Origin of the sequence: Nostoc sp. EspVER01, assembly GCF_034530635.1 — a bacterium.
In the GTDB taxonomy this organism is placed as follows: domain Bacteria; phylum Cyanobacteriota; class Cyanobacteriia; order Cyanobacteriales; family Nostocaceae; genus Nostoc.
In genome coordinates this window covers 1-115,343 of the sequence record NZ_JAVRCS010000002.1, presented here as the reverse complement: position 1 = coordinate 115,343, position 115,343 = coordinate 1, and the positions used below count along the sequence as shown (strand labels likewise).

Below are 115,343 nucleotides of genomic sequence, written 5' to 3'. Positions count from 1 at the left end.
TTTCAAGTTCAATAGGAGTGCCTTGAGGGATTTGTACAAAAAAAGATAGTTGAACATCAGCTTCACTATCAGTGTATGTTTTATCAGCTTTCATTGTCGGGATAATTTCGCGATATTTTGTACAATACCAATCAGAAAGTCTAGTGTTCCACGCCACTGTTTCTCTCCAGCAACTACCCCTTCATTATGTATTTTTAGGATTAAATCTCTATCACCTTCAGGTAATTGAAATAGCTTTTTATGGTAACGGCTGATAATATCTCCATCTAGCTGCATAACAGTTTGAGCATAAATAATATCAATATCTACGCTGGTAATATTGCCACTATTAAGTGCAGCTTTAAGCTCAGACATTTTCCGCAGTGTACGAATAAATTTATCATTATTCAAAAGTTCTTCAATCTCTTGCCACCTTTGCTGCAATTTTTTGTGATTATCTTCTTCACCCGCAAAAGGTGTTGGAGCAGGCAATATTGGTCGAGCTAACTTTATGTATACCTCGTCAGTTGGAACAATATTTGCTTTATGTTCCACCTGATATTTAAGACGATCCTGATATTGTATTATCCTGGAGTCTGGCTCACTAGTCTCAGTACTTTGTTCAAGAAGAATGTAAAAATATTCTCTTTCAAGTTGCGAAAATAGACTTGTATAACGCTTGCGTAGCTCTTGAGCTTGAGTTTTTTCTGGTTCTGGTAAATCGTCTGGATTTGGAATTCCTTTGCTATCAAAGTAGTCTTTGTCATTTATTGAATAAATCTCTTCATACGCTTGCCAAGCATTAAACTTTGCGCCAGTAATTTGATCCACAACCATTGTATTGACTTCTAAAGCTGTAATATCATCAACTAATCCATGTACAGATGAGACTACTTTTTCTAGCAAATCTTTGGCTTGTTCTTGAATTTTATTAGGCATAGCCATAATTTCCTTGATTTATTTAAAGCAAATTAACCTACAGGTTAGGATAACCTCATATCCTGTAGGTATTTTTTGGTTAATATCAATTAATAAATATCAACTACTGGGGACGGGATAGCGATTGTTGTGAAGTTTTACGAGATTTCATAATTTCTATAAAAAATCCATACAACTTCTGCAAACTTTCTATATTTTTTTGCATAATCTCCCGACTTTCTTTGATTTGAGTTAGATGAAATTCACGAAGTTCTGTATATGGCCCGCTACCAACAAATTGACTACCAACTTCATTAGTTATATCACCATCAATTAAATTTATTATGGTGTGCATTCGATTACCTGCTTGAGGAATTTGCTGCCCTTGTGGTTGTTCTAACTGAGTAGATGAGTCTGGAACCCAAGTAGTAATTTCTAGCTCTACAACTTCCACTATTGCTGTTTGAATAGCATCAATAATTTCATCAATGTTGAATCTTTCTCCCTGACTATTCAGCTTCTTAACTTTTCTTTTAAATTCACTACTTGGTTTGCTAAATTGACTATTGTTTTCCATGTTTTCGATGTCTTGACTATGAATTTTTGTGTTTTCGTTAAGAGTATCATTAACCATGAAATTTAGAGGTTACAGATAGATTCAAATATAAACAAAATACAATCTTATGTTATGTCAAATTTTGGAAGGCTTTTACTACAAAAAAGTAACTAAAGTCAAAACAACTTAATATTTTAATAAATTTTTACTAAAAAAAAGTTATGATTTCCAAGAGCCAAATTTATCTTAGAAAAAGAATAATACCATTTTAGATTTTCGAGGTACTGCATTGCAGTGAATCCAGCACTGCGGCAGGGGTTTTCCCGTTGTTCTAAGTGGCGTGATTCTGAAATAATTATTTAATTAGCTTTTAGGTGTTTCGTTCCAGTAGCTATAAATTAGATATTGGTATATATAAAAAATTACTGTAATTTATCTCAAAACAAAGATAATATCAAAGTATAAATAAACACTAAATACTTCAATCAGTTTATTTGAGTAAACTTTTTTATCTTACTTAGCAAAGCATAGTCTCATAAATATGGCTGACTTTTTTTATACCACTTGTATACAATGATCTGACTATGATGATAAAGAAAGACAAGAAAAATATGTTGTTATCTCGTCAAGCTTTTGCTACACCTTTTGTAATTTGCCTGTGTATTTTAGGAGTTGGCTTGATTCAATTCCCCCAATTGCAAAAACTAATAAATAGAAAACAATCTGCCTCTTTAGAAACTCTAAAAAAAGAAATAAAAGCTGAAAATATTCGTCTGAATTTCCTCGAAAAAACGCCTAGTTTTGGTTATGATAATTTGATCGCAGATTTGGTATATCTCAATTTTCTCCAATATTTTGGAGATGATGAAATTCGGGATAAAACAGGCTACAGTTTAAGTCCAGAATATTTTGAAGTTATTCTAGAACGCGATCCACGATTTTTAGCAGCGTATCGCAGTCTTTCGATCAGTACTTCATTATATGCTGGTATGCCGGAACGTGCGATCGCACTATCAGAGAAAGGCTTAAAATCACTATCTCCCTCAGTTCCCGAAAGGTCTTATTATATATGGCGTTTTAAAGGAGTTGATGAGTTATTATTTTTAGGGAACGCTCAAGCTGCCCAACAATCTTTTGCAACGGCGGCCAACTGGGCAAGTAAATTTTCAGATGGAGAAAGTCAACTTATAGCTAATACTTCCCAAAAAACTGCTGAATTTCTAAGTCGAAATCCTAACAGTAAATATGCTCAAATTTCTACATGGTCAATGGTTTTAAATAATCATGCTGATGAAAGAACTCAGAAACGCGCAATTAAGGAAATCGAAGCCTTGGGAGGAAAAATAGTTACAACTCCTGAAGGTACTCATAAAATTATATTTCCTTCTAAAGATTAAATTATTATTTATTTTTATTTCATGCAGCGTATGAGTATTACAAGTCATCACTTTTCAATGGAGTTGTAGCAACAAGCAATGTGGTTGTGACAAATAATATTTTTTGGTATGACGGCAAGTTAATTCACTCTCAAACCCTAGAATTAAACATTAACGATCCAGGTTTACTTTATGGGGCAACTGTTTTTACAACATTGCGGGTTTATGAGAACTCCCTAGATAGTAATTTAACTAATTGGGAAGCACACTGCGATCGCTTACTCTTCTCACTACAAACTTTTGGTTGGCAGCAACCCGATTGGAAGCGTCTGCGTCAAGGCGCTCAAATTCTTCTCTCACGCTTCCCCGTTCTCAGAATTACCCTTTTTCCTGATGGACGAGAGTGGATAACTGGCAGATTCTTACCGCAAGATTTGACAGAAAAACAAAAGAATGGTATTTTATGCGCTGTTGCCAGTTCAGAATTTTCTCGCTCTCTCCCCTCTCATAAAACTGGAAACTATTTGAGTGCTTGGTTGGCAAAAACTACCTCAGATGCTCAAGAAGCAATATTAGTCGATACTCAAGGAAATTGGCTAGAAACCAGTACAGGCAACCTTTGGGGATGGTGCGATCGCAGTTGGTACACGCCACCAATAAAGGCCGGAATTTTGCCGGGAATTGGGCGATCGCAACTTGTAAACTGGTTGCAAAACCACCATCAGCCAGTGCGAGAAGAAACTTGGAGCGTCGAGTTAGTCCAGAGATTTGAAGCGATCGCCTACACTAATAGTGTGGTAGAGATTATTCCCATTCATACCGTTAATCAGCCTTCAGGGTCGCTACAATGTAATCCCCACCATCATAGTTTTCAGCTAATAAGGGAGCTTTTTTTAGCATGACAACCACGCCAAATTTGTTATATCTTAAGATAAGTTAACATAATTCTTAATAATCACCTTTCCGAGCAGAGAAGCTAGGCGATTGCGCGAAAAATACCGGAGGATAGACCTTAGTGAATAAAAGATGGAGAAATGCAGGGCTGTACGCGCTGCTGTTTATTGTCGTAATTGCGCTGGGAACAGCATTTTTTGACAAACAACCCCAAAGCAGAGAGACATGGCGATACAGTCGCTTCATTCAAGAAGTTCAGCAAGGCAGAGTAGAAAAAGTCAGTTTGAGTGCAGACCGCTCTACAGCACTGGTTACACCCAAATATGACCCAGCTAAACGGATTGTTACCTTAGTCAATGATCCAGATTTGATTAATACTCTGACTTCTAAAGGCGTTGATATTTCTGTATTGCCCCAAACCGACGAAGGATTTTGGTTTAAGGCACTGAGCAGCTTATTTTTCCCTGTATTGCTTTTGGTTGGCTTATTCTTCTTACTACGTCGCGCTCAAAGTGGGCCAGGCAGCCAAGCGATGAACTTTGGCAAATCTAAAGCCAGAGTGCAAATGGAACCACAAACTCAGGTAACATTTGGCGATGTTGCTGGTATTGACCAAGCCAAGTTGGAATTAAACGAAGTCGTAGACTTCCTAAAAAACGCCGATCGCTTTACCGCCGTTGGTGCAAAAATTCCTAAAGGTGTGTTGTTAGTTGGCCCTCCTGGTACAGGTAAAACCCTCCTAGCTCGTGCTGTAGCAGGTGAAGCAGGTGTACCCTTCTTCTCAATCTCCGGTTCAGAATTTGTGGAAATGTTCGTTGGTGTGGGTGCATCCCGCGTCCGCGATTTGTTTGAACAAGCTAAGACCAATGCTCCTTGTATCGTCTTCATCGATGAAATTGACGCTGTAGGTCGTCAACGGGGTGCAGGTTTAGGTGGTGGTAACGATGAGCGGGAACAAACCCTCAACCAGTTGCTCACCGAAATGGATGGTTTTGAAGGTAACACTGGCATTATCATTATTGCCGCTACCAACCGTCCTGATGTTTTAGATGCAGCCTTGTTGCGTCCTGGTCGCTTTGACCGTCAAGTTGTGGTAGACCGTCCTGACTACGCCGGACGCAGCGAAATCCTCAAGGTACACGCCCGTGGCAAGACCTTGGCGAAAGATGTGGACTTGGATAAAATTGCCCGTCGTACCCCTGGATTTACTGGCGCAGATTTATCCAACCTGTTGAATGAAGCCGCAATTTTGGCAGCCCGCCGGAATTTGACTGAAATTTCAATGGATGAAATCAACGACGCAATCGACCGCGTATTAGCTGGGCCAGAGAAGAAAGACCGAGTAATGAGCGAAAAGCGCAAAACCTTGGTAGCTTATCACGAAGCTGGTCACGCTTTAGTTGGTGCTTTGATGCCCGACTATGACCCAGTACAAAAAATTAGCATCATCCCTCGCGGTCGCGCAGGTGGTTTAACTTGGTTTACCCCCAGTGAAGACCGCATGGACACTGGTTTGTACAGCCGCGCTTATTTAGAAAATCAGATGGCTGTAGCTTTGGGTGGTCGGATTGCTGAAGAATTAATCTTTGGTGAAGAAGAAGTTACCACGGGTGCTTCTAATGACCTCCAACAAGTAGCGCGTGTTGCTCGTCAAATGATTACCCGATTTGGGATGAGCGATCGCTTAGGCCCTGTTGCTCTTGGTCGTCAACAAGGTAACATGTTCCTCGGACGCGATATCATGTCAGAGCGCGATTTTTCTGAAGAAACCGCCGCCGCCATTGATGAAGAAGTCCGCAAACTTGTAGATGTAGCCTATACACGCGCCAAAGAAGTGTTAGTGAGCAATCGCCACATTCTAGATCAGCTAGCGCAAATGCTGGTTGATAAAGAAACAGTAGACGCTGAAGAGTTGCAAGAAATTCTATCGAATAACGATGTGACAACTGCTGCGTTTGCCTAATTTAATGAATAGTTAGAAGTAGAGACGCGATGAATCGCGTCTTTACAAGAGTTAGGAGTTAATGGCAAAAGCCCGATCGTGAAGACCGGGCTTTTAATCCGTAATGGGGTTATATTCCCCGGAAGTTCGTTATAGAGTTTCAGTATAAATCGCTAATCTGATGATAATGACTACCACATGAGCATAACCAGTTCCGGAAAATTAGAAAATTTTTTTTAGAGACACCAAAATCAAATTACTAACGTCGGCAGAACTTGCCCAAATCCCGGCATAGTGGTTACGCGAACTTGGTATCGATCCTGATTCTCTCCCGTAATCACTCGAAATCAGGGTAACTCGGAGATTTTACGAATTACCTTGATTGCGATCGCTGCAAAATAGTTTATGCATTCTGTCGCGCACCCCTCATGACATCAAATAGATGACTTTCTAAATCTCGATCGGACTAGCGCCAAAAGTGACTGGATACTAATCAGTTGGTTAACTTACACTCTGGATGTCGGTTTCAAAAATAGCCACGCCACAAAGAATGTAGCCGCCGTAAATAGTTGTGTCAAATCTAAAGCAGATAGATAGCCATCTGCAAATGAAGCAATACTGCGATCGGTAATGCCAAATACCCAGGATGACAGGCCAAATAGCCAAATCCCATTCTTGAGATTTCCGACGAATTCTTTAGAGTCCGATCGTTTTTGATCTTTCATAATCTTCTGTTCCGTTGGTGAAGAATCTGGTGATTGATGCTAAATACCTGCCATTAGGAATTTTTTTGGATTCCTGACGCTGAATTTACATTTACTATCTATTAACAATATTAATAAATATTTCACCTACTTGACATCCCTACCCAAAGGTACATCTCCTAATGATGACATTCCTCTTTTGGTTCTGTTACCTCCGATAGACGGCAATAGGTTGAGTTCTCAGCTTTACAGCGTCAGGTTTGAATACTGAAATCACATGATTTTTAAATAACCATATAAATATTTATTTATGCTTTGCATAAAATGCTTCATAGGATAGATGCGTTACCAAAATATCTTTATACTTCAATGTGTAAAGACTTTGTAGGGGCGCATAGTTAGCTGTGCGCCCCTACAAGGAAATAAAATACTTATTTTGGAGTAAATTAATCCCTTTAGCCTACTCAGCACTGGCTCAACGTACCGCTATTTATATACCAATACGCTTGGGTTAAGAAGAATAGTAGGTTGGGTTGAGCAACAGCGAAACCGAACAAAGCCTTAATAATGTTGGGTTTCGTTCCTCAACCCAACCTACGCCAGTTTTAGTTTTTAGCCTTAACCCAAGCGTATTGATTTATATACAGCACTCTTCATCTCACCAACTGCGCGGCGGAATTAAAAAATTGACGATACAACCCCTTTGTGACTAAAACTGTTGTCAACAAGTTAGCAAAAGCAACCATAAACATAATCAAAATTTCGTAGGATACAGCATCTAGAGGTTTGACACCAGCTAATAACTGTCCGGTAGTAATTCCTGGTATTGCGACCATACCTATGAGTATCATTTGATTGAGAGTAGGAATCAATCCGGCTTTGATGGCGTCTTTGCGATACTGGCTAACAGCTTGCTCTGGAGTTGCACCTAAGCTTAAATGGGTTTCTATTTCGAGATGGCTGGAATTAATGGTGCTGACAAGACGATCGCCTGCGATCGCAGCTGCATTGGTAGCATTACCTAAGACTATCCCTGCTAGGGGAATTATATACTGTGGTTCGTACCATCTCTCTGGTTGAACGATTAAAAAGTTGATGTAAAACACTGTCACGGCGGTACTAATTAAAATTGCACCCCACACCAAAGGCAACACATGAGGAATTTTTTGGCTGATGCGGTTTCGTGCGACAATCGCCGTAATTGTCAGCATTATTGCTAATAGCGCCAAAACTGCCCAAGGATTGTCTAAAGCCAAGATGAAATCTAAAATGTATCCCAATACAAGAAGTTGTAAGATGGTTCTCCCAGTAGCAAGGGCTAGGTTCAACTCTAATCCTAATTTTTCCCAGGCAGATAAACCAATGGCGATCGCCATCAATCCCACGCCAATAGCTAAATCCACGAAATCCAGCTCGATCAGATCCTGCATGGGTTTTCTATCTCCTAGTATTTTCTTCTCAAAGCAGCACACACTCCTGGAACTTTGACCAGATGTGTTGGATCTTGGTTGATATATATCACTTTCATCAATTCAAAATGGTACGACCTTAACATGGCAAACACCTAGTATGCCTACTATCTGTAAATTAAATGTGCGGTGATTTGCCGCACCACAATTTAAGTAAAAACCCTAATAGATGCGTATCTTGGGCGATAGTCTTTTAGTAGCTCCTCTTTGATTAATAATTCAATCAGCAAAAATTGACTGTCGAAGTGCATCCTTTGTATCTCCCGATAAAATGAGAACTCATGATCCAAAGTGTAAATCCCATCCCTGCCTTTGATATCAAGCAGCAATACACCACCATCGAAGCAGAAGTAAGTGCAGCCGTCTTAGAGGTTTTGGCTTCCGGCCGCTATATTGGCGGCCCCTTAGTCGAAGGCTTTGAACAACAGTTTGCCGCTTATAATACTGTCACTGAATGTGTGGCTTGTAATTCTGGTACTGATGCGCTCTACTTAGCGTTACGAGTTTTGGACATTGGTGCAGGCGATGAAGTGATTACAACGCCTTTTACCTTTATTGCGACATCTGAAGTAATTAGCGCCGTCGGTGCAAAGCCTGTTTTCGTTGATATTGACGCGACTACGTTTAATTTAGATGTGGAGCAAGTCGCAGCGGCGATTACACCTAAAACTAAAGCGATTATCCCGGTTCACCTATTTGGGCAACCTGTGGATATGACATCATTAATGGCGATCGCTCAGTCTCACAATTTGTCAATTATTGAAGATTGCGCTCAGTCTACAGGAGCGATTTGGGCTGGTGAAAAAGTCGGAAGTATTGGACATATTGGTTGCTTTAGTTTCTACCCTACCAAAAATCTTGGTGGTTGCGGCGATGGTGGAGCAATAACAACTAACGATCCAGCGATCGCCACGAAACTGCGAATACTAAGAGATCATGGTAGTAAGATTCGATATTTACACGAGGAAATCGGTGTAAATAGCCGCTTAGATGCTCTCCAAGCAGCCATTTTGCAGATTAAGCTACGTTATTTAGATATTTGGAACGATCGCCGCCGAGATATCGCCAACTATTACTATCAGTTCCTCAGTCAAGTTCCGGGGATTGTTCCGCCCCAAGAATTACCTGGGGGTATTGGGGTATGGAATCAATACACTATTCGCATATCTGGCGAAGGGCGCAATGGTTCTAGTGCCAAATACCGAGATTGGGTGCGTAGTCAATTGCAAGAACAGGGCGTGAGTTCAATGATTTACTACCCCCACCCTTTACATTTGCAGCCAGTTTATCAAAGTCTGGGCTATGAAATTGGGGACTTACCAATAGCAGAGCAAGCTTGCCATGAGGTTATATCCTTGCCTATGTTCCCAGAACTGACACAACAGCAGCAAGATCAGGTGATTTATGCGTTGAAAGAAGTTATGAGTTAGAAGTTAGGAGTTAGAAGTTAGGAGTTAGGAGTTAGAAGTTTGGAGTTAGGAGTTTGGAATAAATAAGTTTCTTCAACTCATAACTCATAACTCATAACTCATTACTCATCACTCCTAACTCATAACTCTTAACTCCTTACTACATTTGCAGTCGCTAAGGCTTCTACTAGTCCACGCACGGCGGCAATCATTGCGACTTCACTATTGAGTTGGTTGATGGCAGAACCAACACCAACGCCAGCAGCGCCAGCCGCGATCGCTAATGGTGCGGTAACGTTAGAAATGCCGGAAGCACATAATACTGGTACTGACACCACACGGGAAATCTCAAAAGCTGCTGCCAAGGTGGGAGCAGCTTTTTCAATTAATCCTAGAGTTCCGGGGTGAACTGGGTTACTGCTAGTACCGCCTTCGGTTTGGATAATGTCCGCTCCAGCTTTCACCAGTTCTTCTGCTAGCTGTACCTGTTGATCTAGTTCCAGGATGTGAGGAACGGTTACAGATAAGGTAATTTCTGGAAGGAGAGCGCGGGTTTGCTGAGTCAGCGCTAGCACTTCTGGAGCCTCAAAGCGCCGTCCTTGAGCATAGAAGGAATCGAAATTACCGATTTCAATTAAATCAGCACCAGCTGCGACAGCTTGCACGAATTTCTCTGGCTCTACTGCTGATACACAAATAGGTAAACTTGTCAAACTTTTAGCTAGCTGGACTAAAGCTGGATCGGCGGCAATATCGACAAAAGTAGCACCGCCAAATTCAGCAGCTTTGACAGTAGCAGCGACACTAGCGGCGTCGAAGTTATTTAAACCGCTAATCACTTTGAGAACGCGGCGGTTAGTAAATGCACGTTGGAGTGTGGAATGCATCGTCATAATTTGGCTTTTGAAGCTACGAAAATTAGGTATATTCTACCGTTCCTCAGTTGATTGGGGACTAAATCACTATGGTAGTTGCCAAATATTGATAATTTTATCCTTACCACCGATCAAAGTTTTGCCATCTGTACTGAAAGCGATCGCATCAACTTCTAATTCCATCCATATTAATTATGGAGACAACAGACCTCTCTAGGTGCGATCGCCCCATGAATTCCCGTGACTTTTTACGGAATGTGGAAAGGGGAGATTGGTTTTACTAAATGAATTTTCCTAATTATTTTGCGCGTTTTCGGCCAAACTTTATTTTCTACGACTATGACTTCAGATACCAAACCCATTTTTGATACCCTGGCTGAAGAAGGGTCTGCCATCGACTGGAGACGACTGCTGACCGAAATCCTGAACGCTTTCGACTGCTCTACAGGTAGCATCCATACCCTAGATAAAGACAGCCAGTTATTGCACGTAAAGGCTTACCAAGGCATTCCAGAATTGCTTTTGCCTAAAATGACAATAATTCCTATTGGTAAAGGAATGGCCGGTGTCGCCGCTGAACGCAAGCAACCTGTACAGATTTGCAACCTGCAAACCGACGAATCAGGAGTGGCCAGACCCTCAGCAAAAGAAACGAAGGTAGAAGGTTCCATCGCAGTACCGCTGATGCTGAATGGCCAATTGCATGGTACTTTAGGCATTGCCAAGCCGATTCCCTACGAATTTACTGCCGAAGAACAAGAAACACTGACGCAGATTGGAGAGGCTATTAGCCGAAAAATCGTCAGTTAAAATCAAATACTATTACTATTTTTCAAAATACTCCATTGCTGTTTGTAATTTCTCAACTTGCCTGGGTGCTTGCATTTCGTTAAAGAGTGCGACCGCTTGTACAAAACTTTCTCTACTTTGCTCAATTTCACCCATTTTTTTATGAGTCAATGCCAACTGATAATAAGCCTCAGCTAAGTCTGATTTTGCACCGATTTTATCCAGAATTTATATTGCTTCTGAATGATGAAAAGTTGCTCTGGTAAATTCTCCCTGTTCTCGAAAAAGTCCAGCTAGAGAACTTATAGCTTTAGCTTTGATTTGGGTAAAGTTGTTTTCTTCAGCATGAAATATTTCGCTTTGCCTCAAAATCCTTAAAATATTTTTTGTTGGTGCTATTCGGCATTGCGATCGCTTACGTTTTATCAAGTGGTTTGGGCATCTTACAAATCATACCCATACTGCTGTACCTTTTACAACAGTTTTTGCTTCCACTGGGAATTATCCTGTTGTGTTTAATTACAATAGCCGTCATTTTTGAATCCCTGCGTTAAAAATTGGGGGAGTGGTAAGTTAGGAGTTAGGAGTTAAGAGTTAAGAATAGAATTGCTTCTCTTGTCTCCCTCATTCCCCTTTTCTCCCCCATCTCCTTAATCTCCATCACTTTCCCCTAGCACCTAAAAACTTCAACTGGTGGTATAAACAGCTAATCTGCACTAAATCCACACCTACTGCTTGGGCTTTTCGTAATGGGTTGCCGAAAATTGCTTCTACTTCCAAGGGACGATGTTCGTCGTAGTCAATTTTCATGCTGGGGCGGTAGGGCGTCATTTTGACAGTATAATCGAGCATTGTTTGAATGAAGCGATCGCTAATAATCCGCCCATAACTTTTCGCCCCCGCCGCTACTTCATACATCAACTGTTCAACTAACTTGCGGGTGTACTCATACGCCATTAATTCATCTGTTCTAGCGTTGAGAATCACAGAAAGCCCATTGTACGGGATATTCCAAACCAACTTTTTCCAACGTGCTAGTAGTAAATCTTCAGCTAATTCAATTGAGATACCAGCGCTTTCAAAGTCATCAGCAATTTGCTGCATCCTCTCAGTTATCCCACTAGGCTGATAGTTAGGGGTATATTCACTGAAAGTTATATGCCCATAGTCTAAGTGGTGTATATGCCCTGGGCCCACTTTGTTAGAACATAAAAAGCACAATCCACCGATAACCGTTACATTACCAACAATTTCAGCGACTTCTTCTTCTACACCAAGTCCATTCTGTAATACCAACACCACCCCATTATCTTTAACTACAGGTGGCAACATCTTTGGTAGTAAATGGTTTTGCGTCGTCTTCAGTGCCACCACTACCACATCGCATTGTGGCATTTTTTCTACGTCGTTGTAGGCGTGGACTTCAGGAAGGGTAAAGTCAGCGTCTTTGGAATCTACCACTAAACCATATTTCTTTACCTGTTCGTAATCACTCTTGAGCAAAAAGTGGACATCCAACCCAGCTTTTTGCAGTCTGGCGCCATAGAACCCACCTAATGCTCCAGTTCCCAGAATGGCATACGTGCGATCGGACATTTCTTTTATAACGGAATTTTCCTAGAAACAATCATAAGGTGATGTCTGACAGGAGTACGCATCTAGATGTAGTTTATTCAACGCCTGATTTTAAATTTATTTTGTTTAATAAAACTTAAAAGAGGTTTATTATCCTTTAAAATCTTTTGCAGAGATTTAGGTAAGATATATGGCTGATATTGTTGATATTGCAGTTACGGCTGAGTCGTTTAAAACACTGGTGGCAGCTGTACAAGCTGCTGGTTTAGTAGAAACATTAAAAAGTCCTGGCCCGTTCACTGTCTTTGCACCAAATGACGATGCTTTTGCCAAGTTACCAGCGGGAACTATCCAAACTTTGTTACAAAACATTCCCCAGTTAACGCGGATTTTAAAGTATCATGTCGTTTCGGGAAAGCTGCTAAAGGCTGATTTGGCACAACTCGGTACGGTTAATTCTGTGGAAGGTTCACCCATTAAAATTCATTCTTCTGATGGTTTTGAAGTTAAAAATGCCACAGTTTTAGCAGCAGATATCGAAGCTGATAATGGTGTGGTACACGTTATCGATACGGTAATTTTACCGGGTTAATTTAGCTAGGGTGGGTGTTTTCCACCCTACTTATCCAAAATCTTTATAATTAACTAACTATTGGTAGTATCAAAAGGCAACTCAATAGTTTAAATTATGTTATATTTGCAATGTGATTACTCACTTACACCTTAATATATATTTCGTTATTTTAAATACAATAAACTAAATTCTTAAACAGTTAACATCTATCCCAACAAAATTAATGCTCGATTTTAACACCTTAGCTGAATTTTCTCGTGGCAACTGCATAGGTATCTGTGCATTTCTCGTACCAGCGAACTTACTTGTCACAATTTTAACGATGAGCCTGGTAGCGTTACGTCGCCCATCATATCAAGTGTGGCAATCTGCTGGAATCGCTAGCTTTTTCGCTTCTGTAATGATATTGCACGTATATACTTGGTTCATGATTGGTGTGGTGATGGCTCCTACTTATATCTTGCTGTGGCTAGCAATCACCTGTTTAGTGACTAATTTTGCAGCAATTCTTTTTCAAAGACGCTACAGTAACAGCCCTAGTCTTTCTAACTGAAGTCTATCCAGGCGTCTATGGGTGATATTTTCAGAAGATCATCATTTGACCAAATAATTACTAATTCGTAATTCGTAATACAACTCTTGGAGAGGCTGCGCCCGAAGCGTAGCTATGCCGCAGGCTTTACGGCTACGCGGTAGTTGAGCGCAGTCGAAACTCAGTACAAGTTCGTAATTCCTAATTAAAAAGGGTTCAAGCCCTAAAGTAATTGCAACTACGAATTACGTTAGCGTAGCGGTAGCGAGTCTGCGAGCGTCATTATCAATTACGAATTATGTTGACGCTTCTCCATTCATGCTCAAGGATGGCATATAGCCAAGAGTCTCGCCATTCTCCCTTAATCCAATGGTGTTCTCGCAAATATCCTTCTTGTTGCATTCCGATTTTTTGCATAACTCTTGCTGAGGCAATGTTTTCTGGGTGACAAGTTGCAAAGATGCGATGTAAGTCTAACTCCTGAAAACCAAATGATATAACTGCTTTTACAGCTTCAGTTGCGTATCCTTGCCCCCAAAATTGCTTAGAAAAAGAGTATCCAATAGAGCCTGTTTTATTGTCAGTATCTTTAACGGATATGCGACAGATACCAATTAAGTGCTTTTGGGCTTTCAAAGTCACTGCTAAGGCAAAATGCTGACGGGGTTCTTCGCCTTGCAATGAAATCTCTCTTCGCAAAAAATTTTTAGTATCTTCTTCACTATTTGGGCCAAAAGTCAAATAACGCACAACTTCGCGATCGCTAGCGTATTTATGAACTGCTGGCCAATCTGATTCTACAAAGTCTTGCAGTATGAGACGTTGGCTTTCTAGCGGTAGATTCATTGTTTTGGATTAACAAGCTACATACTATATAGTCACAAGCCAAAAAAATATTGTAATCAAAGTTAGCCAACACGTATAGCCTTTTATCTATGAAAGCAATTTAATATTGATTTAATATTATGGCTTGTAAATTAATAACATTGTCATATAAAGCTGTAAGCTATTATTGATCGCATTGAACTTGACAATCAATAAAACTTGCAACTCTTGTAAGTTTTTCCAGTCAAATTTTTGAACCGTCTTTGGTCTAAGCCTTCCCTATTGGAGATTCGTGTTTAGCGACTCGCCATCTAGAAAGGCACTATAGCCTGCTGATTTGCAAAGAATTAAAGTTTTCTTTGTCTAATTTTTCATGGCAATAAAACATGAAACTTACGCAAAGTAGCTGGCAATTTTTACAACCCAAAATTTATTTTGCTGTTTTTGTAACCAAAACCCCAGTATGTCATTGACTAATACGATCAACTTTAGAAACTTACAAGGCGATTTATTCGGTGGTTTAACTGCTGCGATCGTTTCGTTACCTCTAGCGCTAGCATTCGGTGTTGCCTCCGGTGCTGGGCCTGTAGCTGGCCTTTATGGTGCAGTTTGTGTCGGCTTTTTCGCAGCCTTATTTGGTGGGACACCAACCTTAATTTCTGAGCCAACCGGGCCAATGACTGTGGTTATGACTGCAATTGTCGGTTCCATGACCGCAGCTAACCCCGAAAACGGCTTGGCAATGGCATTTACCGTAGTCATGCTAGCGGGAATATTTCAAATCTTTTTTGGGATATTTAAGTTGGGTAAATACATTACCCTCATGCCTTACAGCGTGATTTCTGGGTTTATGTCTGGGATTGGCGTGATTCTGATTATTTTGCAGATTGCTCCTTTTGTCGGACAGCCAAACCCTAAAGGTGGCGTACTGGGGATGGTGCAAAATCTGCCTCAGTTATTAACTCAGATTAATCCTGCTGAAACAGCTTTGGGCTTGCTGACGCTGGCAATTATTTTCTTCATGCCACGCAAGCTTAAGCGCTTTGCTCCTCCCCAGTTAGTAGCATTAATTATCGGAACTATAGTTTCTTTGACCATTTTCGGCGGTACGGATATCAGACGAATTGGGGAAATTCCCGTAGGATTGCCGACATTACAATTGCCTGTCTTTACAGCATCCCAAATGACAATCATGTTTGTTGATGGGGCAATGTTGGGGATGTTGGGTTGTATTGATACTCTACTAACGGCAGTAATTGCAGACAGTTTGACCCGTACCGAACACAAATCTGACAAAGAATTGATTGGTCAAGGTATCGGTAACTTAGTATCTGGCTTGTGTGGTGGGCTACCTGGTGCTGGTGCCACGATGGGAACGGTAGTTAATATCCAAACTGGTGCTAGAACAGCTGTCTCTGGTTTAACTCGCGCATTAATTTTGTTAGTTGTAGTTTTGTGGGCTGCGCGTATCACTCAACCTATCCCAATGGCGGTGTTGGCTGGTATTGCTCTCAAGGTCGGGGTTGACATTCTTGATTGGAGCTTCTTGAAACGCGCTCACAGGGTGTCGCTGAGAGGCACAATCATCATGTACGGTGTGTTGTTTTTAACCGTATTTGTTGACTTGATTGTTGCCGTCGGCGTGGGAGTGTTCATTGCTAATATCTTAACTATCGATCGCCTCTCGGAATTACAATCTCAGGAAGTGAAGGTAATTAGCGATGCTGATGACGCAGTTATCTTGGATGATGAAGAGAAAAAATGGCTTGATCTAGCTAATGGACGTGTACTGCTATTTTACCTGAGCGGGCCGATGATTTTTGGGGTATCCAAAGCGATCGCTCGTGAACATTCAGCAATGGCAGACTCTGATGTGCTGATTATGGATTTGACAGATGTACCAATGTTGGGTGTGACTGCTTCTTTGGCAATTGAAAACGCTATCAAAGATGCTAGTGAACAAGGTCGTAATGTGTTAGTTGTTGGTGCAACTAGCAAAGTCAAAAAGCGCTTAGACAAGTTTGGCATTTCGAGGTTTGTACCAGAGCATCACATGTTTGCAGATCGTATAGATGCACTTAAACAAGCCGTTGCTTTAGTTAATCCTCATGCAGCTGAGGCTAATAATCCTGGCGTTGGTACTTACACTGACACCTATTCGTAATTCGTAATACTTCGACTCCCTTCTCTACGAGAGGCTGCACTTCGACTACGCTCAGTTACCACGCCAACGGCTTCTCTACGAGACGCTACGCGTTAGCGGAGCTTTCGCTTTAGCGATACGCTCAGGGCAAGACGCTCAGTACAAGTTCGTAATTCGTAATTACATCATTAATTACGAATTACGAGATATAAATTGCATTTCTTAAATTGGCTTCAAAATAAATCAGAAACACAAGCAAAAACATGATTTTTTCAGAACCAATAGTTAATTCGTTTGCCGATTTAAGTTTTCTCACCGTAGGTTTACAGTCTCCTTTACTAGCAACAACTAACGAGGCGGAATATGCTCCTATTGTGCTGACTGGAGTATTGCTAAGTTTAGTAGTCATTTATCTGGCTAGTAAAATTGGTGGCGAATTATTTAGAATGATGGACTTGCCACCTGTCTTAGGAGAATTAGTTGGTGGGGTGCTTGTGGGTGCTTCTGCTCTGCATTTGGTAGTGTTTCCCGACAGTGGAGCAGCTGGTAGCGACTCCATTATCATGACTATCCTGCAATTCATTAATAACCTCAGTCCTGATGCCGTCACATCAATCTTTCAAAGCCAGAGTGAGGTTGTTTCTGTGCTTGCCGAACTAGGTGTGATCATTCTGTTATTTGAAATTGGTCTAGAATCAGACTTAAAAGAATTACAGAAGGTCGGTTATCAAGCGACAATTGTTGCTTGTGTTGGGGTAGCTGTTCCTTTTGCGGCTGGTACGGCGGGGTTGATTTTATTGTTTCATGCCCCAGTAATTCCAGCGATTTTTGCAGGTGCAGCGCTCACAGCTACTAGTATTGGGATTACCTCCAAAGTTTTGTCAGAAATTGGGCAGTTAAAATCTCGTGAAGGACAGATTATTGTCGGTGCAGCGGTAATTGATGACATTTTAGGCATCATTGTATTGGCAGTGGTTGCGAGTCTTGCTAAAACTGGTGAGGTTGATATTTTCAACGTCATTTATCTAATTGTCAGTGCTACAGTCTTTCTCATTGGCTCGATTTTATTAGGGAAATATTTCAATCAAAGTTTTGTTGCCATTGCTGATAAATTACAAACGCGAGGCAACTTAATTATCCCAGCATTTATCTTTGCCTTTTTCATGGCTTTTCTGGGTAGTGCCATTCATTTAGAAGCTATCTTAGGCGCATTTGCAGCTGGCTTAGTTTTGGATGAAACGGATAAACGCAAAGAGCTAGATGAGCAGGTTAAACCGATTGCTGATATCTTAGTACCAGTTTTCTTTGTGACAGTTGGTGCGAAAGTTGATTTAGGCGTTCTTAATCCTTTAGTTCCAGAAAATCGAGAAGGATTAATTATTGCTACCTTCTTAATTGCGATCGCAATTATCGGTAAAGTTGTCACAGGTTGGTCGGTTTTTGGACAACCCGGAATTAATCGGTTAGCGGTTGGTGTGGGGATGATTCCCCGTGGCGAAGTTGGGTTAGTGTTTGCCGCCATTGGTGCAGCTAGTGGTACTCTTGATAAACCATTGCAAGCTGCGATCGTGATTATGGTGATTTTGACAACCTTCTTAGCACCGCCTTTATTGCGGTTTGCATTCAAACAATCACCAGAAGAAAAAGAAGCTTTAGAGAAAGCCAATTTAATAGGCTAGTTACTTTTACCTTTAGAGGTTGTTTGAAAAGTTTTAGGCTGTAATTTTAGGTACTTATTGATCCCCCCTAACCCCCCTTCAAAAGGGGGGAACCGGAATCAAAGTCCTCCTTTTTAAGGAGGATTTAGGAGGATCTAAAGTTTTTGATACATCAGCCAGCACATTTTAAAACATCCTCTTAAACAGAAAATAGCTAAAAGAGACGAATTTTCTTTTCTCTTTTACCTTCAATCCTTATCCAACAGGCAATTTCCGTGTTAGAAGCGTGCATATTCGCAACAATATTTTGCGGATTTTTCGGCATCATCCTTAAAAAGAACCTCGTTATGAAGATCATCTCTATGGATGTCATGAGTACCGGGGTTATCGCCTATTACGTGCTAATTGCATCACGAAATGGCTTATTCACACCAATTATTTCCAACGTCAAAAATATCAGATACGCCGACCCGGTTCCCCAGGCGGTTATATTGACGGCGATTGTGATCGGATTTTCGATTCAGGCGTTAATGCTCGTCGGCGTTATGAAGTTGGCACGAGATAATCCGACTTTGGAAAGCAACGAAATCGAGAAGAATAATACGCCATGAATAGCATTACCATCGCATGGATTGCACTACCGTTTTTTTTGGGCTTTGTCATTTATCTGCTCCCAAAATTTGACAAATATCTTGCTCTGTGCGTTGCTTTTGCTTCCGCAGGATATGCATTGCAGCTATTTGTCACTCAGTCGCCACTAACACTACAGTTAATAGATAATTTTGGCGTTATTTTAACAGTCGATCAATTAAGCGGCTACTTTATATTAACTAATGCGTTGGTGACGGCAGCAGTCATCCTCTACTGTTGGCACAGCGATAAGACAGCTTTTTTTTACGCACAACTGATCATTTTGCACGGCAGTGTCAATGCCGCGTTTGTCTGTTCGGATTTGATCAGTTTATACGTGGCGTTAGAGGTGAGTGGTATTGCTGCGTTTCTGTTGATTGCCTATCCCCGGACTGACCGCTCGATTTGGGTTGGCTTACGTTATCTGTTTATCAGCAACGTGGCAATGCTTTTTTATCTGGTTGGCGCGGTGTTGGCATATCAGGCGCATCATTCCTTTAGTTTTGAAGGCTTGCGCGTAGCACCTCCAGAAGCCCTTGCCCTGATTTTTTTGGGACTCTTGACAAAAGGAGGAATTTTTGTATCAGGATTATGGTTGCCGTTGACTCACTCGGAATCGGAAACGCCAGTGTCGGCGATGCTATCGGGAGTTGTGGTAAAAGCTGGTGTCTATCCATTGGTGCGGTGTGCGCTAATGGTGGCAGAGGTTGATCCGATAGTAAGAACCTTTGGAGTTGGGACGGCGCTTTTGGGAGTTTTCTATGCAGTATTTGAAAAAGATACCAAACGGATGCTAGCGTTTCACACGGTTTCGCAGTTGGGCTTTATCCTCGCTGCGCCGTCCGTGGGTGGTTTTTATGCGCTGACGCACGGACTGGTTAAATCGGCGCTTTTTCTAATTGCCGGGGCTTTACCGAGTCGCAATTTCAAGGAACTGCAACATCAAGCGATCGCTACCCCAATCTGGATCGCCTTAGTTATAGCCAGCTTCTCGATCTCTGGTTTTCCTTTGTTATCCGGTTTTGGGGCGAAGGTGTTGACAACGAAGAATTTGCTGCCTTGGCAAGCGATCGCTATGAATATTGCCGCCCTCGGAACAGCAATATCCTTTGCCAAATTCATATTTCTGCCGCGTGGGGGAAAAGCGGAGGTAAAGCCTGGTTTTTGGGCAGCCATGATTCTATTGCTCGGTGGGCTGTTCCTAGCTAATATTGCGTATTACGAGGCGTACACCGTTGAGAATATCATTAAACCCCTCGCAACCATCGGCATTGGATGGTTGGCGTATTTACTAATTTTTAAACACTCAGCACTCAAGCTACCGCGTGTCCTTGAACAATTTGACCATTTGATCGGTGTCATGAGTCTGATTTTAATCCTATTGTTCTGGAAGGGATTTGCATGGTTGGGTATTTAAATCTAATATTGCGACTGACTATCTGGTTTTTGCTCACTGCCGATTTCAGCGTGGCAAATATCATCATTGGCATCAGCATCGCACTTCTATTGCCGGGTGGTCGCACAGCTAAACAATCATTAAAAGATTGGCTGCGTGTGCTAGGTGAAATTATGGTGGCGATTCCGCAGGCGTATATTGAGGCATTTCAACTCATCCTCCGCCCGCATAAATACGAAGATATAACGATGGAACAAGTTAAACCAGGACGCACACCAGGGCTTGTATTCCTAGATATCTTCTTAATTACCTTTACGCCAAAGACCATTGTTTTGAAATACCACGAAGCAGGCTGGTACGAAGTACATTGGGTGCGACGGAGGAGAAAAGTATGATCCTGAATCTAGTATTGATTGCCATGATTTTGGCACTGCTCATCCCCATGTATGAGGCATGGCAAGATGATGATATTTGGCAAAAAATGCTCGCATTTGCCAGTGCTGCCACCAAAACTTCAATCATGATTCTGGTGGTATCCGTCTTCCGTGATGATTGGATGATTGGTGTTGTCGGGGTCATCATCCTAAGTGTGGGAAATGCTGGCTTAATGTTGCTGGCTCATGTAATCAAACGAATGAATGAAGTATGATTGACTTTTTGGGTTATATATGCATAGGGTTAGGACTTTTCTTCTGGTTTTGGGGAACCTTTCCTCTGTTGGGCAAGCGATCGCTATTATTCAAACTCCATAGTCTTTCGGTTGCAGACACCCTTGGCTCAATGAGTATCATTATCGGGCTGCTCTTAAAGATACCCAGCGAATGGCCGCTACTCATCCTCGCTCTCATCTCCTTGGCCATCTGGAATACAGTGCTGGGGTATGTATTGGCTTACTGTTCTAGTAGCGAGGGTAACTATGAATGATAGCTATCTCTATATCATCATCGCCCTACTGCCGTTGGCTGCGTGTATGGTGGTATTTCAGGTCAATCCCTATCATGCGCTGGTAATTCGCGGCATATTGGGAGCGGTGGCGGCAATGGTATATGCGGTTTTAGGAGCGCCAGATGTTGCTTTGACTGAAGCATTGGTGGGTACTATGCTGGCAATTACCCTTTACGCGGTGGCAGTACGTTCATCCCTGGTGATGCGTCTTGGCTTGGTGAAAGACGAGGCAGATGACGAACAGCATTTTGGGCAACTGATGGACGACTTACGCACAATTTTTCGCAAACGCCAGATGCGTCTAGAACTGGTTCCCTACCCAAATACCCAAGCTTTAGAACGGGCGTTGATGGATAAAGAAGTCCATGCAACTTGTGTCAGACGAGAACAAAACCAGCCAACCAGTGAGGACGAAAAACAGTTTTATCACACCACCATTAGGGTAAAACGCATCTATGAGATCATGCAAACCGAACTTGCATCAACAGCGACAATCCTGAGTTATGTAAGTACACCAGCTGAAGGGGAGAAGCATAAATGAAATGGATCTACATTGCAGCAGGGATAGCGCTGTTTGTAAAAATGCTCGTCTTGCCGAATTCAGCGCCAGTCATACCGGATTTCTCCATCGTTGAATCGGTTGTTAAAGATGGTGGCATACCCAATGCGGTAACAGTGATCATTCTTAGGAATCGGTTGTATGACACTATCTTCGAGGTGGTGGTATTTACGATCGCCATTATGGGAGTTAATTTTCTGCTAGCGAATGAACAGCCGTCCTGTGCGATCTATCGTTTTACCGATCAACCATCCATTGTGCTGGCGCGTCTGGGAGCGACTATTGCTGCGATGGTAAGTATTGAACTAGCTATTCGGGGGCATCTCAGCCCTGGCGGTGGTTTTGCGGCTGGAGTCGCAGGTGGAACTGCGATCGGTTTGATTGCCATCACCTCATCACCGGAGTGGATGCAAGAAATCTACCAGCGCTACCACGCCGCTACATGGGAGAAAGTTTCGGTTCTTGTTTTCATTGTACTGGCGGCTATAACTCTGACTGGAGTTGAGTTACCCCACGGAGAAATGGGCGCACTTTTGAGTGGGGGAATTGTCCCCTTGCTGAATATTCTAGTTGCAGTCAAAGTCGCGTTAGGGTCGTGGGCGGTGGTTTTGCTTTTTATTCGTTATCGGGGATTGTTGTGAGAGTTTCTATTGGTATCATTTGGGAAATTCTGCACGTAACTGATTAACTACCCGATCTAGTCCTACAGAATGGGCAGCTTTGAATAATAAGCGATCGCCTGTTTGCACAAATGTTTTCAACCTAGCCACCAAATCGGCATGAGTTGCAAAGCACTCTGATGGGATACCTTCGGCACTTTGAGCGATCGCTTCGGCATCTTCTCCATCTACCAAAATCAACAAACCGTCTAAATTCAACTTTCGCACTGTTTCTCCCACTCGCTGGTGCAACTGCTGCGATCGCTCTCCTAATTCTTTCATTGCACCCAATACGGCAATCTTCCGCTTTCCGGGTGTGTCTGCCAATAATTGCAACGCTGCGATCATAGCTTCTGGTGCAGCATTATAAGTTTCATCTAAAATTACCACATCATTAGGTAAAGTAAATCGCTGCGATCGCCCTGTGGGCATATCTACCATCACACCTGCTTTAAGGGTTGCCCAATCGATTCCCAACACCTTTGCTACCGCTAAAGCTGCTAAGAAATTAGTCGCATTGTGACGACCGGGTAAAGGCAGTGGTAGTTGGATTCCTGCAACTTCCACTGTCTCGTTATCAATTAACTTTCCTTGAATATCGCCGCCAGAAAAGCCGTAAGTCAAAACTTCTCCGTGCCAAACTTTCGCCGCCGTGGCCATTAATAAAGGATTATCGTGGTTGAGAATTGCCACACTATCAGCAGACATTTCAGCTAATAACTCACATTTTGCCTCAGCGATCGCTTCTTCTGAACCCAGTAACTCAATATGCGCCGTCCCAACATTGGTAATCACACCAATTGTTGGACGCGCTATTTGTGTCAGTTCGGCAATTTGTCCTCTACCGCGCATCGCCATTTCAATCACGGCGTAGTCATTTTCTGCGCCAAGTTCTAAGAGAGTTTTCGGGACACCGATTTCGTTGTTGTAATTTCCATAAGTTTTGTGAACTCGTCCCTTCGTTCCTAAAACTGCGGCGATTAATTCTTTGGTTGTAGTTTTACCCACCGAACCCGTTACGCCAATTACAGGAATATTAAAGCGATCGCGCCACCATCTGCCAATTTGTTGATATGCCTTGAGGGTGTCTTTTACTTTTAGTACAGGAAATCCCGGATTTTCGTATTCAAAATCTACGATTGCAGCTATTGCACCCTTGGCGATCGCAGTTGGTACAAATTCATGTCCATCAAACTTATCACCTCGGAAAGCGACAAATACTTCACCTGGTTTTAAGGTACGACTATCTGTTTGGATACCGCTAGTGACTTGTGTTAAAGCAGTTTCAGATAAGTTTACAGAATGGGCCAAAATAACTTCAGCCAGTTGGTTTAGGGTGGCAGAACAACGCATAAGCAATTTACAATTTAAAGTTCAAAATCATAAAATCGAATTATGACATAATATTGTTGAGATGAGATAATTTATACGATCAATCTAGAGACGTTGTAATGCAATATCTCTAATCGATATTGAACGATCGCAAATAAATAATCAAAGAACAGCAAAAAATAGTGGCAAAGAAGCTCAACTTCCTTGCCACACTTTGTTTATAAGCTACTTATACAGTTTAATCAAGTAAGGACAATGGGCATAACAAGTTATGTTCGATTGCCCTATGCGCGATTTTTAATTAAGATTACTTCCACAATTTGTATTGCTATCTCACTAGAAACCCCTAAAGCTTGATATAAATCATTTAAGAAGTTTTTTTCTTCTTCAGGTATAATACCTTCAGCTAAGACTAAATCAGTGGCCACTGCAAAGGCTGCTTCCCGCAACTCTTGAGATAGAGAATCTTTGGCTGCATTAAACAAAGCATTAAAGCCATCACCCTGGAGAATGCCCAAGATTTTGTCAAACAGCCTGTTCATCATTTCATTGGGATAACTTTTAAAAAGTTTCATCCGAGACAGCACAGAAATGGTAGAATTTGCTTGCTCAACAGAAAGATAACCGTCTGAAGCCGTTGCCGTCAATATAATGACAGCAAAAGCTTCCGCTGGATTGAGTGCTGCTTGGGTTTGGCTTTCTGTACCCAACACAGCGTCGAATAGACCCATTGTAGTAGCTCCTTGGTTAGAGTCCCAATAGCGTTACTTTTAACTGTATGTTTGGTAGATTTACAGGTAAGACTATAACGCTATAAGACTTTCATCCTTTAGTGTTCCCAGGATTTATTCACAGCGAACACTTGTATCCAAAGGTTTTTGGCAGGAACTACATTGCCATCCGTAAACTTAGCGTTCTCCTGTCTTTTCTATTGTCTCAATCACCGCCAAACCTATACCAGAAGCTGCCATTAACAGTACTACTGATATCAAATAGGCGTTGGTCAGCATTCGTAGGGCTTCATCGAAAAAAATATAGGTGGTCATTGCTTCACCTTTTTAAATTTGTGCTGCTTGTGCTTTTTATTTCTCCACACCCCGATAGGTGAATTTCGCTGAGAAACTGCTAGCAATTGCATCTTAACAAAACTTTAGCTCTTTCAGAACCCCGCTGAAAATTTTTCTTTCTGAAGATTCTATGAAGTTTATCAGAAAGGGAGTGAGGCATGGGGCCCATACCAGTATCTTTGCCGATGGGTTTCGTGGTGAAAAAAGGATCAAAAATGCGCGAGCGCACTGTTTCAGGCATCGCACAACCATCGTTGGCGATCGCAACCGCACCAACTACAATCCTTAATAAGGAAACACCAACAAAGCTTGCAACCAGTTTGTGAGAAATTTTCATAACTGTATGTCAGCTATAACCGTGTCAGTATTCAGTGTTCCCAAATCTTCGTAGAGAATTTAGGCTATTACCCTTGTTAATTGCGATCGTCGGTATATATAGCAGGAGGCAGAAGGCAGAAGGCAGGAGGCAGAAGGTAAAACTATTACTATTCCTAGCATTCACGTTTTCAAAATGTCCTAACCTATGTGACTACGGCTATATATCAAACAAGACAAGCTTAAAGTAAACAACGTTCAATCGTCGCTACAACTGATTGAGAAAGAGTATCGAAGTCGTAACCACCTTCTAAGCCAAACAGAATTTTACGAGTTAGCCCCAAACAATAATCAGTAAATAAAGCGTAGTCTTCTGGCTGTAAATTAATACTTGCCAAAGGATCTTCCGCATTGGCATCGTAACCAGCACTCACAATTAGTAAATCTGGCTGGAAGTTGGCTAAAAACGGTACTACCTGTTTTTCAAATAGTGGCTGATATACAGCAATATCACTACCAGGGGGTACTGGTAAATTTAATACATTATTGTGAAAACCTCGTTCTGTCGATCTTCCCGTACCGGGATAGCATGGGTACTGATGTAGAGAACAATAGGCGATGCGTGCTTCAGTTTCCACGATCGCCTGAGTACCATTACCATGATGTACATCCCAATCAAGGATGGCGACGCGGTTAATTCCAGGTTGTTCTAAAGCAAATAAAGCAGCGATCGCGGCATTAGAAAATAGGCAAAAGCCCATCCCTGCATCACTTTCAGCATGATGTCCTGGGGGACGCGCTAGTACAAAAGCTGGATTAGCCGACCCTAACACAACCTCAACTCCATCCAACCATGCACTGACTGCCAACAATGCCACATCATAACTACGCGGGGAAACTGGCGTATCTCCATCCAAAGGGCCGCCGCCACTAGAAGCGATTTGCCACAGTTTTTTGATGTAGGCTGGGCTATGTGCTTTAACCAACGAAGACATCAGTGATGCTTGTTCTGATGCTGGTGTAGGCAAGTGCCAAGTGATTTGATCTGCGAATGTAGCTGCTTTTAGGGCATTTGCGATCGCACTTAAACGTTCTGGTTTTTCGGGATGGTATTTTCCAGTCTTGTGATCTAAAAATTCGTCGGAATATATGACTGGTAGCATAGGACGAAAAAGGTCGGCAGCAGGACGATGAATTTTATTGTATCCTCACTGGTCTAGATCGTTAGTCGTTTGCTTTCGAGAACTTCTGTTGCTTTCTGTTCAGAAAGTGGGCGGTAGAATAAAAAACCCTGCACCTCCTCGCAGTTGATAGATTTCAAGAATTCCAATTCCTCTTCCTTTTCTACCCCTTCGGCTGTTAACTTTAATCCCAAGCTGTGTCCCAAGGTAACTATGGCCTGGATAATATGAGCTACTTTGGCATCCTGCGTCAAATATTGAATGAAAGATTTATCTATTTTCAGATTGTGGAGTGGCAAAAGCTGTAGGCGCGAGAGCGAGGAATGACCTGTACCAAAGTCATCGATGGAGATGTAAATACCCATCTGCTGTAGCTCCTCTAACACCCTTCTGGTAAAACCCAAGTCTTCAATCGCTGTGGTTTCCATAATTTCTAATTCTAAAAAGCGCGGCTCCAGACCAGTTTGTTCTAAAACCTTAGCTATAGTCTCTACTAATTTTGGTTGGCGGAACTGCTTCAGAGAAAGATTGACAGCGATTTTAATCGGTGGCAATCCAGCATCTTGCCATGCTTTATTTTGGCTACAGGCCGTCTGTAGAGTCCATTCGCCGATGGGGACAATTAATCCACTTTCTTCGACCAGAGGAATGAATACACTAGGGGCAACCAATCCCATCTCTGGGTGCTGCCAACGCAACAGAGCCTCCATACTAGTAATTTCTCCTGTGGCAATGTTCACACGAGGCTGATAATAAAGCTTAAATTCATTCCGTTCTAGGGCATAGCGCAAGCTCTTTTCTAAAGTCAGGAGTTCAGGATTTTTAGCACTCAGGGAAACACTGTAAAATTGATAGTTATTCCGCCCTTTGTCCTTGGCGTAATACAAAGCAGCATCTGCGTGCTGGATTAGTGTTTCGGTGTCAGGGCTGTTGCTATCAAGTAAGGCAATACCGAGGCTAGCAGTTACATAAAGTTCATGCTCTTGGAGATGAAAAGCATCCTCTAAGGCTTGTAAAATTCTCTGCGCCACCAGAGTTACCTCTTCAATATCATTGACTCGTGGGAGTAAAATAGTAAATTCATCGCCTCCCCAACGGGCTACAGTGTCTCCGCCTCTGAGTGAGTCTTTTAATCTTTGAGAGACGCTTTGTAACAATTGGTCTCCCAGAGTATGCCCCAGAGTATCATTAATCACCTTGAAGCGATCCAAATCGAGGAAAATCACAGCTAAACTTTCGCCATTTCGAGTGGCGTTAGGCAGAGTTTTACTGAGCAGCTCATTAAATAACAGACGATTGGGCAACCCTGTCAGCAAGTCATGGAGGGCTTGATAGCGAATCTTTTCTTCTACTTGCTGACGCTGCCGCGCACCAATAATACTGGCGGCCATGGTCAAAAGAGTAGATTCTTCATGCTTTGACCAATGACGCTCAAAGGTGCAGTCTGCCAAGCCAAGATACCCCCAGAAATCATTATCCAAGCGAAGAGGTACCAAGAGAAGGGATTTAATGCCATCTCTAATCAGGAATTTTTGTTCGGCGACAGGAAATTTTTGAGTGATACCGCTAATCGACTGGCCGCTAGAGAGAATTGTGTACCAACGGGCTAATTCAGGAGCTTGATAAGGCTGATTCTGCCAATGGTGATGGGTAGATTCAATAAAAGATTGTGTCCATTCAAACCTTAGGCTGACTGCCATTTCCTCTGTAATCGGGTGAAGATGGTTCTGAAAGAGATAGGCACGATCTGCCTTGGCAGCTTCACCCAGTACAGCTAGAGCTAGATCGATACCAGTTTCGTAATTCATTTCTCCTAGCAAATAATTGGCAGCTTCTGCAACTGCTTGTAGCAAGCGATCGCGCTGGCGCAATTCAGCTGTAGCTTGCTTTTGCTCTGTAATATCTCTAATAATAAAAGTTCTAATTAAATCGCTTTCAGGAAGATAGAGTACGGATTGTTCAAAAACTTCTGTACCTACTTCCACCTCCCGCACAAAAGAATTTTTTTCTAAATTGTTAGCTCCAATCAAAAGTCCCGTTAAAATTGGGTGTTCTGTCCCAACTTCCCTAAGATTGGGAAACTTGATAGCTGCGGCTGGATTGAGATACGTAATTCTTCCCTCAAAATCCATCTCAATAATTGGATTGGGAATAAGTTCAGGAAAGGATGCTAGGCGAGCTAGAGCAGACTCACTAGCTGCTTCAAAACTGGGATCAATGGCTAGGGTTTGAAAAGGATTGGCAGGACTGGCTTGCTCTGAAAAAAAACCAGATAAGTCTTCAACATCAAAAGATTCAGAAAATGCTTGTTCGGAAATGTTGGAAATAGCATAATATTTAGCCTGAGCTTTATTACTGCCAAAAGCAATGACATCTCCATGCCTAAGATTATGAGAAAAGCATTTAGTGCCATTTACAAATAAGCCATTAGTACTTCCTTTTCCCTTATAGTTACCATCAATAATCTGGAAGCCGTATTGGTCAGTTTCTGGAACAGTTACTCGCAATAAAATTGCATGTTGCATTGATACTGATCGGGAAGCCAAGACAATAGTGTTTGCAGGATGCCGCCCCAGAGAATAAGTAGTCTCTCGCAAGGGGACAGTTCGCCGCCCTTCCAGGTCTTGGATGACCAACAGATGGCGTATTTTTTCCCGCTCATTTCCTCGCATGGCTGTTCCTCAATTTCTTATATAATTAGTATTTATGTCTTAATCTGAAAAAGACTGCTCCTATAAGTCCAGAATTTCAGGCTGCACTTATAAGAAAACTTGCTCAATCAAAGTTCTCACCATCTGCGTAGGCTAGCATTTACCGCAGGCATCGCAAAATTGGTATGAGGGTGTAGACGAGCCTTTACCTTCATGATTGACCGCACTCAGCGCTAACGGAACTCAGCACTCTTCTTTTTATAGAATGAGTTGGCTAATTGTTCAATCAGTTTTTGTAGTAGAAATTATAGTTGTTTTCTCTACTCATACATAAGTTATAAACTTTGTTCCTGCGTCTATATCATCTAACCTTGTCTTTCTTAGGATACCCAGATTAACAACTCAAAATTAAAATTTCAAAATTGTACCCTTACAGGGAAGCAACCTACGTGTAACGTCATGTTGGGGCAGCCTCTTGTAGAGAAGAGAGTTACATAAGAGGATTTCAAACCAGACTAAAACTGAACAAAGCCGGAGCCAATCCGCCTCCGATCTAAGTGTAGATTTTGGCGTTAGTCTCTCTTTGAAGCTATACATTAGTCACATATTTCTTAAGATTTATAAAACACCTAATCTCTGACCTCATAAAGTTAGAGACTTTTTATGTCCTATATATAGAGTATTAGTCCAAGAACTTAGGGATATAAGATAGAGAGGTGTGTTTAACTTTTCCTTCCCCTGATCATGGGGTTGAAAAAGTGAGCATTAGTTAAGCATGGTTAATGAGTACAAATTCATACCTATTATTCACAATCGAATGCTGAAAGTAAGTTTTTTGAGCATTGGATGAGCATTTTAGAGAGAGTGAAGGCTAAAAGTGTTGATATTATGTCGGTTTATCGTAATGTGCAAGAAACTCACTTAAATCGTGCCCGCGCCAGTCTCAGACAAGCGCTTTCTTGGTATGGATATCTTCGTAAGTCAGGACAGTTGTCATCTAACCCAGAATTGGTAGGTTTGATGAAACCAGAATTGGAAGCTTTGAATGCCACACTCAACAAGCTAGATTCTAACGTCATTAGAATTGCCGTCTTTGGTTTGGTGAGTCGGGGAAAGTCAGCAGTTTTAAATGCCTTGCTGGGAGACAAGATTTTGCAAACTGGGCCCCTGAATGGTGTCACCCAATGGCCCCGTTCCGTGCGCTGGCAGCCCAGTGATAAGGTGCTAGTAGAGTTAATTGATACCCCTGGATTAGATGAAATTGAGGGGGAGTCACGGGCGGATATGGCACGAGAGGTGGTACATCAGGCGGATTTGATTTTGTTTGTCGTGTCTGGTGATATCACGCGCACTGAGTATCAAGCGCTGCTGCAATTAAGGCGATCGCAAAAACCCCTGATTTTAGTGTTTAACAAAATAGACCTTTACCCAGATACAGACCAAGGAGCAATTTACCAAAATTTACAACAACTGGGTGCAGGGCATCCTGAAGCAAAGCCTCTACTACCTGATGAAATTGTGATGGTGGCAGCGGAACCAGCAGCAATGGAAGTCCGGGTGGAATGGCCTGATGGGCGTGTCAGTTATGAATGGGAAACACCACCACCGCAAGTAGACGAACTCAAAGAGATAATTCTGAATATTCTCAATCGGGAAGGGCGATCGCTTCTGGCTTTAAATGCACTCATCCAAGCACGGGATGCAGAAGCCGCGATCGCTCAAAAAACCATCGATTTACGCGAAAAGGAAGCCGAAGAAATTATTTGGCAATTTACCAAATACAAAGCTTTGGCAGTAATGCTCAATCCCATCGCCTTTTTAGATATCCTTGGCGGAACTGTTGCTGATTTAGCTTTAATTCGCGCTCTCGCTAGATTATATGGTTTGCCGATGACTAGCTATGAAGCCGGGAAAATTTTAAAAACGATTTTATTTAGTTCTGGTGGTTTACTACTGGGAGAACTAGGTAGTAGTTTGCTTTTGGGTTTAGGTAAGAGTACTGCCGCAATAACTAGTGGTGATAATCCCAGCAATATTACTGCTTTTGCTGGCAGTGCGATCGCTCAAGCTGGTATCGCAGGTTATGGCGCATATTCCGTTGGTAAAGCTGCCCAAGTCTATCTCGAAAAAGGCTGCACTTGGGGACAATTGGGCGCTAGCAGTGTCATTCAAGAAATTTTATCTCAAGTTGACCAGAATACAATTCTGTATCGTCTGCGACAAGAGTTAGGCATAAAATATTGAGAATAAATAAGATTTATTAAGCATTTGTTACCGTTTATAAGTGTTTATCAACTTCTATCAAACTCCTCTGACAATTGACTGACATTCTGAATTTGGGATGCAAGATTGAGGGAACAGGTTATAGGAAATAAAACGATTCCCTATTTCCTAATATCTATCTGCGTAAATTAAAGGTGAAATGATCATGACAACTACCCTAAAATTTGAAACTGCTAAGGCAGCAAATCTTGAAGAAGCCATTACTGAAGCCATTACTGAAGCTCGGACAACTTGCGATTTAGATGGCAGTAATTCTGCTGGTTGTGCTGTAGCCTGGGACATTGTAGAAGAATTGCAAGCCGAGAAATCTCATCAACAGCAAGCAAAATCAAAGAAAACCTCTTTGGAAAATTATTGCGATCGCCATCCAGCTTCCGTAGAATGTTTGATCTACGACGTTTAACAAGAAAGAATTCAGGAGTCAGGAGTCAGAATGGGCTAAACCTTAGCTATCCGCTAACAGTATGAATTAGAGTCCAAGTGCAAATGAATATGTGGGTTTAAGCACCCTACTAATTGATTCTGAATTCTGCATTCTTGTTTAACTTTTCCGTAAATCAGTTGTTGCTAATTGCGTTATTAGCTTAATTGCCTCTAAATCAAGTGATGGTATTTCACTTTCCATTCCCAACCACAGCAGATATTCGATATTCCCAGCCGGGCCAGTGATCGGCGACCAAGTTAAGCCTTTGTATTTCCACCCTAATTCGTGGGCTGTTTGCAACACCTGGAAAATGGCATCAGCTTGGTCGTTTGGATCGCGCACAACACCTTTTTTACCCACACGGGATCTGCCGACTTCAAATTGTGGCTTGACTAACAATACAGCTTCTCGGTTAGCTTGAGTTAGTTGCCACAAAGCAGGTAGAATTTTCGTTAAAGAAATAAACGAGACATCAACCACCGCCAAATCAGGAATCGGGTCATTTTCACCATATAACTCATCCGGTCGTAGTTGCCGTAAATTGGTGCGTTCCCGCAAAATCACCCGCGGATCGTTTCGCAACCGCCAGTCAACTTGTCCGTAACCGACATCAATACCGTAAACTTGTTTTGCTCCAGCTTGCAAGAGACAATCAGTAAAACCACCAGTAGAAATCCCACCATCTAAACAAATGCGCTCTACTACAGGAATGGCAAATACTGATAAAGCTTTAGAGAGTTTTTCACCGCCTCTAGAAACAAAAGGCGATCGCTCTTTAATATTTATTTGAGCTGCAATATCAACTTCAGTACCAGGTTTATCAACTAACTGCTGATTAACAGTAACTTCCCCCGCCTGAATTAACCGCTGTGCTAAGGCGCGAGAAGAACATAAATTTAGCTCTACTAATAGTGTATCGAGTCGCTGTTTAGCCAATTAACTAGACTCTCCTGGTAAGATTAAAGCCAAAGCACGATTGATAATTTGTTCTCGGTTAACCAGCTTTTCTAATTCTTGGGCTTCATAACGACCTTCTTCTACTTCTAAGGAAGCCTCATCAATGGCATTTAAATAGGCTTCTGCTAAGGTTTCTAGTAATTCTTCTGGCGCAAGATAATAGCCTCCAGCTTTGCGCCGCTTGTTTTCCCGCTGAATTTCCCGAACCGAATTCCGAATTGATACTTCCCAAGAGCGAGTAGTGCGATTTTCAGCTTGTTGTTTAATCAAATGCAACAGCAAAATCACTGCATAGCTACGAATCGTCTTTATTATGTCATTTCGGCTCATTTCCTCTAATTCTTCAACTATAATTAATGCTCCTTGAACATCGCCCTTAACAAGCAAGTCTTTCAGAGTTAATAATTCTTCCATAATCAGCGCCTCAAACATCGGCAACTTCTATTGTGGCTTATAGCGGTTCTAGTCTAGATAAGATAGGCTAATGCATTTCATCTAGGAGCGATCGCTAATTCAAAATATCACCTATTCATCCTCATTATAATTAAACATTAAAACAAATTTTTGTTTAGGTAAAACTAACATAGGTAGATATAGTAGATATATAGGATGACATCCCATTTCTTGCTTTTTTCACCTTTTTGATAGCAAATAATTAATGTTGGGACATCAGGATATTTTTCTTTAGCTTCTAATGACCATCTACCTGATCCGAAGCCAAACATCCACTCAAAAGGATCTTTTCTCGTCATGTCTAATCCCTGATTATTATTTCTTTCACCTCTACGAACATTTAAACGACCCTTTGTCATACCCTTTGATTTTATATCTGTTAATCCTTTGATAATACGTTTATCTTCCCATTTTTCCGATAGGACATAATGACTTTTTGTATAATTGAGTATTTTAATGATAAATTCTATATCAACTTCATAATATTGATTATTGCCTTGGTAATTTATTAAAAGGTTATTAATTTCTTGGAAATTATTCTCGATTTCATCTTTTTTATAGGCTGGGCTTTGAGGAAAAACTAATGAACCTGGCACTAATACATCAATTACTGAAGGATCTAAAACATTAGAACGAGTTGGTTTAAGATTTCCTCCTATCCAAACAGGTTGTAGTTTGATATTTTAAATAGAATAGCTGATTCTTGATTTGAGCTTTTTATAGTATAAAAAGATGAATAAATATAAGATAAATAACTGATAGAGATATAAGATGTTCCTTTGAGGAGTCGAAGAAAAGCCGCACCGTGCAGAAATTCTAGATCATTAATACTCATAGAACTATTGGCAAAAATTATTTATATGAGTAATAAACATCAGAAGAGCAGGTATAAAATTTTTCCAGTACTTATTCTCGTTGTAGTACTAATTAATTTGTCACACAAGAAATAGTTTTTTGCATTAATAAAAGTAAACGCACCTTGCCAATCAAGTCAAAGTGCGATACATGATTAAGTCCACTTACACGAACTTTGTTTGTATAGTTCTGCGATTCCTAGTCCCAGAACTAGATGCTAAATATCTATCTCGCTCAACTCGCGTGTGATGTGATCAAATGGTTCATCTACAAAAGCAGTATTAACCACACCTGCTGCTGCTACTTGCTCCTTAATTAGATCCTTGAGAATCTGGATACCACGAACAGTAGGCCCAATAGGCACTCCTAGAGAATTGTAAGTTTCCCGCAGCCCTTGCAGCACTCGTTCATCCAACACATTTGTGTTCCCAGCAACCAACGCATAGGTGGCGTAACGCAAGTAGTAGTCTAAATCCCGCAAACAAGCCGCATAACGACGAGTCGTATAAGAATTTCCACCAGGACGAATCAATTCTGGTAGTTCTTCATATAACTTTAAACCAGCTTGCTTGACAAGTGCAGCCGCATTAGAATTGATTGCCGCCGCTGCTTGTACTCTTGCTGTACCACTATCAAAGTAAGACTTTAGGCTATCGATCGCATTCCGGTCAAAATACCGACCAGCTAAGTCATAATTCTTAATTAAACTTGTTACCGCATCGCGCATTCCTTCTTCTCCCAATCATTGCTATTTATGGTTTGATATTTATTTGGCTGCACTTATGCACCAGTAAATTTTTGTGCTATTAAAAATAGATTCGGCACAAAAACAATCTATCCACTACATAAGGATTTTATGTCAAAGTTGACCCCTATATGATGAACTTTCCAGTTTTGTACAGATGAACGCTGAAAGGTTAATATAACCTGATAATCCAGATATCTGTAGTACAAGCTACAAAATCAGCTAATGTCTAGTATTTAAGATATTTCTGGTGTGTCACGGCCTGATTGAGATCAGCAGGGTTAGGATGCAATGTAAGATTCTGGTTGACTTTAGGAAATTGGTAGAGAAGGAGTAACAATGACAACACCACAAGAACTCTTGAAGAAAATTCAAGATGAAAAAATTCAGCTGATTGATCTCAAATTCATCGATACAGTAGGCACTTGGCAGCACCTCACACTGTACCAAAACCAAATCGATGAAACTGCGTTCACTGATGGCGTACCTTTTGACGGTTCCAGCATTCGGGGTTGGAAAGCGATCAACGAATCGGACATGACGATGGTACTCGACCCCAACACTGCTTGGATCGACCCATTTATGGAAGTCCCAACACTAAGTATAATTTGTAGTATTAAAGACCCCCGCACGGGTGAACCTTACAACCGTTGCCCACGCGTTATTGCCCAAAAAGCAATAGATTACCTGGTTTCCAGTGGTCTTGGTGATACAGCCTTCTTTGGCCCTGAAGCTGAGTTCTTTATCTTTGATAGTGCTAGGTTTGCTCAAACTGCTAACGAAGGTTATTACTTCTTAGACTCCGAAGAAGGTGCTTGGAATTCCGGTAAAGCTGGTACAGATGCAAAACCCAACTTGGGTTACAAACCACGCTTCAAAGAAGGTTACTTCCCAGTCTCACCAACGGATTCTTTCCAAGATATCCGTACAGAAATGCTGTTGACAATGGCAGAATTAGGTGTGCCCATTGAAAAGCATCACCACGAAGTAGCCACTGGTGGTCAGTGCGAACTAGGTTTCCGCTTTGGGAAGTTGATCGAAGCGGCTGACTGGTTGATGATTTACAAATATGTCATCAAGAACGTTGCCAAGAAATACGGCAAAACCGTCACCTTCATGCCAAAACCAATTTTTGGCGACAACGGTTCGGGAATGCACTGTCACCAGTCCATCTGGAAAGACGGCCAACCTCTGTTTGCAGGTGATAAGTATGCTGGTTTGAGCGATATGGCGTTGTACTACATTGGTGGTCTTCTCAAACACGCACCAGCGCTGTTGGCAATTACCAACCCTAGTACCAACTCATACAAGCGCTTAGTACCTGGTTATGAAGCTCCTGTTAACTTGGCTTACTCCGAAGGAAACCGTTCTGCTTCTATCCGTATTCCTCTATCTGGTAAGAACCCCAAAGCCAAGCGTTTAGAATTCCGTTGTCCAGATGCTACATCTAACCCCTACTTAGCATTTGCTGCAATGCTTTGTGCTGGTATCGATGGCATCAAGAACAAAATCCATCCTGGTGAACCCTTAGATAAGAATATCTATGAACTTTCTCCAGAGGAGCTTGCAAAGGTTCCCTCAACTCCAAGTTCTTTAGAACTAGCATTGCAAGCACTAGAAAACGATCACGGTTTCTTGACAGAATCAGGCGTATTCACGGAAGACTTTATCGAAAATTGGATTGACTACAAGCTTAACGAAGCCAAGCAGTTACAGCTACGTCCTCATCCCTACGAGTTTTACCTCTACTACGATGCTTAATGAAGAGTCGTATCTTAACTAAAAAGTAATAAGTTTTGCCACCCTAAAGTAAAGGGTGGCTTTTTTTTCAGATTTATCAGTTCAGACATTCACTCAAAAAATCCAGCTTAGAATTCCTGAAGCTTAGCTCATGGAAGCGTGGCTGGGACCATAAATCATCCGACTGCTAGCATCTACTTTCCCTTGAATCGGGTTCCAGTAGTGAGATACTTCTTCAGGAAGACCAAGTTCTTGTGCCGCACGCATCAGCATTGATTGTTGGCGATTCTTGACTTGTTGATGTTCGCGTACCATTAATGCACGAGATTTATCTGCAATAGACATAACCATAGTCCTCTCTATTTCGTGAATATATAATTTTCCTTTCCTTACAAGACTAATATAACAAAAATTCTGTAACATAAGCTACTTTTTACAAAAATTTATATTTTGTTTTGCCTACAGTTTTCCGGCTTTGGGGGAAAATCTCTCCAAACCACTTTTGATAACTAAAATCATCTAACTTCAGATTGGTCTGACCTTAAAAACACACTTTACCCAAGACTGAACATTTATTCGTTACTTTTATTTACACTTGAATTGAACTTAAGTGATTAATTCTTGTAACTTTTACTCTTTCTTTCGGTGAAGCGGCACAAATACAGCACTCGCAAAAACTAAGTTACTATCAAATAAAGATTTACAAAAATTTACATAATTTATGACAGTTACCTACCCGCGTAAATTTCAGAATGTTTTGAGTGCCAGAGATGTATTAAAACGGGTGGTATGCGATCGCGAAATCCATCTGATTACTCTCAACCGCTACCGTTACAGTGAACAACGCAGTTGCAAAGACCTGACTGATTTAATTGAGCAACTAAATGGACAGCCACGGGAACTAGTGCGGGATTTGTCTCACCACATCTCAGATGAAGCTCGTCATGCAATGTGGTTAACTGACTTGTTGGCAGAACTGGGAGCAGATATTGGTAAGCCACCCGGTTCCTCCTATATCAATGAATTTGAACGCCTGCTCGATCACGAACAACAAAATCCAGTCCAAAACCTCGAAGATTTTGTGATTTCTTCCCTTGCCGCAATTAACGTCACCGAAAAACGGGGATGTGAATATTTTTCTGCCCACATTTATGCACTCAAGCAAGCAGCGCAAACGGCAGAAAACATCAAAATTCGGGAAACGATTGAAAAAATTCTCCCAGAAGAAGCAGGACATGTCCGTTGGGGTAATCGTTGGCTAGGAGAGATTGCGCGTAAGAGTCCAGAACATCAGCAAAAAGTAGAGCAAGCCAAGCGAAAATATACCGCAATCGAACAAGCCGCATTTGAATCAGGAATGGACATCACCTTGGGTGCAGAACTACGGCGAGTTGCCAACTTGGTGGAAGTGGCAAATACCATGCCGCTTTGGCAACGTCCCCAATACCTCATGGAACGCTTACCCCAGACTTTGCTAGCACCTGAATTGCAATTTACTAGGATTCAGGCTGCACAAAAGGCTTGGCAGCGAGATCCACAGACATTTATTGAGAAGTTTGTGCCAATGTTCCTCAACGGCATCCAGGGAAGAGACAATAACCGCAAGAAAACAACGGTGTAAAAGGGCATTGGATACAAGAGGCAGAGGTGCAGCACTTCGGCTCCCTTCTCTACGAGAGGCTGCGCCCGAAGCGTAGCTATGCCGCAGGCTTTACGACTACGCTCAGGGCAAGTTGCTCAGTGACCGAGGGGCAGAGGGAAAAAACTTACTGAAACTTCTACTTAGTCACCGAGCGTAGCCGTACCCTTCCGGGGAAGCAAGCTACGCGCAGCGTCTTGTAGAGAAGTGCTGCTCCCTACTACCTTTTCTTTAAATAAAATTCATCTAAAAAGGCCAAATGCAAAACTTTGCATCTGGCCTTGGGTGTAAAATAATTAAAAAGACTAAGATGATCTGGCAGATCCTTCTTAACACCTATTTTGTTGGGAGCCATCTACGAAGAGAACGAACCAAGGGTCAAAAGTAGTTCAAAAATAGTAGATTTTTAGCAAGTGCAATAAACCTATACTACTTATGTGAATCCATACGCTAGATAAGCAAGAAATGAAACGAAAGGGATTTTATGCTTCGGCAAAGGACGCTAAACAGATGTCAGAGCGAAGATCAGTTACTTGCTTATGTAGATAATCAGCTACTGAATGTATGAGAAGAAAATTTATTGGGGAATAAAGTGAAGTTGCCTTAAGACTATTTTCTCAACAAACAAAATGTCTGAATTAGATGTACTTTAGATTAACTGATAGCCTAAGTAATATCTATTTCTAGAGCCATTAAGGATTGAAATACAAAGCTTTCTAGCGAATATGAGCAACAGTTGTAGAGCTTTTGAGGAGTTGGTAATGCTATCGACCAAAGCCCTTAATTTGATTTGCTTTTTGATCGGCAGGATTGAGACCAACTATTATATATACAAAGTTTGCAGTTGAAATACTAAGCGATCGCTGAAGATTTTCGTGTGTCAACTGTATATATCTCTGCCAGAAAAGCTGTGTAAGAGACGTTAGCACAACATCCTGTTTTCTGGTAATTCTGTTCCTTTGGGAAAAGAGGTATTACCCTACAGTAGTTAAACCACAGCATAGATATTTCGGACTTTTTGTGTCACTTCTCTGCGCCCACTACCGCGATGACGTGGCGCATCATCTGAAGCTTGTTCAGATGCCGCCAAGAGCCGCTGTTCCAAAGTAGGCGTGGAAGGCAGCCCTGTTGATAAGTGATTGACCATTGCTTGGCAGTTAAAAGCTAAGGGGCCGAACACCAGACTCGATACTAAAAGTGAAATGGCAGCACGCATAGCAAATGTCTATTTGGGAACTCTCCACTTCACTGATACTTAGCTTTTTGATTAATATCCGGACAATTCATCAAAAAGTATTCTGTTTTACTGAAAATAAACTCTTCTTATCCTCCGTTTAGATGTTCGACTAATAACCAATTGCCAGAGTGATTGTAACGACCCCACAATGTAACTAATTGTTCGTGGGGATAAGCGCGTAATTGCTCGTCGATATGCGATCGCAAAGTCACAAGCTGCCAGCTTTGCCCTTGATATGTGGCTGGCGCTGTGACAGTGAATCTGTATTCCTGCTGTTCCAAGCGATAAAAAATCCCTGTAAAACAGTTACTTTCCTGAATTAATGCTTTGTCAAAAGCAGAGTCAGGGCAATCGCCATTAACTGGATAAGCTTGTGGGTTATCTAAGTAATACAGTTGCCAGTGCCGCCAATCCGAACGATTGGAGGGAAGATTAAACAAAGGAATAATTAGCGCTTTTGAGCGATTATCTTCTAATAAAGCCGTTTGCAGCTTTCTAATAGGTAAATCCCTTGGCTGGCAGTTTAATTCAACACATATCGCCGCCGCCATCCCTGCTGCTTGACCAATACCCATAACCACAGGTTGTAATCTGGTAGCGCCATTGGCAATGTGGGAGACAGAAATATTCTTTTCACATACCAAAAAACCATCTGTGGTGGCCGGAATAAGACAACTGTAGGGAATTGTAAAGGGCGTCCCAGTCCAGCGTCCCCCCCAACGGATAGATTTTGGTTGCAGTGGGAATTGAACGCCAGGATAATGATGGTCATTGGCGTAGTTACCAACTGCGATTGCATCATTAAATATAGATGCAACTCTCCCTCCAGCGATCGGCAAAATATCCTGTTCTCGTATAGTAGTTAGCCCCACTAAGCGGCGGCTTTCTCGGTAATAGGGATGTAATGCAAAAGCTGTAGAGGTGTGAGGAAATACTTTTTCTGCTAAACCATAGCGACGACCAAGCTGATTTTGGATAAAATGGGCAAAATTTTGGCTGTGCCAGCGAGATTCTTGGATGAATTCACCTCTGGATACATCTGACTCTATCAATCGCCCTACCCCTTCGCCGTAGTCATTGCCACAGATTGGCCAATTCATCATAAACAGGCCACCAGGCAAACGTCCATAATTTAAAAATGCCTCTGCTCCATAGCCATCCCAAGCACCTGTAAACTGCGATGGATTATAGTTAGGCGCAGCCGGAATCTCTGGGGCAACGGCTTCACCAAAGTCCTGCATAATCACTACGTAAGTGGGCGCTTGCACAGGATATTTCTGGGTTAAAGAGTTAAAAGTCTCTGGGGCGCTAGGTTCTCCCCACTCAGATCGCAATTCCCAGCCCCAACTGTAAGGTATGTCAGCTAAAGCCAATAAATCTCCTAATTCTGTGCCATCGAGAATAATTTTGGCTGTGACAGCAAAATCAGCAAAGCGCACACCAGTAATCGAATCACCTTGGCGGAAGACATCTATTGGCACTTGTCCAGAAATCCAGTGCAGATTGGGCAATTCCTGCACCCAATCTGCAAAAATCTCTGCCCCAATCTGGGGATCGTAACTAAAAAAACTTACCCAACTGTTATCTAATCCTCCGGGCTGTCTTTGTCGCAATTCCTGCAAAAACGCACCCCATAACCCCGTTTGAAAGGCTTCTAATTCGTTGCCATCTGGTACAGACACTCCAGCCGAAGTGAGCATTCCCCCCAACCAAGGAAATTCACTCACCAAAATGGTTTTGGCTCCCCGTCGCGCCGCTTGGATAGCAGCCGCAGTCCCTCCAGTTCCCCCACCGACAACTAAAACATCAGCTGTGTATGTCTGATTAACCATCACTTAACCTCACTGGAGTTTTGACATATTCTCCCCAGATAGCTTGGCATCAGACAAGATAATTTATTTTACGAATTAGAACAAGCTAGACAGAGAAATCACAAATCGATAGCTTAACGTTGACTGCTAATGTTACATCTAGTATCGTTGAGCGGGGAAAAACCAACGTGAAAGCACAGGTATTTAGAGGCGTCAATCAACTCTCTTACGAAGATATCCCAGTTCCAACCGTGGAACCAGATGAAGTACTGGTACAGGTGCGGGTTGTGGGATTGTGTCAGTCAGATATTAAAAAAATTCGTTATCCACTTTATGAACCGCCGCGCATTTTTGGACATGAAACCGCCGGCACGATCGCAGCATTAGGCAATAATGTCAAAGGTTGGCAAGTTGGACAACGGGTAGCAGTGATGCACCACATCCCTTGTATGCGTTGCGCTTACTGCCTAAATGATAATTTCTCCATGTGCGATGTCTACAAAAACATCTCCACAACCGCAGGCTTTAACGCCAGTGGTGGCGGTTTTGCCGATTATGTCAAAGTTCCCGGACATATTGTCGAAAATGGTGGGTTGATTCCCATCCCGGATAATATCAGTTTTGAAGAAGCCAGTTTTGTAGAACCGACTAACTGCTGCTTGAAGGCTGTGAAAAAAGCCCAAATTGCTCCAGGACAAACTGTATTAGTTACTGGTGCTGGGCCAATTGGGTTAATGTTCATTATGTTGGTGAAGTATTTTGGAGCAAAAGCGATCGCTACTGATTTACTACCCTCTAGAATTGATAAAGCCTTGAGTGTCGGTGCAGAAGCGGCTTTTGATGCGCGCGATCCTGATTTAGTCGCCAAAATCTCTGCCCTCACTGGTGGACTAGGTGTTGATGTTACTTTGCTGGCTGTTCCTAGTGATAAAGCCTTTTTTCAAGCACTTGATAGTACCCGCAAAGGCGGTAAAATCTTATTTTTTGCCGAATTTCCTGATGAGTTGGAAATTCCTATCAACCCCAATATTCTCTACCGTCGGGAAATCGACTTGATAGGCAGTTATAGCTCATCTTATCGGCTTCAGAATTTATCAGCTGATATTGTATTTAATCAACGGATTGATGTACAAGCGTTGATTAGCGATCGCTATCCATTGAAAAATTTATCAGCAGCTGTGGAGCAAGCGATCGCACCCACACCAGATACTTATAAAATCTTAATTTATCCGTAAAAGGAAGATGAGGGAGATGGGGGAGTGTTAAAACTAGAAGTTTAAAGTTCTGTCTGAGATTCAACGGTGAAGCTAAAAGGTTCAACGACGGAGCTAAAAGGTTCAACGATGGAGCTAAAAGGTTTAACGATGAAGCTCAAAGCTTCAAAGTTCACCCTTAAAAGCTCAAGTTTCATCCTCATCTCTCTCACTTTCCCCTTGTCCCCAACAAAATGCTTATTACCCTACTTTTCGTAGCTCTACTAGCTTTCTACGTCGCCTGGAATCTCGGAGCAAACGATGTCGCTAATGCGATGGGAACCTCTGTAGGTTCCAAAGCTGTCACTCTCAAGCAAGCGATAATTATTGCTGGAGTATTAGAGTTTACGGGGGCTGTGTTGTTTGGACATGAGGTAACGGAAACTCTAGCAACGAAAATTGCTAATCCCGCCTTATTCGCAGCTACACCCCAAATATTAGTTACTGGGATGGTAACGGTACTAATATCGTGTGGTGTGTGGTTGCAAATTGCCACATCACGCGGTTTACCTGTATCTTCTTCTCATGCGGTTGTTGGTGCCATCGCAGGATTTAGTTGGGTAGCTTTGGGAGTAGGTGCAATTGATTGGGCATCAATTGGCTTAATTAGCATTGGCTGGGTTTTAACGCCGTTAATTAGTGGTGCGATCGCTGCCTTATTTTACAGTCAAATCAAGCACTGGATTTTGGATCAACCTAATCAAGTAGTCCAGTTACAAGAGTGGATTCCCTGGTTGAGTACTGCGCTGCTAGGTGTATTCGGCGTGATTGTATTACCATCGCTCACAGAACCGCTAACCAATTTTGTAATTGAGCAAGTTGGTTTTACAATCCCTTCTCATGACATCCCCCTATTAACAGGTGCAGTAGCAGCAGTTGGACTCACAATCATGAGTTGGCGACAATTGGGAGATAAGAGAGACAAGGGAGAAGTACTCCCTAATCCTGTAGAAAGATTATTCGCCCGATTCCAACTCCTAAGTGCTTGCTTTGTCGCCTTTGCTCACGGTTCTAATGATGTGGGAAATGCAATAGCTCCTTTAGCTGCGATCGTTTACATCAATCGCACTGGTAGCGTACCTACTAATGGTATAACTATCCCCCTTTGGATTTTAATCCTTGGTGGTGCTGGTATTGTTGGTGGTTTAGCTGTTTGGGGAAAAAAAGTCATTGCTACCATTGGCGAAAACATCATTGCCTTGCAACCCAGTAGTGGATTTTGTGCCGAACTTGCTACTGCTACCACCATCCTCATCGCTTCCCGGCTAGGTTTACCAGTCTCCACTTCCCACGCTCTCGTCGGCGGTGTAGTTGGTATTGGACTAGTGCAAAATATTAAGTCGATTAAGTTTCAAACACTAAAAGGCATTGCCGCCGCATGGCTAATTACAATCCCAGTCAGTGCTGCCCTTAGCGCTGCCATCTTCAGCATCGCCCAGATTTTATTCTTCTAAGAATTATTAATATTTTCCAAACTTTTCCTCTATTGGAATTTACTCAAAGCAAAACCCAGACTGCAACAACGCCAAAAAAAGCGTACTTTTGCAGAATTGCTGCTCATTCATTAGAATGTTGTGCAGGGGATAGCGTAACTTAGAATTTCCATAGAAGGATACTTTAATCTCCATTTAGAGATATAAACTGTCACACCAGTTACATTCCACACAAATTTACAGTTAGTTTCGCAAGTCAGACAATTTGGTGGGGATATCTAGCGACGAGTCGCCTACGCACACGCATCTGTGAATCTTTGACAATTATTATTGGCAGCAAAACAATAAATATTTATTTGGAGTGAGATTTCTTTAAAAGTAAAATTTCATTGGCAAATAATTTATGAAAATTAAACTGACCAAAAATAAAAAAGTCTCTATTTAATGGACTTCCAAGCATGGCGATCGATCCACAATCCCTTCGGGTTAGGCAATCTCCCAGACGCTCTGGTGTCCCTAACGATGGGAATCGTCAAGATGGGTGCTACCTCACCAAAATTCCAAATCTAATGGTTAAATACTTATCAATGCTGAAGAGGACACGCTGTAGTAAGCTGTGTGGCAAACTTAGATGCTTTGCTAACTTGTGTCTAGTATGACAGAATTACGTTGAAATGCGGAAGTGCTGTTAAAATTTTTAATTTATCTGATATCTGACAAAATACAGGAAATTAGGATGACCGCCAATAAAGTGTACGGGAAGCAGCTTTATCGTCAAAGTGTTAGAGGTTAGAAGCTAATGGGGCGATTCGAGAAGCAACCAGAAAACCCAAGAGTCAGAGGGGAGCTATCTAGAGCAGCAGAAAATGCTCTTTGGGCTGTAGTTGAAGACTTAGAAAATCTTCAGCAGAATGTCCTCAGAGGCTTGCAGGAAGACGTAAAGCGGCTTCAGTCAGAAAAAAATCGGTTATCTGATGAGATTCAAAGCTTGGTAGAGGAAAAAGAGCATTTACAACAAGTGCGCCAAATCACCGAGCAGCAAGTATTAATTCGGCAACTGGCAGAAGTTCTGGCCAAGCATATATCTTCACAACTGCAATCCTCTCTGGCAACTTTAGCTAATCAAAGTATGGAGGGCAAATCTTACGAACAAGCGGCGTTGAAGTCTGCTGAAGTGAGCAGCAATGTAGTCGGTGAAATTAATGAAAAAGTCGAACATATGTTTGACAGTCTCGATGACACCGTTACTGTTACCTTTAATTCCTTACAACAGGAACTGAAGAACTATCAAAGTAATCTTTCCCAACAGCTGTCACGGATGTATAGCCAGCAGCAGCAAGGGGAAACGATTTTGGCGGAGTTTGTTAACCGCCTGCATGGAGAACTAGAAAAAACTATAGAAGAAACTTCACGCAAATCAGCAACAGCAGGTATACCTACTGTTTTGCAGTTTACGGAGCCACAAAAAAATAGCTCTGTTGAAACATCCCTGCCAGAGTTTGAGGAAATAGTAAGAAATTCCCTTGAGCCAATTTCCCCGATCTCCAATCAATTTTCACCAAGGGAAACGACATTAGAGCCGCCGATTGTTAAAGAAAATGTCGCGAATCCGATTTCTTCTCCCAGCAAGGATTTGTCGCCAAAAGAAACAATATTACAGCCACCGATTGTTAAAGAAAACACTGCGAATCCGATTTATTCTCCCAGCAAGGATTTGTCGCCAAAAGAAACAATATTACAGCCACCGATTGTTAAAGAAAACACCGCGAATCCAATTTCTTCTCCCATAAAGGATTTATCGCCAAAAGAAACAACATCAGTAGAGCCGCCGATTATTAAAGAAAACGTCGCGAATCCAAGCCAGGATTTGTCGTCAAGGGAAACGCCATCAGAACCTACTACGGCTGTTGTTCCGCCACCAAAGGACAATGCCACCGAACCAATTTCTGTCCTAAATCAGGAATCGCCAGAAAACGAAACGAAATCAGAGCCTACGATCCCATCTGTACTACAGCCGAGAACAATCCGACCTTTTCTAAAGATTCCTACTGAACCACTTTCTGTCCGCCGCAAGAACGTATCGCAAAGCAAAGCTGAACCCTCATCCACTACTGCGCCAGAACCGCAGGTGGAAGCAAAACCTCCACAATCGCGATCGCCTAATTCCTCTGGCTTATCGACACTTAGAATCGGTTTGTTTTTGATCGTCTTATCAGCAGTGGTATCGTCGCTTTACAACGTAGCCATCAAGGTGATTTTCCACGAAGGTTCCCAGATTTTTGGAGTATTAGAGGTAGAGCAATTGCTACCGCCGACTTTGGGCAATACTCTGTTAATTTTGACGCTACGGTTTATGGTAGTCGTACCATTAATGGTACTTTTGTCTCCGATATTGCATCCAAGACTATGGCAAGACTTGGAAACCTTGTCTGCTTCAGTCCGAGGAAATTCCACACCTGCCAATGCAGCTACCAAGCAGATTTTGGTGTTGTCAATTGTGAGTGGGTGCTTTTTGTTTTTATCGCAGGTACTAATCTACATTGCGATCGCTCAAGTCCCAACCGGAATGGCGATCGCACTGTTCTTTATCTATCCAATGGTTAGCGGTCTATTTTCGTGGTTTCTGTTTCGCGATCGCCCCACTCTATTCCGCATCGTAGCGATCGCCGCAATTTGCTGCGGTGAATTATTGGTTTTAGGGGGTTCTCCCAGCATCGGTATCGGTAATACTTCAATGGGAAGCAGCACCGCCATTCTTTCGGGTGTGGCTTTTGCTGCCTATATAATTCTGACGCGAGTCTGTGCTAGCAAACTGCATCCCGTGACTTTTACTTTAATTAACTTCACTACGATGCTGTTGTTGAGCTTTATCTGTTTGATGCTACCTTTGCCAAGCAGTTGGAACTTGGTAGTAGTTGACCCCTCTAAAATGCTGGAATTGGTTTTAAGCGCATTTATTTTGGGTGTGCTGACCCTTGCAGGTTATTTGCTCAATAATGTTGGTATTAGTAAACTAGGTGCCTCGCGATCGGCGCTCATTGGTGGTAGCATCCCAGTTTTAACCGTGATTTTCGCTGGGTTAATCATTCAAGAAAATTTGGATATTGTGCAAATTCTGGGAGTGTTATTTGTAACCTTTGGCGCGGCTGCTTTCAGCTTTGAAACAATGCGAAATCAGGTTAAACCCTCTAGTCCCACGAATTAAATGGCGAGTTCAATCAGCTTAAGGGTGATGGGAGCTACTTTACCCCCCATCACTCTCAGCATCAATCCTGACGCTAATGCACTCACTTGTAACTTCAAGATCCCCGACTTCTTTGAGAAGTCGGGGATTTAAATTTTTACGAATGATTTCAGAATGCTGTATGGGTGCAGAGAACACTTATAGATCGGCAAGCAGTATTTATATTTTTAGGGATTTAGCCTGATACAGGTAGGGAAAACACGTATATGTAAGCAATATGAGTAGTACTGACTCCAGCAATTGAGCACGAGTACTTGCTCAGAGAGAAGATTCGCAAGGAGTTAAGACTATTGCAGCACATTTTGGAACTAAGAGATGGAGAAGTCGCAGAAATGTTTAGAGTACCCCGTTTTTTCAAGCCAAACGCACTTTGTTGATATTAGGCGGTCGGCCTACCTGTTTTTCAGCGTGGGAGGCAAAGTAAGTGGGCAAGAATAGACTAGCTTATGTTAAGCAATGTAAATTTAATCAAATTGCCTTGTAGTCAGGGCTAAAGTCCTTATCTTTCGGTTTTATTTGTCGCTAATGGGGAAGTCTCCCAGACCGCACTCAGTCACTATAAATCTTTAATTATTCACACCCACTTACTAATTGTGTTTCGTAAAATGGTATCTTTATTTCTGTCGTTTTATACTAGTCAACTTAATCTGTGTAGGCGTAGCCCACCGTAGGTATCGCTCAGACACCTAGAAAAAGAAGCTGATATCGTAGCTTGCTACGGATTATCATCCTTTTATAGCAACAAACTATCTACGTAATTAAAGTCTCTCAAATATATAAAATAGCAAGGTAAAAACATACTTGAAAGTAGCCAATAAATTAGTTAAATCATAAAAGTTTAAAATTCTTTCATGAAAGAAATATAAATTTATGCCAAAAAAACCTCTAAATAATTATCGAATTTAACCCAAGATGTTTTATTATATGTATGGCTATTAACTAGTCTTTCGGTTATTAGCACGAGCGACAAAGCCTTATAGATACGCGATTTAGTCTAAAGCAATCGCGGCTTTTTGTGTCTAATAGTCAATATAAAAGAATAAATAAAACTTGATTTAAAAGTAGATATAGAAATATCATCAAACCTTGATTTAAGCAAGATATAAAATATTTAAATAGCCATCATTTATAAACTTGAAAATGCACAATTTTATTTCAAAACCAAAAAAAAGTGATATGATGAGGAACAATATTTGAAAAGCAACAGGTATTTTGAAATTGGAATTATTTGCTCTACTTGATGTCTACTATTTTCCCTCAATGCCAAGACATCACCGGAGGTTGTGAACGAGATGAGAGTTCACAACGAGCTGTATAGCTCAATCTCTAAATGTGGCTACACCTGGCAAGCGATTTGTTTTGAGACTATTCCCAATTATTTCTAGTCACTTGTGTACTAAAAATAATTCGCCAAGGCTGCAAAAAAGCATCTTTTTCTAGTAACAAATATCCCAAATTAACCGCGCAAACTAGTTTTTACTCTGAGTCGGCATAGTGCCATAATTAGATGTAAGCAGCTTGACGTTGTTACTCTTGAAAGATGAAAAAACCAGAAACCTGAAAGGCTTTGGAGATTAATTGCAGCATATTTGACTGTTGGGAAATAAACCGCCGTTAAGCTAGATTTGGTGGCGTCTCTAATTTTCCGGTTAGATGCAGAGACAGTTATAGTTACAACTAGCGACTCTGCTTTTCTACCAGGAAATATGCGAAAATGGTAGTTTGCGCTACCACCGATATCATCGTTATCGCATACTAATATAGTTTGAAGTAAAGACAGCCTTCAGCCAGGTGTATACTACCTATTTTCATTCGATTAAAAATTGTGTAAACGTGCTATTCAATTGTCTGTAATATGAGTAACGACATAGATCTGATCAAACGTCTTGACCCCAGTGCGATGGATCAGATCATGCTTTATCTGGCTTTTAGTGCCATGCGGACGAGTGGGCACAGGCATGGGGCATTTTTAGACGCAGCCGCAACAGCAGCAAAGTGTGCAATTTACATGACCTATCTAGAGCAGGGACAAAACCTGCGAATGACAGGGCACTTGCATCACTTGGAGCCGAAACGAGTAAAAATTATTGTAGAAGAAGTCAGACAGGCACTAACAGAAGGCAAACTGTTAAAAATGCTTGGTTCTCAGGAACCTCGCTATTTAATTCAATTGCCTTATGTCTGGCTAGAAAAATATCCTTGGCAACCGGGGCGATCGCGCGTTCCTGGTACTAGTCTGACAAGTGAAGAAAAAAGACAAATTGAGCAGAAACTGCCCAGTAATTTACCTGATGCTCAGTTAGTTAGCTCCTTTGAGTTTCTGGATTTGATCGAGTTTTTACACAAGCGATCGCAAGAAGACTTGCCACCCGAACACCAAATGCCTTTGAGTGAAGCTTTGGGTGAGCATATTAAGCGCCGTCTGCTTTACTCAGGAACGGTAACACGCATTGATTCTCCTTGGGGAATGCCCTTCTATGCGCTTACCCGTCTTTCTTATACCCCAACAGACGATGAAGAACGTACACACATCACCGTGGAAGATACCGCTCGGTATTTCCGCATGATGAAAAATTGGGCAGAACGGCGACGAAACGCCATGCGCTTGCTGGAAGAACTTGATATTCTCCCAGAAAAAATGGATCAGGCTATGGAAGAATTAGATGAAGTTATCCGTGCCTGGGCAGACAAATATCACCAAGATGGTGGTATTGCAGTGGTTTTACAGACGGCTTTTGGTGAAAGAGAAGACTAGTACAACTAACTGTGCAAACTGTGCAAAATTCTAAATTACCAAAGCTGAAAAACTGACGTGAGTTCAACTAACCTCTCTCCAACTCCTCTTTGCGTTGGAGAGGAGAATTATAATGTTTTTCATTTATTTGAATGCTTATACCAGTTTTAAAAAAGAATGCGACAAATAGACCATTTGTAGAGACGCGATGAATCGCGTCTTCACCCAAGGATGTGTTGCAATCATTAATTGAATTGGTATTACCTGGTCAGTGGACACTTTGGGAACAGTGCTAGGTATCGTATACCCACAAGTGGCAGAAGTGTTACTGAAGTTTGTCTGAGCTAATAGAGCGTTTGACGGAAGTTACATTACTGTACAATCCGCCTGAAGGTTCGCGTGATATCTTTGTAGTCTGGATAAGACCAGGTAAGGTCGGGTTTCGCTGTTGCTCAACCCAACCTACTAATTAAAATCGAATGATTTATTTTTTGGTAGTCCCTGAATCAGGTTGGCAAATAGCCACTCTATATTCAACCTGTATTTTCAATCAATTATACAAAGCACTGTAATCTAATTAGTGCCCGGTTGAGTTGGAACAACTGGTTGGTTTGGAAATGGGGTAGTTTCTAAACTTGGACTTGAACCCGCAGGAATTATCGTTGGCGGTGTAGACGAAGATGAAGCACCGATAACACTATCATCAGCACTGATACAAGTATCTAGCGCTTGAGTAGGGGGAAAGTCGATTTGACTACGTAAGCCAACCACACACTGGCCAAAGCGCACGGGTAACAAACTGCGTCCACAATAATCTAAAACTGTTGGATTAGCTTCTTCCTTAGTACTTAAGCTAACGCCAACTACACAGGTTGCTAACTCTTCAGGACGCCGAGCCTTCCCACAATAAGAAAGCGCATCTGTGGCAGCAATTTGGGTTTCCTTATCAATTTTCACCACGCAAGCAGCCAAATCTTTTGGACGCAGTGCTGCTGCACAACCTTCTGATGCCGCTTCTGCCTTTACGCCCACACTCAACAGGCGACCCGCACAAACACTATAATCATTCCTGTAGGAGGCAGCAACAGCCACATTAGGCAAGATTGTTAAACATCCAGCTATAGCCAAAACTGGTAATGTTAAAATCCTGGAGGTGGAACTGCCTTGTTTGTTCTTAACTCTGCTAACCACTTTTTTGCTCATTGACATTGCCATTCTCCAAACACCCAAAGTTATGCTAACTCAAATATCTTAAAAATCCTCTGTAATCTAAGAATTTCAGAGGTAGTAAAGTATAGACATAATTAATTATGTCGAAAATTGTGTTAACATAGCTGTTTGAAAGATAAGTAGGCAACGTAAAAAGTATTTCAGAGTAAGAATACTGCGTGAACCAATCTGATGATTGAGTAGCTTACGAAACTAAATAAGCACAAAAAACTTATGGGCAGGAGTACGGCGTGACAGGTCGGAATTCAGGCTTGGAGGCTAGTTTGTCGGGTTTACCGATTAAAAGCAACTGGCGCAAAAATCGATGCGTCTACCTTGGTGAGATACGTCTTACCTCGGTAAGCAGCTTCAAAAAACCAAGAATCCTCTGATTATTAAAAATTAGGGGAATGTCAAAATTGAATGTTTCGGTAAAGTTTAAACAGGATTAGATTAAGGAAACTCATGTCCCGATATAGAGGGCCCCGCCTCAGAATTGTCCGCCGCTTGGGCGACTTACCAGGATTAACTCGTAAAAGTGCCAGACGCGCTTACCCACCTGGGCAGCATGGCCAGAATCGCAAGAAGCGCTCTGAGTATGCTATCCGTCTAGAGGAAAAGCAAAAGCTCCGCTTCAACTACGGTTTGACTGAAAAGCAATTGCTCCGCTATGTGCGGAAAGCCAGACGTGTTACTGGTTCTACCGGACAAGTGCTGCTGCAATTGCTGGAAATGCGCTTGGATAATACCGTTTTCCGCTTGGGTATAGCCCCGACTATCCCAGCAGCTCGTCAACTGGTAAATCACGGTCACGTAACTGTTAATGGTCGTGTAGTGAATATTGCCAGCTACCAATGCCGTCCTGGGGAAACAATTGCAGTCAGAGATCGGGCACAATCCCGGAAGTTGGTGGAAGCGAACTTGCAATATCCCGGTTTGGCTAACCTCCCCAGTCATTTGGAATTTGACAAAAATAAGTTGGTTGGTAAAGTCAACAGCGTTATTGAGCGCGAATGGGTGGCACTACAAGTTAATGAACTACTTGTGGTGGAATACTACTCACGACAAGCTTAAACAGTTGGGAGTTAGGAGTTATGAGTTAGGAGTTGCAAGATGATAATTCCTAACTCCTCACTTTTTACTCCTAACTTTTTTCATCCGCCAATTTGCGACATGGTACGGGTGTATATACCTGAAATGCCAGAATCACGTTGTTTAAAGTTAATTTCTGGCTTGATTCCGAGTAAATGTCTGACCTGCTCTTGTAATTGAGCGGTGCTGACACCAGAACGCAGAGCAGTTTTTAAATCTATTTGACCAGTTTCATTTAATAAACAGGGACGCAGCCACCCATCAGCACTCAGGCGCATCCGATTACAACGATCGCAAAAACATTCTGACATTTGACTAATAAATCCTAGTGTCCCCTTCGCATTGGGAATTTGAAAGACATCAGCAGGGCCAGCACCACGAACTTGTGATTCTGTCAAGCCCCAGCGATCGCGAATACGTTCTCGTAAATCGGCTGAAGATACCCAACCGCGATCGCCAAACAAATGCACATTACCAATGGGCATAAATTCAATAAATCGAACGTGCCACTGTTTTTCAATTGTCAGGGCGGCTAAATCGAGAACTTCGTGGTCATTAACGCCAGGAATCACCACTACATTCAGCTTCAGGGGGTCGAATCCGACTTGATGGGCAGCTTGAATCCCCTGCCAAACTTGTTGCCAACGAGAACGCCCCTGATTACCGATAATTTGGTCAAAAATGTCGGGATCGAGAGAGTCCAGACTAATATTAATTCGTCGCAGACCAGCATTGTAGAGGTTTTGCGCCATCGGAGCCAGCAAAAAACCGTTGGTGGTCATTGAGATATCTTGAGTTTGGGGTAAATTTGCGATCGCACCGACTAAATCCACCACACGCGGACGCAACAAGGGTTCTCCCCCAGTCAAACGAAACCGATTAAAGCCTACTGGAATAAATACTTCTTGAATTAAGGTGAGTAGTTCCTCATCAGTCAATAACTGTTGCTTGAGAATATAGTCCAGTTCTACTCCCTCTGGCATACAGTACTGACAACGAAAATTGCAGCGATCGATTAAGCTTATGCGGAGGTAGTCTACCTGGTTCATCGTTTTATTTTTATTCTCTCTGATTAATTAAAGACTTTACAGAAGTGGTTTACCCCTTCCTACTATCTTTGTTGTAACTCAAAATACCGTACTCCCCCTTAAGTATGAGTCCACAGATTGTGGCATAATAAGCCGATCGCATCCACTAGTTAGTCATCAATCGTGCAAGATACCGACTCCATCAACGACCTTGCTGCTGCTTTACTACAGCCAGCCGATATCAGCTTTGAACTGCCCGATCCAGAAGATGAACAGATTCTAGAGTCAGATTTTCAACAGCAGCTAGAAATAGCTTGGCAGGTATGCGATCGCTTTGATTTGCAAACTGAAATCTGGCGGGGGCGAATTTTACGGGCGATTCGCGACAGAGAAAAAGTGGGTGGTGACGGACGCGGTACTGGCTTTCTCCGATGGCTAAAAGAGCGGGAAATCAGTAAAAGTCAAGCATACTCCTGGATTCAACTGGCAAATAGTGCCGATACTCTCATTGAAGACGGTAAACTTGACCCCGGATCTGTGAACAACTTCAGCAAACGGGCATTTGTCGAAACCTCCAAAGCAGTTCCAGAAGTGCAACAGATGGTGAGTGAAGCCGCCCAAAAAGGCGATCGCATCACTAGGCGGGAAGTGCGTCAACTCAATGATGAATGGACAGCCATGTCCTCAGATTTATTACCGGAAGCAGTCAAAGAAAAAGCCGCAGATAACACCCTTCCCCCGCGCTACATTGCCCCTCTGGTAAAGGAAATGGAAAAACTGCCAGAATCGCATCAAAAGTTTATCCAGAAGGAAATAGCTGCTAATCCTGATGTGGATACCCTGAAACAGGTAACTACCGAAGCGCGTAACTTAGCGAAATATCTGAAAGGGGCGGCTCAAGTTCAGGCGCTAACCCAAGAAAATATTGACATTGAAACAGCTTTAGAAGAAGCCCAAAGAGTCGGCTGTTTGAGCATTGCTGCTGATTTGGTAAATCAAGCATCGCAAATTGAACAAACGATCGCTAAATTGTACATGACTTGGAAACGGATCGGTAATTTAGCAGATCGATTATATGTAGATACTGGAGCAAGTACACCCAACTTGCGATCGCTCCTCACTTGCTTGGAACCTCTAGGTGGTGAAATCATGGAATTGCAACTTACTGGTGCGACTGAACACACTGTTCGTTTGCAAATTCAGGAGACGAATTAGGGAGTGGGAATTAAAAGTTGTGCGAGATAATAGCAATAACCACCTGACTCCAGGTTTCTATGTCAACAACTATCATTGAACCCATTGTCACTTGGGAAAAGTTACCTGATGACTTTCCTTTACCCGATGAGCCTGTGGATAATATTCAACAAGAGCAGCAATTGCGTAGGCGTAGCCCGCCGTAAGTATTGTGCATAACAAAGTTACGAAATATCGCCATATCTCAAATTTTAATGAGCAGGGCAAGATGTAGGGGTGAGCGAGGAATTATGGGGCAATTCTGTAGGTACTTGAGCAACCAGAACTACGTTCCCATTGGCATCTATAATCCAGCCTTGGGCTTCTACAATTTGAATAGGTTCGTTGACAGAATTAACTTTCTGTGATTTTCCTTCTGTGTTTCGCTGCGCCTGAACAACGGCTCTTTTCTTAATACCGCCAGCACGATTCCGACTCTCTGGAGGTAGCGCGATCCAATCTGCTAGCACTGCATCATCAGCTATCAATGGCTGGGTGGGATCGGCTACTAGTCCTCCACGTCCAGTGGTAATAAATGAACTTCTTGCTATTTTTCCACCAGAACTACAACTAGCAGCAATTTGCCGCGAAGCATCAACCAGATTTACGGGCAGTTCCACTAATCCTTTACTGGGGTCAGCATCTGGTGAGTTGATTTGTACTGTACCGTTTAATGAAGGGTTTTGCTGAGAAAATGCGGTTATATCACTTGTTTCCAGGTTATTCGGGTTTGTTTCGCCTGTTGTGTCAAGCCTCTCTACGTCTGCACCTGTGCGAGGTACAAAACCAAAAAGGTTCTTAGCGGTGATGGTGATTTTACCACCAGAGCCAGAGAAGCCGTTGGCGGTGATATCGTTGTTTCCGAAGGGAGTGGCGACGAGGAAGCCATCAGGTGCTTTGATGGTGATATTACCGCCATCTGCATCACCTTCTCCATTAGTGGTTATTTTACTTTCGTGGTGCATCAGTAACAAGTCTCGCACCTGTAGCCCAATATCACCACCCCGATTTGATTCTTCACTAATAGACGTGAGTGTTCCTTTGTCTAGCAAGATAGAACGAGCAGTTACGTTTAGTGCGCCTGGTGTCCCTGGGTTATTTGTATCTCCTAAATAGATTGCATTATCTGCAACTCTAAAGAACACACTTATTTGACCACCATCTTTGACAATCAATTGTCCTGTGGTGATATTGATTGTTCCCGCATTTCCGTAATTTCGAGTTGAAGCAGACAAGAGGCTGGGAATACTTGTTGTCGAGGTGCCAGTTATCTCTACCGACTCCAAGGCATTCACAGTTATATTGCCTCCTTTTCCTTGAGCTGGTATCACTTGTGAATTTTCTACTACTGCACTAGATTCTGCTGTTACCCTTGCTCCTCCTTGAATACTCAACCTTTTAGTGTTGATCGTAATGTCACCTGCTTTTCCTTGATCAGCGCTTGCACTAACAAATCCAGTAATACTATTTGGAGATGTAATGCTACCAATTAGCTCCACGGATTCAGAGGCGTTCACAATTAAATCTCCTCCATTACCCTTGTCTACTGTAGATGTTAATACTTGGGCACCATGTTGAACACTTAATTTATTAGCGTTAATAATTAATTTACCGCTATCTCCAGCACCTATTGTCTGAGTTGTTAAGTACACACCCTTGCCAATTAATTCTACGGTATTGCCTTGTACCTGGATATTACCGCCATTGCTATCTTGATTACCAGCATCTACTTGAGATGGAATCTCTTTACCGTCAACAATTCGCTGGATTAATTGAATTTTCTGTAAGTTCTGAACACCTTCATACCCCAAGGCCCAACCTTGGTTCGTTGGGTTCAGGCTGACCAAACTATTACCAGCAACACTTCCTAGCTCAACTCGTCCCGATTCTGCTGTTAAATTCCCGCCCTCCAAGGTTATATCACCACCTACAAGTGCCAAAGTTCTGTCTGGCTTTACCTGTAAACCAACGGCTTGCCCAAAGGTATTAGTTTTTACACCATCTGGATTATTTGCTTGGGATTGATTGCGGATGATTCCTGGTATAGCTCCAAATTGTAAACCAACGGGGACACTTACTGTCAGTAAGGGTGTGGTTTGAGGATTTGTGGCACTAAATTTAGTCCCATCGACAAAATTCAGACTACTTGCCGTACTCGCAACAAATGAACCGGCGATATCTAGAGATGCATCGGAACCAAAAATAATCCCATTGGGATTAATCAAAAACAAGTTGGCTGTGCCGTTAGTTTTAAGAATGCCATCAATATTAGAAATAGACTTGCCTGTTACCCGACTTATGATATTTTGAATATTTGGCGCATTGTTAAAGTAGGCTGTGCTGCCAGCTGGCACAGAAAACTGGTCAAAGCTGTGAAACAGGTTCGTACCACGAATTGCCCCACCATTGATCTGGTCAGTAGGGCGGCCATTGATTAGCTGCGGTGTAACAACTGAACTTTCAGATCCTAAAGTGTTATCCTTTATAATCTCGGACAGGGCACAACTCCCTGATAAAGCGAGTGTTGCAGCAATTTCTAAAGCACTAACAAGCCCTAGCTTCCAGTAACGACTACCTCGGCTTTTATACATCACAGAATTTGCACTAAAAAAACAATTTAGTAGTGAAATACTGCCAATTACTAAATAGGATGATCATACTTCTGGCAACTTAGCAAATCATTGCAAAAATCACCACTTTCATTTCCACTCCAATAGTTTTTGGCAGCATAATGACTACAAGAGACGACATGAAAACTGGTAATCAGCGTTGCGCTCTTTATCAAAATTTATACTGTTCAATGTTCGGTGCATCAGCAAGGAACCCATTGTTTAAGGTTCTTGTCCCAGCAAGTGCAAGTGCCATTGGGGCAACCTTGCGAAGTTGCTAGTAAAAAATTTTGAGTTTCGTTGCTTTCTTCAGGATCACTAAATTGGAGTTTATTTAGATCGATTCTGTACTCAAATTGAAGCACTTCTTGTCTTAAAATCCCATATTTGGCAAGGATTTGGCTAAAGTTAGCGTTATTAACTATCTCACATATTTCCTGGTGAATTTCATCTTTTAACTGCTGTAATGTGTGATTATCTATGACTATTGACTGTAATGTTTTAGATTCCATAAATTTTGCTTTCCTTGCAGACTGGTAAATGTGTAAACTTATCTTGTGATGTACTAAATTAACGCGAGTTTGATTAGTACAGTTTGGCAACTAACGAATCAAGAATACGGAGTCTAGAGTGGTACGAAAGCATTAGGTTTCTAACGCTCTTGTGAACTCCGATAATTATGAATTCAACTTGGCTAGTTATAATTACGCACTGTGTTACAAAACTTCATATATTTCTGCCAAATTTGTTTAAAGTATTCATGAATCTGGCTACTCACCGTTGATTGCTCAAGAGAATTGAGTAATTGATATCTCCTCAAGTCTCACATTCTGCTTATGGTTTGGATAAGCTCACAGGCTTTATTAAGGCGATCGCTTGTATGAAGGTCATAGCAAATCAGCGATCGCTTGTATGAATGTCATTGCAAAGAAGCGATCACACCACACTTGATTTGAGTAGAAGGGACGATCGCACTGATATCATGTCCGCTTAATTACTTACTAAACCCCAAGAACCCCACCCCGCCAAAGCTGCGCTTTGTCTCCCCTCCCCGCTTGCGGGGAGGGGCTGGGGGTGGGGTGCAATGACTGTGGTTAGCATAACTAATTATGCGGACATGATATGACACCTGAATTCAGTCAAAAGAGCGATCGCTCATATAAAGTTCATTGCAAAGTAGCGGAGTCTACGATGGGCTACGCCAACGCATTAACAAAAGTTATGAGAATCTCAATTTTTAGTTAGCAGTGCAAGATGTCGCGACGAGCGAGGAGTTATGGGGCGATGCAGTGGGTACTTGAGCAACCAGAACCACATTCCCATTGGCATCTATAATCCACCCTTGGGCTTCTACAATTTGAGTAGGTTCATCGATAGAATTAACCTTCTGTGATTTTTCTTCTGTGTATCCCTGCGCCTGAATAACCACTTTTTTCTGAATACCACCAGCACGATTCTGACTCTCTGGAGGAAGGGCAATCCAATCTGCTAGCACTGCATCATCAGCTATCAATGGCTCCGTGGGATCGGCTTGTATTCCTCCACGCCCAGTAGTAAAAAACGAACTTCTTCCTATTTTTCCACCAGAACTACAACTAGCAACAATTTGCTGCGAAGCATCAACCAGATTTACAGGTAGTTCCACTAATCCTTTACTGGGGTCAGCATCTGGTGAGTTGATTTGTACAGTGCCACTTAATGAAGGGTTTTGCTGAGAAAATGCAGTGATGTCACTTGTTGAGATGTTATTCGGGTTTATATCTTTTGGATCAAATATCTCCACCTCTGCACGGGTGCGTGGCACAAATCCAAAGATATTCTTAGCGGCGATCGCAATTTTACCACCAGAACCAAAGTTGGCATTGGCGGTAATATCGCTATTTCCGAAAGGAGTGGCGACGAGAAAGCCATTAGGTGCATTGATGGTGATATTACCGCCAGTTTTATCACCTCCGGCATTAGTAGAGATTTGACTGTTGCGACGCATCAGTAATAAGTCCCGCACCTGTACCGCAATGTCACCGCCCTTACCTGACTCACTATTAGATGTGAGTTTTCCTTTATCCAGCAGAATGGAACGAGCGCTTATATTGAGTTCGCCTGCTAGACCTAAATTGGGTACATCCCCTTGATAGTTAACATTTTTTCGAGCTTCACTGCTGACAGTTATTGCCGCCCCATCTTTGATAATCAATTGCCCTGTAGTTAGGGTCAAGTTGCCGCCATTTCCAGTCCCTTGAGTCCCAGCAAACAAGCTACTGAGCCTAGAACCATTTGCTGAGGTTCCTATTAATTCTACGGACTCAGAGGCGTTCACTATCAAATCTCCTCCATCTCCTGTAGCTGGTATAAATTGGTTAGAAAAACGCCCAAGTATACCCTCAGAACTTGTTGATATTGCTGCCCCTCCCTCAATACGTAACTTTCCAGTATTAATTATTATGCTGCCAGCATTTGGAGTGCCATAAGTTGCACTAAATAATCCACTGGATGTTAAATCACTACCATCTGGCAAAGGAGAAATGGGGATGCCTGCAATTAGTTCTACGGAATCTGAGGCGTTGATGGTCAATTGCCCCGCCAATCCCGACCCCAGATTGAACATTAAGACTTGCGCTCCATCTTTGACAATCAACTTTCTGGTAGTGATATTTATATCTCCAGAGTTTCCAGTGTCGAAAGTTCCAGTAGACAAGAACGCATTTAGTCCAAGTTCTACAGATTCGGAAGCGTTCACTGTCAAATTTCCTCCTGGTTGCGTTCCCAGGCTAAGAGCCAAAATTTGTGAACCGTCAGTCACCAATACTCGTTGTCCTTGCAGGTGGATATTACCGCCACCTTTGCCACTGGTATCTATAGTAGATGGAATCTCACTTTGCTGGGTGAGTTCGATGTTCTGAAAATTTTGAACACCTTCATATCCTAATACCCAACCTTGATTCGTTGAATTCAGACCAACCAAACTATTGCCAGCAACGCTTCCTAACTCAATTCTTCCCCCACTTGCCGTTAAATTTCCGCTCTCTAGCGTTATATTACCGCCTATAAGTGCTAGGGTTTTGCCTTGCTGCACCTGTAGACCAACACCTTGTCCGAAGGTATTAATTGTATTATTGGGACTTGCTTGGGATTGATTGCGGATGGGCGCCGCATTTGTTCCGAATTGTAAACCTATAGGAACACTTTCTGTGAGTAGAGGTGCAGTTTGACTAGATGTAGCACTAAAGTTTGTACCATCAGCAAAGTTCACACTACTCGCCGTACTCGCCACAAATGAACCGCCAATATTTAAAGAAGCATTGGGCCCAAAAACAATGCCGTTAGGATTAATCAAAAATACGTTAGCTGTACCGTTAGCTTTGAGAATGCCATCTATATTAGAAACAGAATTGCCTGTCACCCGACTGATAATGTTCTGAATATTGATTGCATTGTTAAAATGGGCTGTCCTTCCCGCAGAGATAGAAAATTTTTCAAAGCTGTGGAGCAAGCTTGTACCACGAACTGCTCCACCATCAATCTGGTCTATAGGCTGACCATCAATGAGCTTTGGTGTAATGATCGAACTTTCAGATCCAAGTGTGGCATCTTTTTGAATTTGAGCTAAGGCAAAACTCTCAGCAAAAATGAGCACTCTAGCAATTACTAAAGTACTCACTATTCCTAACTTCCAGTGGCAACTGCTTCGATTTTGAGACATGAAAAACTGGCTCTCAAAACATCAGAGTTTATTAAAATACTGCTTTTTGCTAATTAGCGATGTTAGTACGCTGAGGTTATCTTTGTAGCCTAACTACTACATAAAAGCAAAGTTTAGTATTTTTACATTTACTAGAATAAACTCTTTGCAGTCCGAAGATTAAATTATTTAGCAGTTACAGCCTAAAGGGCTACCAGTTGATGGACAAGGGATACACAATGCTTTTTTGACTAACACAATTTCTGGTATTGAAGGTCTTGGAGTTGTTGGCAATAATGCATTGGGTTGCTGTTCATCAACTGCATCATCTGATTTGAGTTGATTGGGATCGAGATTACACTGCCAATGAATTCTCAAGACTCTGTACTCTAATAAGCCGTACTTTTCAAGCACTGAATGTAAGTCAGCGTTTTCTAGGCTTTCATTCATTTTCTGCTGAATCTCTTCTTGTAACTGCTGTAATATTTGAGGATCTATGACTTGTTGAGAACTCATGAGTGTTTTCGTTCCTGACGGGATGTGTATAATTACTGCTTCAGTTTAGTTAGCAATGATTACGCTCAGTGTCATAAAAGTTCATAATTTTCCTGCGGGATTTTCTTTACAGCTATTTTTATTAATACCAATTCAAATTATTTACAGCACTTCCGGCAGCTATGAGGTACATCCTCAAAGCTGAAAGCTATGATAGAAAAGGGCAAAAAGAAAAACTGTACTGTATTGCATAATAGCTGTCAGTGCTTTAACCCAAGTTTTTCTAGTCCTCTTCTAGAGGACTTGCACCATTAGACAGGGAATTCTATTCCCTGGCGGTCTGTATTGCATAATAGCTGTCAGTGCTGTATTGTCGAGTGGGCGTCTCGTCTAGTAACTCAAATCGGGCTTCCACTTACCGCCTGTTTTCCCACTAATTCTTAATCCCCGTCGCAGCAATACCTTGAAGAAATTGACGCTGACCGATGAGGAATAATACCATCACTGGCACTGTCGCTATTGTCACTGCCGCCATCATCAAGGGCCAATTATTCGTAAATTGCTCCTGAAACTCAGCCAACGCTAGTTGCACCGTTCTTAATTCTGGTCTTGTGGTAAATACTAGAGGCTTAAACAAATCATTCCACTCACCGATGAATGTGAACAAAAACAGCGTCACCAATGCTGGACGGGCTAAAGGTAACATCACCCGCCACAAAATTTGCAGTCGATTCGCCCCATCTATAGCTGCGGCTTCCTCTAATTCCACGGGAATTGTCTGGAAATACTGACGTAATAAAAAAATCCCAAATCCGCTAACCGCAGTGGGTAAAATCAGCGCCCAGTATGTATTTATCAGGTGTCCCCACTTCAATACCAAAAAGATGGGAATCACCAATAACTGAAAGGGAATCACTAAAGTTGCTAAAACGACTAATAGCAGTGCTTGGCGTCCCCGAAACTTCAATCGTGCTAAGGCGTAACCAGCCAAAGCAGAAGTGACAATCTGAAACGCCGTCACAGCGATCGCTACCAAGGTAGAATTAGCAAACGCCAGCAAAAATTTTCCTTGTTGCCACGCAACGCGATAATTTGCTAAAGACCAGTTATTTTTGAACAAATTTTCTGGGCTGGCGGATGTCGGTGCAAAGGAGGTGAGAAAGACCACAAACATTGGTAGTAGAACGATAAATGCTCCTAGCAGTAAGATTACTAGGCTCAAAAAATCACCAGATTTCACATTCAGGTTTGGTTTAGACATAACTTGAGCCGCAAAGCATTTATTTCGCTAGTACTAGAGCATTGCCCCCAGCAACCATTAATCTATAAACATAGTCTACTTGTTAAGTTAAATAAAACCACAGTGATTGTTACCCTCAGTTCATAGGGTAAATTGAATCCTGGTGTCAAATAATTCAAGTTTACAGGAGTAAACATAACCATGCAGCAGCTTGCAGACCAATTTAAAGAATTAGATTTCAAGAGCGAAACATACAAAGATGCTTATAGCCGGATTAATGCGATCGTGATTGAAGGGGAACAAGAAGCCCATGAAAATTACATCACATTAGCCGAACTGCTGCCAGAATCTCATGATGAATTGATTCGCCTCTCCAAGATGGAAAGCCGTCACAAAAAAGGATTTGAAGCTTGTGGGCGCAATTTGAATGTTACCCCAGATTTGCAATTTGCCAAGGAATTTTTCTCTGGACTACACCAGAATTTCCAAACAGCAGCGGCGGAAGGCAAGGTCGTCACTTGTCTGTTGATTCAGTCTTTGATTATTGAATGTTTTGCGATCGCAGCATATAACATTTACATCCCCGTTGCCGACGCTTTTGCCCGCAAAATCACGGAAGGGGTAGTAAAAGAAGAATATAGCCATCTCAACTTTGGAGAAGTTTGGTTGAAAGAACATTTCACAGAATCCAAAGCTGAACTTGAACTTGCAAATCGCCATAACCTCCCCATAGTCTGGAGAATGCTTAACCAAGTAGAGGGTGATGCCCACACAATGGCAATGGAAAAAGATGCTTTGGTAGAAGATTTTATGATTCAATACGGTGAAGCATTAAGTAACATAGGCTTCACGACTCGCGATATCATGCGCTTGTCAGCCTACGGACTCATAGCCGCCTAACAAAGTGCTGAGTAACGAGTGCTGAGTGCTGAGTAGTTTAAATTCAGAACTCAGAACTCAGAACTCCTAACTCCTAACTCTACTAAATTCCACGCCTCAAGACAGCACAAGCCTAATAATCACTACATGTTTGGTCTAATTGGACATCTGACTAGTTTAGAACACGCTCAATCGGTAGCTAAAGAATTGGGATACCCAGAATATGCCGATCAAGGGCTAGACTTTTGGTGCAGCGCCCCACCGCAAATTGTCGATACCATTATTGTCACCAGTGTAACTGGGCAAAAAATTGAAGGACGGTATGTAGAATCTTGCTTTTTGCCAGAGATGCTGGCTAGTCGCCGCATCAAAGCCGCGACGCGCAAAATCCTCAACGCGATGGCTCACGCACAAAAGCATGGCATTAACATTACAGCTTTAGGCGGATTTTCGTCGATTATTTTTGAAAACTTTAAGTTAGACCAGTTTAGCCAAGTCCGCAACATTAAACTAGAGTTTGAACGCTTCACTACAGGAAACACACATACTGCCTACATTATTTGTAAGCAGGTGGAAGAAGCCTCAAAACAATTGGGAATCGATCTATCAAAAGCGACTGTTGCTATATGTGGGGCAACTGGAGATATTGGTAGTGCAGTTACCCGCTGGCTAGATGCGAAAACAGATGTCCAAGAACTTTTGTTGATCGCCCGCGATCAAGAACGTCTCAAAGAGTTACAAGACGAACTGGGACGAGGGAAAATCATGGGTTTGACAGAAGCACTGCCCCAAGCCGATGTTGTAGTTTGGGTTGCTAGTATGCCCAGAGGCGTGGAAATTGACCCGACCACTTTGAAACAACCCTGTTTGTTGATTGATGGTGGCTATCCGAAAAACTTAGCAACAAAAGTTCAGCATCCTGGTGTATTTGTGTTAAATGGTGGGATTGTCGAGCATTCCCTAGATATTGACTGGAAAATTATGAAAATCGTCAATATGGACGTGCCAGCCCGTCAGCTGTTTGCTTGTTTTGCCGAATCAATGCTGTTGGAATTTGAGAAGTTATACACGAACTTTTCGTGGGGACGGAATCAGATTACCGTAGACAAAATGGAGCAGATTGGTAAGGTATCAGTGAAACATGGATTTAGACCGCTGCTGGTTTAACTGTAAAAGTTAGGAGTTAAAAGTTAGAAGTTAAGAGTTAATAACTTTCATCAGTACACGCCTTCTAATACCTAACTCCTCACTCCTAACTCCTAACTCCTCATCCCTCACTCTGAAAAACTCATAACTCGTACTTATAACCCCTACGATGGCAACTACTGAGCGTAAACCGCTACTGTTAGATTTTGAAAAGCCCCTAGCAGAACTCGCAACCCGAATCGATCAAATTCGGCAACTTGCAGAAGAAAACGGCGTTGATGTTTCTGGTCAAATTCGTCAACTAGAAGCACGCGCCATGCAACTACGTGAGGAAATTTTCACTAGTCTATCCCCGTCTCAGCGATTGCAAGTCGCTCGTCATCCGCGTCGCCCTAGTACTCTCGATTACATTCAGGCAATTAGTGATGAATGGATGGAATTGCATGGCGATCGCTGTGGTGGTGACGATCCGGCTTTAGTTGGTGGTGTTGGTCGTCTGAGTGGGCAACCTGTGGTGATGTTGGGTCATCAAAAAGGGCGCGATACTAAAGACAATATTGCCCGTAACTTTGGAATGCCTTACCCTGGCGGCTATCGCAAAGCTATGCGGTTGATGGAACACGCCAACAAGTTTAGTATGCCGATACTAACTTTTATCGACACGCCGGGAGCTTGGTCTGGGGTAGAAGCAGAACACCAAGGTCAAGGAGAAGCGATCGCTTACAACTTGCGTGAAATGTTCTGTTTGGATGTGCCAATTATCTGCACAGTCATTGGTGAAGGTGGTTCTGGTGGCGCACTCGGTATTGGCGTAGGCGATCGCCTACTCATGTTTGAACACTCCGTTTATACCGTCGCCACTCCCGAAGCCTGTGCCGCAATTTTGTGGAAAGACGCTGGTAAGGCTCCTCAAGCCGCTGTGGCGCTAAAAATTATTTCCCATGACCTGAAAAAGTTGGGAATTATCGACCAAATACTGCCTGAACCCACTGGTGGCGCTCATTCTGACCCCTTAAAAGCCGCTACCACTCTCAAGCAAGTACTGATGGAAAATTTAGACGAACTCAATCGTTTAACCGCTCCAGAACGCCGCCAACTGCGCTATGAAAAATTCCGCAAAATTGGTGTTTTTACAGAAGTTGCCCACTAACGGCACTGCATAATGATTTATTAGTAAAGCAGCAATGCTATAATTGCCTATGTGCTTAAAGATTTTTAACAATCTAGCCATAGGCATTTGCATGTTTGGCAAATCTACTCAATTTGATTGAGTGGGTTTTGTCTTATGTAAATAATCTAATTTGAATGTACGGCGTGGTTTTCCAGGCAACAATTTGTTGTCTTCACTCTTAAAACCCACAAGATGGGGAGTATTGTGCTGCATCATAGCATTTGCTTAATGGAAATCATCATATTTTTAGATTCCTTTAATCTATCCAAACCAAGAAGTGTGAATAATGGGGTGGTAATCGGCTTTGGGAACTGCCAAAAAATTGGGAGACACCATGAGTGTTGAGCAAAAACGACGCGCCCTGATTACTGGGGCAAGTAGTGGAATTGGGAAAGCAACGGCTTTAGCCTTTGCAAAAGCGGGAATAGATATCGCCTTAGTCAGCCGTTCTTTGGATAAGTTGGAGGCGGTAAGAGAAGCCGTAGAGCATACTGGGGTCGAAGCTAAAGCTTACGCTGTAGATTTAGCGCGGATTTCCGAAGTCAAAGACAAGATCCAAGCGATCGCCCTTGACTTTGGTGATATAGACATTCTGGTAAACAGCGCGGGCATTGCCTATACAGCTACTTTGAGCGAAACTCCCCTAGAAGACTGGCAGCAAGTAATTAACTTGAATCTCACCAGCGTGTTTGTGTGCATTGTGGGGATTTTACCTTCAATGCGCGATCGGGGCACAGGCACAATTATCAACGTCGCCTCAATTGCTGCCAAGCAACCCTTTCCCGGTTGGGGAGCATATAGCGTCAGCAAAGCGGGTCTGATAGCCCTCTCTCAAACCCTGGCACAAGAAGAACGCACTCACGGCATTCGGGTCACAGCTATTTGTCCCGGCGCAGTCAATACCGAACTTTGGGATACAGAAACAGTCCATGTCAACTTAGACCGTTCCAAAATGTTAACCCCGGAAATTGTAGCTCAGTCAATTCTCTACACAGTTCTGTTACCACAACAGGCAGTTATTGATGAAATGACCCTAATGCCAAGCGCTGGCGCACTCTAATTGCGAAGTTAGAAGTTAAGAGTTAGGAGTTAGAATTTTTAACTCATAACTCATAACTCATAACTCATAACTAAATTAAAACCATAACCAAGACTGAATCATGACTATTGCTAGTTCCAACGGTTCCAATTGCTCTCAATCGCCTCTGATTCCCGACTTGGCAGAAGCCATAACTCCTAGACCCGATCGCAATACTCATAACGGGCGACAACCGGATGTGTTCCCGCCAAAAGAGGAACAACTTGAGGAAATGAAGGATGCCGTGCGAGCAATAATATTGGGAGTTGGCGAAGACCCTGAACGCGAAGGACTCCTGAAAACACCCAAACGAGTAGCCGAGGCAATGCGGTTTCTTACCAGTGGCTACAACCAATCCCTTGAAGAACTCGTTAACGATGCCATCTTTGATGAAGGGCATAGCGAGATGGTACTAGTTAGAGACATTAATTTCTTTAGTTTGTGCGAACACCACATGCTGCCATTTATGGGTAGAGCGCACGTTGCTTATATTCCCAACCAAAAAGTTGTCGGACTGAGTAAGCTAGCTCGGATTGTTGAGATGTATTCCCGGCGCTTACAAGTACAAGAGAGACTAACTCGCCAAATTGCTGAAGCAATCCAGACGATTCTAGAACCTCAAGGCGTTGCCGTAGTAATGGAAGCTAGCCACATGTGTATGGTAATGCGTGGCGTTCAGAAACCAGGTTCTTGGACTGTCACTAGCGCAATGGTTGGTGTGTTCCAAGATGAGCACAAAACCCGCGAAGAATTTTTTAACTTGATTCGCCACCAACCAGCATTCTTTTGAGTGCTGTTAGCGAAAGCGGGGCGTTTAGCCCGTGCTGAGTTAGGAGTTAGGAGTTAATTCACAACTGATGACTCCTAACTTCTAAGTAACTCAATGTTCTTGAGACTGTGAAATAGGAGTGCTACTTTATCTAAATCCTTATCTCCTGGTGTCCGTTCCACACCACTAGATAAATCAACGCCGCTAGGATTAACCTGATTTAGGGCTTGCACAATATTATCGGCTGTTAATCCTCCTGCTAAAAGCCAAGGACAACTAGGGCTAAATTGCTCTAGCATTGTCCAATCTAAAGTTTTGCCTGTACCACCCAGTTGTTGCGGATGGTAGGCATCAAGTAGCAAAGTATCCACGTATTTTGTATAATTATTTGCTGTATCAAGATGCTCAAGACTACGAATTCTCAGTGCTTTAATAATTTCGACATTGGGTAACGCTTGACGCAATTGGTCGCAAAAATCTGGTGATTCATCTCCGTGTAACTGCACACCAGTCAATCCAGAATCAGCAACTATCTGACTGATTTCAGCAATATTAAGATTGGCAAAAACCCCAATTGTGTCAATATTTGCCGGGAGTTCTGCCACTGCTGCCCGAATTTGAGATGTAGTCACGTAACGAGGTGAGTTTGGCACACAAATAAATCCTAGGGCCGTTGCGCCTAGAGAGGCGATCGCTATAGACTGCTGTGGTTGAGTAATGCCGCAAATCTTAACGCGCATGAATATTTAAAAAATTTAAACTAATCATCAGAAAAGTCTAAACTATCTAAAAAATTTTTGGGCCTTGTAATTTTATAATCTTGTAGGTCTACATTAAATTTTCCATTCAGGAGACAAAAGCTTGATTTCCTCTATTTTACTAGCAGCAGCTGCAACTGTTCCCGCAACACCTGCGTGGAATCCCACAGTAGGAATCATCATCAGCATCAGCAGCTTAGTAATGGTTTTACTAAGTACTAGGATTGAAAAACCCCTAGTTGGCCCCAAGTTCCCTATTCTGCCGATTAGTATTCCAACATTCGCTGCTGCTATGGCTTTTGGTCATATTATTGGCATTGGCATCGTTTTAGGATTGACTAACATCGGTCGTCTATAGTTTTGTGATGACAGAGGTGTTACTTGTAACCGCACTATCAATGCAAAACTCCTAAAAATGATTTTGGGCAGGGGGAGTAGGGAGTAGGGAGCAGAGGAGCAGGGGAGCAGAGGAGAAGTTACAGTGAGTCTTTCCCTTCTGCCCCTCTGTCCCTCTGCCTCCGCTTCCCTGCCTCTTATGCCTCATGCCCAATTCCCAATTCCAGAGTTTTGCTCACAGGCATTAATTGTCTATTCTAGAAATAAGGGCATTTCGTCACTCGTTACTACCGAATTGATGCTCAATATAAATGTGTATACGAATATGCATAGTATCTCAGTATAAAAAGTACTGATTATATCTAGTTTTAGGGCAGTGTAATGCAAACAAATTGGAGAATTGGGTCATTATTTGGAATTCCCCTGTTTTTAGACCCGTTATGGTTTGTGATTTTAGGGTTGGCAACCCTTAACTTTGGGGTAGCTTATCAGGAATGGGGGCCTGTTATAGCTTGGAGTGCTGGAATAGTTATGGCACTGCTGCTATTTGGTTCGGTGTTGTTACATGAGTTGGGTCATAGCTTAGTAGCCCGATCGCAAGGCATTAGAGTTAATTCAATTACCCTATTTATGTTTGGCGGGATTGCTGCCATTGAAGAAGAATCTAAAACTCCTTTCAAAGCCTTTCAAGTTGCGATCGCTGGCCCTTTGGTGAGTATCATCCTATTTGTCCTGCTCCGTCTGGCAGCTTTTGCAATACCTGATACGAATCCCCTCAGTGTAATGATTGGAGATTTGGCGAGAATTAACCTAGTAGTGGCTCTATTTAACCTAATTCCCGGCTTACCTTTAGATGGGGGACAAGTGTTAAAAGCAGCACTATGGCAAATCACAGGTAATCGTTTTCAAGCCGTACACTGGGCTGCAAGGGCTGGGCAAATATTGGGTTATGCTGCGATCGCTTTCGGATTTGTTGTAGATTTCGTCACCAGAGAGTTAGTACTTGGCTTGTGGATTGCGCTGTTAGGTTGGTTTGCTGTCCGCAACGCTAACACCTATGACAACATGACTACATTGCAAGAAAGCTTGCTCAAGGTGGTGGCAGCCGATGCGATGACTCGTGACTTTCGCGTAATTGATGCTGACCAGACATTACGTTCCTTTGCTGATTTGTACCTGTTGGAAACCACTCCCTCACAGGTTTATTTTGCTGCTTCTGATGGACGTTATCGGGGTCTAGTTTCCATTGACGATTTCCGTTTAACCCAAAGGAGTGAATGGGAAACCGAAACTTTACACAGCATAGTACATCCATTGACAGAAATACCTACCGTTGCAGAGTCAACAGCGATCGCTGAGGTAATTAACAAGCTAGAAAATGAGCAGTTACCGAGAATTACCGTCCTGTCTCCTGCTGGTGCTGTAGCTGGTGTAATTGACCGGGGAGATATTGTGCGATCGCTGGCACAAAAGTTAAATTTGCAGATAAGCGATGCTGAAATTAAGCGCATCAAGGAAGAAGGTAGCTATCCAACTGGATTGCAACTGGGAGTAATCGCGAAATCAGCTACAAATTAAACGTCACATCCTCGTCATAGGTTTGCAATAGATACGTCAAAAGCGTGTGTGATATTGAATTTGGTATTTGGTTACAAAATGCTTTTTTTGGGTAAAAGGTAGGATTTCCTACCTTTTTTATTTTTCAAAGTATGGTATTACCAAACAGCCCATCGTAGACATCGCCTCAGATGATGGGGAAATTATTAAAACTTCAAGTTTAAAGCGAGTAAAATGTAAGTACATGATATACTACGTCTCTCACTTACCCTGGTTTTATGGCACTGCCAATTGTTGCAATTATCGGACGCCCAAATGTGGGCAAATCCACCCTGGTTAATCGACTCGCCGGGGAACAAACGGCGATTGTCCATGATGAACCGGGAGTGACACGCGATCGCACTTATCTTCCAGCTTTCTGGAATGATCGTGAATTTTTAGTGGTGGACACTGGTGGTTTAGTTTTTAATGATGATACCGAATTTTTACCACTGATTCGCCAACAGGCAATGACAGCCCTTGCAGAAGCATGTGGCGCTATTTTTGTCGTCGATGGTCAAACAGGCCCCACATCGGCAGATTTAGAAATCGCCGAATGGATGCGCCAACAACCCGTACCTGTGCTACTAGCCGTAAATAAATGTGAATCGCCAGAACAAGGCTTAATGCAAGCTGCCGACTTTTGGGAATTGGGATTGGGCGAACCTTACCCCATCTCCGCGATTCATGGCAGTGGCACAGGAGAGTTACTCGACGAGTTAGTTAATCACATCCCTGCTATTGAAGACATTCCAGAAACGAATGAAATCAAAGTAGCAATTGTGGGACGCCCAAATGTGGGCAAATCGAGCTTACTCAATTCTTTTGTCGGGGAAGAAAGGGCAATTGTCAGCCCCATTTCCGGCACAACCCGCGATGCTATTGATACCGTCATTGAACGAGCCGGACAAACCTACCGTTTGATTGACACCGCCGGCATTCGCAAAAAGAAACACATCGAATACGGCACAGAATTCTTTAGTATTAACCGTGCTTTCAAAGCGATTCGTCGCGCTGACGTGGTTTTATTAGTAATAGATGCCGTAGATGGAGTCACCGAGCAAGACCAAAAATTAGCTGGGCGGATTATCGAGGAAGGTCGAGCTTGTATCATCGTCGTTAATAAATGGGATGCTGTCGAAAAAGACTCTTACACAATTTACGATTACGAAAAAACTCTGCAATCACGGTTACATTTTACCGAATGGGCAGAAACAATTTTTGTGAGTGCCTTGTCAGGACAACGGGTAGAAAAGATTTTAGAATTGGTGAAAACGGCGGCGGAATCACACAAACGCCGTGTCAGCACATCAGTGATTAACGAAGTCTTAACAGATGCCGTTAGCTGGCATTCACCGCCGGCATCCCGTGGTGGGCGTCAAGGAAAGATTTATTATGGTACACAAGTTAGTAGCCAACCACCAACGATCGCTCTATTTGTCAACGACTCGAAACGCTTCAACGACAACTACCGCCGCTACATTGAACGGCAATTTCGTCAACAGCTAGGATTTAAAGGCACGCCAATTATTTTGCTGTGGCGGAGCAAAAAAGTCCGTGATGCCGAAAGTGGTAATGTTAATAGAGCTACTCGCGTCAAAATAAGTTAGGAGTTAGGAGTTAAGAGTTAGGAGTTAGGAGTTATGAGTTAAAGTCAAAGTTGCTAACTTATAGAACCCTATCTACTTGAGTTTGATAGCGGTACAAGGTGAAAGTTATAAGTTAAAGTCAAAACTCCTAACTCCTCACTCCTAACTCCTAACTCTATAACTCTAAAATGGATTTATTGCGATCGCTGCCACTTGGACTTTATTTAGAACAACCCCAAACTTGGCTGCATAAAATCGATCCGCGAGTCAAGTTCGCCTGGTTGATGAGCTTTTTAACAAGCTATGTTTTAGCCAACAACAATTGGCGGGTGCTGCTGGTGGTAGTATTGATTCTTGCCACCTTGATTGCCAGAATTCCTCGACGTGTATGGCAGCAGCAAATGGGTTGGCTATTAATGCTATCGTTTTTTGTGTTAGCGATCGCAGCCATTAGTCCTGATGGATTGGGTGTAGATTATCAATCACGTTTGCCAGCTAACGAACAAATCTTAACCCAGCCAGCAAACTCTAATAATATTAAAGAGCCAGCAGCCGAGAAAAAAGCATACAGCTACGTGCTATTTCACAAAGGCCCGGTTAAAGTAACTCGCTACTCATTGAGTTTGGCAGTACGCCTGAGTACACTTATATTTACCGTCATTTACAGCACCAACCTCTATCTGCTGACAACCGCACCAGAAGAAATCACATCTGGCATAGAAAGCTTAATGCAACCCTTGCGACGCTTCAAGTTGCCTGTCACAGAAATTGCTTTAACTTTAACCTTGTCCTTGCGCTTTATTCCCTTGGTTTTAGAAGAAGTGCAAAATTTATTTCGCTCTGTGATGACAAGGGCAATTAATTGGAAAAAGCTGGGATTAAAAGGAGCATTCAAGGTTTGGATGACAGTCGCAGAGAGACTTTTGGAAAATCTCCTCTTACGAGCCGATCAAATGGCGAATGCCATGATGGTACGGGGTTTTACCAGTCCCAACGAGCATCGAGTCCAGTGGCACGATTTACGATTAAAAGGGCGTGACTGGCTGGCGATCGCAACTTTAATCTTATTCTGGGGAATACGGCTAGCTATAGGAACTCAGGCGTAATTTTGCACCGAGAAAATGGTAAGAGGTAATACAGCAGAATTCAGGAGCGATGCCCTGAGCCTGCCGAAGGGTCTAGAATGGGCTACGCCCCGCTGCGCTAACAGGAGTCAGAAGTAAAAAATTAAATCGGCGTCTCTACCAAAGACTGATTATTGTAGAGACGGCGATTCATCGCGTCTCTTGCCTTAACCGAATAGTATTGAGCTATAGGTAACAATATGGTAGGGTAATTTGAATAGCTAACCCAGCCATAAAATTGATCCCCTAACATTTCCTGTAGATTTTAGGTATTAACCAGCGTTGCGCGAACACTACAAATTAATCTTAAGATTTTTGACCGAGTACCCTTATGAATCTCTGCACAATGCTCAGACACCAATTCCACCATTGAAAATACTGGATAATCAATAGACTTTTTGCATAAATGATAGTTTTCTTTCCAGTACCCAATCCCTACTCCCAATTTTGTGCCATTCAGCGACAGTTGTGGCAGTATGGAAAGAAGTTGAAAAATTCGCTGTTGCCGTTGGGAATTTCAAAGGGTGTTTTTCCTTCCCACGTCGAACTTTCAACCAGAGGATCGGGAATATTTTGTACCTTGTCCCTACACATTGCTAAATTGAAGTCACCAAAGCAGATGGTGATATTTGTTGAACAGCCTCTACTCTTTGAATCTACGCTTCGCGGCATCTGTTGTACCATTGCGCTTCACTACCACTAGCTTCATCTGCCCATTAGGAACTAGATCAAGGTCTTCGTAACCGCAGCTTCGCATTTTAACCAAATATTCTGACGAATGTTGGTATTATCGTCTGAATGTTTGGAATTCACTGCGAAAAGATATATATACTTCCACCTTGACTACACCTTGACTCTTAAATGAATCCAGAAAACGCAGAAACTTACATAAACCATCCAACTTGGGGTTTACTCTACAAAATCTGTATGGTTGATGAGAACCAGGATTTGTTCACCACACTTTATGCCCAGCGCTTATTTTTTTTGGTGGCAAATGACGTTAAAGGTGTTAAATTCCAGTCTCTAGGACGTACTGAGGCGAGAATGATGTTGGAAAATCGCTTACGTACCCTGCGGCGCAGTGGGCATTCTCAGGAGTACGATCAGCTTCAGAGTGTTTTCCAGCGCACCTTCCAATGAACAGTTCGATTTCCGAACGTATTCTTTCCATTCGTTCCTCACTGCCAACGTCAGTCAAATTGATTGCTGTTAGCAAGCAAGTTTCTGCCCAGGCCATTCGGTCTGCATACAACGCCGGAATTCGTGATTTCGGGGAAAGTCGTATCCAAGAAGCTGCCAGCAAACAAGCCGAGTTGCAAGACTTACCGGATATTACCTGGCACTTTATTGGACATTTGCAAAGCAATAAAGCCAAAAAAGCCATCGAGCATTTCCCTTGGATTCACTCCGTGGATAATTTGAAGCTGGCACAGCGCTTAGACCAATTGGCGCAACAGCTAGGAGTGAGTCCCCAGGTTTGCCTGCAAGTGAAAATTCTCCCTGACCCCAACAAGTCTGGTTGGAGTGTGCCAGAACTTTTGGCTGATTTACCCACACTCAATCAATACAAAAATTTACAAATTCAAGGTTTGATGACAATTCCGCCATCAGGATTAAAAGATTCTGAAATTCTCAGTGTGTTTAATCGCAATCGTGAGCTAGCCAAAGAAATCCAGGAGCAAAACTGGTCGCATATTAAAATGCAGCACCTATCTATGGGTATGTCAGGCGACTACGAACTGGCAGTGCAAGCAGGCACAACGATGGTACGATTAGGAACAATCTTGTTTGGCGATCGCTCTTAGCCGATTAATCATCAGCCTTGTAGGGCAGTATTAATCGAAGCTAAGGATTTGATGACAAGAATTTTGTAACAGACTGGTGCAATCGGAAACAAAGGATATAGTATTGACAAGAGCAATCGCCAAGGGAAAATGGGGTATAAAGAAGTTTCCTTCGGATAAACCGTAGGATATAATCTTTACTCATTATTATGTTTAGGCGATGCACAGACCTTTCCAATAAGTGTCAGTTCATCGCCAAAACCCGTAGTATGGGCTACAACTAGCAATACAGTTGCGGAAGTATCCACCGATGTAGCGAGCGCTCCTATTTCAACTAATCCTCAGCCAAGTCAATACAGGCTATTCGCACCAGGAGAGTACACACACAATGAACAACATTTTTTCCAAACTCAGAGACTTTGTGGGTCTAAATGAGCAAGTAGAATACGAGTATTACGAAGAAGAACCAGAAACAGATAATAATAATTATCAAAATCTGTATCAGCAAGAAAATCCCCAGCCAGCACCACAAGAGAATCCAGCCGCTCAAAATCGACGCTGGCGGGAACCAGTGCCTACAATGGGAGATGATATGACAGCAGGTTCAAAGCCAATGGGGAATGTGATTGGTATGCCAGGAGCAATTAACGGAATTTCGGAAGTTTTAGTACTCGAACCACGCACCTTTGAAGAAATGCCCCAGGCAATTCAAGCGTTGCGCGAACGCAAGTCAGTGGTATTAAATCTGACAATCATGGATCCAGATCAAGCTCAACGAGCAGTAGATTTTGTAGCAGGTGGTACTTACGCACTAGATGGACATCAAGAGCGCATCGGAGAGAGCATCTTTTTGTTTACACCAAGTTGTGTCCAAGTTAGTACCCAAGGTGGCGTTCTTCATGAAGTACCACAACCACCAGTACGTCCTTCCCGTCCGACAACAGGTACTCCAAATCAAAGCTGGGGCAACGAAACTAACCGGATGGCACAATAAAGTTAAATTAGTAGTTAGTCCTTTGTCCTTTGTCATTTGTCCTGGGTTTTGCTCATGGTGACAAATGACAAACGACTAATGACCAATGACTAATGACTAATGACTAATGACTATAAAATTTGGCTTAATTGGTGGTGGGGTAATGGGAGAAGCGCTCTTATCCCGCCTTATCACGCGTGGAATTTATCAATCATCAGAAGTCATAGTTAGCGAACCGCTATCTTCACGCCTAGATTTTTTAAAGCAGCAATACGGTGTTACTGTGACGACAGATAATAGCCAGGTTTTCACTGAAGCAAAAGAAGTTTTATTTTTGGCAGTGAAACCCCAAGTATTTAGCGCGATCGCTCAAGAATTAGCAGATATTGATATTCTTAATAGAGAACATTCACCTCTCATCATTTCTATTTTGGCGGGTGTGCCCTTAAGTCAGCTAGAAGCTGCATTTGTGCAATTGCCAGTAATTAGAGCAATGCCCAACACCCCGGCAACAGTAGGAGCAGGAGTTACCGCGATTTGTTTCGGTGCATATACCAATGCCTTGCATCACCAAATAGCACAGCAAGTTTTTTCTGCTGTGGGTGAAGTCGTAGAAGTTTCAGAAGGGCTGATGGATGCAGTTACAGGGCTATCTGGTAGCGGCCCCGCTTACGTGGCGTTGTTAATAGAAGCACTTGCAGATGGCGGAGTAGCCGCAGGTTTACCTAGAGTAATTGCCAATCAACTAGCCTTGCAAACTGTACTGGGAACAGCAAAACTGTTGCAGGAAACCAAAATGCACCCAGCAGAACTCAAAGATCGTGTTACCAGCCCTGGAGGTACAACCATTGCCGGGATTGCCAAGCTAGAACAGGCAGGATTTCGTTCCGCTTTAATTGAAGCAGTCAAAGCTGCCACAGAGCGATCGCAAGAACTGGGAAAATAAAGTTATGAGTTATGAGTTATGAGTTTTAACTCCTCACTCCTAACTCTTAACCTAACGAAGTTGACAAAAGACTCGTTAGTATAGTAAACAATCTGGTTGCAAATGTGATTGAGTGAATTATCCTGCACCGTCTCCAGAACTTGACTTAGGGACTATATTTCCCTTTGATCTGGATCAGTTTCAAAAAGAAGCGATCGCGTCCCTAAACGCTGGACGCTCCGTAGTCGTATGTGCCCCCACAGGTTCGGGCAAAACATTAGTCGGGGAATACGCCATTTATCGTGCCCTATCACGAGGGAAGCGTGTATTTTATACTACTCCCCTGAAGGCGCTGTCTAATCAAAAATTACGTGACTTTCGAGAAAAATTCGGGTTTGATCAAGTCGGGCTATTAACTGGAGATGCTTCCATTCACAGGGATGCACCGATTTTGGTGATGACCACAGAAATTTTCCGAAATATGCTCTATGGTACACCCATCGGGCAAATCGGCATCTCATTGGTAGACGTTGAAGCAGTGATACTTGATGAGTGCCACTACATGAACGATCGCCAGCGCGGTACAGTTTGGGAAGAATCAATCATCTATTGTCCCCGTGAAGTCCAACTGGCAGCCCTCTCAGCAACGGTTGCCAACAGCGATCAACTCACCGATTGGCTAAATCGCGTTCACGGCCCAACAGACCTGATTTACTCCGATTTTCGCCCAGTCCCCTTAGAATTTCACTTTTGCAATCCTAAAGGTTTATTCCCCCTGCTGAATGATAGCAAAACCAAAATTAACCCCCGGCTTCAGAAAAAAAAGGGGAAGGGGGGAGAAAGGGATAGGGGGAGAAATGGCAGACCGGAAGCTCCCGGTATAATTTATACCTTGAGCCAGTTAGAACAACGGGATATGCTACCAGCAATTTACTTTATTTTCAGCCGCCGGGGATGTGATAAAGCGGTGGCAGAAGTGGGTGACTTATGGCTGGTAAATAATGAAGAGTCTCAGATTTTGCGGCAACAGATTGATGACTTTTTAGCCCGCAATCCTGAAGCAGGGCGTTCTGGACAAATTGCACCCCTGTATCGAGGAATTGCTGCTCACCACGCGGGGATTTTACCTGCTTGGAAAGCACTGGTAGAAGAACTATTTCAGCAAGGGCTGATTAAAGTAGTATTCGCCACTGAGACACTAGCAGCGGGAATTAATATGCCCGCTCGAACAACGGTAATTTCTACCCTTTCCAAGCGTACCGACACCGGACACCGCCTGTTGAACGCTTCCGAATTCTTGCAAATGGCGGGACGAGCAGGCCGGCGGGGGATGGATAAACAAGGTCATGTGGTGACAGTCCAAACTCCCTTTGAAGGAGCCAAAGAAGCGGCGTATTTGGGAACATCCAAGCCAGACCCTCTAGTAAGTCAGTTTACGCCCAGTTACGGCATGGTACTCAACTTGTTGCAAACCCATACCCTAGAGCAAACCAGGGAACTGATAGAGCGCAGTTTTGGGCAGTATATGGCGACCTTGCATTTACGGCCAGAATACGATGAGATTGCCGAATTGCAAACCCAATTAGCTCAACTTCATGAGCAAATCGCCGCAGTTAATGAAAATGAACTGGCTGTTTATGAGAAATTGCGGCAACGCCTGAAGGTGGAACGCCAGATATTGAAAACCTTGCAAGAGCAAGCACAGGACGACAGACAAGAAGAATTGGGGATGATGTTGGGCTTTGCAGTGTCAGGAACTCTATTGAGTCTCAAGGGCAAAAATATCACAGTGTCTTCACCCGTAACCGCAGTTTTAGTGGGAAAATCGCCGGGTTCTGGTCAAGCTCCTTACTTGGTATGCTTGGGGCACGATAACCGCTGGTATGTAGCAACTACAGGGGATGTAGTCGATTTGTATGCCGAACTGCCGCGAATTGAGGTGCCACCTAATGTACTGCCACCGCCAGAGATGCCTTTGAAGCCAGGACAGTCACGCCGTGGTAACGAAGAAAGCTTTGCGATCGCTGTGCGTATTCCCAATCCGATAGAATCTTTGCATCTAGCACCAGAAGTAGCGGAACAACTCAGTCACGTTACCGCTATTCAAGAGCAATTAGAAGCTCATCCCCTACATCAATCAGGCAATGCCGCAACGCTTTTCAAGCGTCGAGCCCGCTATGTAGAACTAGAAGCCGAACTCGAACAGTTGCAAGGGCAAGTAGAGCAACAGTCACAACGTCATTGGGAAGAATTTCTCAATTTAATCGCCATTCTGCAACATTTTGACGCTTTGGATAACTTAGTCCCCACAGTATTAGGGCGAATCGCTGCCGCCATTCGAGGGGAAAATGAATTGTGGCTGGGTTTAGTATTCGCTAGTGGTGAATTGGACAATTTAGATCCGCATCATTTAGCAGCAGCAGCAGCGGCTTTGGTGATGGAAACGCCCCGTCCAGATAGCAAAGTTAATTTTGACCTTAGTAATGAAGTGGCAGAAGCCTTGAAAAAATTGCGGGGAATTCGCCACCAAATGTTCCAACGACAACGGCGGTATAACGTAGCCCTGCCGATATGGTTGGAATTTGAGTTAATTGCCATAGTCGAACAATGGGCACTGGGAATGGAGTGGACTGAACTCTGCGAGAACACTACCTTGGATGAAGGCGATGTAGTGAGAATTTTACGCAGAACTCTGGATTTATTGTCGCAGATACCCCACATTCCCCATTTGCCAGACTCTTTCTTGCGCAATGCCTATCGGGCGATGCAGTTGATTGATAGATTCCCTGTAAATGAGGTGGTTGAATAGTCTTTTTCTCTCAGCACTTACACAAAAGACGCTGTAGGGGCAACTAATAGATCGTTGGTGTCAACTTAAGCCGAAAACTATATCGGACAGGCGTTTTGCAAATCCCTTACGCCCTCATCCCCTAACCCCTTCTCCCAAGGGAGAAGGGGAATTGAATGTCTACCTCCCCTCTCACGGATGGGAGAGGGGCTGGGGGTGAGGGCAAAACTTTGACACCTATGTTCATGGGTTGCCCCTACAAATCGCCGCAATAATCAATTTACATTTGGCCAAATAATAGTAGTGGTAGGTAGTTAAAAATGCTTTTTTGGTTTCGTATATCTTTTATAGGTGATTAATCACGTGTATCTAACAAAAGTTATAGTCGCTATCAGCGCTATTCAACCTTAGTACACCAAGTTTCCAGTACCGCGCAACTGACGCAAAGAATTTACACACAATGGACAGTCGCAACCAAAGACCTTAATTGCAGCATCGCTTTCCTCTTCAGTAAAGTTCAACATGGCAACATTCTGATCTGATACTGATGTGGCAATAGTTGAGGAACGTGTAGAGGTATAAGGTTGCTTTCTCTCTGAATCTCGAATGCACACAAAATCTTTTCCACCATGTGGGTTCGTGATACAGGTACGACCATCTTGTGTGTGCATTAATCGCTGAGTCATACTAGCATGGGCAGGGTTAAATGCCACCAGCGTAGACATCATCGACACAAAAATTGAGGAAGTGGAAAGCAAATTCAGAAGAATTTTTTTGTTCATAGATTTCCTTGAGAAAATTGTCTACTAGATTAGGGTATTCGATTAACTTTCAAACTTCAAGTAAATTTTCCCTGAGAATAGCTAGATAGACACTTGTTACCCAAGAAAGTTCCATCTCTTCACCAGTTGGATCGGAAATTATTTACTACATCATAATTCAACAATTAAATAGGCTTGATATCTAGCTTTTAGATGGAACGTTATGTAATTCAGCAAATTTCAATCTGCTGTATATTCCCAAGACGGTTGTGATTTGCTTGATGTAAGTATAAGAGCTTAATTTAGATTAAACCTCGTAATTAGCAGATCTAACCCTTTAAATTCTTATACAGAGCGATAAATCGCTCACTACGAACAAAAGTTATATTTTAGATTTTTCTATCCAATTGAGAACTGTTACCGCTAATTTTACCAGATTACAAATCTTCATTTTAACCAAAAAATAGCGTATATATTTAGCAATATATTTGAGATAGATTCTCGTTCTTAAAATCTCAACTTGTAAAAACTTCTTTTTTTCATTACATTTAAAAAAAGGCTCATATCTCAATTAATTTACTAGCCTACATAGAAAAAATGAAGCAGAAAGTACATTCGGAATCTTCAGATTGTTGTAGCTGTGAACATGACCATCACGAGAATCATAACCATGTTCATAATCACAATCATGATGAGAATCATAACCATGACCACAATCACGAACACGGTGGAGAATTCAATCTGAAAAATGAGATATTGCTTTTGGTAGCAATTTTAAGTTTATATGCACCTGGTGTAATTTTTGAAAATCAATTACACAATACATTCTACTCAATAGGTGAATATCTGCTTTTCATTCCTGCTTATTTATTAAGTGGATGGAGTGTTTTAAAAACTGCTGGGCGCAATATAGTCAGAGGTAGAATATTTGATGAAACGTTTTTAATGACAGTAGCAACATTAGGGGCGATCGCAATTCATAAATTACCTGAAGCTGTCGGGGTAATGTTATTTTATAAAATTGGAGAATTGTTTCAAGATATTGCCGTCAGTCGTTCCCGTAATTCGATCAAATCATTATTGGAAATCCGCCCAGACTATGCAAATATCCAAATAGAAGGAGAACTGAAGAAAGTATCACCAGAAACAGTAAACATTGGAGATATTATCGTTGTCAAGCCTGGAGAAAAGATTCCTTTAGATGGCGAAATTATAGATGGTAATTCGCAAGTTGACACATCTGCATTAACTGGAGAATCTGTACCGCGAACGGTAAGAATTGGAGAAACAGTTTTTGCTGGGACGATTAATAAAATAGGTGTACTCATCATTAGAGTCACAAAACTATTTGATGAATCTTCTATTGCCAAGATTTTAGACTTGGTGCAAAATGCCAAAAGTAAAAAAGCAGCAACAGAAAAGTTTATTACTAAATTTGCCCAATATTATACACCAATCGTAGTTTTTACATCGCTAGCAGTTGCAATATTGCCTCCTTTATTCATTTCGGGTGCAACTTCTTCCGAATGGGTTTATCGGGCCCTGATTTTACTAGTTATCTCCTGTCCGTGTGGACTCGTTATCAGTATTCCATTAGGTTACTTTGGAGGTGTGGGAGGTGCAGCTAGACGTGGAATTTTGGTTAAAGGCTCTACTTTTTTAGATACTTTAAATGCAGTTAATACAGTTGTTTTTGATAAAACCGGGACGTTAACAAAAGGGGTATTCAAAGTAGTAGAAATAGTACCATTAAATGGCTGGAATGAACAAGAACTGTTGCTATTAGCTGCCAAAGTAGAATCACAATCTAATCATCCCATCGCTCAATCTATCTGCAAGGCTTATGGTGGAAAAATTGATGAATTTGAGATTGGAGATTATGAAGAAATAGCAGGTTATGGAATTAGAGCCAAAATTGAAAATAGGATAGTGATAGCGGGAAGCGATCGCCTATTACATAGAGAGAAGATTTCTCACGATAATTGCCAGTTAGAAGGAACAGTTATTCACCTAGCAGTGGATAATATTTACGCTGGCTATATTGTCATTGCTGATGAACTCAAAGAAGATGCAAGACTTGCTATTCAAGCACTCAAGCGCATGGGTGTAGAGAGAACAGTAATGTTGACAGGAGATAATCAAGCGATCGCTTCCCGCATTGCTCAACAGATCGGCATAGATACCTACGAAGCAGAGTTATTACCTGAAGAAAAAGTTAATGCTATTGAGAAGTTACTTAGCACCGTCGGTAAGCATGGTAAAGTTGCCTTTGTTGGGGATGGAATTAATGATGCCCCAGTGATTGCTAGAGCAGATGTTGGTATGGCAATGGGTGGATTAGGCTCAGATGCAGCGATAGAAACTGCCGATATTGTAATTGTCACAGATGCACCATCTAAAGTTGCAGAAGCAATCCAAATCGCCAGAAAAACAAGGCAAATTGTTTGGCAAAATATTGGGTTCGCGTTAGCAATTAAAGGTGTATTTATTGGATTGGGTATTTTCGGGATAGCGACAATGTGGGAAGCTGTCTTTGCTGATGTCGGAGTAGCAATGCTAGCAATTTTAAACGCAACTAGAGCCATGAAATAAAGTTATTAGAAAATCGGGAATCTTTAATTGGTAATTTGTAGTAGTTAAAATATGAGAACTTTTCACTCATATTCTGCTACCCAATAGTAAAACCCATGAATTCATCAATCAAAGGCATTGCTACAGCTACTTTAGCTTTCCTGCTAAACTATTCAGCAAACCCAGCCTTTGCACTACCCCAGAAAATCAATCACCCAATTACTGTTGCTAAATCGCAACCCTTAAAAGATACCTTAATTGTTCCTGGGGAAAGGGTAGGGCCGATAACACGCACAACCACCAAGCAGGATTTAGTCAGACTGTTTGGTGTATCCCATCTCGTTGATAAAACTATCTCTGGTGCTGAAGGAATAGGTAGTTTTGCAGCTACTCAGGTAAATCTAAATCAGGGGCGATCGCTGCTAGTGGTTTGGAGTGATAATACTCGTACCAAACCCCTAGATGTGCGTAACCTGGGTTCAGCTTGGAAAACCCGCGAAGGTATTGGAGTGGGAACCCCATTGAGCGAGTTACGTAAAAAATTAGGTAATTTTAAACTTTATGGATTGGGTTGGGATTACGGCGGCACGATTTTGTTAGATAGTAGTAAATTATCCCGTTATCAAGGCAAAATCATTTTCCGAGTAGACGCTGCTCCCAATGCTTCTGAAAAGTTTCCCAATGACTACCAAGCAGTGTCTGGGGATGGTACTTTTTCCTCCAGCAATCGCCACTGGAAACCTTTAGGAATTAGGCTAGCAGAAATTATCGTTGTATTGAATCCGAGTGAGTAATATCATGTCCGCCTAATTAGTTATAATTCCCGCATCTGTGCAAAAGCCTCTTTCCCCCTGCTCCCTGCCCCCAGCAAGAACTACGGTCTAAATGAGAAGTCTTTAACCGGACACGATATAATAGTATGTTAAACATCAGTTTGCTTGCTAGACCATAGAGTAACTATGAAGACAACATTCTTATGCTGAGTCTTTGAGGTTAGTAAATTACTGACAGAAGAAATTACATAAGTGACATCTCTTGTCGCAATGATGTTTCAGCTATTGAAACCAAACACAGTAAACCAGATTGCTAAATCAATAAAGTTGGTTCTAGGTAAGCAAAGCTCAATTAGACTAAATAAGTTTATCAATTTTTTCTTTATCTTTCGGATTTAAGGAGATTTTAGCTTTGTTTATGTACCCTTTCTGAATGCTGTCTGCTAAAAAATTAGTAACCTCTCGGACTAAAAAACGCTTTACTTCACCTTTATCTAGCACCTGTTTAGCCAAATCTACCAATCTAAAAGCAGAAAGTTCTATAAGGTCAAGATGGCAATTATTAACTGTTTCATCAAGGGTTTCACCTTTTGTCTGCTCACTTTTAATTCTAATATCTTTGAGAATTGTTTCCTGAAATAAAACATAGTCAAAGTTTGCAATTCTATCGCAATTTGCTGCGAGGGCTGCTACTACACGCTCTAAATTTGAGCAATTATCCTCAACACGATAAACAGATAATTTATTTCCTGTTGTAGCTAAGTCACCTAAAGGATCAGATTGAAACTCTCCCGGTAATAACCAAGCAATAGTTTCAGTTTTATACCATTTATTTTTACGCACCTTTCTCAGTAAAAATGACACTAACTCTCCCTTTTAAGTTGTGTTAATACTTGTTTCATATCTTCCCGAAGTTCCATAACTTTTTCTTGTTCTATAGCTTGCTCAAGATAAGTAATAGCATGAGGATCGTTTAAATATGACAACCCCAAAATAGCTCCATCTCGCACTCTCGAAGATGGGCAGTTAAGACTCCGTTCTAAAAGCCATAGCCGAAACTTATAAGACTCAGGGTGGTTAATTTCACCTAGCCACCGTAAAGCTTCAGATGCGACTTCAGGACTAATTTTTTCATAGACAATAAAACAAGTGATGGCTTCTATCGCATCATTTCCATACTTTTGGACGCAAGAAACCAAACCTCTTGAAAAATTACTTTCACACCCGTCCTCAAAATACTCTTCTTTGCCAGTTATGAATAAAGTCTCAAGTTCTAAATAGATAATTTCTGAGCAACGATTATTTAAGTCATGCTGAGTAGAATTTTCTGAAGGCTTTAGATGGATAAGCGTATTTTGCTCTATGTTAGGATCTTTAGTCTCTCCTGTTGCTTTTTGACTAAAAGTAACTTGTTTTGCTTTACTAGTTAAATTAACAACAGATTTTGTTGAAGAAATAACTATATTTGCTGGCTTTTTACTATCTGAGGAAGTAGCTATGATTATATCTGTTGAATTATCGTAAGCTGTCAAAGTGTTACTATCATAATTCATAAAATATCTCCTTTTAGAGCAATTTCTTTTGCATATTCAACCAATTGAGCAAACATTTCTGGTAGCTTATCTTTAGATAGTTCACCAGAAAAATCTATACTAGTGTTGATATCTAGCTCCAGACGAATAGCAACATTGAATGGAGGCGAGGAATAAGTATAACTCCCTACGTTTGTAAATTGAAATGCAGTGAAGGTCATTACACTCCAAGTAGAAAGGCGATTAATTTTTAAATCAGAGATATCATAATCAACATTTCTAGGGCGATTGATTCGGTAATTAAAATCTTGTGCATTTTTAAGGTCAAGTTTATTCAATGGGAAATAGGCAGGGAGAGACTGGTACGCTTGTTCTACATTCTCAAAAGGAAGTAATAGGTTTGCACCAAAAGCTATCCTTTGCAGATTGGGGCTTACATTGAGCCAGCGATTCATCAATTCTGCAAAAGAGTTTACTGATTCTGAGAACGAGCCAACAGATGGCAACTCAAAACTAGTTGGAACGACCTCTACAGTCAGTAACCAATCAATTCGGGAAGGCTGAACAGCAAGAATTAGTCTCCCTTGTGTATTCCTGTCTCCAAATAAACCTTCATCCTGCTGTACTCCTGTTCTTGGCTGAGAACTTCTAACTTCTGGAGGAGATCCGCAAATCTCTTCCCACCAGTTTTGTTGGGGAATGGGAGATCCTGGACTAAGGAACGCTGTCATCCTTAGACTTTCGGTTTTCCATTTTGTAAGGTCAAAACGATCAGCGATGTTTGCTTCAGGCATATACACATTAAACACTCAAGGCTTTAGCATTCACAAGCGCCTACACTTTTTTATAGTCACTAACTCTAATGTACCTTGCTGTAAAAGCTGAGTAAATAAATTCATTAAATATAACGCCTGCTGGCGTGATCGCTAGGGAATTAGGTTACTCTGGCAATCATCGCCACACAACTTGTGGTCGCCCTCACCATAAAGATTTGTATTAGGATCGCTTAGGTGATTGGAAGTGCCAAAAAGAGCATCAGTGCCGCAGCACCAGTTTGTAAATAAAGTGTTGGATTTGGGCGATAATTTTCCTCTTCAGGCAGAATTTGATATCCGCAGTGAAAAGTTAAAGCAAATGAAGAAAGCTGTAGCTATTGAGGCTGGTACGGCAGTCAAGTTTCAATTAGAACAGCAGCTTCTTGATGAAGAGACAAAACTGGCACATCTTAACGAGGAACTAGAGAAACTTGAGTCTGCATTACAATCATGAAACTTATGTAAATATACAGTTATTTAGTACATAAAAATCAGGATTTACTCACCTATAAACAAGGAAAATAGAGATTTTCAGTTAATTGGTGTTTGTTTATACTATTTCATTTTTTTGTAGTCGTTATACTCATAACTTAGGTTCTACCTGGGAATTAGGAAGTGGCTTTGCCACTTCTTTTTATTTATCTATTAGTCCAGTAAAAAATCGATTAAAAGTTAAAAGTTCAACAAAGTTACTTTTAACTTTTATTAATTGTTATACTATTTCACAAAATATCTGCTAGACATTCATTGGTAGAGGCGTACATCTATACGCCCCTACAAACGATTCATGTGTTGCAAAGATTGTTGGACAATAGTTATGATATCGTGTGCGTTTAATTGAGCCAAACAGTCTGAGAGAATTTTGGTCATATAGACATGATGTTAGTCGTTACTCATTGTATCTTGCCATCTCTCACGCCTGGGCTTGCTCTCCACATCGCGCGATCGCATTTCTTTCCAAGTCCCCCAAATTAGGGATTGCTGTTTTTCAACATGGTTAATAAACTGCATAATTGAGTGATCTGCTTTAATGGGAGTTTTCAAATCAAACTGAATTGTTTGAAGAATCTTGATGTCACCCATGAGAAAGTACTTAGCTGTAATCTTAGTCAGCCATAGCACAACTCGATTACATAGCCAACCAAAAATTCCTTTACGTTTTTTAGTCATCAACAGAACTTGGCCTTCAGTTTTTCCCCCTTCCTGGAGGCGAACTGCAACCATCATGTGGATATGAAAGAAATCAGGGCCAATTGTCACAATGCCAATGCTACCATACCAATAGCAAATACTGTAAGTTATGACATTTTTGTAGAAAAGACGGATGAGCTTAATCAAAAAGAAATTATCTTTGATGGGTGTAGTATTACTGAAGATAATCGCATTTTCGTTTAGTTCGTCTCTTTCAAAAATAATTTCTAGTGGCAATTTGTGAACTGTATTGAGGTGTTGAGCATCAATTGCATTAATCATCACCACATTGGGGTGACAGTTCAGCAAGAAGTGAGAATGGATAGCGACATCACACTCTTTTTGTTCCAACTCTGGAACAAAAGGTAGAGGTTGTTGTGGTATTTCTCCAGTCCAAACCCAAATCATCCCATATTTTTCAGCAGTAGGCCAAGTTTGTAATTTTAGGGAAGGTGGTATATCTAAACATGGGATATCAATACACATCCCCTCAGCATCAAACTTCCAGTGGTGGAAAAAACAACGTAGTGCATTACCCTCAACTTTCCCTTCAGCAAGGTGAGCGCCCATGTGTGGACAGTAGGCATCTAAAGTAACTACTCTTTTGTCTTTACCACGGTAAATTACTAATTCTCTACCCAAAATCGTGACAGGTTTTACTTCACCCACCCGCAGATTTTGAGAAGGTATTACCCAATACCATCCCTCAATAAAACGCTCTGGATTATTGAAAATTTTAGGTTTACGGATTGAGCTAGAAGTCTGCGAGTTGAGATTCATTTTATGGTTTCACTTGAAGTGAAGCAGTTGATCTAGAAGTAACATGGGAACTTCAAAAAAACAGTTACTTTCAGTACCATGAGAAACAGCTAACCCATAAATGAATAAAAATCATCAGTAGAATCTTGAACAAATATTATTAAAAATGTCAAAACTAGGCCGATTTAATATCAGCTAAATCACAAATATCCATTTATAATAGATAATTGAAAAATTATAACTTAGTAAAATCTCTAATTAGATAAAAAGTTCCAATACTGATGATAATATTTGCCTAAACTCTCCAACCGCTTGAATTTAGCAAAATATGTAATAATAATTACAAGAGTTGGGAAAATCTACCATGTTAACTCAAGATAAAAAACTGCTTTTAATTGGTCAGGTAACAGATTTAACTGGAATACCCATCAGGACAATTCGTTATTACGAGAGTTTAGGTTTAATCAATTCATTAAAACGAACAGAGGGAGGCTTTCGCCAGTTTTCATTGGATGTGCTGACTCGTCTAGCATTCATTAAAAGGGCACAAAATCTTGGTCTTAGCCTAGAAGAGATTGGAAATATTCTTCAAGTTTATGACCAAGGGCAAACTCCTTGTGGTGAAATCAAAGAAAAACTTGAAGATAAAGTCTTGCAGATTGATCGCCAAATCGATCAGCTGTTAACTTTGCGCTCTGAAATCAAGGGATTACTTTCAGGCTGGAAGAATATCAGCGACCATCATGAGGAGACAATTTGTCCGATTATTCAAAACACCTCTCAGGACTGACACTAATCAGGAATCAGAACTTTTATAGAGAAGAAACCACCACAACTCTAGTCCAATTAAAGCTAAACCTGCGATCGCAACCCCAACTTTCAAGCTTAAAGGTTGCTCTATGTGCTGAAATTGGCTGGTTTGTTCTGACGAGTGGGCTGGCATTTCTGCGAATGTTACACCTGATGTTCCAGTGAGCAGCACTAAAGCTATCAGGCTTCCCCAAAGCGTTTTTTGACTGAACATTTCCTAAATTACCCTGCAATTATGAGCTAATTTTTGGTTGAAAGTTACGCAATCTGAGGGCATTGCTAACAACAGACAGCGAAGAAAGAGCCATCGCCGCCCCAGCGATAATTGGATTGAGTAACCAACCAAAGATGGGGAACAAAATTCCTGCCGCAATGGGAATACCAATGACGTTGTAAATAAAGGCAAAGAAGAGATTTTGCTTAATATTGTTGATGGTAGCGCGACTAAGTTGAATAGCCGTGACAATTCCTTGCAAATCTCCAGAAATTAGGGTGATATCGCTAGCTGCGATCGCTACATCTGTTCCCGTACCAATAGCAATTCCCACATCAGCCTGGGCTAGGGCTGGCGCATCATTTATGCCATCACCTACCATTGCGACAATTGAGTGCTGAGTTTTGAGTGAGAATTTATCAGAATTCTTTCCCCTTACTCCTCTGCTCCTCTGCTCCCCTGCCCCTCTGCCCCTCTGCTCCCCTTGCAATGATTGGATAATCGCCGCCTTCTGATCTGGACGCACTTCGGCAAAGATTCGCTCAATGCCAACTTGCAGAGCGATCGCATCAGCAGTTTTACGATTATCTCCAGTGAGCATTACTACTTCTAAACCTAACTTCTGTAAGGCTTTCACCACTGCTGCTGACGAAGGTTTTAGGGCATCAGCAATACCCATTATTCCTTGTAGTTCGCCATCTACAGCAATCAAAATAACCGTTTTACCAGCCGCTTCCCAGGCATCTTTATACTGCTGGAGAGTGATGGTGTTAATTCCAAGTTCTGTTAACCAGCGTTGTGTACCAATTTGCACAAGCTGATTTGCAACAACTGCTTGCACGCCACTACCTGCATTAGCTACGAAATCCTTTGCATCTATTAAACTCACTTCTTGGGACTGTGCATATTTCACCACAGCTTCAGCTAAAGGATGCTCAGAATTGCGTTCTACCGTTGCTGCTAACTGTAAAAGCTGGATTTCATTACCATTAGCTGTGCCGTTAACAGTTACAAAATCTGTAACCGTAGGTTTACCCTGAGTCAAAGTGCCAGTTTTATCTAGAACGATAGTTTGAATTTTGTGTGCTAGTTCTAAACTGTCTGCACCCTTAATCAAGATGCCATTTTCCGCACCTTTGCCCGTCCCCACCATTACAGAAGTGGGAGTAGCTAAACCCAAAGCACAAGGACAAGCGATAATCAGTACACCCACCGTTGTCATTGTTGCTAGGGTGAGGTTGCCCGTGAAATTAAACCAAATGACGAAAGTGGCGATCGCAACAGCAATCACAGCTGGTACAAACCATCCTGTCACTTGATCTGCCAAGCGCTGAATGGGTGCTTTAGAACCTTGCGCTTGTTGCACTAATTTGACAATTTGAGCCAAAAATGTATCATTTCCGATTCGTGTCACCCGAAACTGAAATGCACCCGCACCGTTAATCGTCGCCCCAATCACCTCATCTCCTGGCTGCTTTTTAACTGGCAAACTTTCACCAGTCACCATCGCTTCATCTACTGTCGAAGCACCTGCAATCACTTCGCCATCTAGGGGAATCTTTTCACCGGGACGCACCAAAATCACGTCGTTGATTTTGACTTCAGCGATGGGAACATCAATTTCCACACCATCACGGATAACTCTGGCATCTTTGGCTTGCAGTCCGATGAGTTTGCGGATAGCTTCAGAAGTTTGTCCCCTAGCGCGATTTTCTAACAACCGCCCCAGTAAAATTAAGGTAATCACAATGGCGGCAACTTCATAATAAATATGAGGTATCAAGCCTTGAGCAATAAAAAATTTTGGGAAAACAGTGACAAACAAAGAATATAGATATGCTGCACTTGTACCCAAAGCAATCAGCGTGTCCATCGTCGCCGTATGGCGTTTGAGCGATTTCCAGCCATTGCGGTAAAAAGATCCACCACACCAGAACACGACAGGGGTTGTCAGCACTAACTGCACCCAAGAATTTTGCAAGAAACTGGGAATCAAGGGTAAATTTAGCCCAGTCATCATCGGCAACGACCCCAAAAGTAGGAAAATGCTGATTACACCCCCCACCAATACCTTGAGGGAGAGTTGGCGTTGTAATGCTTGCCGACTTGCTTTTTCTGCATCATCTTCTTCGGAGAGCAATTCTTCTTGGAGTGAGTTAGAAGAGTATCCCGCAGCTGCGATCGCACTTTGGATTTTCTCTAAACTTGCTAGAGAGCGATCGTACTTGATGGTAGCTTGTTCTGCTCCAAAGTTAACGTTACAGTCAATTACCCCAGGAACAGAGCGAATTGCCTTTTCGATGTTGCTGGCGCAAGCAGCGCAACTCATGCCTCGAAGTTTGAGCGTGAGAGTATCCATAACTAGATGAACCCCTGTGATTGATGTGGGAGGATCTTAAAGATTAAGCAACTGGATAGCCAGCAGCAGCCAACGCTTCCTTAATTGCTGTTTCTGATGCTTGAGTTTCTACACTGACAAGCTTGGTTGTTGGATCGGCCTGAACGCTAGCATTGGCATCGACTGCTTGAAGGGCTTTGGTGATGGTGTTTGCACAAACCGAACAAGCCATGTTGGGAACTGTGAGTTGGAGAGTCATAGATTTACGGGATAAAATGAACAACTTAGCCAGATCGAGCTGGATGACTGAGACGTATCCCTCACACATCAGAAATAACTGGAAAGAGAGTCGTCTTAAATTCATCCTAGACTCTCTAGCCGGCTGGAGAGTCTAGAGATTTTTAAAAGTTTTTCGCTAAACTTTAAATTTCTTTACAACTTTGGTTCTATCGAGTAACCATTGCCTATCAAAAATACAACGTACTACAAAACACTTGTCATTTGATGAAACTGTGTGTTATTAAGGCTATATAACCACATTAGTCAGAATTAACCTGTTGTTTTCCCCACAGTTCTGGAAAAATGACCTTCTGCACTAATTGAGACGCGGCTGCTGAACCAAGTCTCCTCCTCTCTTCACAACAAAGGGTCTTCTTTAAGACCTTATTTGGAGTTTTCATGCAGCCAAAAAATCTCAAACGTCTCCTGCGTGCTTTAGAGCGCCAAGGTTTAGATGTAACTTATAACAATCGCACTTATTCAGTTCGTTTAGTTAATTCTCCTGATGCCCCTGTAGCAGAAGTGTTGCTGCCAGAAGACTTCCCCGTAGAAGCTAAGGCATTGAAGCAGTTAGCAAATTTAGCAAGCGTCTGTCACCCGTCAGGTGGATGCGTTTGTCGTGCCTGTGCTACGCCTGACTTTCACCCAGGTGATGCGGGTGTTGCCATTGGTTCAATCGTAGAAACAGTAGGTCAAGTTATCCCTGGCGCTGTCGGTTCTGACATCAATTGTGGGATGCGCCTGCATATTGTTGATTTGACAATCGAGGAATTTCTGGCAAAGCGCGACCAGTTCGTAGAACGGATGAAGGGGGATTACTTCTTCGGTACGCGTGATGTAACTATGACTGCTCGTACAATGCAAGCTTTGTTTCAGTACGGAGTTCCCGGTTGGCTGGATGCCATGCTAAATAAGCCTACAGGGAGTATAGTCAAGTCCGATTTGCAACAACTTGCCCAAGAGAGCTATCGCATTTTCTTAGATGGTTCAATGGATGGTGACTGGAAACTAGCGCCTGAAGAATTAGTTCCCGATGCTGGACTAGTGCGCGATGGCGGACTGGCAACCATTGGCGGCGGTAATCATTTTGTCGAAGTGCAACGGGTTGATAAAGTCAAAAATCGCACACTTGCCCACGCCTGGGGAGTGCGCGAGGGACAGCTAGCTTTTATGATTCACTCTGGTTCTCGAAACGTGGGTAAATATATTGGGGGAATTTGGCGAGATAAAGCTAAGGCGACTTGGCAAAAAGGTCTGAAATATCCCGATTCTCAGATTTTTCCTCTCTCTACTTCTTCTCACCCCGAACTAGTCGCCAGTTACCTGCAAGCTGAAGCCACTGCTGCTAACTATGCCTTTGTCAATCGCCTGTTGTTAGCAGAACTGCTACGTCTGCGTTTGCGGGAAGTATACAAAGATGTCGAAGCACCTTTAGTTTATGACTTGCCCCATAACATCACCTTACCAGAAGGTCAGGGATGGGTAACACGCAAGGGCGCTTGTCCTGCCCATACAGGACAAGCAGTGATTATCCCAGGTTCAATGGGTGCTTATTCTTATCTGATGGTGGGTAAAGGAAATCCAGCATTTTGTAACTCGGCGTCACATGGGGCGGGAAGAATTCGTTCTCGGTTCGACCTCAGTCGCAGAGGTGCATCTCAAAGTGAGACAGAACTGGGATTAACTGGAGTAGACTGCATTACCCTGCGTGAAGAACGCCGAATTGAGGAAGCACCTGCTGCCTACAAACCGATTCAGTCTGTGATTGATGTGCAGGTTGAGGCAGAAATGGTAGACGTTGTAGCGCGATTGAGTCCAGTGTTGACGTTTAAGGCGTAGATGGCCAAATAAAAAGCCCCTGGCGTTGACCAGGGGTTATCCATCTTTATTCCCTCATCTAGAATGGCATCTGTGAAGCGATAGTAAACCCGTATTAATGCAATAAATGCATATTAATGATGATTATTTTGCAATCGGCTAGTTTAGATAGGAATTTACTCAGTTTCATAGATGAGAGCGATGTCTACGACGAGCTACGCCTAAGCTTTTTTCTCTTCACTCGATCAAAAAAAGGTTTAGGCTGCTAGTCTGTTTTGTCAAATTAAGCAATTGTTCTAATTGTTTGTATGTATAGCTTCTGAGTGCAATCTCCATTTAAAACATGGGATTGTGTTCATTATCCCAACACTTGCGATCGCTCCAATTTCTGCCAGTATCTTCGCATTCAGATGCATTATCTATCCAAGGAATCGATGTAGAGTGGTACGAGTTTCCAATGGCAGCAAATAAGCTAGCACTGAATAAGGGTAATAATAAGGATAAAATTATTAATGTACAAATTGGTAGAGTGATTAAATATCCAGTGAGCAGTATAATGTTGCTATGAGTCAAAATAAATGTACCTATTTTCTTGTTTTTTTGACGAGTTTTTAAGCTGGTTCTTGAATTCGAGAAATGCATAATGCAACCCTATTAATACCAGTTTATATAACAATCAAATTTGATTTCTAAAAGCCAAGCTAACTAAGAGCAAGCCCGATTGGGTTTTGCTCTCAGTCTGTTTAGCAAAAATCAAATATGAGTCTTATATAAGTATGGATTTTTACGTAAGAACATTATTCAGGCTATACACTCTGATGTCAAAGCTATAAGTGATGACTTCTTAGAACTTTTAATATCTGGGCGTAAAAAAATGTTTTACGTGAAAATATCTTGAAGTTTTGGCACTCGCTTTTGTGTAAATACTGACAAACTTCACTCACAGCCTTCTTTCGCAGATCCAGCAAAAATACTGATATATTGCTGGATATTTATATATAGCAGTTTTCAAGTTGGTGAGGTACACAAGCTAAGTCTATTATCCAGACAGAATGTTTTACTTCTGAAGTCTGCTGTATCTGTATCTGATACCAAAATTTGGTGTAATCCTGGCAGAATAGAAGTAGCACTAATTCTTTTTTATGCCTAGAGACGATAAATCCGAAACTTCACAAAAGAGTGCATCTGCGATCGTTGGTTATGAAGATTTTTAACTGAACTCAAAATCAAAACACGAATTTCTAGCGCTCAGTTACGGGCCGCAGTTGCAGTCAATAAAGAATTACTGTTACTCTACTGTCAGAAGAAAATATCTTCAATCTGCTGTCAGCGCGAGACGCAAAGAAGCAGAGAGTATTTGATAACTTCTCTGTATCCCTGCGTCTTCCATAAACTACTACTACCAAATTCGATTTCCATTTTCATCAAGTCGTGCCTGCCGAATTACGTCAGAGATTTCTTCAGCATCTTTAACGTGATGGAGTGCCTTCTTTTCGCCGTTGGGTTCATCCACAACAAAGTAAGTCGGTACTGTGATTCTATCGCCTGTAATGTCTGGTACATCATCAACCGCTGCCTGTTTAGCCTTCTCTTCAATTGATTGAGGCTTATCAGAAATTCTATCTCCTGGATTCGCGGTTAGGTTTCTTTCGTTCACATCTGGCTTTTCACGAGAATCCCGATCTTCGCTTACTGGTTGATTAATTTGGTTTTCTTGATTTTTATCACTCATGGCACTTTCAGTTATTAAAATATATTGCTTGACTAACAACAGCTTAAAAAATCAAAAGCATAAAGAGTTCTTTCCCTGGAGAGAGTTTGAGAATATATTTTGAAGAGATTTTGTGAGGAACATATCTTAGGTTATAGCCTAGCTCTGAGGTTTATAAATAACCTCATACTCCAGAAATAAATAATAATTAAAAATTAAAGTTCAGGAACAGTTCTTAAAAAATCCAATTTTATGAAAATCAATCCACAGTAAACATAAATGTACATTAATACTAATGCGATCGCGCCGTAGTATATTAGTAGACCTTTCTTGGTAAATCGAATCATCATGGAAGATTCTTCTAGTAATGGCATATATGCTAGGTACTACAGTTGCATCAGTAGCTATTGGATATCTTTTTCCCAAAGTCAGCCAAAGTCGTGAGATAGACCTAGAAAGCCAATGCTTCGCTTTATCCAAAGAATTCACGCTGTCAAAATTATCTTCCAGGGTCGGTGGCACTGGCTGAAGACGGCAAGCAAATTGAAGCTAATGCACTATTAGCAACCGCAAAGCCAGGAATTCCGATTCTCGTGAAAGGCTTGCCAGATCGTAGCGTTGATTATCTGATTATTCAAGACGGGCCACAAATTGCTGAGTACGCTATCAGTCCAATCTGCACCCATTTAGGATGTACAGTCGAGTGGGATCTTGAGAAAAATCACTTTATTTGCCCTTGTCATGGATCTCAATACGATTCTCAAGGTCGAGTTGTTCATGGCCCAGCTAAACGCTTATTACCACTAATCACCGTAGTAGTCAAGCAAAACCAAATTCGTTTAGTCGATCGCAAACCTGCTGTAGATCCTCGTTAACCTAGCATTAACAAATCAAATTTACAATGCCACCATACTTTTTCAGCAAATTTATGAATTATAAAAGACTAACAAAAATTACTGCATGATTTAAATTTGTCAGGTAAGCTGACAACAGCAGTTTCATTCTCAAACCAATGACCACAAGTAGTCCCAAAATTTTAGCTCTGGACTTTGATGGAGTGATTTGCGACGGATTAATTGAATATTTTGAGGTAGCATGGCGTACCTACTGTGAAATTTGGTCTTCTGCTAACGATACACCCCCAGATGATTTAGCTTTGAGATTCTATCGACTAAGACCTGTTATTGAAACAGGTTGGGAAATGCCCATTTTAATTAAAGCCTTGATAGATGGAATTCCTGACGAAAAGATTCTGCATGAATGGGTAAGCATTGCCCCAAAAATTTTGTTAAATGATAAGCTCCAAGCAAGAGAAATTGCTGCGAAACTAGATAACCAGCGAGATGAATGGATTACCACTGATTTAAGTGGTTGGCTGAGTCTGCATAGATTTTATCCGGCTGTAATAGAAAAAATAAAATTAACTATTGACAGTGGAGTTAAACTATACATTGTGACAACTAAAGAAGGGCGTTTTGTAGAGCAGTTGTTGCAACAAGAAGGAGTGAATTTACCACCGGAAGCAATCTTTGGGAAAGAAGTCAAGCGTCCTAAATATGAAATTTTGCGAGACTTAATTCAGTCAGCAGGAGACAAGTCAGTTAGTCTCTGGTTTGTAGAAGATAGACTCAAAACATTACAGTTAGTCCAACAGCAAGCAGACCTTGAAGATGTGAAACTTTTTCTTGCGGACTGGGGCTATAATACCCAAGCAGAAAGGGAATCGGCTCAAAACGATCCGCGAATTCAGTTGTTATCACTTTCACAGTTTGCCAAAGATTTCTCAGCTTGGCTTTAATATATTAAATATCTAGTGAAAAAGAGACGTAGTAGTGCTACGTCTCTACAAGGATTCTGAATAACGCATATTTAATTTGTAGACGTATATATGTAAATCAAACTATGTGTTTTATAAATTTAGGTGAAATAATAACTCATATCATATCCGCCAAATTATCCATAATAATAAAAGAACCCCACCCCCAACCCCTCCCCGCCTGCGGAGAGGGGAGCTAAAGCGCAGCTTTGGCGGGGTGGGGTTCCGGGTATTATGTTTAATTGCCCAGACATGATATCACAAGTATTCACTCCTCACTTACTTTTATGCTTGACCTAACAAAACTGGCGCGACAAATGCAGGGTTTAAGCCAGCATCTTACCTTAGAAGCTGCTGCCAGTCGTCAGCGTTTAGAATTGGCGCAACAACATTTAAAAAATGCTTACGAGTGTCAACAAGATTTAATCGATCGCCAGGAAAAATGGCGCGATCGCATTCTCTTTGCTAATGCTACCCCAATTGAACCACTAGAAACTTGCATTGATATCCCAGTTCCCCCAAAAGTCCATACTGTCATCGCTACCGATGGTTCTCAAATTGCCCCCAACCATCACGAAATTGCTTACTGTTATCTCCTAAATATTGGCAGAGTCGTCCTACACTATGGACAAAATCGCCATCCGCTACTCGATAGTTTACCAGAGGTATTTTATCGCCCAGAAGATTTATATATGTCTCGGCAGTGGGGAATTAGAACTGAGGAATGGATGAGTTTTCGCCGCACTGCTTCAGAAGCAACGGTGTTAGCAGAACTGGCGTGTGATGCAGCACAAGCGGAAATGCCAGCACTAGCAATGGTAGATGGTTCGCTAATTTACTGGTTTTTAGAACAATTGCCGATGGATGCACGCGATCGCATTTTACCCCCCATCTTAGAAGCTTGGCAGCAGATGCGTGATGCTCGAATTCCTTTAATGGGCTATCTTAGCGCCTCTCGCAGCATCGAAACAATGAACTTTTTACGGTTATTAGCTTGTCCCCATCCAGCGCCAGACTGTAAAAGTCATTGCCCAAATCAGCTAGAAAAAGTACCTTGTAAAATTTTTGAACAGTTGCGAGATACTTCTGTTTGGGCAACTCGACTCAAACCAGGACAACGCAGTACTCTGTGGCGCAGCAATTCTCCCATTCTCGAACTTTATGGCGATCAGACAATTTACTTTTGCTACGTCCACGTTGGCACTGAAATCGCCCGAATCGAAGTTCCGGCATGGGTAGCGGAGAATGCAACCATGTTAGACCAAGCACTGGGACTGATGTTAGCACAAGTGCAAAAAGGGTATGGTTATCCTGTAGCGATCGCTGAAGCCCATAACCAAGCAGTAGTAAAAGGTGGCGATCGGGCGCGTTTCTTTGCTCTTCTCGAACAACAAATGATTAAAGCTGGTTTGAAAAACGTGGGAACTTCCTACAAAGAAGCCAGAAAGCGCGGGAGTATTGCTTAAAATAATTTGTAATAACGCTCCTGCGTCGCTAACGCTACGCTAAAGTAATTCGTAATTGAATTCTTAGCTACTTAAGGACAATTACAGATAAAAATTCTGATTAATTCACTTTACGTAACACTTCTTATCTTAAATTTAAAATATAAATGTTTACTTTACAGCTTTTTAGGGAAACCTTTACTTAGTAGAGAACTAAGTCAACAGCTAGCTAGCTTACTCAGTAAAAACTAGTAGATACTTATTGGCTTTAGGGACTTGCGTGAAAATAAAGTACCAATAAACCGAGTTTCGAGTGCGCTCAACTCTCGACATCTGAGGGTTGAGCGCAGCGATGCACTGAGCGCAGTCGAAGTGTCGAAACCCTCCTGGCTGGGACACTATTAACCCGCAGATCCCTTACTATCAAGCTCATTAACCAGTCTTCGTCATAACTGATATTAGGCGAGTCTCTAGATTGGAAAATCCTATTGCAATGGTTATTAAATTTTAATAATACACGTATTAACTTTTCTCCAAAAATATTCATACCTAAAAAAAGCTGATGAAACTAGTTAAATCTGAGTACAAAAAATGCGAAGAAAAATACTCTCGATTTTTCTCACTTTCTATAGATTTATTGTGTATTGCTAACTTTGATGGTTATTTTAAGTATTTAAATCCAGTATGGACAAAAACACTAGGTTGGTCAATTCGTGAACTTGTTGCTAAACCTTTCATCGAATTTATTCACCCTGAAGATCGTGAATTAACTATTGCAGCAGCCCAAAAAATTACACAATCTGTAGATTCAGTCAGCTTTGAAAACCGCTATCTTTGTCGGGATGGTTCTTATAAATGGCTGTCATGGAATGCGACTAGTTTCAGTGAAGAAAAATTAATTTATGCAGTAGCTCGTGACATCACTGCTAATAAACAGAATGAGATAGCACTAAAAAATTCTATCAAAGAATTAGAAGCTTTTAGATTTGCTTTAAATGCCCATTCACTAGTAGCTATTACTGATAGAACTGGAAGAATTACCTATGTCAATGACCTATTTTGTGAAGTTTCTAAATATTCTTCAGAAGAACTTTTAGGGCAAGATCATCGGATTATCAATTCTGGACACCACACAAAAGAATTTTTTGCAAACTTATGGAAAACTATTGCCCAAGGGAAAATCTGGAAAGGAGAAATTCAAAATAAAGCTAAGGATGGCACTTTTTATTGGGTGGATACTTTGATCGCCCCAATGTTGGGACAAGATGGAAAGCCTTATCAATATGTATCGATTCGTACAGATATTACACAGCGTAAGCTTTCAGAGTTAGCTTTATTGGAGCGATCGCGCTTGTCAGTTTTGAGTGCAGAAGTCAGTTTAGCCTTATCTCAAAGTGGCACACTTCCAGAAATTTTGCAAAATTGTACAAATACTATTTCCCAATACCTTGATATCGGCTTTGTTTGTATCTGGACATTTGAACGACAGACAAACCAGCTACAATTGCAAGCTGGCGTTCATTGCACAGATATTACTTGTAGTACTTTGAGCGATACTCAAGATTTCCCAGAGCATATCGCCTTAGTCAATAATACTATTGGCTTAATGATTCAAAACCATCAAGCTATTTTTAACCAAGAACTGTCAATTAATCATTCAGAAAAGCTTATCGAGTCTACATTTTCAATTTCTCGATTTTCTGCTTATCCCCTAATAGTAGAGCAGCAAATAATCGGTATTATGGCTTTATTTAGTAAGCAATTATTTACCGAACCAACTCATAACCTATTAAACTGGATTGCTAATAATATTGCTGTAGCTATTGACCGAATCTGGGCGCGCGAAGAACTCCTCAGCCGTCGGGAAGCCTTGTTACTGCGTCTAGCTAGTCAAATCCGCAGTTCTCTTGACCTAGATATGATCCTAGAAACTGCTGTGAACGAAATTCGCAGCTTATTACAAATTGACCGTTGCTACTTTCTTTCTTATTTACCGCACCCATCCCAAGCAAGCCTAACTATTACCTATGAAGCACGAAACCCTAACTTGGCAAGTATGTTAGGCAGTATTCCACTGCACAAAAGCACTTTTTTGACTCAAAACCTTCTTTCTCAAGAGCTAATTTGTATAGAAAATATTAATAATAAATCACAACTTGATTATGATATGCAAGAACTTTTAACTGAGTTTGGGATCACCTCTCAACTAATGCTACCAGTTAAAAGCAATTCTGGAGAGATTGGAGCAATTGTTTGCAGTCATTGTAGTGGCGATCGCATTTGGAATAACAGTGAAATCAACCTGTTACAAGCTGTTTGCGATCAAATAGCGATCGCAATCGATCATGCACAACTTTATATCCAAAGTCGCACTGCTACTTTAGAAGCTCAAACTCAAGCTGAAAAACTCACCGAAACCTTGCATAAATTGCAACAAACTCAATCTCAACTGATCCAAAATGAAAAAATGTCTAGCTTAGGACAATTAGTTGCCGGAGTTGCTCATGAAATCAACAATCCAGTTAATTTTATTCATGGTAACTTAACCTATGCTAACGAATACTTTCAAGAGATGTTAACTCTCTTGCACCTTTATCAACAACATTATCCTCAACCGGAAGTAGAAATTGAAGATTTCGCTAAAAAAATTGATTTAGAATTCCTTACTAGTGACCTTTCTCAACTCCTATCCTCGATGAATATGGGTACTAATCGTATCCGGGAAATTGTTTTGGGATTGCGAAATTTTTCTCGTCATGATGAAGCAGATAAAAAATTAGTTGACATTCATGAAGGAATTGAAAATACGTTATTAATTTTGCATCATCGCTGGAAAAATAATGGAATTGGGTTAGATATATCTATAGTTAAAGAATATGGTGATTTGCCTCTAGTTGATTGTTATCCTGGGCAGCTAAATCAAGTATTTATGAATATTTTAACTAATGCGATCGATGCTTTAGAAGAGTCAATGGTTAAGATAAAAACAAATTATAAACCGCAAATTATAATTCGTACTGAAATTTTAGAGAGTAAATTTGTTGTCATCCGAATTGCTGACAACGGATTAGGAATGGTAGAAGATATTAAAAAGCGGTTATTCGATCCATTTTTCACCACGAAACAAGTAGGTAAGGGAACAGGTTTAGGACTGTCAATTAGCTACCAAATTATAGTAGAAAAACATGGTGGAATTTTGAATTGTCTATCAGAACCAGGAAAAGGCACAGAATTCTGGATTCAAATTCCAATTTAAAAATACCCTACCAGAACATCCCAAAATTGAAATAATCAAGGAATATGGTGAGTTACCTCTGTTAGAGTGTTATGCAGGGCAGTTAAATCAAGTGTTAGGGTTAGGCTTATCGATTAGCTATCAGATTGTGGTGTAGAAAAACTCTGGAGTACTGCGGTGTGAGTCAGAACTAGGCAAAGGAAGCGAGTTTTGGATTGAAATTCCTTTGCATCAGGTGGGGAAATCGGTAAGCCACAACGGATTAAAATTGCTTACTGATTTGCAAAAGTCAAAAGTCTAGAGAAATTATTGACTAAAAACTATGCAAAATTTAAGTACATCCAACGCTATTATCGGACTGAGTTTGGAACTTTTTCATGTCCAAACCAACACTGCTTTTGAGTTACCACCAAATACTGCGGTGTTTCATATGGGTAAACCCAATGACCAAATTCCGCCAGATATTGATGTTTCCAACTTGCCAGATGCAGATGTAGTGTCTCGCATCCATGCAAAGATTAAAATCTACAAAAACAATTACTTTATTGAAGATTTAGGGAGTTCTAATGGGACATTTGTCAACAACACTAAATTAGAACCTAGAACACCCTGTCAAATCAATTTAGGAGATAAAATAGACCTTGGTCAAGGAGAAAAAGTCACGTTTATATTTCAAGATAATATACAACATCAACAAAATCTTCTTCCCCTTGCAAGTTCCACAAAAATGCAGGCTCAAATTGCTGTTAACAATAGACAACCTCCAGTGAAGAAGACAAGCAAGTATATAGGCTTGGCTTTGATGATTGCAGGGATCATCATTTTAACTGCAAATATTCGTGTTGGTATATTTTTTGGCATTCCTGGTTTATTGCTATGTATTTCCGGTATTTTCGTCCTTTGTCAGCAGCGAATAAACCCTAACTTAGGATGGATTTTGATAGCGCTAGGCATTGTAGTCATAGCTTTTACTGGTAATGTATTTGCGTCAGTTAATCTTTTAGTTGTTGTAGCATCATCTACGTTATTTTTCGTAGGATATCAACTTTTGAATACTGGAAAAATCTTAAATTATGATTTGCGATCGCTCCAGGAATTAATTAAAAAATAGCTTATTTTCAATAATTTAAAATTACCTTTTTATTCTTTCCACAATGCCACTTGCTCTTTCAGTTCCGTCATATCCAGATAATCGTGAGCAAAAGCTTTCCATAAAAGTGGATGAGGAATAAAACCATCATATTTTTGAATTTCTGGTGCTTCTGAGGTACTTACTAAATCTTCTGAGGTAATTCTTTGTTCACACAATGAAGCAATTTCACGATAAAGATATTTAAATTTATCCTTACCTAATTTGATTGTCAAATAATAGGGATTGACTCCACTAATACTTGTAATTTCCAATGATTCCCGACAGTATGAGTTGAGTAATCTTTCTAAGGTGCGATAAGCAAGCGTGCCCATCCAAGGAAAAATACAGCATTTACCTTTTTCTAATTGCAAAATATTCTGCTTATCTAATCCAACCTGCTGCGCTAATTGGCGAACTTGATGTAAACGTTGCAAAGCATTTGGTTGCAAGTAACTGTACTCAATATTCTCAAATAAGACTTGCTGCATTCGTTGCAAAACTTTCGTATGAATAGTACCACCACCACCACGCCAATAAATACTAGATTTACCCTCAGCTTGTTTAACAAAAATAACCTTCTTTTTAAAGTCAACTTCTACGACTTCCCAACTTCTGCCAGCTAAAGCAAATTGATTACCAACAGGAAGTGGCGTGACAATACTGCCAATTTCTGTTGCACCTTGCTTAACAATATATTCTTGCTGTTCAGCAAAGACGGCATAAAACTGAAATTTTCTTACTACCTTTTCTCCTGACAAACCCAGGATGAATTTACCATGTTCAGTATGCTGAATATGACCAATATCAATTAAATAGCGTAGTAATAGTTGTAAATCTTCTTTGGAAATCGCAGCAAAGGGCGGCAGATTAAAAATTTGTTTAGCTAAAGCATTAGCTGAAATTTCTCCTGCTGCCGTTAAAATACTCATTGTTTGGTGATAAAGCAAACTCAAAGGATATTTAATTGGTCTAATTGGTTCAATCCATTGTTCCTCTAAATAAAGTTGAATTATCGCAATACACTGTAAAAGTTGCCAGGGGATTTGTTCTGGCAGAGAAGCTTCTGCTAATGGCTTATCTTCAGCGCAGACAAAACGCATATCAGCAGCTTCGCCTCTTCTGCCACTTCGTCCCAAACGTTGTAAAAAGCTAGCTACAGACAAGGGTGATTCTAATTGAATAACTCGCTCTAAATAACCGATATCTATGCCTAATTCTAGAGTCAAAGTAGCGGCGGTAACAGCTGGATTGTTGGGTTCACGCATTGCATTTTCAGCAGCTTGCCGCAAACTAGCAGATATACTCCCATGATGCACATGATATATATCTGGTAATCCTTGTTCCGTGGCAATTTGTCGCAAAGATGCAATTACAGACTCGGTACGTGTGCGATTATTAGCAAATATCAGGCATTTGCGAGATTTGCTAAGGTTAAAAATATATTGTTCATCAGATGTCGCCTCTGATTCATCTACTTCATCAGTAATATAAAAATGTTCTACAGCTAGTTTTATTTGCCGTTTTATACCATCAACTCTTGGTGTAATAACTGGCTTATCTGTTCCCGATCGCAGCCAATTTTCCGCTATTGAGTAATCACCCAGAGTTGCCGATAAACCAATACGACGCGGTTGTTTTTGTGTCAACTTTGCTAAACGTTGTAATTGGCAAATAATTTGACAACCGCGTTCTGAACCCATAAAGGCATGAATTTCATCAATGATCACAAACCTTAAATCACCAAATAAGCGAAGTAAATCGTTATTTTTGTTAATAAGCAAACTTTCTAGAGATTCTGGGGTAATTTGGAGAATACCTTGAGGATTCTTTAAAAGCTTGTTTTTTCGAGTTTGCGAAACATCGCCGTGCCAGTGCCAAACTGGAATATCTGCTTCTTTGAGTAAGTCGTTAAGACGCTCAAATTGATCGTTAATTAAAGCTTTGATTGGACTAATGTATAATGCGCCAATTGTGGCAGCAGGGTTGGCATGTAATAGAGTCAAAACTGGTAGAAAAGCTGCTTCTGTTTTACCCGCAGCGGTTGCAGCAGTAACTAGCAAGTGAGCATCAGTGTCAAATATAACTTGACAAGCGGCAATTTGAACTGGTCGTAATTCAGTCCACTGGTGATGATAAATATATTCTTGGATGAAGGGTGCAAGTCGGCTAAAGGCATCGCTCATATTTTTTATGGATAAAATTTTTAGTAAAACTACTCCTTGGTATTTCAGAACCCTCGAATCATGTATCAACCAGTTCCATGCTTGGGAGTAGCGATCGCTAACCTTAAATTTCTGCTATAGAGATTCTACGACAAGAGCATTCTATGTCATATATGGAGATTGTTGCTTAATTATTTTATGTCTATTCAAGTCTACGGAATTCCCAATTGCAGCACTTGCAAAAAAGCTTTGATGTGGCTCCAACACAACAACATTGACCATGAATTTATCAATACCAAAGATACTCCGCCGCCTCGTGAGATGATTCAAAACTGGGTAAAGTCTTTGGGTTTTGCTCCTATGCGAAACACCTCCGGTCAATCCTACCGCGCTTTAGGAGATGAAAAGAAGACTTGGGGTGATGAACAGTGGGTTGATGCATTCACTCACGATGCAATGCTGCTCAAACGTCCACTTTTCGTCAAGGATGGAACAGCTGTGCTGGTTGGCTTTAGAGATGAGGGAATAGTTCGAGAAAAATTAGATTTAGCTTAAAGAGTTTTAAGCGTTGAGTTTCCCGATAGTTAAAACTAGGGAAAACTATTATTTGGCGTTATTATAGCGTTTCCTAATAAAACAAGTTATAAGCCCAGAGGGTTGGGGGTTGGTTTCAGTACCTACTGAACCGAGAATCGGTGGCGGCTTTTGTAAGTACTTTGGAAAATTTTGTCGATTTTTACTCCTATTGACTCAATGCAGATTAACATCCGTCAGTCAAACTGAAGTAATAGGGCAAGTATATAAATAGGCAAAAACCATGAAGAAGTATAAGGAAATATTACGTGTCATCCTGGCTATAGCCATTATTGTGGTTGGAGTGACACACTTTGTTATCCCAGAACCGTATGTCAAAATTATGCCACCACAACTTCCTTACCCTTTAGAGTTAGTTTATCTCAGTGGCTTTTATGAAATTTTGGGTGGTATTGGGTTATTAGTTCCGCCTGTAAGTCAAGCTGCTGCTTGGGGACTTATTACTCTTTTTATTGCGGTTTTCCCTGCCAATATCAACATGGCGGTTAATCACATTCAGCTAGAACATATACCAAACTCACCTTGGGTACACGTAGTGAGACTTCCTTTTCAAGCTGTTTTAATTGCTTGGGCTTGGTGGTACACAAAATCTTCATTTGGGGAAAAACAAGCTTCGATCATTCCTAAATCATTGATTCCCAAGGAACTAGAATGAGAATAAGTGCGTTTTTTTATATCTGAATCATGCGCCTTGCAACTTTGTTTGGAATAACACTCTCATTAGCAATTGGCATTGGAGAAGTTCCACTTCCGATGACTCAAGCTGTGCAGCTTAGAGATGGCTTAGTCTATTTCGTTCAACCGCCAAAACTTGTTAATGCAACAACTACTTACAAAGAGGTGAATGTTTGGGGCGCAACTTACTATTTCACTATCAATGTGCCGGAAAATGCTGGAGAATCCCTCCAAAAGGTAACGATCGCACAAAAAGAGGGGTCAGAAAACATCCGCTACAATCTTGATGATACCCGTGCATTTGTCGGCACACGCCTACGCAAAGAAACGCAATTGAAACTAGGCTCAGTCACAAACGACCGCGACACACGCACGGTTTCTGTAAACTTTGACCCACCTGTAACTCCAGGACAGACAATTACCATCGCCCTCCGCCCTGTAAGTAATCCAAGCTTTTCTGGTGTTTACTTATTGGGTGTTACAGCATTCCCTGTGGGTGAGAAATCTCACGGTCAATTTCTTGGCTTTGGACGGTTTCAGTTTTACAGCAATAGGGGAAGTTGGTGGTTTCGATAAAGGGAATAAAGTGCAACTCACCAGCAACAATAATACTGGTTGCTAATTGTACCTGACCAAGCGATCGCAAGTGATTTACAACGCTAGGCACACCTTCCATCAAGAAGGAACAGTGATTAGTATCCAAGAGATACATAATTAAAATTCTAGAGGTATCCGACTGTCATGAACTAGTTGCAGGCATTCTCTAATATCTGAACCTTCCCAACTGCCCACAAATTCTAATAAATCTTCAGCAGTAGAACCTGTTAAGGTATGCTCTGTTGTAAACATCTGAGCAGATTGGCTATCTGAAGATATGCTGTTTGTTTGATGTTTGGCTTGCAAAAACTGCACAAAATCTAAAATTTCCTGTAATAAGGGTTCAGGTAATTTTTCTAGTTCTTGGTTAATTTGTTCTTTAATAGTCATTATTACCCCTGTATTTACATTGTTGAAAAACTGGGTATTGTATTTATATTTTAATCTAATAATATTGATTGCGGCTTTTTGTGTTTGCAAAGCGTGCGCCTGAGTACCTCGCTTATTTAAACAGTGCCAGGTAACGAAAAGCTAGAACCCGCAATGCTTCGTGGAAATATCTTGTTCGCAAAGTTTTAAAAATCTCGTAAACCTTTATAGATTAAAATTTACAAGTCTGAACGCGAGAGAAGAAGTATTTCTGTCCCCGTTGCCACATTAAAATAATTTCCTGAAGGAGCCAAAATTCTAATTTGGTTATTATTTTTTGCTTTGTAATTTAATATAATATTCTTTTCAATGGGAGCCGGGAGATGCCCCTGGGTAGAGTTTAGTGAATAGTTGTATTTATCCTTTGATAGCCAGTCTCCTTTTTTGCGCCAGCCTAAGCGATCGCCTAAAAGACACTCCGTTTCATAATCTACTTTGCCACCGCATTCTAGCCAAATGCGTTTTTGTACACTAAAGCCAAAATGACCATTGCTGTATTTTACCCACAATTGGTCAATTGTGCGTAAGTCTGTGCAGGGAAAATTTTCAATGGATTCATAATTAAACCAGCCTTGCTGTTCTCTTTTGGCTACTTTCAGCATGACTCTGGTGGTTTCTTGGTCTGCTGCTTTCCATTGACCCGCTTTGAGTAAATTTTCTAGATTTTGGTAATTGACCCCCACATCTGAAGCTAAGATCACTTCTGTTAGATTAGCTTGGGAGGAGGAGAGTAAATTCAACCACTCTTCCATTGTCTGGGGTCGATCTTTTGCCTCTAATGCCATGCCTTGCAGAATCGCTTCATTTACAGCATCACTAAGACTAGGGACAAGTTGCTTTGGTGGTACTAATTCCTCTTGTTCATACTTACGGTCAAAGGAATTGGTGGGGCGTTGTCCAGTGATGGCATAGTACAACGATCCAGCTAAACAGTAGACATCAACTGTTGGGTGACGAATCCCTTTGCGTGTTAACTCATAGGGCGCAAATACCCTGTTACCAAAAGACCTAGACAGGGTACTCGGTGGGGACATATCGCCGGCAATACCAAAGTCTATCAACACCGCTTTGCCTGAGTTAGGAACATTTGGATCAAAGTTGAGCATAATATTAGGAGGAGTGACATCAAGATGAAAAACTCCTTTTTTATGTACATCTACCAAAGCTAAACCCATTTGGCAAATGTATTTTACAGCTTCAGTTTCAGGTAATTTCCCTTGGCGTTGCACGTATTCCCATAAACTCTCGCCTGCTATATATTGCATTTCTAAGCAGTAGCGACCATTTTCTTCAATAAAAAAGTCGAATACTTGCACAATATGAGGATGTGAGTCTGTACAACATATTGCTAGCATCTGTGCTTCTTTTTTGAAGCGTTCAACATACTTGGGATAGTTTGGATCTCGTTGAATGCTGATGTTAGGGGTTTTGATCACGACTTGACGGTTTAGCTTAGTATGCATTGCTTGGTAGGTAACTGCAAAACCACCACCACCCAAGTATTTTTTTATTTTGTATTTGCCGTTGTATATTAGCTGTCCGTCTTGCCAGAACATACGCCCAGATTTATTAATGGCTAATGTTGATTGTGACACGCTTTTTGTGAGTTCTCGTGGTTGGCGTTGCTGAATAAGCTCACGCAGAGGCGCAGAGAGGAAGGTTGAGGTCTTCTGGCTACTGCTGAACTAACTATTGGAGTTGCAAAAGCAGCTAATGCGACTTGAAAACCAACTATTGGAGTCGCAAAAGCAGCTAATGCAACTTAAAAACTAACTATTGGAGTCGCAAAAGCAGCTAATGTGACTTGAAAACCAACTATTGGAGTCGCAAAAGCAACTAATGCGACTTGAAAACTAACTATTGGAGTTGCAAAAGCAACTAATGCGACTCTAAAACTAACTTTTGCGTAAGTCTAGCCTATTACCTATTTTGTGGTTTAGCAGAAGATGATGGCCTTTGTTGTGTTGGGGGATTGGTAGGTGCTGATTTGTCTGGGAACCAATCTTTGAATAAATCTGTGCCGTCTTTGACTCCTGATATCAAGGCTGCAAATAATGCTAATACACCCATAATCTCTAATATCCACGCCCACAAAGGTTGTGTCCAAGGAAGTTTGGGAAGAGAAAAACCTGCTGTTTTGAAACCCAATTCTTTTAACCAGTCTTCCACTGTTTCGGGACGGTTGTCGGGTTGTAGTTCCATTGCGTGGAGAATGGCTTGATTGACGCGATCGCTAATCTTATCATTCAATTCTTTAGGTGGAATTAAACGCTTATTGTTATCTTGACGCTCGATAGCACTTTCTGGCAGTTTTCCTGTTAATAAAAAATATAAAGTTGCCGCAAGAGAATAAATATCAGTCCAAGGCTTACGTCGCGCCTGTTGTCTAGGAGAGTTGGAATACAGTTCAATTGGTGTAAATTTATTAACTAAGTTACCACGACTTGACACTGGGTTATCAACGAATCTTCGTGCTAAGTCAAAGTTTATCAAAACAACCTGATGCGTACCTGCCCGCAGAATGATATTTTCTGGTTTCACATCTCGATGCAAAAATCCTTGTTCATGCACTACGATGAGTGCTTTTCCAATTTGTTGGATGTAATCTAAAGCCTCTTTTTCAGGGAGAAATACTCGCGGTTGGACAATCTTGGCTAAATTATCTCCTTGAATATACTCCATGACCATGCATTTTAAATCACCTGACTCGAAGGTATCAATGACTTGGACAATATTCGGATGTTTGCATATTGCTAGTTTACGGGATTCATCTGCAAAACCTGATTTTAAGCGATCGCGGTCTTCGTTACTTAATTGATTCAGCAAATTGGAATCCAATGTTTTAATCACAACTTTCTTGGCATCCCGATCCTCAGCAAGATAAGTAATAGCGAAGTTCCCTTGTCCTAACTGTTGTTTAATTTCATACTGATCGCGGTGTAACTTTTGTCCAGATGCCCAAGTCATTAGTTGATTATCTCAGAGACTTGTATTAATTTTTGCATATAGCCATTCTCTTGTGGATGTAATACAGCTTCTCTCAACAAACGTTCTGTAGCTTGACCCTGACATCTAAATAGTGAAGCTGTTATGCTTCAAAAAATGTAATATGACGCGATCGCAGAAGTTGTGTTATAAAAACGGGCAAGTCTTACAAAATACGAAAATCTTTACTATGAAGCTTTTTCGGTAAATGCGTAATTGTTACAGCAATGAAATCAAATGCTACTGTCAGCAATCAAGCTTTAGCGTTTAATCATCAGTAATCTTTAAAAAATAGAAAAAATTATGTTAAGTATACCTATTAACTTAAATTTACCTCGTATACCCCATTTAGTAACTTCCTTACCTGGGCCTCGCGCTCAAGCAATTGTACAACGCGATCGCGCCGTAACTTCCCCTTCTTATACCCGCGATTACCCGTTAGTTGTATCTCGCGGTCAGGGCTGTATGGTAGAAGATGTGGATGGCAATGTATTTCTGGATATGACCGCAGGTATTGCCGTCACAGCCACCGGACACGCCCACCCGGAAGTCGTCAAGGCAATTCAAGAACAGTCGGCGCGGCTGTTGCACATGTCAGGGACAGATTTTTATTATGAGCCGATGGTGGAACTAGCGGAACAATTAGCGATTCGCGCTCCCTTTCCCCACCCACATAGTAATAGTGGGTTTCCTGCAAAGATATTTTTCACCAATTCCGGGGCAGAATCCAACGAAGGAGCAATCAAACTAGCTCGATATTACACCAAGCGATCGCTAATCGTAGCCTTCTTAGGTGCATTTCACGGACGCACTTATGGAGCGATGTCTCTAACTGGTTCCAAAGCAGTGCAGCGAGCTAACTTTGGGCCTTTAGTTCCTGGGGTAACTCATATTCCTTATGGCACTCACGCAAGTTTAGATTATCTGGAACAACAGCTATTTACGACGATTTTACCACCGCAAGAAGTAGCAGCGATCGTAGTGGAACCGATTCAAGGAGAAGGTGGATATATCGTACCCGAAGATGGTTTTTTGCAGCGGATTCGGGAGATATGCGATCGCCACGGTATTCTGATGGTAGTGGATGAAGTACAAGCTGGGATGGGGCGGACTGGTCGCTTATTTGCGATCGAGCATTGGGGTGTGATGCCTGATATCATTACTACTGCTAAAGGTATTGCCAGTGGTATGCCATTAGGAGCGATACTAGCTAGACCTGAGTTAATGACTTGGCCTCCTGGCTCTCACGCTACTACATTTGGCGGTAATCCCGTAGCTTGTGCTGCTGGTATTGCCACGCTGCGACTGCTAGAAAGTGGTTTGATGACCAACGCTACCCAAATGGGAGAATTATTACAAGCGAGTCTTACCCAATTGCATCAAAGATTTCCGAGAGTATCGCCGCCACGAGGTAAGGGTTTGATGGTAGCGGTGGATTTATTAGATGAACAGGGTAATCTCGATTATAAATTGCGCGATCGCATTATTCAAGAAGCTTTTTTACGCGGTTTATTATTGCTAGGTTGCGGTAAAGCAGCAATTCGTTTCTGCCCCCCTCTAGTTATCGATAGCGACCAAATTCAAATCGCCCTTCAGATTATCAGCGAGATTTTAAGTTCTTAAAAGATGAAGGGAGTGGGGAATAGGTTGCAGAAGTAGATTTCCTAACTTTTGACCCTTTCTTGACAAATGACTAATGACAAATAACTAATCTATATGAAACCCGAAATAGCACTTGATTTATGGAAATTACTTTGGCAAGAATACAGTGCCAGGGTCAATCATGCTCGTACCTACCAGCAAATGATTACTACTGCGGGTGGGACTGTCGCCAACGACCACATAGCCTTTCGGTCTTTGCGTTTATTAGTAGATACTCCACAGGGTCAAGTTAACTTAGGAATTGACTACCTTGGACAACTTGCAGAAGCTTTAGGTTATGTGGCGGCTGGAGAGTATACTTTTGCTCAAACTCATTTGTATGCCCGTCATTATCGTCATCCACAGCAAGAGGAATTTAACTTACCCAAGCTGTTTATCAGTGAGTTGATTGTCGATGAATTGCCTAGTAATATTGCTCAACTCATCTCCAAAACAGTCTCTTCAATCCCAGACGGACTGACCTCACCCCTTAATCTTCTACAAAAAGACGCGGACTTTGAAACCATCGCTAAACAACTCCAGCAAGTCTTCACCCGCCCTTGGCTACCTCCTCAGCGTTTGGTTGTTGAAGAGGTGAATCAGGTTACTCAGTATGGGGCTTGGGTATTGTTGCACGGATATGCTGTCAACCACTTTACAGGCTACGTTAATGGACAGAATACTCCAGAATATCCAGATATTGATACTACCGCCAATGCTTTGGTTAGCCTGGGTGTACCAATGAAAGCAGAGATAGAGGGAAATGTTGCTTGTGGTTTGCGGCAAACTGCAACTCAAGCAGTAACGGAAATGGTGACAGTGTTAGATGATAACAGTGGTGCAGAAATTCAGATTTCTTGGACTTATGCCTATTATGAAATTGCCCAGCGCTATCTAGTAGAAGTGGAATCTGAAAAGCAGCAGCTTTTTGATGCTTTTCTAGGAAGTAATGCCCAGCAATTGTTTGAAATGACTCGTCTATCTAAATATAGCAATCCAATTTGATTTCTGAATTAATCGTAGAGACCAGGGACTGGGGAGAAGGAATAAAGGTGTACCTAGCTCCCTTAAAAATCAAATATGAGTCCTATAGCCGAGAGTTGTTATACCAATTAGAAAAAAGAATGCAACAAATAGACCATTTGTAGAGACGCGATTCATCGCGTCTTTACCCAAAAATGTGTTGCAATCATTAATTGAATTGGTATTAGTAAAGGATTCAATTTCAAAATTCCGAGCTAGTAGTTTCGTCTTTTGGACAAACTACACTTGCAAGACAAAATCTTGATATATGCGGCTATGACAAATCTTATGTTACGTAGATTAGCCCGCAATCATCGTTGCTCTACTGCTTAATATTTATTTTATAAACACCCTCTAAGCTACAACAGTTTTTCTATATAAGCTAGTACCTACAAACCACAAACCCCTTGAAATTATTAGATTTCAAGGGGTTTAAGATAGTGCCAGGAACCGGACTTGAATCGGTGACACGAGGATTTTCAGTCCTATCTCAACTTCACTCAAAATACATATACAGTAGGCATTATAGGTTAAACACTTATTTGCAATACCCCATTGGATGCAAGTCTACTGCGATAATAGTACTGTAGACACGCAAAAAGAACAGGTATGAGAGAGATTACACCAAGGAATAACAAAGGGTCGATAATCATTCGGTTTACTTTTGGTGGCAAGGAATATTGCTTTAGTCCGATACCGGGTAGCAAGTATTCTGACAAACTAGCGCTTGCTAAAGCTGAAGAGATTGCTAACCGTATACGTCAGGACTGTATAGCAGGTTACTTTGACTCTACGTTGACAAAGTACAAACCTAATGCAATGCAGGGTAGGACAAAGGAAGCTGCTATCCAAGACGCGCAAGAAGCAAGAGAGATTGTTGCCGCAAGACTATCAGTGAATGCAGTTGACTTGCTGCAACTGTTTGAGGATTACACACAGTTCAAGTCTAAAACTTTGAAGTCTAACAGCATGATTGATTATGACCGCATCAAAAACAAGCTTAAAAAGTGCCCTCACAAGCTAGCGAGAGATGCTGTACAAATCATGCAATGGCTTGTGCAAGACCACCAAGGAACATCGACTAGTAGTATTGAAAAACAATGGAAGTTAATCAATGCTGCTTGTAAATGGGGAGTAGCCTGCCAAAAGTTACAATCAAATACTTTTGATGGTTTGAGGAGCTTGATACCATCCACAAAAAAATCAGCTACTCAAGACGATATTAATCCATTTAGTGATAACGAACGTAAGCATATTATCCAAGCGTTTTATGCTAGCAGCAGCTATAGTTACTATGCTCCATTAGTAGAATTCCTATTCATTACAGGTTGCCGTCCAGAGGAAGCCCTAGCACTACAGTGGAAGCATATCAAAGGTGGAAAAATAACATTCTGTCAAAAGCTAACAGCGAATGGTGAAGTGGAAGTCGGTACTAAAACACAAAGTAAGCGATCTATCACAGTCAACGACCGAATAGCGTCCGTTGTTAATGAGATTAAGCCTGAAAAATACTCACCCGATGACTTCGTATTTCCTGCCAAAAAAGGTGGTTTTATAGACTGGCATAACTTTGCTAATAGGGCGTGGAAGTCGGTACTTAAAAGTCTACCGGATATCGAATACAGGAACCCCTACCAGATGAGACATACTGCTATAACGACGATGGTCAGGAGTGGTGTTGATAGTGTGGTTGTAGCTAAGTGGGTAGGCAATTCTCCCAACATGATTGCCAAAAGATATTTGGGTGATGTTAGTGATGTTATGATGCCAAACAGTTAGATTCTGCATTGTGTCGTTGAACCGTCAAAGAACGTATCGAGTGAGCAAGTAATAAAAGAGCATTATTTGAGACTTGACATCGAGAGAATAAGCCTTCCAGCGATTGTGAAGCAGTAAGGCATACCCATAAAAAACGGATGCCATCTTAGATGACACCCGCGATACTATCCGAGATGACATCCCACGGTGTCATCTTTTTTTGTAGGGGTATATCAGTATCTTGTACCAACAATATGGGTTAGCAAAAAACAACAATCCCAACCTTGTGCAAGTGAATAAACTTTAACACCTAGCGCCAAAATCGCCTTTAAGGTACTTGCACCAAGTTAACGGCATAGTTTTGATGCTTAAGTGTGTTCATGGTCAATCACGGCATCCATAGACAGTGATTTTCTCGCGCTAGATCAAAAGCCAGATAACAATGAACTTAGGAGTTGCTTTTCAGCCGCAAGTTAAAAACCCCAAAAACATGTAGCCATACAGCCTCCAGCAGAAAAAGTTATTCTAGAACCTTAAGGTATTAGAAAAACATTTTCTTCTGACGAGTGACTAACTCACAACAAACCGATTGAGCCTTAACCCTCAATCGGGAGAATTGGTGGTGAGTAAACAAAAGCTAGTACCTAGCGTGTTAAATCTCTCTCTTTATCGCAACCATTAAGTAGAAACGCCTTCCACTGTTCTGCTGTCATGTGTGGATAGTCTCGCGCTAACTCTTTCGCCCTTAACTCAATCATCATTATGTGTTCCTCATCGCTATAAACGTGTGGTTCTGGGTATGCCACAGAAAGGGTGTCATCGGCGGTGTTATCGCGGGTGTCATCTAAGGTAGCACCCAATTTGCAAGGGTCGTTAGCGTAATCTATATCTAAGGGTTCCTCATCTGGTAAACTCATAGGAACTTGTCTTAATACTGCACTTATTAATGACTGTGCATAGTCTTGTTGTTGTCAGAATGAATATTATTAGCACTGGTTTTTAGTGCATAGGACTCTC

The 115,343-nt window shown here is 41.7% G+C and carries 102 protein-coding genes (1 of these 102 running past the window's edge); 58 read left to right on the top strand and 44 right to left on the bottom strand.

Annotated features, from left to right (window positions below):
* The 3 genes from RMX69_RS02520 to RMX69_RS02510 all read right to left on the bottom strand — a co-directional run.
* On the bottom strand, positions 1-94 hold the start of the coding sequence (locus tag RMX69_RS02520) for a hypothetical protein (protein WP_289795165.1). The gene continues 854 nt to the left of window position 1, outside the view; only the first 94 of its 948 coding nucleotides appear in the window; its start codon is at positions 92-94; its stop codon lies beyond the left edge, outside the window.
* On the bottom strand, positions 91-918 hold the full coding sequence (locus RMX69_RS02515) for a hypothetical protein (protein WP_289795164.1): 828 nt from the start codon (positions 916-918) through the stop codon (positions 91-93). The genes RMX69_RS02520 and RMX69_RS02515 overlap by 4 nt, the downstream gene beginning before the upstream one ends.
* 103 nt (positions 919-1,021) lie before the next feature.
* Positions 1,022-1,531 carry a hypothetical protein gene (locus tag RMX69_RS02510; protein WP_289795163.1) on the bottom strand — a complete coding sequence of 170 codons (510 nt, stop codon included), beginning with the start codon at positions 1,529-1,531 and terminating at the stop codon, positions 1,022-1,024.
* Between the two features lie 533 nt (positions 1,532-2,064).
* On the opposite strand from RMX69_RS02510, the gene RMX69_RS02505 reads away from it, so the two are divergent.
* The 3 genes from RMX69_RS02505 (at position 2,065) to ftsH3 (ending at position 5,686) form a co-directional block, all read left to right on the top strand.
* Positions 2,065-2,850, top strand: coding sequence for a hypothetical protein (locus tag RMX69_RS02505; RefSeq protein ID WP_322636422.1), 786 nt, complete (start codon positions 2,065-2,067; stop codon positions 2,848-2,850).
* An 86-nt stretch (positions 2,851-2,936) separates the two neighbouring features.
* Positions 2,937-3,731, top strand: coding sequence for an aminotransferase class IV (locus tag RMX69_RS02500; RefSeq protein WP_322636420.1), 795 nt, complete (start codon positions 2,937-2,939; stop codon positions 3,729-3,731).
* 113 nt (positions 3,732-3,844) lie between these two features.
* On the top strand, positions 3,845-5,686 hold the full coding sequence (ftsH3, locus tag RMX69_RS02495; RefSeq protein WP_322636419.1) for an ATP-dependent zinc metalloprotease FtsH3: 1,842 nt from the start codon (positions 3,845-3,847) through the stop codon (positions 5,684-5,686).
* A 485-nt stretch (positions 5,687-6,171) separates the two neighbouring features.
* On the opposite strand, the gene RMX69_RS02490 is transcribed toward ftsH3, so the two are convergent.
* Both RMX69_RS02490 and RMX69_RS02485 read right to left on the bottom strand, forming a co-directional pair.
* On the bottom strand, positions 6,172-6,390 hold the full coding sequence (locus RMX69_RS02490; RefSeq protein WP_094350008.1) for a hypothetical protein: 219 nt from the start codon (positions 6,388-6,390) through the stop codon (positions 6,172-6,174).
* 632 nt (positions 6,391-7,022) lie between these two features.
* Positions 7,023-7,799, bottom strand: coding sequence for an ABC transporter permease (locus RMX69_RS02485; RefSeq protein WP_322636418.1), 777 nt, complete (start codon positions 7,797-7,799; stop codon positions 7,023-7,025).
* A gap of 320 nt (positions 7,800-8,119) precedes the next feature.
* Here RMX69_RS02485 and RMX69_RS02480 point away from each other — a divergent pair, with 320 nt between their 5' ends.
* Positions 8,120-9,268 carry a DegT/DnrJ/EryC1/StrS family aminotransferase gene (locus RMX69_RS02480; protein WP_322636416.1) on the top strand — a complete coding sequence of 383 codons (1,149 nt, stop codon included), beginning with the start codon at positions 8,120-8,122 and terminating at the stop codon, positions 9,266-9,268.
* Between the two features lie 128 nt (positions 9,269-9,396).
* On the opposite strand, the gene RMX69_RS02475 is transcribed toward RMX69_RS02480, so the two are convergent.
* Positions 9,397-10,140, bottom strand: coding sequence for a DUF561 domain-containing protein (locus RMX69_RS02475; RefSeq protein ID WP_289795157.1), 744 nt, complete (start codon positions 10,138-10,140; stop codon positions 9,397-9,399).
* A gap of 321 nt (positions 10,141-10,461) precedes the next feature.
* Between RMX69_RS02475 and RMX69_RS02470 the strand changes: the two genes are divergently transcribed.
* Positions 10,462-10,932, top strand: a complete 471-nt coding sequence (locus RMX69_RS02470; protein WP_322636415.1) for a GAF domain-containing protein — start codon at positions 10,462-10,464, stop codon at positions 10,930-10,932.
* A gap of 15 nt (positions 10,933-10,947) precedes the next feature.
* Here the strand turns inward: RMX69_RS02470 and RMX69_RS02465 are convergent, their stop codons facing one another.
* Positions 10,948-11,127, bottom strand: a complete 180-nt coding sequence (locus RMX69_RS02465; RefSeq protein WP_322636545.1) for a tetratricopeptide repeat protein — start codon at positions 11,125-11,127, stop codon at positions 10,948-10,950.
* 444 nt (positions 11,128-11,571) lie between these two features.
* Positions 11,572-12,507, bottom strand: a complete 936-nt coding sequence (locus RMX69_RS02460) for a putative 2-dehydropantoate 2-reductase (RefSeq protein ID WP_322636414.1) — start codon at positions 12,505-12,507, stop codon at positions 11,572-11,574.
* 169 nt (positions 12,508-12,676) lie between these two features.
* On the opposite strand from RMX69_RS02460, the gene RMX69_RS02455 reads away from it, so the two are divergent.
* Complete coding sequence (locus tag RMX69_RS02455; protein ID WP_289795153.1) at positions 12,677-13,078, top strand: fasciclin domain-containing protein; 402 nt, start codon at positions 12,677-12,679, stop codon at positions 13,076-13,078.
* Positions 13,079-13,283: 205 nt separating this feature from the next.
* Positions 13,284-13,613 carry a hypothetical protein gene (locus RMX69_RS02450; protein ID WP_289795152.1) on the top strand — a complete coding sequence of 110 codons (330 nt, stop codon included), beginning with the start codon at positions 13,284-13,286 and terminating at the stop codon, positions 13,611-13,613.
* 264 nt (positions 13,614-13,877) lie between these two features.
* Here the strand turns inward: RMX69_RS02450 and RMX69_RS02445 are convergent, their stop codons facing one another.
* Entirely contained in the window at positions 13,878-14,438 is a 561-nt protein-coding gene (locus RMX69_RS02445; RefSeq protein WP_289795151.1) for a GNAT family N-acetyltransferase, read from the bottom strand.
* A gap of 442 nt (positions 14,439-14,880) precedes the next feature.
* Here RMX69_RS02445 and RMX69_RS02440 point away from each other — a divergent pair, with 442 nt between their 5' ends.
* From RMX69_RS02440 to RMX69_RS02400, 9 genes are all read left to right on the top strand, one after another.
* The gene (locus RMX69_RS02440; protein ID WP_289795150.1) at positions 14,881-16,581 is read left to right on the top strand and encodes a SulP family inorganic anion transporter; all 1,701 of its coding nucleotides are present in this window, start codon (positions 14,881-14,883) and stop codon (positions 16,579-16,581) included.
* 242 nt (positions 16,582-16,823) lie between these two features.
* Complete coding sequence (locus RMX69_RS02435) at positions 16,824-18,239, top strand: cation:proton antiporter (protein WP_322636411.1); 1,416 nt, start codon at positions 16,824-16,826, stop codon at positions 18,237-18,239.
* A 254-nt stretch (positions 18,240-18,493) separates the two neighbouring features.
* Complete coding sequence (locus RMX69_RS02430) at positions 18,494-18,829, top strand: cation:proton antiporter subunit C (RefSeq protein ID WP_069073515.1); 336 nt, start codon at positions 18,494-18,496, stop codon at positions 18,827-18,829.
* A complete protein-coding gene (locus RMX69_RS02425; protein WP_322636410.1) occupies positions 18,826-20,265 on the top strand; it encodes a cation:proton antiporter in 1,440 nt (479 codons plus the stop codon). The genes RMX69_RS02430 and RMX69_RS02425 overlap by 4 nt, the downstream gene beginning before the upstream one ends.
* Positions 20,250-20,639, top strand: a complete 390-nt coding sequence (locus RMX69_RS02420; RefSeq protein ID WP_289795147.1) for a Na+/H+ antiporter subunit E — start codon at positions 20,250-20,252, stop codon at positions 20,637-20,639. Before RMX69_RS02425 ends, RMX69_RS02420 begins: the two co-directional genes overlap by 16 nt.
* Entirely contained in the window at positions 20,636-20,893 is a 258-nt protein-coding gene (locus tag RMX69_RS02415; protein ID WP_322636409.1) for a hypothetical protein, read from the top strand. Before RMX69_RS02420 ends, RMX69_RS02415 begins: the two co-directional genes overlap by 4 nt.
* Positions 20,890-21,168 (top strand): monovalent cation/H(+) antiporter subunit G, encoded by a 279-nt coding sequence (locus tag RMX69_RS02410; RefSeq protein ID WP_069073512.1) that lies wholly within the window; start codon positions 20,890-20,892, stop codon positions 21,166-21,168. Before RMX69_RS02415 ends, RMX69_RS02410 begins: the two co-directional genes overlap by 4 nt.
* A complete protein-coding gene (locus RMX69_RS02405) occupies positions 21,161-21,730 on the top strand; it encodes a DUF4040 domain-containing protein (RefSeq protein WP_322636408.1) in 570 nt (189 codons plus the stop codon). Before RMX69_RS02410 ends, RMX69_RS02405 begins: the two co-directional genes overlap by 8 nt.
* The gene (locus tag RMX69_RS02400) at positions 21,727-22,389 is read left to right on the top strand and encodes a Na(+)/H(+) antiporter subunit B (protein WP_069073510.1); all 663 of its coding nucleotides are present in this window, start codon (positions 21,727-21,729) and stop codon (positions 22,387-22,389) included. Before RMX69_RS02405 ends, RMX69_RS02400 begins: the two co-directional genes overlap by 4 nt.
* Before the next feature lie 15 nt (positions 22,390-22,404).
* On the opposite strand, the gene RMX69_RS02395 is transcribed toward RMX69_RS02400, so the two are convergent.
* The 3 genes from RMX69_RS02395 to RMX69_RS02385 form a co-directional block, all read right to left on the bottom strand.
* Positions 22,405-23,760 (bottom strand): UDP-N-acetylmuramoyl-tripeptide--D-alanyl-D-alanine ligase, encoded by a 1,356-nt coding sequence (locus RMX69_RS02395; RefSeq protein ID WP_322636407.1) that lies wholly within the window; start codon positions 23,758-23,760, stop codon positions 22,405-22,407.
* A 263-nt stretch (positions 23,761-24,023) separates the two neighbouring features.
* Positions 24,024-24,470, bottom strand: a complete 447-nt coding sequence (locus RMX69_RS02390) for a tellurite resistance TerB family protein (RefSeq protein WP_289795142.1) — start codon at positions 24,468-24,470, stop codon at positions 24,024-24,026.
* Between the two features lie 177 nt (positions 24,471-24,647).
* Positions 24,648-24,785, bottom strand: a complete 138-nt coding sequence (locus tag RMX69_RS02385; RefSeq protein ID WP_190240853.1) for a hypothetical protein — start codon at positions 24,783-24,785, stop codon at positions 24,648-24,650.
* Positions 24,786-24,964: 179 nt separating this feature from the next.
* On the opposite strand from RMX69_RS02385, the gene RMX69_RS02380 reads away from it, so the two are divergent.
* On the top strand, positions 24,965-25,132 hold the full coding sequence (locus RMX69_RS02380) for a hypothetical protein (protein ID WP_289795141.1): 168 nt from the start codon (positions 24,965-24,967) through the stop codon (positions 25,130-25,132).
* A 231-nt stretch (positions 25,133-25,363) separates the two neighbouring features.
* On the opposite strand, the gene RMX69_RS02375 is transcribed toward RMX69_RS02380, so the two are convergent.
* Positions 25,364-26,284: a histone deacetylase family protein gene (locus tag RMX69_RS02375; RefSeq protein WP_289795140.1), complete on the bottom strand. Its 921-nt coding sequence runs from the start codon at positions 26,282-26,284 to the stop codon at positions 25,364-25,366.
* Between the two features lie 53 nt (positions 26,285-26,337).
* Positions 26,338-28,974: an EAL domain-containing protein gene (locus RMX69_RS02370; RefSeq protein WP_322636405.1), complete on the bottom strand. Its 2,637-nt coding sequence runs from the start codon at positions 28,972-28,974 to the stop codon at positions 26,338-26,340.
* Between the two features lie 825 nt (positions 28,975-29,799).
* Between RMX69_RS02370 and RMX69_RS02365 the strand changes: the two genes are divergently transcribed.
* Together RMX69_RS02365 and RMX69_RS02360 are read left to right on the top strand one after the other, a co-directional pair.
* Entirely contained in the window at positions 29,800-31,197 is a 1,398-nt protein-coding gene (locus RMX69_RS02365; RefSeq protein ID WP_322636403.1) for a GTP-binding protein, read from the top strand.
* A gap of 184 nt (positions 31,198-31,381) precedes the next feature.
* Positions 31,382-31,639: a Calvin cycle protein CP12 gene (locus RMX69_RS02360; protein WP_289795137.1), complete on the top strand. Its 258-nt coding sequence runs from the start codon at positions 31,382-31,384 to the stop codon at positions 31,637-31,639.
* 138 nt (positions 31,640-31,777) lie between these two features.
* On the opposite strand, the gene RMX69_RS02355 is transcribed toward RMX69_RS02360, so the two are convergent.
* The 4 genes from RMX69_RS02355 to apcB all read right to left on the bottom strand — a co-directional run bounded on the left by RMX69_RS02355 (position 31,778) and on the right by apcB (position 34,652).
* A complete protein-coding gene (locus RMX69_RS02355; protein WP_322636402.1) occupies positions 31,778-32,596 on the bottom strand; it encodes a TlyA family RNA methyltransferase in 819 nt (272 codons plus the stop codon).
* Positions 32,597-33,031: a DUF29 family protein gene (locus RMX69_RS02350; protein WP_289795135.1), complete on the bottom strand. Its 435-nt coding sequence runs from the start codon at positions 33,029-33,031 to the stop codon at positions 32,597-32,599.
* 164 nt (positions 33,032-33,195) lie between these two features.
* A complete protein-coding gene (locus tag RMX69_RS02345; RefSeq protein WP_289795134.1) occupies positions 33,196-33,666 on the bottom strand; it encodes a hypothetical protein in 471 nt (156 codons plus the stop codon).
* 476 nt (positions 33,667-34,142) lie between these two features.
* Complete coding sequence (gene apcB / locus RMX69_RS02340; protein WP_289795133.1) at positions 34,143-34,652, bottom strand: allophycocyanin subunit beta; 510 nt, start codon at positions 34,650-34,652, stop codon at positions 34,143-34,145.
* A gap of 357 nt (positions 34,653-35,009) precedes the next feature.
* Between apcB and glnA the strand changes: the two genes are divergently transcribed.
* Positions 35,010-36,431, top strand: coding sequence for a type I glutamate--ammonia ligase (glnA, locus tag RMX69_RS02335; RefSeq protein WP_289795132.1), 1,422 nt, complete (start codon positions 35,010-35,012; stop codon positions 36,429-36,431).
* Between the two features lie 123 nt (positions 36,432-36,554).
* Here the strand turns inward: glnA and RMX69_RS02330 are convergent, their stop codons facing one another.
* A complete protein-coding gene (locus tag RMX69_RS02330) occupies positions 36,555-36,755 on the bottom strand; it encodes a hypothetical protein (protein ID WP_012411649.1) in 201 nt (66 codons plus the stop codon).
* A gap of 376 nt (positions 36,756-37,131) precedes the next feature.
* Between RMX69_RS02330 and RMX69_RS02325 the strand changes: the two genes are divergently transcribed.
* Positions 37,132-38,031 carry a ferritin-like domain-containing protein gene (locus RMX69_RS02325; RefSeq protein ID WP_289795131.1) on the top strand — a complete coding sequence of 300 codons (900 nt, stop codon included), beginning with the start codon at positions 37,132-37,134 and terminating at the stop codon, positions 38,029-38,031.
* A gap of 1,006 nt (positions 38,032-39,037) precedes the next feature.
* Here RMX69_RS02325 and patX read toward each other — a convergent pair.
* Positions 39,038-39,265 (bottom strand): heterocyst-inhibiting protein PatX, encoded by a 228-nt coding sequence (gene patX / locus RMX69_RS02320; protein WP_322636400.1) that lies wholly within the window; start codon positions 39,263-39,265, stop codon positions 39,038-39,040.
* Positions 39,266-39,372: 107 nt separating this feature from the next.
* A complete protein-coding gene (locus RMX69_RS02315; protein WP_322636399.1) occupies positions 39,373-41,118 on the bottom strand; it encodes an FAD-dependent oxidoreductase in 1,746 nt (581 codons plus the stop codon).
* Positions 41,119-41,285: 167 nt separating this feature from the next.
* Between RMX69_RS02315 and RMX69_RS02310 the strand changes: the two genes are divergently transcribed.
* Positions 41,286-42,332 carry a zinc-dependent dehydrogenase gene (locus RMX69_RS02310; protein WP_322636544.1) on the top strand — a complete coding sequence of 349 codons (1,047 nt, stop codon included), beginning with the start codon at positions 41,286-41,288 and terminating at the stop codon, positions 42,330-42,332.
* A gap of 41 nt (positions 42,333-42,373) precedes the next feature.
* Here the strand turns inward: RMX69_RS02310 and RMX69_RS02305 are convergent, their stop codons facing one another.
* Complete coding sequence (locus RMX69_RS02305) at positions 42,374-42,508, bottom strand: hypothetical protein (RefSeq protein ID WP_322636398.1); 135 nt, start codon at positions 42,506-42,508, stop codon at positions 42,374-42,376.
* A gap of 36 nt (positions 42,509-42,544) precedes the next feature.
* Here RMX69_RS02305 and RMX69_RS02300 point away from each other — a divergent pair, with 36 nt between their 5' ends.
* The 3 genes from RMX69_RS02300 to hetR all read left to right on the top strand — a co-directional run bounded on the left by RMX69_RS02300 (position 42,545) and on the right by hetR (position 49,782).
* Positions 42,545-43,804 carry an inorganic phosphate transporter gene (locus tag RMX69_RS02300; protein ID WP_322636396.1) on the top strand — a complete coding sequence of 420 codons (1,260 nt, stop codon included), beginning with the start codon at positions 42,545-42,547 and terminating at the stop codon, positions 43,802-43,804.
* Positions 43,805-44,582: 778 nt separating this feature from the next.
* Positions 44,583-46,988 carry an EamA family transporter gene (locus tag RMX69_RS02295; protein ID WP_322636395.1) on the top strand — a complete coding sequence of 802 codons (2,406 nt, stop codon included), beginning with the start codon at positions 44,583-44,585 and terminating at the stop codon, positions 46,986-46,988.
* A 1,894-nt stretch (positions 46,989-48,882) separates the two neighbouring features.
* The gene (gene hetR, locus RMX69_RS02290) at positions 48,883-49,782 is read left to right on the top strand and encodes a heterocyst differentiation master regulator HetR (protein WP_289795126.1); all 900 of its coding nucleotides are present in this window, start codon (positions 48,883-48,885) and stop codon (positions 49,780-49,782) included.
* A gap of 552 nt (positions 49,783-50,334) precedes the next feature.
* Here hetR and RMX69_RS02285 read toward each other — a convergent pair.
* The gene (locus RMX69_RS02285; protein ID WP_289795125.1) at positions 50,335-50,970 is read right to left on the bottom strand and encodes a hypothetical protein; all 636 of its coding nucleotides are present in this window, start codon (positions 50,968-50,970) and stop codon (positions 50,335-50,337) included.
* Positions 50,971-51,435: 465 nt separating this feature from the next.
* Here RMX69_RS02285 and rpsD point away from each other — a divergent pair, with 465 nt between their 5' ends.
* Complete coding sequence (rpsD, locus tag RMX69_RS02280; protein WP_069071263.1) at positions 51,436-52,044, top strand: 30S ribosomal protein S4; 609 nt, start codon at positions 51,436-51,438, stop codon at positions 52,042-52,044.
* Positions 52,045-52,124: 80 nt separating this feature from the next.
* Here rpsD and moaA read toward each other — a convergent pair whose 3' ends face one another.
* Positions 52,125-53,111 (bottom strand): GTP 3',8-cyclase MoaA, encoded by a 987-nt coding sequence (gene moaA, locus RMX69_RS02275; protein ID WP_289795124.1) that lies wholly within the window; start codon positions 53,109-53,111, stop codon positions 52,125-52,127.
* A gap of 162 nt (positions 53,112-53,273) precedes the next feature.
* Between moaA and RMX69_RS02270 the strand changes: the two genes are divergently transcribed.
* Together RMX69_RS02270 and RMX69_RS02265 are read left to right on the top strand one after the other, a co-directional pair.
* On the top strand, positions 53,274-54,305 hold the full coding sequence (locus tag RMX69_RS02270; RefSeq protein WP_322636394.1) for a hypothetical protein: 1,032 nt from the start codon (positions 53,274-53,276) through the stop codon (positions 54,303-54,305).
* Positions 54,306-54,364: 59 nt separating this feature from the next.
* Entirely contained in the window at positions 54,365-54,490 is a 126-nt protein-coding gene (locus RMX69_RS02265) for a hypothetical protein (protein WP_289795122.1), read from the top strand.
* 45 nt (positions 54,491-54,535) lie between these two features.
* On the opposite strand, the gene RMX69_RS02260 is transcribed toward RMX69_RS02265, so the two are convergent.
* The 5 genes from RMX69_RS02260 to RMX69_RS02240 form a co-directional block, all read right to left on the bottom strand.
* Positions 54,536-56,914, bottom strand: a complete 2,379-nt coding sequence (locus RMX69_RS02260; protein ID WP_322636392.1) for a filamentous hemagglutinin N-terminal domain-containing protein — start codon at positions 56,912-56,914, stop codon at positions 54,536-54,538.
* Between the two features lie 221 nt (positions 56,915-57,135).
* A complete protein-coding gene (locus RMX69_RS02255) occupies positions 57,136-57,444 on the bottom strand; it encodes a hypothetical protein (RefSeq protein ID WP_322636390.1) in 309 nt (102 codons plus the stop codon).
* Between the two features lie 725 nt (positions 57,445-58,169).
* Positions 58,170-60,632, bottom strand: coding sequence for a filamentous hemagglutinin N-terminal domain-containing protein (locus RMX69_RS02250; protein WP_322636389.1), 2,463 nt, complete (start codon positions 60,630-60,632; stop codon positions 58,170-58,172).
* A gap of 168 nt (positions 60,633-60,800) precedes the next feature.
* Entirely contained in the window at positions 60,801-61,127 is a 327-nt protein-coding gene (locus tag RMX69_RS02245) for a hypothetical protein (protein WP_289795118.1), read from the bottom strand.
* Positions 61,128-61,539: 412 nt separating this feature from the next.
* Entirely contained in the window at positions 61,540-62,367 is an 828-nt protein-coding gene (locus RMX69_RS02240; RefSeq protein ID WP_322636388.1) for a carbohydrate ABC transporter permease, read from the bottom strand.
* Between the two features lie 180 nt (positions 62,368-62,547).
* On the opposite strand from RMX69_RS02240, the gene RMX69_RS02235 reads away from it, so the two are divergent.
* From RMX69_RS02235 to folE, 5 genes are all read left to right on the top strand, one after another.
* The gene (locus RMX69_RS02235) at positions 62,548-63,246 is read left to right on the top strand and encodes an aldehyde oxygenase (deformylating) (RefSeq protein ID WP_289795116.1); all 699 of its coding nucleotides are present in this window, start codon (positions 62,548-62,550) and stop codon (positions 63,244-63,246) included.
* 126 nt (positions 63,247-63,372) lie between these two features.
* A complete protein-coding gene (locus RMX69_RS02230) occupies positions 63,373-64,392 on the top strand; it encodes a long-chain acyl-[acyl-carrier-protein] reductase (RefSeq protein ID WP_289795115.1) in 1,020 nt (339 codons plus the stop codon).
* A 148-nt stretch (positions 64,393-64,540) separates the two neighbouring features.
* Positions 64,541-65,521, top strand: coding sequence for an acetyl-CoA carboxylase carboxyltransferase subunit alpha (locus RMX69_RS02225; protein ID WP_094349744.1), 981 nt, complete (start codon positions 64,541-64,543; stop codon positions 65,519-65,521).
* A 355-nt stretch (positions 65,522-65,876) separates the two neighbouring features.
* Positions 65,877-66,602 (top strand): SDR family oxidoreductase, encoded by a 726-nt coding sequence (locus RMX69_RS02220; RefSeq protein WP_322636385.1) that lies wholly within the window; start codon positions 65,877-65,879, stop codon positions 66,600-66,602.
* A gap of 100 nt (positions 66,603-66,702) precedes the next feature.
* Positions 66,703-67,410 (top strand): GTP cyclohydrolase I FolE, encoded by a 708-nt coding sequence (gene folE, locus RMX69_RS02215; protein ID WP_289795113.1) that lies wholly within the window; start codon positions 66,703-66,705, stop codon positions 67,408-67,410.
* A gap of 74 nt (positions 67,411-67,484) precedes the next feature.
* Here folE and RMX69_RS02210 read toward each other — a convergent pair whose 3' ends face one another.
* Positions 67,485-68,129 (bottom strand): phosphoribosylanthranilate isomerase, encoded by a 645-nt coding sequence (locus RMX69_RS02210; protein ID WP_322636384.1) that lies wholly within the window; start codon positions 68,127-68,129, stop codon positions 67,485-67,487.
* Between the two features lie 121 nt (positions 68,130-68,250).
* Here RMX69_RS02210 and psaK point away from each other — a divergent pair, with 121 nt between their 5' ends.
* The 9 genes from psaK (at position 68,251) to RMX69_RS02165 (ending at position 79,283) form a co-directional block, all read left to right on the top strand.
* A complete protein-coding gene (gene psaK, locus RMX69_RS02205) occupies positions 68,251-68,505 on the top strand; it encodes a photosystem I reaction center subunit PsaK (RefSeq protein WP_289795111.1) in 255 nt (84 codons plus the stop codon).
* Positions 68,506-68,864: 359 nt separating this feature from the next.
* On the top strand, positions 68,865-70,061 hold the full coding sequence (locus RMX69_RS02200; protein WP_322636383.1) for a site-2 protease family protein: 1,197 nt from the start codon (positions 68,865-68,867) through the stop codon (positions 70,059-70,061).
* 257 nt (positions 70,062-70,318) lie between these two features.
* Positions 70,319-71,689, top strand: a complete 1,371-nt coding sequence (gene der, locus RMX69_RS02195; RefSeq protein WP_289795109.1) for a ribosome biogenesis GTPase Der — start codon at positions 70,319-70,321, stop codon at positions 71,687-71,689.
* 167 nt (positions 71,690-71,856) lie between these two features.
* Entirely contained in the window at positions 71,857-72,774 is a 918-nt protein-coding gene (locus tag RMX69_RS02190) for an energy-coupling factor transporter transmembrane protein EcfT (protein ID WP_322636381.1), read from the top strand.
* A gap of 879 nt (positions 72,775-73,653) precedes the next feature.
* The gene (gene pipX / locus RMX69_RS02185; protein WP_069068710.1) at positions 73,654-73,932 is read left to right on the top strand and encodes a transcriptional coactivator PipX; all 279 of its coding nucleotides are present in this window, start codon (positions 73,654-73,656) and stop codon (positions 73,930-73,932) included.
* Complete coding sequence (locus RMX69_RS02180; protein WP_289795107.1) at positions 73,929-74,597, top strand: YggS family pyridoxal phosphate-dependent enzyme; 669 nt, start codon at positions 73,929-73,931, stop codon at positions 74,595-74,597. Before pipX ends, RMX69_RS02180 begins: the two co-directional genes overlap by 4 nt.
* 367 nt (positions 74,598-74,964) lie before the next feature.
* Positions 74,965-75,570, top strand: coding sequence for a cell division protein SepF (locus tag RMX69_RS02175; protein ID WP_289795106.1), 606 nt, complete (start codon positions 74,965-74,967; stop codon positions 75,568-75,570).
* 106 nt (positions 75,571-75,676) lie between these two features.
* Positions 75,677-76,495 carry a pyrroline-5-carboxylate reductase gene (proC, locus tag RMX69_RS02170; protein WP_322636379.1) on the top strand — a complete coding sequence of 273 codons (819 nt, stop codon included), beginning with the start codon at positions 75,677-75,679 and terminating at the stop codon, positions 76,493-76,495.
* A 112-nt stretch (positions 76,496-76,607) separates the two neighbouring features.
* Complete coding sequence (locus tag RMX69_RS02165; RefSeq protein ID WP_289795104.1) at positions 76,608-79,283, top strand: DEAD/DEAH box helicase; 2,676 nt, start codon at positions 76,608-76,610, stop codon at positions 79,281-79,283.
* 386 nt (positions 79,284-79,669) lie between these two features.
* Here the strand turns inward: RMX69_RS02165 and RMX69_RS02160 are convergent, their stop codons facing one another.
* Positions 79,670-80,044: a hypothetical protein gene (locus RMX69_RS02160; RefSeq protein ID WP_289795103.1), complete on the bottom strand. Its 375-nt coding sequence runs from the start codon at positions 80,042-80,044 to the stop codon at positions 79,670-79,672.
* Positions 80,045-80,620: 576 nt separating this feature from the next.
* Between RMX69_RS02160 and RMX69_RS02155 the strand changes: the two genes are divergently transcribed.
* Both RMX69_RS02155 and RMX69_RS02150 read left to right on the top strand, forming a co-directional pair.
* Complete coding sequence (locus RMX69_RS02155; protein WP_322636378.1) at positions 80,621-82,615, top strand: heavy metal translocating P-type ATPase; 1,995 nt, start codon at positions 80,621-80,623, stop codon at positions 82,613-82,615.
* A gap of 95 nt (positions 82,616-82,710) precedes the next feature.
* A complete protein-coding gene (locus tag RMX69_RS02150; protein ID WP_322636377.1) occupies positions 82,711-83,388 on the top strand; it encodes a hypothetical protein in 678 nt (225 codons plus the stop codon).
* 336 nt (positions 83,389-83,724) lie between these two features.
* Here the strand turns inward: RMX69_RS02150 and RMX69_RS02145 are convergent, their stop codons facing one another.
* Genes RMX69_RS02145 through RMX69_RS02135 form a run of 3 tightly spaced genes read right to left on the bottom strand, consistent with a single transcriptional unit; the run spans position 83,725 to position 85,699 of the window.
* Positions 83,725-84,231, bottom strand: coding sequence for a hypothetical protein (locus RMX69_RS02145; protein WP_322636376.1), 507 nt, complete (start codon positions 84,229-84,231; stop codon positions 83,725-83,727).
* Positions 84,231-84,920: a HEAT repeat domain-containing protein gene (locus RMX69_RS02140; RefSeq protein WP_322636375.1), complete on the bottom strand. Its 690-nt coding sequence runs from the start codon at positions 84,918-84,920 to the stop codon at positions 84,231-84,233. The genes RMX69_RS02145 and RMX69_RS02140 overlap by 1 nt, the downstream gene beginning before the upstream one ends.
* Positions 84,917-85,699: a hypothetical protein gene (locus tag RMX69_RS02135; protein WP_322636374.1), complete on the bottom strand. Its 783-nt coding sequence runs from the start codon at positions 85,697-85,699 to the stop codon at positions 84,917-84,919. Before RMX69_RS02135 ends, RMX69_RS02140 begins: the two co-directional genes overlap by 4 nt.
* A gap of 220 nt (positions 85,700-85,919) precedes the next feature.
* On the opposite strand from RMX69_RS02135, the gene RMX69_RS02130 reads away from it, so the two are divergent.
* Complete coding sequence (locus tag RMX69_RS02130) at positions 85,920-86,168, top strand: hypothetical protein (RefSeq protein ID WP_322636372.1); 249 nt, start codon at positions 85,920-85,922, stop codon at positions 86,166-86,168.
* Positions 86,169-86,596: 428 nt separating this feature from the next.
* Here RMX69_RS02130 and RMX69_RS02125 read toward each other — a convergent pair whose 3' ends face one another.
* The gene (locus RMX69_RS02125; RefSeq protein ID WP_322636371.1) at positions 86,597-87,685 is read right to left on the bottom strand and encodes an aromatic ring-hydroxylating dioxygenase subunit alpha; all 1,089 of its coding nucleotides are present in this window, start codon (positions 87,683-87,685) and stop codon (positions 86,597-86,599) included.
* Positions 87,686-88,028: 343 nt separating this feature from the next.
* Here RMX69_RS02125 and RMX69_RS02120 point away from each other — a divergent pair, with 343 nt between their 5' ends.
* On the top strand, positions 88,029-88,454 hold the full coding sequence (locus RMX69_RS02120; RefSeq protein ID WP_322636370.1) for a heavy metal-responsive transcriptional regulator: 426 nt from the start codon (positions 88,029-88,031) through the stop codon (positions 88,452-88,454).
* A gap of 6 nt (positions 88,455-88,460) precedes the next feature.
* Here RMX69_RS02120 and RMX69_RS02115 read toward each other — a convergent pair whose 3' ends face one another.
* Genes RMX69_RS02115 through RMX69_RS02105 form a run of 3 tightly spaced genes read right to left on the bottom strand, consistent with a single transcriptional unit; the run spans position 88,461 to position 91,285 of the window.
* Positions 88,461-88,688 carry a hypothetical protein gene (locus RMX69_RS02115; RefSeq protein ID WP_322636368.1) on the bottom strand — a complete coding sequence of 76 codons (228 nt, stop codon included), beginning with the start codon at positions 88,686-88,688 and terminating at the stop codon, positions 88,461-88,463.
* Between the two features lie 19 nt (positions 88,689-88,707).
* Positions 88,708-91,047: a heavy metal translocating P-type ATPase gene (locus tag RMX69_RS02110; RefSeq protein WP_322636366.1), complete on the bottom strand. Its 2,340-nt coding sequence runs from the start codon at positions 91,045-91,047 to the stop codon at positions 88,708-88,710.
* A 43-nt stretch (positions 91,048-91,090) separates the two neighbouring features.
* Positions 91,091-91,285 carry a heavy-metal-associated domain-containing protein gene (locus RMX69_RS02105; protein WP_190912624.1) on the bottom strand — a complete coding sequence of 65 codons (195 nt, stop codon included), beginning with the start codon at positions 91,283-91,285 and terminating at the stop codon, positions 91,091-91,093.
* A gap of 419 nt (positions 91,286-91,704) precedes the next feature.
* On the opposite strand from RMX69_RS02105, the gene RMX69_RS02100 reads away from it, so the two are divergent.
* Positions 91,705-93,144 (top strand): RtcB family protein, encoded by a 1,440-nt coding sequence (locus tag RMX69_RS02100; protein WP_289795090.1) that lies wholly within the window; start codon positions 91,705-91,707, stop codon positions 93,142-93,144.
* 1,378 nt (positions 93,145-94,522) lie between these two features.
* Here RMX69_RS02100 and RMX69_RS02095 read toward each other — a convergent pair.
* Positions 94,523-94,855, bottom strand: a complete 333-nt coding sequence (locus tag RMX69_RS02095; RefSeq protein ID WP_289795088.1) for a hypothetical protein — start codon at positions 94,853-94,855, stop codon at positions 94,523-94,525.
* A gap of 494 nt (positions 94,856-95,349) precedes the next feature.
* Between RMX69_RS02095 and RMX69_RS02090 the strand changes: the two genes are divergently transcribed.
* The 5 genes from RMX69_RS02090 to RMX69_RS02065 all read left to right on the top strand — a co-directional run bounded on the left by RMX69_RS02090 (position 95,350) and on the right by RMX69_RS02065 (position 102,441).
* On the top strand, positions 95,350-95,709 hold the full coding sequence (locus tag RMX69_RS02090) for a Rieske 2Fe-2S domain-containing protein (RefSeq protein WP_322636365.1): 360 nt from the start codon (positions 95,350-95,352) through the stop codon (positions 95,707-95,709).
* Between the two features lie 137 nt (positions 95,710-95,846).
* Entirely contained in the window at positions 95,847-96,632 is a 786-nt protein-coding gene (locus RMX69_RS02085) for an HAD family hydrolase (RefSeq protein ID WP_289795086.1), read from the top strand.
* Between the two features lie 305 nt (positions 96,633-96,937).
* Entirely contained in the window at positions 96,938-98,116 is a 1,179-nt protein-coding gene (locus RMX69_RS02080) for a DNA double-strand break repair nuclease NurA (protein ID WP_289795085.1), read from the top strand.
* A 541-nt stretch (positions 98,117-98,657) separates the two neighbouring features.
* The gene (locus RMX69_RS02075; protein ID WP_322636363.1) at positions 98,658-101,351 is read left to right on the top strand and encodes a PAS domain S-box protein; all 2,694 of its coding nucleotides are present in this window, start codon (positions 98,658-98,660) and stop codon (positions 101,349-101,351) included.
* A 301-nt stretch (positions 101,352-101,652) separates the two neighbouring features.
* Positions 101,653-102,441, top strand: coding sequence for an FHA domain-containing protein (locus RMX69_RS02065; protein ID WP_322636362.1), 789 nt, complete (start codon positions 101,653-101,655; stop codon positions 102,439-102,441).
* Between the two features lie 29 nt (positions 102,442-102,470).
* On the opposite strand, the gene RMX69_RS02060 is transcribed toward RMX69_RS02065, so the two are convergent.
* Positions 102,471-104,645: a DEAD/DEAH box helicase gene (locus tag RMX69_RS02060; RefSeq protein WP_322636361.1), complete on the bottom strand. Its 2,175-nt coding sequence runs from the start codon at positions 104,643-104,645 to the stop codon at positions 102,471-102,473.
* 177 nt (positions 104,646-104,822) lie between these two features.
* On the opposite strand from RMX69_RS02060, the gene RMX69_RS02055 reads away from it, so the two are divergent.
* From RMX69_RS02055 to RMX69_RS02045, 3 genes are all read left to right on the top strand, one after another.
* Positions 104,823-105,179 carry a Spx/MgsR family RNA polymerase-binding regulatory protein gene (locus RMX69_RS02055; RefSeq protein ID WP_322636360.1) on the top strand — a complete coding sequence of 119 codons (357 nt, stop codon included), beginning with the start codon at positions 104,823-104,825 and terminating at the stop codon, positions 105,177-105,179.
* A 262-nt stretch (positions 105,180-105,441) separates the two neighbouring features.
* A complete protein-coding gene (locus RMX69_RS02050; protein ID WP_289795082.1) occupies positions 105,442-105,873 on the top strand; it encodes a DoxX family protein in 432 nt (143 codons plus the stop codon).
* Positions 105,874-105,902: 29 nt separating this feature from the next.
* A complete protein-coding gene (locus RMX69_RS02045; protein WP_322636359.1) occupies positions 105,903-106,469 on the top strand; it encodes a DUF2808 domain-containing protein in 567 nt (188 codons plus the stop codon).
* A 138-nt stretch (positions 106,470-106,607) separates the two neighbouring features.
* Here RMX69_RS02045 and RMX69_RS02040 read toward each other — a convergent pair whose 3' ends face one another.
* From RMX69_RS02040 to RMX69_RS02030, 3 genes are all read right to left on the bottom strand, one after another.
* A complete protein-coding gene (locus RMX69_RS02040) occupies positions 106,608-106,880 on the bottom strand; it encodes a DUF2281 domain-containing protein (RefSeq protein WP_322636357.1) in 273 nt (90 codons plus the stop codon).
* 218 nt (positions 106,881-107,098) lie between these two features.
* Positions 107,099-108,514 (bottom strand): serine/threonine-protein kinase, encoded by a 1,416-nt coding sequence (locus tag RMX69_RS02035; protein WP_322636356.1) that lies wholly within the window; start codon positions 108,512-108,514, stop codon positions 107,099-107,101.
* A 325-nt stretch (positions 108,515-108,839) separates the two neighbouring features.
* On the bottom strand, positions 108,840-109,886 hold the full coding sequence (locus RMX69_RS02030) for a serine/threonine-protein kinase (RefSeq protein WP_322636354.1): 1,047 nt from the start codon (positions 109,884-109,886) through the stop codon (positions 108,840-108,842).
* 321 nt (positions 109,887-110,207) lie between these two features.
* On the opposite strand from RMX69_RS02030, the gene RMX69_RS02025 reads away from it, so the two are divergent.
* The 3 genes from RMX69_RS02025 to RMX69_RS02015 all read left to right on the top strand — a co-directional run bounded on the left by RMX69_RS02025 (position 110,208) and on the right by RMX69_RS02015 (position 114,347).
* Positions 110,208-111,527, top strand: a complete 1,320-nt coding sequence (locus RMX69_RS02025) for an acetyl ornithine aminotransferase family protein (RefSeq protein WP_322636353.1) — start codon at positions 110,208-110,210, stop codon at positions 111,525-111,527.
* Positions 111,528-111,620: 93 nt separating this feature from the next.
* Positions 111,621-112,550, top strand: coding sequence for a DUF1338 domain-containing protein (locus tag RMX69_RS02020; protein ID WP_322636352.1), 930 nt, complete (start codon positions 111,621-111,623; stop codon positions 112,548-112,550).
* 627 nt (positions 112,551-113,177) lie between these two features.
* On the top strand, positions 113,178-114,347 hold the full coding sequence (locus RMX69_RS02015; protein ID WP_322636351.1) for a site-specific integrase: 1,170 nt from the start codon (positions 113,178-113,180) through the stop codon (positions 114,345-114,347).
* Positions 114,348-114,970: 623 nt separating this feature from the next.
* On the opposite strand, the gene RMX69_RS02010 is transcribed toward RMX69_RS02015, so the two are convergent.
* On the bottom strand, positions 114,971-115,243 hold the full coding sequence (locus tag RMX69_RS02010; protein WP_322636350.1) for a hypothetical protein: 273 nt from the start codon (positions 115,241-115,243) through the stop codon (positions 114,971-114,973).
* Between the last annotated feature and the right edge of the window lie 100 nt (positions 115,244-115,343).

Excerpts from the sequence above, each read along its gene's own strand:
- RMX69_RS02025 (WP_322636353.1), top strand. The coding sequence starts at position 110,208 with ATGTTAAGTATACCTATTAACTTAAATTTACCTCGTATACCCCATTTA.
- RMX69_RS02360 (WP_289795137.1), top strand. The coding sequence starts at position 31,382 with ATGACAACTACCCTAAAATTTGAAACTGCTAAGGCAGCAAATCTTGAA.
- RMX69_RS02505 (WP_322636422.1), top strand. The coding sequence starts at position 2,065 with ATGTTGTTATCTCGTCAAGCTTTTGCTACACCTTTTGTAATTTGCCTG.
- RMX69_RS02455 (WP_289795153.1), top strand. The coding sequence starts at position 12,677 with ATGGCTGATATTGTTGATATTGCAGTTACGGCTGAGTCGTTTAAAACA.
- RMX69_RS02305 (WP_322636398.1), bottom strand. The coding sequence starts at position 42,508 with ATGAAACTTGAGCTTTTAAGGGTGAACTTTGAAGCTTTGAGCTTCATC.
- RMX69_RS02395 (WP_322636407.1), bottom strand. The coding sequence starts at position 23,760 with ATGCGTTGTTCTGCCACCCTAAACCAACTGGCTGAAGTTATTTTGGCC.
- patX (WP_322636400.1), bottom strand. The coding sequence starts at position 39,265 with ATGCGTGCTGCCATTTCACTTTTAGTATCGAGTCTGGTGTTCGGCCCC.
- RMX69_RS02080 (WP_289795085.1), top strand. The coding sequence starts at position 96,938 with ATGCTTGACCTAACAAAACTGGCGCGACAAATGCAGGGTTTAAGCCAG.
- RMX69_RS02020 (WP_322636352.1), top strand. The coding sequence starts at position 111,621 with ATGAAACCCGAAATAGCACTTGATTTATGGAAATTACTTTGGCAAGAA.
- RMX69_RS02240 (WP_322636388.1), bottom strand. The coding sequence starts at position 62,367 with ATGTCTAAACCAAACCTGAATGTGAAATCTGGTGATTTTTTGAGCCTA.
- RMX69_RS02425 (WP_322636410.1), top strand. The coding sequence starts at position 18,826 with ATGAATAGCATTACCATCGCATGGATTGCACTACCGTTTTTTTTGGGC.
- apcB (WP_289795133.1), bottom strand. The coding sequence starts at position 34,652 with ATGCGCGATGCGGTAACAAGTTTAATTAAGAATTATGACTTAGCTGGT.
- RMX69_RS02515 (WP_289795164.1), bottom strand. The coding sequence starts at position 918 with ATGCCTAATAAAATTCAAGAACAAGCCAAAGATTTGCTAGAAAAAGTA.
- RMX69_RS02010 (WP_322636350.1), bottom strand. The coding sequence starts at position 115,243 with ATGAGTTTACCAGATGAGGAACCCTTAGATATAGATTACGCTAACGAC.
- RMX69_RS02440 (WP_289795150.1), top strand. The coding sequence starts at position 14,881 with ATGTCATTGACTAATACGATCAACTTTAGAAACTTACAAGGCGATTTA.
- RMX69_RS02150 (WP_322636377.1), top strand. The coding sequence starts at position 82,711 with ATGAATTCATCAATCAAAGGCATTGCTACAGCTACTTTAGCTTTCCTG.
- RMX69_RS02255 (WP_322636390.1), bottom strand. The coding sequence starts at position 57,444 with ATGGAATCTAAAACATTACAGTCAATAGTCATAGATAATCACACATTA.
- RMX69_RS02480 (WP_322636416.1), top strand. The coding sequence starts at position 8,120 with ATGATCCAAAGTGTAAATCCCATCCCTGCCTTTGATATCAAGCAGCAA.
- RMX69_RS02460 (WP_322636414.1), bottom strand. The coding sequence starts at position 12,507 with ATGTCCGATCGCACGTATGCCATTCTGGGAACTGGAGCATTAGGTGGG.
- RMX69_RS02140 (WP_322636375.1), bottom strand. The coding sequence starts at position 84,920 with ATGAATTATGATAGTAACACTTTGACAGCTTACGATAATTCAACAGAT.
- RMX69_RS02175 (WP_289795106.1), top strand. The coding sequence starts at position 74,965 with ATGAACAACATTTTTTCCAAACTCAGAGACTTTGTGGGTCTAAATGAG.
- RMX69_RS02265 (WP_289795122.1), top strand. The coding sequence starts at position 54,365 with ATGTCAACAACTATCATTGAACCCATTGTCACTTGGGAAAAGTTACCT.
- RMX69_RS02225 (WP_094349744.1), top strand. The coding sequence starts at position 64,541 with ATGGCAACTACTGAGCGTAAACCGCTACTGTTAGATTTTGAAAAGCCC.
- RMX69_RS02085 (WP_289795086.1), top strand. The coding sequence starts at position 95,847 with ATGACCACAAGTAGTCCCAAAATTTTAGCTCTGGACTTTGATGGAGTG.
- RMX69_RS02350 (WP_289795135.1), bottom strand. The coding sequence starts at position 33,031 with ATGGAAGAATTATTAACTCTGAAAGACTTGCTTGTTAAGGGCGATGTT.
- RMX69_RS02060 (WP_322636361.1), bottom strand. The coding sequence starts at position 104,645 with ATGAGCGATGCCTTTAGCCGACTTGCACCCTTCATCCAAGAATATATT.
- RMX69_RS02030 (WP_322636354.1), bottom strand. The coding sequence starts at position 109,886 with ATGACTTGGGCATCTGGACAAAAGTTACACCGCGATCAGTATGAAATT.
- RMX69_RS02075 (WP_322636363.1), top strand. The coding sequence starts at position 98,658 with ATGAAACTAGTTAAATCTGAGTACAAAAAATGCGAAGAAAAATACTCT.
- RMX69_RS02385 (WP_190240853.1), bottom strand. The coding sequence starts at position 24,785 with ATGACCACCTATATTTTTTTCGATGAAGCCCTACGAATGCTGACCAAC.
- folE (WP_289795113.1), top strand. The coding sequence starts at position 66,703 with ATGACTATTGCTAGTTCCAACGGTTCCAATTGCTCTCAATCGCCTCTG.
- RMX69_RS02065 (WP_322636362.1), top strand. The coding sequence starts at position 101,653 with ATGCAAAATTTAAGTACATCCAACGCTATTATCGGACTGAGTTTGGAA.
- RMX69_RS02245 (WP_289795118.1), bottom strand. The coding sequence starts at position 61,127 with ATGAGTTCTCAACAAGTCATAGATCCTCAAATATTACAGCAGTTACAA.
- proC (WP_322636379.1), top strand. The coding sequence starts at position 75,677 with ATGACTATAAAATTTGGCTTAATTGGTGGTGGGGTAATGGGAGAAGCG.
- RMX69_RS02435 (WP_322636411.1), top strand. The coding sequence starts at position 16,824 with ATGATTTTTTCAGAACCAATAGTTAATTCGTTTGCCGATTTAAGTTTT.
- RMX69_RS02315 (WP_322636399.1), bottom strand. The coding sequence starts at position 41,118 with ATGGTTAATCAGACATACACAGCTGATGTTTTAGTTGTCGGTGGGGGA.
- RMX69_RS02365 (WP_322636403.1), top strand. The coding sequence starts at position 29,800 with ATGAGCATTTTAGAGAGAGTGAAGGCTAAAAGTGTTGATATTATGTCG.
- RMX69_RS02200 (WP_322636383.1), top strand. The coding sequence starts at position 68,865 with ATGCAAACAAATTGGAGAATTGGGTCATTATTTGGAATTCCCCTGTTT.
- RMX69_RS02155 (WP_322636378.1), top strand. The coding sequence starts at position 80,621 with ATGAAGCAGAAAGTACATTCGGAATCTTCAGATTGTTGTAGCTGTGAA.
- RMX69_RS02445 (WP_289795151.1), bottom strand. The coding sequence starts at position 14,438 with ATGAATCTACCGCTAGAAAGCCAACGTCTCATACTGCAAGACTTTGTA.
- RMX69_RS02015 (WP_322636351.1), top strand. The coding sequence starts at position 113,178 with ATGAGAGAGATTACACCAAGGAATAACAAAGGGTCGATAATCATTCGG.
- RMX69_RS02330 (WP_012411649.1), bottom strand. The coding sequence starts at position 36,755 with ATGTCTATTGCAGATAAATCTCGTGCATTAATGGTACGCGAACATCAA.
- RMX69_RS02235 (WP_289795116.1), top strand. The coding sequence starts at position 62,548 with ATGCAGCAGCTTGCAGACCAATTTAAAGAATTAGATTTCAAGAGCGAA.
- RMX69_RS02490 (WP_094350008.1), bottom strand. The coding sequence starts at position 6,390 with ATGAAAGATCAAAAACGATCGGACTCTAAAGAATTCGTCGGAAATCTC.
- RMX69_RS02230 (WP_289795115.1), top strand. The coding sequence starts at position 63,373 with ATGTTTGGTCTAATTGGACATCTGACTAGTTTAGAACACGCTCAATCG.
- RMX69_RS02160 (WP_289795103.1), bottom strand. The coding sequence starts at position 80,044 with ATGAACAAAAAAATTCTTCTGAATTTGCTTTCCACTTCCTCAATTTTT.
- RMX69_RS02400 (WP_069073510.1), top strand. The coding sequence starts at position 21,727 with ATGAAATGGATCTACATTGCAGCAGGGATAGCGCTGTTTGTAAAAATG.
- RMX69_RS02510 (WP_289795163.1), bottom strand. The coding sequence starts at position 1,531 with ATGGTTAATGATACTCTTAACGAAAACACAAAAATTCATAGTCAAGAC.
- pipX (WP_069068710.1), top strand. The coding sequence starts at position 73,654 with ATGAATCCAGAAAACGCAGAAACTTACATAAACCATCCAACTTGGGGT.
- RMX69_RS02405 (WP_322636408.1), top strand. The coding sequence starts at position 21,161 with ATGAATGATAGCTATCTCTATATCATCATCGCCCTACTGCCGTTGGCT.
- der (WP_289795109.1), top strand. The coding sequence starts at position 70,319 with ATGGCACTGCCAATTGTTGCAATTATCGGACGCCCAAATGTGGGCAAA.
- RMX69_RS02325 (WP_289795131.1), top strand. The coding sequence starts at position 37,132 with ATGACAGTTACCTACCCGCGTAAATTTCAGAATGTTTTGAGTGCCAGA.
- RMX69_RS02295 (WP_322636395.1), top strand. The coding sequence starts at position 44,583 with ATGGGGCGATTCGAGAAGCAACCAGAAAACCCAAGAGTCAGAGGGGAG.
- RMX69_RS02040 (WP_322636357.1), bottom strand. The coding sequence starts at position 106,880 with ATGACTATTAAAGAACAAATTAACCAAGAACTAGAAAAATTACCTGAA.
- RMX69_RS02300 (WP_322636396.1), top strand. The coding sequence starts at position 42,545 with ATGCTTATTACCCTACTTTTCGTAGCTCTACTAGCTTTCTACGTCGCC.
- RMX69_RS02285 (WP_289795125.1), bottom strand. The coding sequence starts at position 50,970 with ATGTCAATGAGCAAAAAAGTGGTTAGCAGAGTTAAGAACAAACAAGGC.
- RMX69_RS02180 (WP_289795107.1), top strand. The coding sequence starts at position 73,929 with ATGAACAGTTCGATTTCCGAACGTATTCTTTCCATTCGTTCCTCACTG.
- RMX69_RS02380 (WP_289795141.1), top strand. The coding sequence starts at position 24,965 with ATGGGGCCCATACCAGTATCTTTGCCGATGGGTTTCGTGGTGAAAAAA.
- RMX69_RS02115 (WP_322636368.1), bottom strand. The coding sequence starts at position 88,688 with ATGTTCAGTCAAAAAACGCTTTGGGGAAGCCTGATAGCTTTAGTGCTG.
- RMX69_RS02415 (WP_322636409.1), top strand. The coding sequence starts at position 20,636 with ATGATCCTGAATCTAGTATTGATTGCCATGATTTTGGCACTGCTCATC.
- RMX69_RS02055 (WP_322636360.1), top strand. The coding sequence starts at position 104,823 with ATGTCTATTCAAGTCTACGGAATTCCCAATTGCAGCACTTGCAAAAAA.
- RMX69_RS02190 (WP_322636381.1), top strand. The coding sequence starts at position 71,857 with ATGGATTTATTGCGATCGCTGCCACTTGGACTTTATTTAGAACAACCC.
- RMX69_RS02450 (WP_289795152.1), top strand. The coding sequence starts at position 13,284 with ATGCTCGATTTTAACACCTTAGCTGAATTTTCTCGTGGCAACTGCATA.
- RMX69_RS02410 (WP_069073512.1), top strand. The coding sequence starts at position 20,890 with ATGATTGACTTTTTGGGTTATATATGCATAGGGTTAGGACTTTTCTTC.
- hetR (WP_289795126.1), top strand. The coding sequence starts at position 48,883 with ATGAGTAACGACATAGATCTGATCAAACGTCTTGACCCCAGTGCGATG.
- RMX69_RS02375 (WP_289795140.1), bottom strand. The coding sequence starts at position 26,284 with ATGCTACCAGTCATATATTCCGACGAATTTTTAGATCACAAGACTGGA.
- RMX69_RS02420 (WP_289795147.1), top strand. The coding sequence starts at position 20,250 with ATGGTTGGGTATTTAAATCTAATATTGCGACTGACTATCTGGTTTTTG.
- RMX69_RS02250 (WP_322636389.1), bottom strand. The coding sequence starts at position 60,632 with ATGTCTCAAAATCGAAGCAGTTGCCACTGGAAGTTAGGAATAGTGAGT.
- RMX69_RS02120 (WP_322636370.1), top strand. The coding sequence starts at position 88,029 with ATGTTAACTCAAGATAAAAAACTGCTTTTAATTGGTCAGGTAACAGAT.
- RMX69_RS02475 (WP_289795157.1), bottom strand. The coding sequence starts at position 10,140 with ATGACGATGCATTCCACACTCCAACGTGCATTTACTAACCGCCGCGTT.
- RMX69_RS02390 (WP_289795142.1), bottom strand. The coding sequence starts at position 24,470 with ATGGGTCTATTCGACGCTGTGTTGGGTACAGAAAGCCAAACCCAAGCA.
- RMX69_RS02220 (WP_322636385.1), top strand. The coding sequence starts at position 65,877 with ATGAGTGTTGAGCAAAAACGACGCGCCCTGATTACTGGGGCAAGTAGT.
- RMX69_RS02260 (WP_322636392.1), bottom strand. The coding sequence starts at position 56,914 with ATGTATAAAAGCCGAGGTAGTCGTTACTGGAAGCTAGGGCTTGTTAGT.
- RMX69_RS02045 (WP_322636359.1), top strand. The coding sequence starts at position 105,903 with ATGCGCCTTGCAACTTTGTTTGGAATAACACTCTCATTAGCAATTGGC.
- RMX69_RS02110 (WP_322636366.1), bottom strand. The coding sequence starts at position 91,047 with ATGGATACTCTCACGCTCAAACTTCGAGGCATGAGTTGCGCTGCTTGC.
- RMX69_RS02095 (WP_289795088.1), bottom strand. The coding sequence starts at position 94,855 with ATGAGTGATAAAAATCAAGAAAACCAAATTAATCAACCAGTAAGCGAA.
- RMX69_RS02485 (WP_322636418.1), bottom strand. The coding sequence starts at position 7,799 with ATGCAGGATCTGATCGAGCTGGATTTCGTGGATTTAGCTATTGGCGTG.
- rpsD (WP_069071263.1), top strand. The coding sequence starts at position 51,436 with ATGTCCCGATATAGAGGGCCCCGCCTCAGAATTGTCCGCCGCTTGGGC.
- RMX69_RS02210 (WP_322636384.1), bottom strand. The coding sequence starts at position 68,129 with ATGCGCGTTAAGATTTGCGGCATTACTCAACCACAGCAGTCTATAGCG.
- glnA (WP_289795132.1), top strand. The coding sequence starts at position 35,010 with ATGACAACACCACAAGAACTCTTGAAGAAAATTCAAGATGAAAAAATT.
- RMX69_RS02370 (WP_322636405.1), bottom strand. The coding sequence starts at position 28,974 with ATGCGAGGAAATGAGCGGGAAAAAATACGCCATCTGTTGGTCATCCAA.
- moaA (WP_289795124.1), bottom strand. The coding sequence starts at position 53,111 with ATGAACCAGGTAGACTACCTCCGCATAAGCTTAATCGATCGCTGCAAT.
- RMX69_RS02100 (WP_289795090.1), top strand. The coding sequence starts at position 91,705 with ATGCAGCCAAAAAATCTCAAACGTCTCCTGCGTGCTTTAGAGCGCCAA.
- RMX69_RS02105 (WP_190912624.1), bottom strand. The coding sequence starts at position 91,285 with ATGACTCTCCAACTCACAGTTCCCAACATGGCTTGTTCGGTTTGTGCA.
- RMX69_RS02125 (WP_322636371.1), bottom strand. The coding sequence starts at position 87,685 with ATGAATCTCAACTCGCAGACTTCTAGCTCAATCCGTAAACCTAAAATT.
- RMX69_RS02050 (WP_289795082.1), top strand. The coding sequence starts at position 105,442 with ATGAAGAAGTATAAGGAAATATTACGTGTCATCCTGGCTATAGCCATT.
- RMX69_RS02470 (WP_322636415.1), top strand. The coding sequence starts at position 10,462 with ATGACTTCAGATACCAAACCCATTTTTGATACCCTGGCTGAAGAAGGG.